This window comes from Paracoccus laeviglucosivorans, from assembly GCF_900182695.1.
Classification (GTDB): Bacteria; Pseudomonadota; Alphaproteobacteria; order Rhodobacterales; family Rhodobacteraceae; genus Paracoccus; species Paracoccus laeviglucosivorans.
This window is the reverse complement of the sequence record NZ_FXTK01000001.1, coordinates 220,210-330,410: the sequence shown is the minus strand read 5'-3', so window position 1 is coordinate 330,410 and position 110,201 is coordinate 220,210. Positions and strand designations below refer to the sequence as shown.

112 protein-coding genes and 2 tRNA genes (1 of these 114 running past the window's edge) are annotated in these 110,201 nt (G+C 64.0%); 68 read left to right on the top strand and 46 right to left on the bottom strand.

Going from position 1 to position 110,201, the window contains the following annotated elements; all coding sequences use genetic code 11:
• Positions 1-188 precede the first annotated feature (188 nt).
• Both FN835_RS01725 and FN835_RS01720 read left to right on the top strand, forming a co-directional pair.
• Positions 189-273 (top strand) — tRNA-Leu (locus tag FN835_RS01725).
• 163 nt (positions 274-436) lie between these two features.
• Complete coding sequence (locus FN835_RS01720) at positions 437-877, top strand: NUDIX domain-containing protein (protein ID WP_142661452.1); 441 nt, start codon at positions 437-439, stop codon at positions 875-877.
• A 19-nt stretch (positions 878-896) separates the two neighbouring features.
• On the opposite strand, the gene ilvA is transcribed toward FN835_RS01720, so the two are convergent.
• Both ilvA and FN835_RS01710 read right to left on the bottom strand, forming a co-directional pair.
• Complete coding sequence (gene ilvA, locus FN835_RS01715; protein WP_142661451.1) at positions 897-2,135, bottom strand: threonine ammonia-lyase IlvA; 1,239 nt, start codon at positions 2,133-2,135, stop codon at positions 897-899.
• A gap of 21 nt (positions 2,136-2,156) precedes the next feature.
• Positions 2,157-2,966: a hypothetical protein gene (locus FN835_RS01710; protein ID WP_142661450.1), complete on the bottom strand. Its 810-nt coding sequence runs from the start codon at positions 2,964-2,966 to the stop codon at positions 2,157-2,159.
• Between the two features lie 109 nt (positions 2,967-3,075).
• Between FN835_RS01710 and FN835_RS01705 the strand changes: the two genes are divergently transcribed.
• From FN835_RS01705 to FN835_RS01685, 5 genes are all read left to right on the top strand, one after another.
• Positions 3,076-4,305 carry an argininosuccinate synthase gene (locus FN835_RS01705; protein ID WP_142661449.1) on the top strand — a complete coding sequence of 410 codons (1,230 nt, stop codon included), beginning with the start codon at positions 3,076-3,078 and terminating at the stop codon, positions 4,303-4,305.
• Positions 4,306-4,354: 49 nt separating this feature from the next.
• Positions 4,355-4,876, top strand: coding sequence for a molybdopterin adenylyltransferase (mog, locus tag FN835_RS01700; RefSeq protein WP_142661448.1), 522 nt, complete (start codon positions 4,355-4,357; stop codon positions 4,874-4,876).
• A 173-nt stretch (positions 4,877-5,049) separates the two neighbouring features.
• Complete coding sequence (locus tag FN835_RS01695) at positions 5,050-5,955, top strand: DnaJ C-terminal domain-containing protein (RefSeq protein WP_142661447.1); 906 nt, start codon at positions 5,050-5,052, stop codon at positions 5,953-5,955.
• Positions 5,952-6,299: a hypothetical protein gene (locus FN835_RS01690; protein ID WP_142661446.1), complete on the top strand. Its 348-nt coding sequence runs from the start codon at positions 5,952-5,954 to the stop codon at positions 6,297-6,299. Before FN835_RS01695 ends, FN835_RS01690 begins: the two co-directional genes overlap by 4 nt.
• Before the next feature lie 90 nt (positions 6,300-6,389).
• Positions 6,390-8,540: an esterase-like activity of phytase family protein gene (locus FN835_RS01685; RefSeq protein ID WP_142661445.1), complete on the top strand. Its 2,151-nt coding sequence runs from the start codon at positions 6,390-6,392 to the stop codon at positions 8,538-8,540.
• A gap of 4 nt (positions 8,541-8,544) precedes the next feature.
• Here the strand turns inward: FN835_RS01685 and FN835_RS01680 are convergent, their stop codons facing one another.
• From FN835_RS01680 to ccmI, 3 genes are read right to left on the bottom strand one after another with little or no spacing between them, the layout of a single operon-like run.
• Positions 8,545-8,718, bottom strand: coding sequence for a DUF1289 domain-containing protein (locus FN835_RS01680; RefSeq protein WP_142661444.1), 174 nt, complete (start codon positions 8,716-8,718; stop codon positions 8,545-8,547).
• Entirely contained in the window at positions 8,715-9,182 is a 468-nt protein-coding gene (ruvX, locus tag FN835_RS01675; RefSeq protein ID WP_142661443.1) for a Holliday junction resolvase RuvX, read from the bottom strand. Before ruvX ends, FN835_RS01680 begins: the two co-directional genes overlap by 4 nt.
• Complete coding sequence (ccmI, locus tag FN835_RS01670; RefSeq protein ID WP_142661442.1) at positions 9,179-10,393, bottom strand: c-type cytochrome biogenesis protein CcmI; 1,215 nt, start codon at positions 10,391-10,393, stop codon at positions 9,179-9,181. Before ccmI ends, ruvX begins: the two co-directional genes overlap by 4 nt.
• Before the next feature lie 205 nt (positions 10,394-10,598).
• On the opposite strand from ccmI, the gene FN835_RS01665 reads away from it, so the two are divergent.
• The 11 genes from FN835_RS01665 to der all read left to right on the top strand — a co-directional run bounded on the left by FN835_RS01665 (position 10,599) and on the right by der (position 21,352).
• Complete coding sequence (locus FN835_RS01665) at positions 10,599-11,870, top strand: sarcosine oxidase subunit beta family protein (protein WP_142661441.1); 1,272 nt, start codon at positions 10,599-10,601, stop codon at positions 11,868-11,870.
• Between the two features lie 166 nt (positions 11,871-12,036).
• Positions 12,037-12,285, top strand: coding sequence for a flagellar basal body-associated FliL family protein (locus FN835_RS01660; protein WP_142661440.1), 249 nt, complete (start codon positions 12,037-12,039; stop codon positions 12,283-12,285).
• Positions 12,286-12,337: 52 nt separating this feature from the next.
• Complete coding sequence (locus FN835_RS01655) at positions 12,338-12,586, top strand: hypothetical protein (protein WP_142661439.1); 249 nt, start codon at positions 12,338-12,340, stop codon at positions 12,584-12,586.
• 3 nt (positions 12,587-12,589) lie between these two features.
• The gene (locus FN835_RS01650) at positions 12,590-12,964 is read left to right on the top strand and encodes a sarcosine oxidase subunit delta (protein ID WP_142661438.1); all 375 of its coding nucleotides are present in this window, start codon (positions 12,590-12,592) and stop codon (positions 12,962-12,964) included.
• On the top strand, positions 12,961-15,879 hold the full coding sequence (locus FN835_RS01645) for a sarcosine oxidase subunit alpha family protein (protein WP_142661437.1): 2,919 nt from the start codon (positions 12,961-12,963) through the stop codon (positions 15,877-15,879). The genes FN835_RS01650 and FN835_RS01645 overlap by 4 nt, the downstream gene beginning before the upstream one ends.
• Positions 15,872-16,390, top strand: coding sequence for a sarcosine oxidase subunit gamma (locus tag FN835_RS01640; RefSeq protein ID WP_142661436.1), 519 nt, complete (start codon positions 15,872-15,874; stop codon positions 16,388-16,390). Before FN835_RS01645 ends, FN835_RS01640 begins: the two co-directional genes overlap by 8 nt.
• Before the next feature lie 7 nt (positions 16,391-16,397).
• Entirely contained in the window at positions 16,398-16,904 is a 507-nt protein-coding gene (locus tag FN835_RS01635; protein ID WP_246098623.1) for a hypothetical protein, read from the top strand.
• Between the two features lie 126 nt (positions 16,905-17,030).
• Positions 17,031-17,630, top strand: a complete 600-nt coding sequence (locus tag FN835_RS01630; RefSeq protein ID WP_142661435.1) for a superoxide dismutase — start codon at positions 17,031-17,033, stop codon at positions 17,628-17,630.
• 147 nt (positions 17,631-17,777) lie between these two features.
• Entirely contained in the window at positions 17,778-18,473 is a 696-nt protein-coding gene (locus tag FN835_RS01625) for a tetratricopeptide repeat protein (RefSeq protein WP_142661434.1), read from the top strand.
• Positions 18,474-18,563: 90 nt separating this feature from the next.
• The gene (locus FN835_RS01620; protein ID WP_142661433.1) at positions 18,564-19,886 is read left to right on the top strand and encodes a PQQ-like beta-propeller repeat protein; all 1,323 of its coding nucleotides are present in this window, start codon (positions 18,564-18,566) and stop codon (positions 19,884-19,886) included.
• Positions 19,883-21,352 carry a ribosome biogenesis GTPase Der gene (gene der / locus FN835_RS01615; protein ID WP_142661432.1) on the top strand — a complete coding sequence of 490 codons (1,470 nt, stop codon included), beginning with the start codon at positions 19,883-19,885 and terminating at the stop codon, positions 21,350-21,352. Before FN835_RS01620 ends, der begins: the two co-directional genes overlap by 4 nt.
• On the opposite strand, the gene FN835_RS01610 is transcribed toward der, so the two are convergent.
• The 3 genes from FN835_RS01610 to FN835_RS01600 form a co-directional block, all read right to left on the bottom strand.
• The gene (locus tag FN835_RS01610) at positions 21,349-22,197 is read right to left on the bottom strand and encodes a hypothetical protein (RefSeq protein WP_142661431.1); all 849 of its coding nucleotides are present in this window, start codon (positions 22,195-22,197) and stop codon (positions 21,349-21,351) included. The genes der and FN835_RS01610 overlap by 4 nt on opposite strands.
• Positions 22,198-22,266: 69 nt before the next feature.
• Positions 22,267-23,559, bottom strand: coding sequence for a serine--tRNA ligase (gene serS, locus FN835_RS01605; protein ID WP_142661430.1), 1,293 nt, complete (start codon positions 23,557-23,559; stop codon positions 22,267-22,269).
• A 48-nt stretch (positions 23,560-23,607) separates the two neighbouring features.
• Positions 23,608-23,961, bottom strand: coding sequence for a thioredoxin domain-containing protein (locus tag FN835_RS01600; RefSeq protein WP_142661429.1), 354 nt, complete (start codon positions 23,959-23,961; stop codon positions 23,608-23,610).
• 97 nt (positions 23,962-24,058) lie between these two features.
• Between FN835_RS01600 and meaB the strand changes: the two genes are divergently transcribed.
• From meaB to rpmB, 3 genes are all read left to right on the top strand, one after another.
• Positions 24,059-25,021 (top strand): methylmalonyl Co-A mutase-associated GTPase MeaB, encoded by a 963-nt coding sequence (meaB, locus tag FN835_RS01595; protein ID WP_142661544.1) that lies wholly within the window; start codon positions 24,059-24,061, stop codon positions 25,019-25,021.
• The gene (locus tag FN835_RS01590; RefSeq protein WP_246098622.1) at positions 25,014-25,538 is read left to right on the top strand and encodes a methylated-DNA--[protein]-cysteine S-methyltransferase; all 525 of its coding nucleotides are present in this window, start codon (positions 25,014-25,016) and stop codon (positions 25,536-25,538) included. The genes meaB and FN835_RS01590 overlap by 8 nt, the downstream gene beginning before the upstream one ends.
• A 108-nt stretch (positions 25,539-25,646) precedes the next feature.
• The gene (gene rpmB, locus FN835_RS01585; RefSeq protein WP_142661427.1) at positions 25,647-25,922 is read left to right on the top strand and encodes a 50S ribosomal protein L28; all 276 of its coding nucleotides are present in this window, start codon (positions 25,647-25,649) and stop codon (positions 25,920-25,922) included.
• A 103-nt stretch (positions 25,923-26,025) separates the two neighbouring features.
• Here the strand turns inward: rpmB and FN835_RS01580 are convergent, their stop codons facing one another.
• Together FN835_RS01580 and FN835_RS01575 are read right to left on the bottom strand one after the other, a co-directional pair.
• Positions 26,026-26,670 (bottom strand): arylesterase, encoded by a 645-nt coding sequence (locus FN835_RS01580; protein ID WP_142661426.1) that lies wholly within the window; start codon positions 26,668-26,670, stop codon positions 26,026-26,028.
• Positions 26,667-29,081: a heavy metal translocating P-type ATPase gene (locus FN835_RS01575; RefSeq protein ID WP_142661425.1), complete on the bottom strand. Its 2,415-nt coding sequence runs from the start codon at positions 29,079-29,081 to the stop codon at positions 26,667-26,669. The genes FN835_RS01580 and FN835_RS01575 overlap by 4 nt, the downstream gene beginning before the upstream one ends.
• Before the next feature lie 401 nt (positions 29,082-29,482).
• Between FN835_RS01575 and FN835_RS01570 the strand changes: the two genes are divergently transcribed.
• Positions 29,483-30,067, top strand: coding sequence for a L,D-transpeptidase (locus FN835_RS01570; protein WP_142661424.1), 585 nt, complete (start codon positions 29,483-29,485; stop codon positions 30,065-30,067).
• A 104-nt stretch (positions 30,068-30,171) separates the two neighbouring features.
• On the opposite strand, the gene FN835_RS01565 is transcribed toward FN835_RS01570, so the two are convergent.
• The 10 genes from FN835_RS01565 to FN835_RS01520 all read right to left on the bottom strand — a co-directional run bounded on the left by FN835_RS01565 (position 30,172) and on the right by FN835_RS01520 (position 38,447).
• Complete coding sequence (locus FN835_RS01565; protein WP_142661423.1) at positions 30,172-30,969, bottom strand: purine-nucleoside phosphorylase; 798 nt, start codon at positions 30,967-30,969, stop codon at positions 30,172-30,174.
• Positions 30,953-31,918 carry an ABC transporter permease gene (locus FN835_RS01560; protein WP_142661422.1) on the bottom strand — a complete coding sequence of 322 codons (966 nt, stop codon included), beginning with the start codon at positions 31,916-31,918 and terminating at the stop codon, positions 30,953-30,955. Before FN835_RS01560 ends, FN835_RS01565 begins: the two co-directional genes overlap by 17 nt.
• The gene (locus FN835_RS01555; protein WP_142661421.1) at positions 31,918-32,553 is read right to left on the bottom strand and encodes a LysE family translocator; all 636 of its coding nucleotides are present in this window, start codon (positions 32,551-32,553) and stop codon (positions 31,918-31,920) included. Before FN835_RS01555 ends, FN835_RS01560 begins: the two co-directional genes overlap by 1 nt.
• Complete coding sequence (locus FN835_RS01550; RefSeq protein WP_142661420.1) at positions 32,553-33,650, bottom strand: ABC transporter permease; 1,098 nt, start codon at positions 33,648-33,650, stop codon at positions 32,553-32,555. Before FN835_RS01550 ends, FN835_RS01555 begins: the two co-directional genes overlap by 1 nt.
• Before the next feature lies 1 nt (position 33,651).
• The gene (locus FN835_RS01545) at positions 33,652-35,265 is read right to left on the bottom strand and encodes an ABC transporter ATP-binding protein (protein WP_142661419.1); all 1,614 of its coding nucleotides are present in this window, start codon (positions 35,263-35,265) and stop codon (positions 33,652-33,654) included.
• The gene (locus tag FN835_RS01540; RefSeq protein WP_142661418.1) at positions 35,265-36,251 is read right to left on the bottom strand and encodes a BMP family lipoprotein; all 987 of its coding nucleotides are present in this window, start codon (positions 36,249-36,251) and stop codon (positions 35,265-35,267) included. Before FN835_RS01540 ends, FN835_RS01545 begins: the two co-directional genes overlap by 1 nt.
• Before the next feature lie 87 nt (positions 36,252-36,338).
• A complete protein-coding gene (locus FN835_RS01535; RefSeq protein WP_142661417.1) occupies positions 36,339-36,740 on the bottom strand; it encodes a GNAT family N-acetyltransferase in 402 nt (133 codons plus the stop codon).
• The gene (gene tsaB / locus FN835_RS01530) at positions 36,737-37,327 is read right to left on the bottom strand and encodes a tRNA (adenosine(37)-N6)-threonylcarbamoyltransferase complex dimerization subunit type 1 TsaB (protein ID WP_142661416.1); all 591 of its coding nucleotides are present in this window, start codon (positions 37,325-37,327) and stop codon (positions 36,737-36,739) included. Before tsaB ends, FN835_RS01535 begins: the two co-directional genes overlap by 4 nt.
• Entirely contained in the window at positions 37,320-37,874 is a 555-nt protein-coding gene (locus tag FN835_RS01525; RefSeq protein ID WP_142661415.1) for a NifU family protein, read from the bottom strand. Before FN835_RS01525 ends, tsaB begins: the two co-directional genes overlap by 8 nt.
• Before the next feature lie 117 nt (positions 37,875-37,991).
• Positions 37,992-38,447 (bottom strand): universal stress protein, encoded by a 456-nt coding sequence (locus FN835_RS01520; protein ID WP_142661414.1) that lies wholly within the window; start codon positions 38,445-38,447, stop codon positions 37,992-37,994.
• A gap of 227 nt (positions 38,448-38,674) precedes the next feature.
• On the opposite strand from FN835_RS01520, the gene FN835_RS01515 reads away from it, so the two are divergent.
• Entirely contained in the window at positions 38,675-39,436 is a 762-nt protein-coding gene (locus FN835_RS01515) for a sugar transferase (RefSeq protein ID WP_281285389.1), read from the top strand.
• Positions 39,437-39,442: 6 nt separating this feature from the next.
• On the opposite strand, the gene truA is transcribed toward FN835_RS01515, so the two are convergent.
• The 3 genes from truA to FN835_RS01495 form a co-directional block, all read right to left on the bottom strand.
• Positions 39,443-40,225: a tRNA pseudouridine(38-40) synthase TruA gene (truA, locus tag FN835_RS01510; RefSeq protein ID WP_142661412.1), complete on the bottom strand. Its 783-nt coding sequence runs from the start codon at positions 40,223-40,225 to the stop codon at positions 39,443-39,445.
• Positions 40,225-41,217, bottom strand: a complete 993-nt coding sequence (locus FN835_RS01505; protein ID WP_142661411.1) for a 5-bromo-4-chloroindolyl phosphate hydrolysis family protein — start codon at positions 41,215-41,217, stop codon at positions 40,225-40,227. Before FN835_RS01505 ends, truA begins: the two co-directional genes overlap by 1 nt.
• Before the next feature lie 254 nt (positions 41,218-41,471).
• Positions 41,472-41,545, bottom strand: a tRNA-Gly gene (locus FN835_RS01495).
• An 89-nt stretch (positions 41,546-41,634) separates the two neighbouring features.
• Here FN835_RS01495 and FN835_RS01490 point away from each other — a divergent pair.
• The gene (locus FN835_RS01490; RefSeq protein ID WP_142661409.1) at positions 41,635-43,083 is read left to right on the top strand and encodes a TrkH family potassium uptake protein; all 1,449 of its coding nucleotides are present in this window, start codon (positions 41,635-41,637) and stop codon (positions 43,081-43,083) included.
• Here FN835_RS01490 and FN835_RS01485 read toward each other — a convergent pair.
• Complete coding sequence (locus FN835_RS01485) at positions 43,080-44,459, bottom strand: peptidoglycan-binding domain-containing protein (protein WP_142661408.1); 1,380 nt, start codon at positions 44,457-44,459, stop codon at positions 43,080-43,082. The two genes, FN835_RS01490 and FN835_RS01485, sit on opposite strands and share 4 nt — an antisense overlap.
• Positions 44,460-44,544: 85 nt before the next feature.
• On the opposite strand from FN835_RS01485, the gene FN835_RS01480 reads away from it, so the two are divergent.
• From FN835_RS01480 to glmM, 8 genes are all read left to right on the top strand, one after another.
• Complete coding sequence (locus tag FN835_RS01480; RefSeq protein ID WP_142661407.1) at positions 44,545-45,495, top strand: glycine--tRNA ligase subunit alpha; 951 nt, start codon at positions 44,545-44,547, stop codon at positions 45,493-45,495.
• Positions 45,495-45,965 carry a DUF6446 family protein gene (locus FN835_RS01475; protein WP_142661406.1) on the top strand — a complete coding sequence of 157 codons (471 nt, stop codon included), beginning with the start codon at positions 45,495-45,497 and terminating at the stop codon, positions 45,963-45,965. The genes FN835_RS01480 and FN835_RS01475 overlap by 1 nt, the downstream gene beginning before the upstream one ends.
• Complete coding sequence (glyS, locus tag FN835_RS01470; RefSeq protein ID WP_142661405.1) at positions 45,965-48,070, top strand: glycine--tRNA ligase subunit beta; 2,106 nt, start codon at positions 45,965-45,967, stop codon at positions 48,068-48,070. Before FN835_RS01475 ends, glyS begins: the two co-directional genes overlap by 1 nt.
• 119 nt (positions 48,071-48,189) lie before the next feature.
• Positions 48,190-50,751 carry a putative PEP-binding protein gene (locus FN835_RS01465; protein ID WP_142661404.1) on the top strand — a complete coding sequence of 854 codons (2,562 nt, stop codon included), beginning with the start codon at positions 48,190-48,192 and terminating at the stop codon, positions 50,749-50,751.
• A 299-nt stretch (positions 50,752-51,050) separates the two neighbouring features.
• The gene (locus tag FN835_RS01460; protein ID WP_246098621.1) at positions 51,051-51,506 is read left to right on the top strand and encodes a cell wall hydrolase; all 456 of its coding nucleotides are present in this window, start codon (positions 51,051-51,053) and stop codon (positions 51,504-51,506) included.
• A 69-nt stretch (positions 51,507-51,575) separates the two neighbouring features.
• Positions 51,576-52,358, top strand: a complete 783-nt coding sequence (locus FN835_RS01455; RefSeq protein ID WP_142661402.1) for a dihydroneopterin aldolase — start codon at positions 51,576-51,578, stop codon at positions 52,356-52,358.
• A gap of 64 nt (positions 52,359-52,422) precedes the next feature.
• Entirely contained in the window at positions 52,423-53,397 is a 975-nt protein-coding gene (folP, locus tag FN835_RS01450; RefSeq protein ID WP_142661401.1) for a dihydropteroate synthase, read from the top strand.
• Positions 53,394-54,737: a phosphoglucosamine mutase gene (gene glmM, locus FN835_RS01445; RefSeq protein WP_142661400.1), complete on the top strand. Its 1,344-nt coding sequence runs from the start codon at positions 53,394-53,396 to the stop codon at positions 54,735-54,737. The genes folP and glmM overlap by 4 nt, the downstream gene beginning before the upstream one ends.
• Here the strand turns inward: glmM and FN835_RS01440 are convergent.
• Complete coding sequence (locus FN835_RS01440; protein WP_142661399.1) at positions 54,734-55,867, bottom strand: FAD-dependent oxidoreductase; 1,134 nt, start codon at positions 55,865-55,867, stop codon at positions 54,734-54,736. The two genes, glmM and FN835_RS01440, sit on opposite strands and share 4 nt — an antisense overlap.
• A gap of 66 nt (positions 55,868-55,933) precedes the next feature.
• The gene (dksA, locus tag FN835_RS01435) at positions 55,934-56,356 is read right to left on the bottom strand and encodes an RNA polymerase-binding protein DksA (protein ID WP_142661398.1); all 423 of its coding nucleotides are present in this window, start codon (positions 56,354-56,356) and stop codon (positions 55,934-55,936) included.
• Positions 56,357-56,519: 163 nt separating this feature from the next.
• On the opposite strand from dksA, the gene FN835_RS01430 reads away from it, so the two are divergent.
• Complete coding sequence (locus FN835_RS01430; RefSeq protein ID WP_142661397.1) at positions 56,520-57,359, top strand: AAA family ATPase; 840 nt, start codon at positions 56,520-56,522, stop codon at positions 57,357-57,359.
• Positions 57,356-57,790 carry a GNAT family N-acetyltransferase gene (locus tag FN835_RS01425; protein WP_142661396.1) on the top strand — a complete coding sequence of 145 codons (435 nt, stop codon included), beginning with the start codon at positions 57,356-57,358 and terminating at the stop codon, positions 57,788-57,790. Before FN835_RS01430 ends, FN835_RS01425 begins: the two co-directional genes overlap by 4 nt.
• Here the strand turns inward: FN835_RS01425 and FN835_RS01420 are convergent.
• The 12 genes from FN835_RS01420 to mdh form a co-directional block, all read right to left on the bottom strand.
• On the bottom strand, positions 57,787-58,467 hold the full coding sequence (locus tag FN835_RS01420; RefSeq protein ID WP_246098620.1) for an FMN-binding negative transcriptional regulator: 681 nt from the start codon (positions 58,465-58,467) through the stop codon (positions 57,787-57,789). The genes FN835_RS01425 and FN835_RS01420 overlap by 4 nt on opposite strands.
• Positions 58,468-58,512: 45 nt before the next feature.
• Complete coding sequence (locus tag FN835_RS01415) at positions 58,513-59,004, bottom strand: lytic transglycosylase domain-containing protein (protein WP_142661395.1); 492 nt, start codon at positions 59,002-59,004, stop codon at positions 58,513-58,515.
• A 144-nt stretch (positions 59,005-59,148) separates the two neighbouring features.
• Entirely contained in the window at positions 59,149-60,543 is a 1,395-nt protein-coding gene (gene lpdA / locus FN835_RS01410; RefSeq protein ID WP_142661394.1) for a dihydrolipoyl dehydrogenase, read from the bottom strand.
• A 43-nt stretch (positions 60,544-60,586) separates the two neighbouring features.
• On the bottom strand, positions 60,587-60,979 hold the full coding sequence (locus tag FN835_RS01405; RefSeq protein ID WP_142661393.1) for an MAPEG family protein: 393 nt from the start codon (positions 60,977-60,979) through the stop codon (positions 60,587-60,589).
• Positions 60,979-61,236 carry a hypothetical protein gene (locus tag FN835_RS01400; protein ID WP_142661392.1) on the bottom strand — a complete coding sequence of 86 codons (258 nt, stop codon included), beginning with the start codon at positions 61,234-61,236 and terminating at the stop codon, positions 60,979-60,981. Before FN835_RS01400 ends, FN835_RS01405 begins: the two co-directional genes overlap by 1 nt.
• A 155-nt stretch (positions 61,237-61,391) precedes the next feature.
• Positions 61,392-62,912, bottom strand: coding sequence for a 2-oxoglutarate dehydrogenase complex dihydrolipoyllysine-residue succinyltransferase (gene odhB / locus FN835_RS01395; RefSeq protein WP_142661391.1), 1,521 nt, complete (start codon positions 62,910-62,912; stop codon positions 61,392-61,394).
• 1 nt (position 62,913) lies between these two features.
• Positions 62,914-65,880 (bottom strand): 2-oxoglutarate dehydrogenase E1 component, encoded by a 2,967-nt coding sequence (locus tag FN835_RS01390; RefSeq protein ID WP_142661390.1) that lies wholly within the window; start codon positions 65,878-65,880, stop codon positions 62,914-62,916.
• Positions 65,881-66,001: 121 nt separating this feature from the next.
• Positions 66,002-66,358, bottom strand: coding sequence for a hypothetical protein (locus tag FN835_RS01385; protein WP_142661389.1), 357 nt, complete (start codon positions 66,356-66,358; stop codon positions 66,002-66,004).
• Between the two features lie 145 nt (positions 66,359-66,503).
• Positions 66,504-67,388: a succinate--CoA ligase subunit alpha gene (sucD, locus tag FN835_RS01380; protein ID WP_142661388.1), complete on the bottom strand. Its 885-nt coding sequence runs from the start codon at positions 67,386-67,388 to the stop codon at positions 66,504-66,506.
• Positions 67,389-67,401: 13 nt separating this feature from the next.
• On the bottom strand, positions 67,402-67,890 hold the full coding sequence (locus FN835_RS01375; RefSeq protein WP_142661387.1) for a hypothetical protein: 489 nt from the start codon (positions 67,888-67,890) through the stop codon (positions 67,402-67,404).
• On the bottom strand, positions 67,890-69,083 hold the full coding sequence (gene sucC / locus FN835_RS01370; RefSeq protein ID WP_142661386.1) for an ADP-forming succinate--CoA ligase subunit beta: 1,194 nt from the start codon (positions 69,081-69,083) through the stop codon (positions 67,890-67,892). Before sucC ends, FN835_RS01375 begins: the two co-directional genes overlap by 1 nt.
• Before the next feature lie 265 nt (positions 69,084-69,348).
• Positions 69,349-70,311, bottom strand: a complete 963-nt coding sequence (gene mdh / locus FN835_RS01365) for a malate dehydrogenase (protein ID WP_142661385.1) — start codon at positions 70,309-70,311, stop codon at positions 69,349-69,351.
• 187 nt (positions 70,312-70,498) lie between these two features.
• Between mdh and FN835_RS01360 the strand changes: the two genes are divergently transcribed.
• The 13 genes from FN835_RS01360 (at position 70,499) to FN835_RS21145 (ending at position 79,018) form a co-directional block, all read left to right on the top strand.
• Complete coding sequence (locus tag FN835_RS01360; protein ID WP_142661542.1) at positions 70,499-71,233, top strand: sulfite exporter TauE/SafE family protein; 735 nt, start codon at positions 70,499-70,501, stop codon at positions 71,231-71,233.
• Positions 71,234-71,313: 80 nt separating this feature from the next.
• Positions 71,314-72,153 carry an HpcH/HpaI aldolase/citrate lyase family protein gene (locus FN835_RS01355; protein WP_142661384.1) on the top strand — a complete coding sequence of 280 codons (840 nt, stop codon included), beginning with the start codon at positions 71,314-71,316 and terminating at the stop codon, positions 72,151-72,153.
• Between the two features lie 42 nt (positions 72,154-72,195).
• Positions 72,196-72,744: an NnrU family protein gene (locus FN835_RS01350; protein ID WP_142661383.1), complete on the top strand. Its 549-nt coding sequence runs from the start codon at positions 72,196-72,198 to the stop codon at positions 72,742-72,744.
• Between the two features lies 1 nt (position 72,745).
• The gene (locus FN835_RS01345) at positions 72,746-72,952 is read left to right on the top strand and encodes a DUF1737 domain-containing protein (protein WP_142661382.1); all 207 of its coding nucleotides are present in this window, start codon (positions 72,746-72,748) and stop codon (positions 72,950-72,952) included.
• Complete coding sequence (locus FN835_RS01340; protein WP_142661381.1) at positions 72,949-73,983, top strand: MaoC family dehydratase; 1,035 nt, start codon at positions 72,949-72,951, stop codon at positions 73,981-73,983. Before FN835_RS01345 ends, FN835_RS01340 begins: the two co-directional genes overlap by 4 nt.
• Positions 73,980-74,405, top strand: coding sequence for a hypothetical protein (locus FN835_RS01335; RefSeq protein ID WP_142661380.1), 426 nt, complete (start codon positions 73,980-73,982; stop codon positions 74,403-74,405). The genes FN835_RS01340 and FN835_RS01335 overlap by 4 nt, the downstream gene beginning before the upstream one ends.
• 215 nt (positions 74,406-74,620) lie before the next feature.
• Positions 74,621-75,016 (top strand): succinate dehydrogenase, cytochrome b556 subunit, encoded by a 396-nt coding sequence (gene sdhC / locus FN835_RS01330; RefSeq protein ID WP_142661379.1) that lies wholly within the window; start codon positions 74,621-74,623, stop codon positions 75,014-75,016.
• 10 nt (positions 75,017-75,026) lie between these two features.
• Positions 75,027-75,416 (top strand): succinate dehydrogenase, hydrophobic membrane anchor protein, encoded by a 390-nt coding sequence (locus FN835_RS01325; protein WP_142661378.1) that lies wholly within the window; start codon positions 75,027-75,029, stop codon positions 75,414-75,416.
• A 9-nt stretch (positions 75,417-75,425) separates the two neighbouring features.
• Positions 75,426-77,228, top strand: coding sequence for a succinate dehydrogenase flavoprotein subunit (gene sdhA, locus FN835_RS01320; RefSeq protein ID WP_142661377.1), 1,803 nt, complete (start codon positions 75,426-75,428; stop codon positions 77,226-77,228).
• Positions 77,228-77,584 (top strand): hypothetical protein, encoded by a 357-nt coding sequence (locus FN835_RS01315; protein WP_142661376.1) that lies wholly within the window; start codon positions 77,228-77,230, stop codon positions 77,582-77,584. Before sdhA ends, FN835_RS01315 begins: the two co-directional genes overlap by 1 nt.
• Complete coding sequence (locus FN835_RS01310; protein WP_185958544.1) at positions 77,584-77,898, top strand: hypothetical protein; 315 nt, start codon at positions 77,584-77,586, stop codon at positions 77,896-77,898. Before FN835_RS01315 ends, FN835_RS01310 begins: the two co-directional genes overlap by 1 nt.
• Positions 77,899-77,955: 57 nt before the next feature.
• Positions 77,956-78,738 carry a succinate dehydrogenase iron-sulfur subunit gene (locus tag FN835_RS01305; protein WP_142661374.1) on the top strand — a complete coding sequence of 261 codons (783 nt, stop codon included), beginning with the start codon at positions 77,956-77,958 and terminating at the stop codon, positions 78,736-78,738.
• 121 nt (positions 78,739-78,859) lie between these two features.
• Positions 78,860-79,018, top strand: coding sequence for a hypothetical protein (locus FN835_RS21145; protein ID WP_185958543.1), 159 nt, complete (start codon positions 78,860-78,862; stop codon positions 79,016-79,018).
• 158 nt (positions 79,019-79,176) lie between these two features.
• On the opposite strand, the gene FN835_RS01300 is transcribed toward FN835_RS21145, so the two are convergent.
• A complete protein-coding gene (locus tag FN835_RS01300) occupies positions 79,177-79,869 on the bottom strand; it encodes a metal-dependent hydrolase (protein WP_142661373.1) in 693 nt (230 codons plus the stop codon).
• A 125-nt stretch (positions 79,870-79,994) separates the two neighbouring features.
• Here FN835_RS01300 and gatC point away from each other — a divergent pair, with 125 nt between their 5' ends.
• From gatC to FN835_RS01280, 4 genes are read left to right on the top strand one after another with little or no spacing between them, the layout of a single operon-like run.
• The gene (gene gatC / locus FN835_RS01295; RefSeq protein ID WP_142661372.1) at positions 79,995-80,282 is read left to right on the top strand and encodes an Asp-tRNA(Asn)/Glu-tRNA(Gln) amidotransferase subunit GatC; all 288 of its coding nucleotides are present in this window, start codon (positions 79,995-79,997) and stop codon (positions 80,280-80,282) included.
• Positions 80,279-81,763 carry an Asp-tRNA(Asn)/Glu-tRNA(Gln) amidotransferase subunit GatA gene (gatA, locus tag FN835_RS01290; RefSeq protein WP_142661371.1) on the top strand — a complete coding sequence of 495 codons (1,485 nt, stop codon included), beginning with the start codon at positions 80,279-80,281 and terminating at the stop codon, positions 81,761-81,763. Before gatC ends, gatA begins: the two co-directional genes overlap by 4 nt.
• Before the next feature lie 30 nt (positions 81,764-81,793).
• Complete coding sequence (locus FN835_RS01285) at positions 81,794-82,327, top strand: hypothetical protein (RefSeq protein WP_142661370.1); 534 nt, start codon at positions 81,794-81,796, stop codon at positions 82,325-82,327.
• Positions 82,324-82,935, top strand: a complete 612-nt coding sequence (locus FN835_RS01280; RefSeq protein WP_142661369.1) for an N-acetylmuramoyl-L-alanine amidase — start codon at positions 82,324-82,326, stop codon at positions 82,933-82,935. The genes FN835_RS01285 and FN835_RS01280 overlap by 4 nt, the downstream gene beginning before the upstream one ends.
• Here FN835_RS01280 and FN835_RS01275 read toward each other — a convergent pair.
• Together FN835_RS01275 and FN835_RS01270 are read right to left on the bottom strand one after the other, a co-directional pair.
• Entirely contained in the window at positions 82,930-83,706 is a 777-nt protein-coding gene (locus tag FN835_RS01275) for a 23S rRNA (adenine(2030)-N(6))-methyltransferase RlmJ (protein WP_142661368.1), read from the bottom strand. The two genes, FN835_RS01280 and FN835_RS01275, sit on opposite strands and share 6 nt — an antisense overlap.
• Positions 83,707-84,340: 634 nt before the next feature.
• Positions 84,341-84,565, bottom strand: a complete 225-nt coding sequence (locus tag FN835_RS01270; protein ID WP_142661367.1) for a DUF1127 domain-containing protein — start codon at positions 84,563-84,565, stop codon at positions 84,341-84,343.
• 324 nt (positions 84,566-84,889) lie between these two features.
• Here FN835_RS01270 and FN835_RS01265 point away from each other — a divergent pair, with 324 nt between their 5' ends.
• From FN835_RS01265 to murD, 9 genes are all read left to right on the top strand, one after another.
• Positions 84,890-85,993: an Mrp/NBP35 family ATP-binding protein gene (locus tag FN835_RS01265; protein ID WP_142661366.1), complete on the top strand. Its 1,104-nt coding sequence runs from the start codon at positions 84,890-84,892 to the stop codon at positions 85,991-85,993.
• A gap of 651 nt (positions 85,994-86,644) precedes the next feature.
• Positions 86,645-87,151: a division/cell wall cluster transcriptional repressor MraZ gene (gene mraZ / locus FN835_RS01260; RefSeq protein ID WP_142661365.1), complete on the top strand. Its 507-nt coding sequence runs from the start codon at positions 86,645-86,647 to the stop codon at positions 87,149-87,151.
• 3 nt (positions 87,152-87,154) lie between these two features.
• Positions 87,155-88,129: a 16S rRNA (cytosine(1402)-N(4))-methyltransferase RsmH gene (gene rsmH, locus FN835_RS01255; RefSeq protein ID WP_142661364.1), complete on the top strand. Its 975-nt coding sequence runs from the start codon at positions 87,155-87,157 to the stop codon at positions 88,127-88,129.
• Entirely contained in the window at positions 88,129-88,512 is a 384-nt protein-coding gene (gene ftsL, locus FN835_RS01250) for a cell division protein FtsL (protein WP_142661363.1), read from the top strand. Before rsmH ends, ftsL begins: the two co-directional genes overlap by 1 nt.
• Positions 88,509-90,314: a peptidoglycan D,D-transpeptidase FtsI family protein gene (locus FN835_RS01245; protein ID WP_142661362.1), complete on the top strand. Its 1,806-nt coding sequence runs from the start codon at positions 88,509-88,511 to the stop codon at positions 90,312-90,314. The genes ftsL and FN835_RS01245 overlap by 4 nt, the downstream gene beginning before the upstream one ends.
• Before the next feature lie 29 nt (positions 90,315-90,343).
• Positions 90,344-91,813 carry a UDP-N-acetylmuramoyl-L-alanyl-D-glutamate--2,6-diaminopimelate ligase gene (locus FN835_RS01240; RefSeq protein WP_142661361.1) on the top strand — a complete coding sequence of 490 codons (1,470 nt, stop codon included), beginning with the start codon at positions 90,344-90,346 and terminating at the stop codon, positions 91,811-91,813.
• On the top strand, positions 91,810-93,195 hold the full coding sequence (locus FN835_RS01235; RefSeq protein ID WP_142661360.1) for a UDP-N-acetylmuramoyl-tripeptide--D-alanyl-D-alanine ligase: 1,386 nt from the start codon (positions 91,810-91,812) through the stop codon (positions 93,193-93,195). The genes FN835_RS01240 and FN835_RS01235 overlap by 4 nt, the downstream gene beginning before the upstream one ends.
• Positions 93,196-94,278, top strand: a complete 1,083-nt coding sequence (gene mraY / locus FN835_RS01230; protein WP_142661359.1) for a phospho-N-acetylmuramoyl-pentapeptide-transferase — start codon at positions 93,196-93,198, stop codon at positions 94,276-94,278.
• A gap of 87 nt (positions 94,279-94,365) precedes the next feature.
• Positions 94,366-95,769 (top strand): UDP-N-acetylmuramoyl-L-alanine--D-glutamate ligase, encoded by a 1,404-nt coding sequence (gene murD, locus FN835_RS01225; RefSeq protein WP_142661358.1) that lies wholly within the window; start codon positions 94,366-94,368, stop codon positions 95,767-95,769.
• Between the two features lie 164 nt (positions 95,770-95,933).
• On the opposite strand, the gene FN835_RS01220 is transcribed toward murD, so the two are convergent.
• From FN835_RS01220 to FN835_RS01205, 4 genes are all read right to left on the bottom strand, one after another.
• On the bottom strand, positions 95,934-96,293 hold the full coding sequence (locus tag FN835_RS01220; RefSeq protein ID WP_142661357.1) for a hypothetical protein: 360 nt from the start codon (positions 96,291-96,293) through the stop codon (positions 95,934-95,936).
• 59 nt (positions 96,294-96,352) lie between these two features.
• A complete protein-coding gene (locus FN835_RS01215) occupies positions 96,353-96,889 on the bottom strand; it encodes a DUF3011 domain-containing protein (RefSeq protein ID WP_185958542.1) in 537 nt (178 codons plus the stop codon).
• Between the two features lie 66 nt (positions 96,890-96,955).
• Positions 96,956-97,300 carry a hypothetical protein gene (locus FN835_RS01210; protein WP_142661356.1) on the bottom strand — a complete coding sequence of 115 codons (345 nt, stop codon included), beginning with the start codon at positions 97,298-97,300 and terminating at the stop codon, positions 96,956-96,958.
• 180 nt (positions 97,301-97,480) lie between these two features.
• Entirely contained in the window at positions 97,481-98,617 is a 1,137-nt protein-coding gene (locus FN835_RS01205; protein ID WP_142661355.1) for an OmpP1/FadL family transporter, read from the bottom strand.
• Between the two features lie 257 nt (positions 98,618-98,874).
• Here FN835_RS01205 and guaB point away from each other — a divergent pair, with 257 nt between their 5' ends.
• The 4 genes from guaB (at position 98,875) to FN835_RS01185 (ending at position 104,503) form a co-directional block, all read left to right on the top strand.
• Positions 98,875-100,323 (top strand): IMP dehydrogenase, encoded by a 1,449-nt coding sequence (guaB, locus tag FN835_RS01200; protein WP_142661354.1) that lies wholly within the window; start codon positions 98,875-98,877, stop codon positions 100,321-100,323.
• Between the two features lie 109 nt (positions 100,324-100,432).
• Positions 100,433-101,200, top strand: a complete 768-nt coding sequence (locus FN835_RS01195) for a lysozyme family protein (protein ID WP_142661353.1) — start codon at positions 100,433-100,435, stop codon at positions 101,198-101,200.
• A gap of 57 nt (positions 101,201-101,257) precedes the next feature.
• Positions 101,258-102,403, top strand: a complete 1,146-nt coding sequence (locus tag FN835_RS01190) for an RsmB/NOP family class I SAM-dependent RNA methyltransferase (protein WP_142661352.1) — start codon at positions 101,258-101,260, stop codon at positions 102,401-102,403.
• 57 nt (positions 102,404-102,460) lie between these two features.
• Positions 102,461-104,503 carry an ATP-binding protein gene (locus tag FN835_RS01185; RefSeq protein ID WP_142661351.1) on the top strand — a complete coding sequence of 681 codons (2,043 nt, stop codon included), beginning with the start codon at positions 102,461-102,463 and terminating at the stop codon, positions 104,501-104,503.
• 4 nt (positions 104,504-104,507) lie between these two features.
• On the opposite strand, the gene FN835_RS01180 is transcribed toward FN835_RS01185, so the two are convergent.
• Positions 104,508-105,113: a sulfotransferase family protein gene (locus FN835_RS01180; protein WP_142661350.1), complete on the bottom strand. Its 606-nt coding sequence runs from the start codon at positions 105,111-105,113 to the stop codon at positions 104,508-104,510.
• Between the two features lie 244 nt (positions 105,114-105,357).
• Between FN835_RS01180 and recA the strand changes: the two genes are divergently transcribed.
• The 4 genes from recA to FN835_RS01160 form a co-directional block, all read left to right on the top strand.
• A complete protein-coding gene (gene recA / locus FN835_RS01175; RefSeq protein WP_142661349.1) occupies positions 105,358-106,428 on the top strand; it encodes a recombinase RecA in 1,071 nt (356 codons plus the stop codon).
• A gap of 185 nt (positions 106,429-106,613) precedes the next feature.
• Positions 106,614-109,271 carry an alanine--tRNA ligase gene (gene alaS / locus FN835_RS01170; RefSeq protein ID WP_142661348.1) on the top strand — a complete coding sequence of 886 codons (2,658 nt, stop codon included), beginning with the start codon at positions 106,614-106,616 and terminating at the stop codon, positions 109,269-109,271.
• A complete protein-coding gene (locus FN835_RS01165; RefSeq protein ID WP_142661347.1) occupies positions 109,268-109,558 on the top strand; it encodes a DUF1330 domain-containing protein in 291 nt (96 codons plus the stop codon). The genes alaS and FN835_RS01165 overlap by 4 nt, the downstream gene beginning before the upstream one ends.
• Before the next feature lie 61 nt (positions 109,559-109,619).
• Positions 109,620-110,201, top strand: partial view of a class II glutamine amidotransferase gene (locus FN835_RS01160; RefSeq protein ID WP_142661346.1) — the 5' portion only. 213 nt of this gene lie beyond the right edge of the window; 582 of the gene's 795 nt are visible here — the first part of the coding sequence; it begins with the start codon at positions 109,620-109,622; its stop codon lies beyond the right edge, outside the window.

Here is a 110,201-nt window from a genome sequence, read left to right as displayed (position 1 = left end):
ATGAGCGATTTCTAGGCGCGTCGAAGTCCATGCGGCAAGCTGGCGGAAAGGACAGTCGCCACCCGTTTCCCTTGCTGACAGAGAAAAAACTGCGCGCGCAAAGAAAAAATGACGGAACGACGAAAAAACTTGTTTGGGGCCATTGACGGCCCCCGCAACTGCCTTTAATCACCCCGCTCACACCACCTGCCCAGGTGGCGGAATTGGTAGACGCGCACGGTTCAGGTCCGTGTGCCGCAAGGCGTGGAGGTTCGAGTCCTCTCCTGGGCACCAAAAACAAAAAGCGTGCAAACCTTTGGGTTTGCACGCTTTTTGCATTTCGCGACATGCCGGAGCCGATGCGATGCGCTGGCCGTGGCAGGCGGATCGGTCTTGACAATCGGACGTGACAAGGTCGCTTTCGCGCTTGCCGCAAAAGCCAGCAAGGAGCGCCTGCATGATTCCTCGTTTTGGACCGCCTCCCGGTCCTCATCGCTATCGTTTGCGTCCGGGGGCCTATGCCGTTCTGCTGCGTGACGGTGCGGCGCTGCTGACCTTTCAACGCGCCCCCGAACCCGAATTCCAGCTGCCGGGCGGCGGCATTGATCCGGGCGAATCGCCACAGGTAGCACTGCACCGCGAGGTCTATGAGGAAACCGGCTGGACGATCAGCACCCCGCGCAGGCTGGGGGTCTATCGCCGCTTTTGCCATATGCCCGAATATGGCTTCTGGGCGGAAAAGATGTGCTCGATCTGGCTGGCCCGCCCGATCCGCCGCCTTGGCCCGCCCAGCGAGGCAGGCCACAGTGCGCATTGGTTCCCGCTGGCAGACGCGGTTCAGCTGTTGGACGACCCCGGCTCGCGCGCGTTTGCGGCCAAGGTGCTGCGCGGCTTGTAAGGCGCGCAGCACCTTGGGATCAGATCAGGAATTCCGAAAGCACCGGATCGCGCGTGATGTCGCGATACCCGATCCCGGCGGCGGCCAGACGTTCGCACAGCCGTTCCAGATTCTCAGGCGCGCTGGTTTCGATCCCGATCAGGATCGAACCAAAGTTGCGCGCCGATTTCTTCAGATACTCGAATCGCGCCACGTCGTCATCCGGCCCCAGCAATTCCAGAAAGTCGCGCAAGGCACCGGGGCGCTGCGGCATACGCAGAATGAAATAGCGTTTTAGCCCAGAGAAACGCTGGGCGCGTTCCTTGACCTCGGGCAGGCGTTCGAAATCGAAATTGCCGCCTGAACAGACGCAGACGATCCGCTTGCCCGCCAGATCGGGGATGTCGCGCAGGGCGTCAATCGCCAGCGCGCCTGCGGGCTCCAGCACGATACCTTCGATGTTCAGCATCTCAAGCATGGTGGCGCAGATGCGATCTTCGGGCGCGGGATGGACCTGATCGGGCGAAAAACGCGACAGCAGCGAAAAGGGCAGCGCACCAATCCGCGCGACAGCCGCGCCATCGACAAAGGTATCGACGGCGGGCAGCGTCACAGGTTCACCTGCGGTCAATGCGCCATGCAGGCTGGCCCCGCCTTCGGGTTCGGCGAACGCGGCCTGCGTCGCGGGCGCGGTTTCGGCCAGATAGCTTGTGACGCCCGCCGCCAGACCGCCGCCGCCCACGGGCAGCACGACCAGATCGGGGGCAAAGCCAAGCTGCTGCATCATCTCAAGCGCCACGGTCGCCTGACCTTCGACCACATCGGGATCGTCGAACGGCGCAAGGAAACGCGCCCCTGCCGCGCGCGCGAATTCCTGCGCGGCCGCCAGCGTCTGGTCGAAATAATCGCCTGTCAGCACGATCTCGACCGCGCCATTGCCGAAAATGCGGGTCTTGGCGATCTTTTGCTGCGGCGTGGTGACCGGCATGAAGATCGTGCCTTTGGCGCCGAAATGGCGGCAGGCGTAAGCCACGCCCTGCGCGTGATTCCCTGCGCTTGCGCAGACGAAATGTGCCCCCGCGCCGCCAGCGACCTTGCGCATGGCGTTGAAGGCGCCGCGCAGCTTGTAGCTGCGCACGGGCGTCAGGTCTTCGCGTTTCAACCAGATCTCGGCGCCGTATTTCGCCGAGAGGTGGTCATTCTTCTGAAGCGGGGTCGGCTCGAAGAGGTCGCGCAGCGCGACCTCTGCCTGGCGGACAGAGGCGGCAAAGTTTTCCATGCCCCAGCCCATCGCGCGAAATCAGGCGCTTGGCAAGGGGGCGGCGCGTGCGACCGTGTAGACCGTGTTGAACGCCGAGATACAGATCACGAAAAACACGAAGAAAACCGCACAGGCCAAAACCGCCATGCCGAACATGGCCGTGTCCGAAATGTAATAGCCCTGATCGTCGCCCACCGACATCCCGGCCCATGTCAGCAGGCCCACCACGATGGCATAGGCGATGATGCCCAGCACCGATAATCCGGCCAGCGCCTTGGAAATCGGCGCGGTCGTCCGCCAGCTTTCACCCAGGCTCAGGCGGTCATTGACAGCGCCGCTGACCAGCCAGGGACACAGGCGCAGCGTCAGCCAGATGGCCAGAAAAGCGCCGGGGATCAGGACTGCACCGCGCGGTCCCAGCAGAAAACCCGGAGGCAGGACCACCGCCGCAAAGCCCGCCAGCATCAGGATCGGCAGCCAGGTGATGACGGAAAGCGCGATGCCGCGAACGAAATAGTCCAGCACCCGGCCCATGTGTGGCTGCGGCGCGATCAGGCCGGGTTTTTCCTGCATGATGGTCAGGCGGTGCCAGCCGACGGCAGCCCATGCCGTGCCAATATAGACCATCAGTGCGACCAGCACCGCGACGGCCGTGGTCAGCGGTCCGGGCGTCATGCCCATCAGGATCAGCCCATCGGTCGGCAGCACGGCTTCTGCACTTAGAAAGGACGGGAATTGCACCAGCCAGATGGCCCCGGCAATGCGCAAAAGCGCGCCGGGGCGTTGCATCGGCTGTGTCAGAATACCGCGCAAAAGCTCAATCGTGCCGATAGGGTTTGTCGCTGCCATGCCCATCCCCGACGAAACCGCGCCGGATGAAGGATTAGTGACCCCTTCCTCTTGTGACAACCGGCGAATGGGCCTATTCCCCTCCGAAATTCCAATGAGGGTTAACCGCATGACCGACGCGCCGAAGAAAGTCGTCCTTGCCTATTCGGGGGGGCTGGATACCTCGATCATCCTGAAATGGCTTCAGACCGAATATGGCTGCGAGGTCATCACCTTTACCGCCGATCTGGGGCAGGGCGAGGAGTTGGAACCCGCCCGCGCCAAGGCGGAACTGCTGGGCATCAAGGCGGAAAACATCCACATCGTCGATGTGCGCGAAGAATTCGTGCGCGACTTCGTGTTCCCGATGTTCCGCGCCAACGCGCTTTACGAAGGGCTGTATCTGCTGGGCACGTCGATCGCGCGTCCGCTGATCTCCAAGCACTTGGTCGAGATCGCGCATAAGCACGGCGCCGATGCCGTGGCGCATGGCGCGACCGGCAAGGGCAATGATCAGGTCCGGTTCGAACTTTCGGCCTATGCGCTGGACCCCTCGATCCGGGTGATCGCGCCGTGGCGGGAATGGGATCTGTCGTCGCGCACCAAGCTGCTGGAATTCGCCGAGGCGAACCAGATCCCGATCGCCAAGGACAAGCGTGGCGAAGCCCCCTTCAGCGTCGATGCGAACCTGCTGCATACCAGCAGTGAGGGCAAGGCACTGGAAAACCCGGCCGAACAGGCGCCGGAATACGTCTATCAGCGCACCGTGTCCCCCGAGGAAGCGCCGAACGAGCCCGAATATATCGAAGTCACCTTCGAGCGTGGCGACGCGACCGCGATCAATGGCGAGGCGATGAGCCCCGCGACGATCCTGACCAAGCTGAACGAACTGGGCGGCAAGCACGGCATCGGTCGCCTGGACTTCGTGGAAAACCGCTTTGTCGGCATGAAGTCGCGCGGCATCTATGAAACCCCCGGCGGCACCGTCCTGCTGGAGGCGCATCGCGGCATCGAACAGATCACGCTGGATGCAGGCGCTGGCCACCTGAAGGATTCGATCATGCCGCGCTATGCCGAGCTGATCTATAACGGCTTCTGGTTCAGCCCCGAGCGCGAGATGCTGCAGGCGCTGATCGACAAGTCGCAGGAACACGTCACCGGCACCGTGCGTCTGAAGCTTTACAAGGGTCTGGCCACCTGCGTCGGTCGCTGGTCGGACCATTCGCTTTACAGCGAAAAGCACGTCACCTTTGAAGAAGATGCCGGCGCCTATGACCAAAAGGACGCGGCGGGCTTCATCAAGCTGAACGCGCTGCGCCTGAAGCTGATCGCGACGCGCAACGCCCGCGTTTCCAAGTAAGCGAAATGGCCGCGAGCAACCCTCGCGGCCTTTTTCATCGGGGGCCGCCATGACCGCACGCATCGCCATCGTCACCGTATCCGACCGCGCCTTTGCCGGGGTCTATGAGGATAAGGGCGGACCGGGGGCCGAGGCATGGCTGCGCGCCACCATCACGTCGCCCATGGACATCAGCCGCGTCATTGTGCCGGATGGTCGCGCAGGCGTCGCCGACAAGCTGCGCGAATTGTGCAAGACCAGCGACCTGATCCTGATCACCGGGGGCACCGGCCCGGCCCCGCGTGACGAGACACCCGAAGCCATGGCCGATGTAATGGAAAAGGAACTGCCCGGCTTTGGCGAGGAGATGCGCCGCGCCAGCCTGCGCGAGGTGCCTACCGCCATCCTGTCGCGCCAGACGGCAGGCATTCGCGGGCGCACGCTGATGATCACCATTCCCGGCAAGCCCTCGGCCATTGCGACCTGTCTGGACGCGGTCTTTGCCGCCGTGCCCTATTGCCTTGATCTGATCGGCGCGGCGCGGATCGAAACCGATCCCGCACGGATCAAGGCGTTCCGTCCCGGCGCGTGATCCGACCCGTGCGGCCCCATCAAGGGGCCTTCGGGCCGGGGGACATGCCCGCTTTTGCGCTGCCCCCTGCATTCGCGAAATCTGGACAAACATCCCCGGCTTGTGTCCCATAGGCGGAACGGCAGCGGCCTTGGCCGCGTTTGCCCGATAAGACGTGAAAGGACGGAACGGCGATGGCCGATGATCCCTACAAGGCGCTGGGGCTGAGCAAGACGGCCACGCAGGACGATATCAAGAAAGCCTATCGCCGCATCGCCAAGACCGACCATCCCGACCTGAACCCCGATCCCGCGGCGCATGAGCGGTTCAAGGCCGCATCCTCGGCCTATGATCTGCTGAAAGACGCCGAGCAGCGGGCGCGGTTCGACAAGGGCCAGATCGACGCCTCGGGTCAGGAACGTCAGCGGCATTATTACCGCGACTATGCGCAGGCGGGCGACAATCCCTATCGTCAGGGGGCACCGGATTTCGACGATCTGTCGGACGTGTTTTCCGACCTGTTCGGGCAGGGCGGGGCCCAGCGGCGCGCGGGCGCGCGAAGTTTTGACATGCGCGGTCAGGATCAGCGGTTCACGCTGGAAATCGACTTCATGACGGCGGCGCGCGGCGGGTCGCAGCGCATCACCATGCCGGACGGCGCTGTGCTTGAGGTGAAGATCCCCGAAGGCGCGCGCGATGGTCAGATCATCCGGCTGCGCGGCAAGGGCGCGTCAGGTTACGGGGACGGCCAACCCGGCGATGCGCTGCTGACTCTGGTGATCAGCGATGATCCCGACTGGCGGCGCGACGGCGACGATGTGGAAACCACCCTGCCCATCACCATCGACGAAGCCGTGCTGGGCGGTAAGGTCGAGGCCGAGACGATTGACGGCGCGGTGATGCTGACGATCCCGCGCGGCGCAAGCTCGGGTCAGAAGCTGCGGCTGAAAGGGCGCGGCCTCAAGGGCGAGGGGGGGCGGCGCGGCGATCAGCATGTCGTGCTGAAAATCGTCATGCCCCCGCGCGTGGATGAGGAACTGGCCCGCTTCATGGAGAATTGGCGTCAGGACAACGCATATGATCCAAGGGGCGTCCGATGACCCGTCGCTATACCCTGACCGAGACGTTGGCTGAACTGCCTGAGCTGCAGGCGACCCAGCTTGAGAGCTATATCCGTGCAGGCGTCGTTGTGCCGGTGCAATCCGCGACCGGCCCGCTGTTTCGCGAACTGGACATCGCCCGGCTGCAATTGGTGGTCGATCTGGCCGAAGGCTATCACCTGGACGAAGAGGCGCTGTCGCTGGTCTTGTCGCTTGTCGATCAGCTTCACGGGTTGCGTGGCGACATGCACGCGATCCTTGATGCGGTAGCGCGCGAGCCTGCCGAGACGCGGGCACGCCTGAAAACCGCGATCCACGAGGTTCGTGTCGTGGTTCGTAACTAAACGTCACAAAACAGTCACCGCCGCGACAACACCCCGTTACAGGGGGCAAGCAAACCGCCCAAGGATTTTCCCACCATCCTTGAGGGACTTATGACGTTTCGTCTGACATTTTGCTCGCTTCTGGCGCTCGCTGCCGCGATGCCCGCCGCCGCCGAGCCGGTATTTAACCGCATCTCCAGCTTTGCCACCGTGGATAACATGGCGGAAGGCGAAGATCGCGCCCGCGAAACCTCGGCCGAGATCATGACCGCGACGGCCGATGGCATGGAACTGATCTATTCGGACGCGCCGCTGGGTGCGATCGGCATGATCGATATCACCGACCCCAAAGCGCCGAAGCCCTTGGGCAACGTCACGGTCGATGGTCAGCCGACCACCACCGTCGTGCTGAACAAGATGGCTTTCGTCGGCGTGGATACGACCGAAGACCTGACCAAGCCCTCGGGCTTTTTGCGCACGGTCGATCTGGACACGATGAAGGTCGTGGCCAATTGCGATCTGGGCGGTCAGCCGGATTCGGTCGCGTTGTCGCCCAAGGGTGACATGATCGCCATCGCGATCGAAAACCAGCGCGACGAAGAAGTGAACGACGGCGCGCTGCCGCAGATGCCCGCCGGTTTCGTGGTGCGCCTGCCGATCAAGGACGGCCAGATCGACTGCGCCGCCAAGGAAGAGATCCAACTGACCGGCCTTGCCGCCGAAGGTGGCGATGACCCGGAACCCGAATATGTCGATTTCAACGACAACGGCGATCTGGTCGTCACGATGCAGGAAAACAACCACATCGCCGTCATTGGCGCCGATGGCAAGATCGCGTCGCATTTCAGCGCGGGCACGGTTGATCTGGACGGCATCGATACCGAGCGTGACGGCAAGCTGGATTTCACCAGCAGCCTGAAAGCGGTTCCGCGTGAACCCGATACCGTGTCGTGGATCGACAACGACCACTTCGCCACCGCCAACGAAGGCGACTACAAGGGCGGCTCGCGCGGGTTCACCATCTGGAACCGCGACGGCACCGTGGTCAATGAATCGGCTGCCGCTTTCGAGCATGAGCTGATCAAGATCGGCCACTACCCCGAGAAGCGCTCCGACAAGAAAGGCGTCGAGCCCGAGGCGCTGAAATTCGCCGAGTTCGACGGCCAGAAACTGCTGTTCGTGGGTTCCGAGCGCGGCAGCGCCATCGCGGTCTACGACGTCGCGACCCCTGCGCAGCCGGTGCTGAAACAGGTCCTGCCCTCGGGTATCGGTCCCGAAGGTCTGGTCGCCATCCCGGCGCGCAACCTGTTTGCCAGCGCCAACGAAACTGATCTGGGCGAAGACGGCGCTGCCCGCGCCCATGTCATGATCTTCGAACGCGCCGAAGGCACCCCGGCCTATCCGACCATTGCCTCGGATGAGGTTCTGGGCTGGGCCGCCTTGTCGGGCCTGACCGTCGATCCGACCGATCCGGCCGTGCTTTACGCGATCAGCGACAGCGTCTTTGGATCTGCGCCCGCGATCTACCGCGTCGAAGCCGGCACCACGCCCGCCAAGATCACGAACAAGATCATCGTGACCAAGGATGGTCAACCGGCTGAGAAGATCGACCTGGAAGGCATCACCGCCGACGGTCAGGGCGGCTTCTGGCTGGCCAGCGAAGGGAACCCGGAAAAGGAAATCCCGCACCAGATCCTGCACGTGAACGCCGAAGGCGCGATCCAGCAGCAGATCGAACTGCCCGCCGATCTGGTCGCCGGTTCGACCCGTTTCGGTCTGGAAGGCATCGCATTGGCCGCCGATGGCAGCCTGTGGATGGCCGTTCAGCGCGAATGGAAAGACGATCCCAAAGGTCAGACCAAACTTCTGAACTTCAACCCGACCTCGGGCGAGTGGACTGGCGTTCGCTATCCGCTGGAATCGGGCGAAGGCTGGGTCGGTCTGTCGGAAATCGCGATCCACGGCGACAACATGTATCTGGTCGAGCGTGACAACCTGATCGGTCAGGCCGCCAAGCTGAAGACCATCACCTCGGTTGCGCTGGCGGATCTGAAGCCGGTTGCACTGGGTGGCGATCTGCCGGTCGTGACCAAGAACGTCGTCCGCGACCTGATCCCCGACCTGAAACAGTGGAACGGCTACGTTCAGGACAAGGTCGAAGGCATGGCGATCGCCCCCGATGGCACGGTCTATGTCGTGACCGACAATGACGGTGTGGATGACTCGTCGGGCGAAACGTTCTTCTGGTCGTTCAAGATGTAAGCACTTAGCGCCGGGGCAACCCGGCGCGACGTTCGGGCAGGCGGTCCATGATCGCCTGCCTTTCCTTATCAGACATGCCGCCCCAGCGGGCGATTTCGTCCAGACTGCGCAGGCAGCCGACGCACAGCCCGCTCTCGGGGTCGATCTGGCAGATGTTGATGCAGGGGCTTTGGATCATCCCAGATAGCGCAGCCGGTCCAGCGCGCCTTGCAGGATATAGCCCGCCGCCACATGGTCGATGACCTCGGCGCGGCGCTTGCGCGATGTATCCGCCTCCAGCAGCGCGCGTTCGGCGGCCACGGTGGACAGGCGTTCGTCCCAGAAGGTGATCGCCAAAGGTGTCAGCCGTTCCAGATTCCGGGCAAAGGCGCGGGTCGATTGCGCGCGCGGCCCCTCGGTTCCGTCCATGTTGCGGGGCAGGCCCAGCACCAGACCGACAAGCGCCCGTTCCTCGGCAATCTTCAGCAGCGCATTGGCATCGAGCGTGAATTTCTCGCGCCGGATCGTGGTCAGCGGCGACGCGACCGAGCGTAGCCCGTCGCTGACCGCCACGCCGATGGTCTTGGTTCCCAGGTCCAGCCCTGCCAAGGCTCCTGCGCGGGGCAGAATGGCGGCGAATTCCTCGATTGTGGCGTAGATCATTTCAGCCCCGATTGTTGTGCAGCCGCCTCGATGGGGGCCAGCGCGTCTGCGGCACCGGCAAAGCGACCACGCGCCTCGGCCAGAATATTCTGCGCGTGGTCTTTCTGTCCGATCACCACCAGCGATGAAATCAGCCGCGCCCATTCGTCGGGCGTGCCGCCTTGCGTGGCCAGCCGTTCCTCAAGGCCCTTGACCATGCCGGCCACCATCTGCTGGCGTTCCTCGGGTGTCATATCCTCGGCTGCGGCCATGGCGTCGGCATCGGGGCCGGGCAGGGTGCGGGGTTCCGGCGCGACGTAATCGGGCTGACCCGCGAACCACGCCAGATCCCCGATCGAAGCGCGCAGAACCGGCATCCACGGCGCGCTTTCCGGCCCCTGTGCCAACAGGTCTGCCCAGATCGGAAAGGCGCGGTCGGGGCGTCCGTTCTGGATTTGCAGATAGCCCGACAGATAGCGGGCCTGACCGTTTTTCGGCTCAAGCTCCAGCGCGCGGGCCAGCTCGGCCTCGGCGTCGCGGGTGACCAGACCGCCAGCGGCATCGACGGTCAGCGCGGCAAGCTGGGCGTGATCGGTGGCCGTCGCGCTGTCCCCCCGCAGGGCCACCAGTTTCGCCTGCGCGTTCTTGGCCGCGACCAGATTGCCCAGCCGTTCCTCGTGCATTGCAAGCAGAGCCTGACCCTGTGGATCGTCGGGGTTCTTGGCGACTGCGGCGCGAAGCTGGTCGATCAGGGCGGTGTATTCGGCGTCCACCGGGGGGCGCTGAGGCTTGGGCGCGACCTTTTCCGCCTCGGCCTGGGTGGGGCGGTTGTCATAGACCTGCTGGGCCATCGCGATCCGCTGGGCGATGGGCTGGTCGGGTTTGTCCGGCGCACCGATTTCATAGTAAAGCGCGCCCGCGCCCAGCAGCAGCGCGGCCAGCACCGCAACCGCCGCAGGCCCGCCCGGCGCACGGCGCGCGCCACTTTCGCGTTCCAGCGCGCGGTCGGCGGTCAGCACCTTGCGCCCGATTTCGGCGCGCAGCCGCTCGGCCTCGGCGGGTTCGATCAGGCGGCGTTCCAGATCACGCTCCACCTCGCGCAGCTGGTCGCGATAGATGCGCAGGTCATATGCGGCAGCGGGCTCGTCCCCCGTGCTGCGCCGACGCAGAAGCGGCGCGGCGATCGAGGCCGCGATAATGGCGGTCAAACCGGCGCATATGATCCAGAACATCGACGAACTCCGTTTTCGTTCCGGGTTCATAGCGGTTTTGTGCCTGCTGAAAAAGTCAAAGACCCGTGGTCATGGGACTTTGGTTGCGCGGAACATCTGCGCCTTTCATTGACGCATTCCGACAATTTTGCCGTCGCAACTCGGCTTGCCCCGAAGCGGTGTAAAAATGCACTGTGCAGAACGACGAGTCGCGAAAGGTCCAGCCATGTCCGCATCCCCATCGAACAGCACCGGCAAGTATTCGGTCTTTGCCATCGCCCGAGAGGCGATGCGCCTGCATACCGGTTGGAAAAAGGCATGGACCAGCCCCGAGCCCAAGAAGAAATATCAGGTCGTCATCGTCGGCGCCGGTGGGCACGGGCTTGCGACGGCTTATTACCTTGGCAAGAATTTCGGCATCACCGACATTGCGATCATCGAAAAGGGCTGGCTGGGCGGCGGCAATACGGGTCGCAATACGACCATCATCCGCTCGAACTATCTGCAGGACCCGTCGGCGGCGATCTATGACAAGGCGCTGAAGCTTTATGAAAACCTGTCGCAGGATCTGAACTACAACATCATGTTCAGCCCGCGCGGCCTGCTGATGCTGGCCCAGACCGAGCATGAGATCCGCGGCTATAAGCGCACCGTTTACGCGAACCAGTTGCAGGACGTGACGACCGAATGGGTCACGCCGCATCAGATCAAGGAAATGCTGCCGATCATCAATATCGACGGTCCGCGCTATCCGGTTCTGGGGGGGCTTTACCAGCCGCGCGGCGGCACCGCGCGTCACGATGCGGTCGCATGGGGCTATGCGCGGGCGTGCAGCGCCATGGGCATGGACATCATCCAGAACTGCGAAGTCACCGGGGTCGAGACCGCGAATGGTCAGGTCCGCGCCGTGAACACCGCCAAGGGTCGCATCGAATGTGACAAGCTGGCGATGATCGTGGCGGGCAACTCCTCGGTGCTGGCCGAGATGGCGGGCTTCCGCCTGCCGATTGAATCGCTCGCCCTGCAGGCTCTGGTCAGCGAACCGATCAAGCCCTGCTGCGATCTGGTCATCATGGCCAACACCGTCCACGGCTACCTGTCGCAATCCGACAAGGGCGAGATGGTGATCGGCGGCGGCACCGACGGCTTCAACAACTATTCGCAGCGCGGTTCCTGGCACCATGTCGAGGAAACCGTCCGCGCGCTGGTCGAAACCTTCCCGATGCTGTCGCGGCTGAAGATGCTGCGGCAATGGGGCGGGATCGTGGACATGACCGGCGACCGCTCGCCCATCCTGTCCACCACGCCGGTTGGCGGCATTTTCGTGAACTGCGGCTGGGGCACCGGCGGCTTCAAGGCCATTCCCGGCTCGGGCTGGGCGATGGCGGAACTGGTGGCGAATGGCCGTCCGGGGGCGCTGGCCGCCGAATTCGGCCTGAACCGTTTCAAGGAAGGCCGCTTCATCGACGAAAGCGTCGCAGCCGGGGTTGCGCACTGATGACGGGCGCGCGCGGCATCCTGCTGGGGTCGGTTCACGGGGGGCAAGTTTCCGCCCAACGCGGCCCTATGCGCCCCTGCTTGGGAAAAGTGCTGCGTTTTCAATGGAACTCTTTGGCTGATGGTGCATTGATCGGACACGTCACCATGACCAAGGAGTTTTCTTCATGGCCGAACAGAACAAGAGCAACATGTGGCTCATCATTGGCGCGATCGTCGTCGTGCTGGCCGTCATCTACTGGTTCATGTCGTCGGGCACCGCGCCCGAAGCGACCGCACCGGCTGATACCGGCGCTGCCACTTCGACCACGACCCCGGCACCTGCCAGCGATCCGGCCGTCAGCGTCGAGCCTGCTCAGCCTGCAACGCCCGAGCCTGCCGCTCCGGCCGGCGGCACCACGGCGCCTGCCAACTAATACGGCAAGCGCTGCACCCACGGGTGCTTTCTCTACAGAGGTCCGGGGGGACATGTGCCCCTCGGTTCCTGTGATTTCGCTTGCGGGACTGCCTGCAATCCAGGCCGCGCGTGTCGCGCCGGGCCTGCCGGAAACGCTGGTCAACGACCGCTTCCCCCTTTTGCTGAATGACGACGTGATCCGCGACGCGAATGCGCCGTCGGATATGGCCGTCGTTCCGAACCCCGAAATTGCCAAGACATGCGCCCGGCGGACCGCCTGGGCGCCCAGGACCGTGCGCGGCCTGCCGCCGAAGGAGTGAACGATGCTGACCCTGACCTGTCCCTGTTGCGGCATCAGTGCCGAAGAGACCGAACTGGCCCCCGGCGGCGAGGCGCATCTGAAACGCTTCGGCCCCGGCTCCAGCGACGATGAATTCGAAAGCTACCTGTTCGCCCGCAAGAACCCCAAGGGCGTGCATTTCGAGCGTTGGCGCCACGCCTATGGCTGCGGCAAGTGGTTCCTTGCCGCCCGCGATACCGTGACGCTTGAGGTGTTCGGGACCTACAAGGCCCAGACGCCTTATCCGACGCCCGAAATCGTCGCGGCCATTCAGGCCAAGCGCCCGGACTGGAAGCCCGACTGGCACCAGCCTTCCGTCAACACCACGACCACCCCTGCCGAAAGCCTGACCGAATGAGCGAGACCGGACCCTTCCGCCTTCCCCGTGGTGGTCGCCTGATCGACCGCGCCTATCAGTTGCCGTTCCGTTTCGACGGACGCCAGCTTCGCGGCCTGCAGGGCGACACCATCGCCTCGGCCCTGCTGGCCAGCGGTCAGCTGATGATGGGGCGTTCGTTCAAATATCACCGCCCGCGTGGCCCCATCGCCTCGGGCGCCGAGGAACCCAACGCCATTCTGGGCCTTGGTCAATCGGGCCGGTTCGAGCCGAACCAGCGCGCGACCACGACGCCGCTGGTCGGCGGCATGGTGACGAACAGCCAGAACTGCTGGCCCAGCCTGAATGTCGATGTCGGCGCGGTGAACAACCTGTTGTATCGCTTCCTGCCCGCAGGTTTCTATTACAAGACCTTCATCCATCCGCGCCCGGCATGGAAACACCTGTTCGAGCCGATCATCCGCCGCTCGGCCGGTCTGGGCAAAGCGCCGACCGAGGCTGACCCCGATACCTATGAACAGGCTTACGACCATGCCGATCTGGTCGTGGTCGGTGGCGGCGTGGCCGGGCTTTCCGCCGCGCTGGAGGCGGGCCGCGAAGGCAAGTCGGTCATCGTTCTGGAACAGACCCCGGTGTTTGGTGGCCGTGCTGCCGTCGATCATGCAGATGGGCAGGCCCGCATTGACGCGCTGCTGGCCGATCTGCGGGCCCTGCCCAATGTGACGATGCGCCGCTCGACCATGGCGACGGGGCTTTACGATCACGGCTATCTGCTGGCGCGCGAGGCGATTGCCGATCACGACCCGAATGCCGGACTGCCGCGCCAACGCCTTTGGCGCATCCGCGCGGGTCATGTCGTCGTCGCGACCGGCGCGCTGGAACGTCCGCTGAGCTTTGCGGGCAACGATGTTCCGGGCGTTATGCTGGCATCTGCCGTGCGCGATTTCATCGTGGATTACGGCGTCGCTCCGGGGCGCAGCATCCTTGTCGTCACGAATAACGACGATGCCTATCGCACCGCATTGGCGGCGCTGGATGCGGGCCTGACGGTTCCCGCCGTCATCGACGCCCGCCCCAGCGCGACCGGCGCGTTGCCCGAGGCGGTGCGCGCGCGGGGCGTTCGCGTTCTGACCGGCAGCGCCATCGCGGGTGTCCGCGGCGGTCATGCGGTTGAGGATGTGAAGATCTGTTCCCATGCCGGTTCGGGCGATGTGCAGGAAATCATCCCCGCCGATTGCGTCGCCATGTCGGGCGGCTGGTCGCCTGTGGTTCATCTGTGGAGCCATTGCGGCGGCAAGCTGAACTGGCACGACGACCGTGCCATGTTCGCCCCCGATCTGGCCCGTCCGCCGACCGGCCACGATGGCCGCGCAATGGCGACCCCGGTGGGTGCCGCCGCGGGCGATCTGCTGGTCGGTGCAGCTGATGAACAGCCCTTGCTGCCCGTCTGGGTCATGCCGGTCAACGCGACCCGCAAGATGAAATTCAAGATGTGGCTGGACTTCCAGAACGACGTGAAGGTCTCGGATGTCGAGCTGGCGGCGCAGGAAGGCTATCACAGCGTCGAACATACCAAGCGTTACACGACGCTGGGCATGGCGACCGATCAGGGCAAGGTCAGCAATATCAACGGTCTGGCGATCCTCTCCAAGGCGCTGAACCAGCCGATCCCCCAGACCGGCACCACGACCTTCCGCCCGCCCTATACGCCGCTGACCCTTGGCACCATCGCCGCCGAGGCGCGGGGCGAGCTGTTCCAGCCGCTGCGCAAGACGCCCATGCATAACTGGGCCGAGGCGCGTGGCGCGCATTGGGAACCCGTCGGCCATTGGCGCCGCGCCTATTGCTACCTGCAGGGCGCCGAAACGCCGCATGACGCCGTGGCGCGCGAAATTCGCGCGGTGCGGGCATCGGTGGGGACGCTGGACGCCTCGACGCTGGGCAAGATTATCGTGAAGGGCCCGGATGCCGGGAAATTCCTGGACATGATGTATACCGGCATGATGTCCACGCTGCCGGTCGGCAAATGCCGCTATGGCCTGATCTGCAACGAAAACGGCTTCCTGAACGATGACGGCGTGGCCGCGCGTCTGTCGGAAGACACGTGGCTGGTCCACACCACCACCGGCGGCGCCGACCGGATGCACGCGCATATGGAAGACTGGCTGCAATGCGAATGGTGGGACTGGAAGGTCTATACCGCCAACGTGACCGAGCAATGGGCGCAGGTCGCCGTGGTCGGCCCCAAGGCCCGCGTGCTGCTGGAACGTCTGGGCGGCATGGACCTGTCCGCCGAGGCACTGCCCTTTATGCAATGGGCCGAGGGCGAGATCGCGGGCATCCCCGCGCGCGTCTTCCGCATCAGCTTCTCGGGCGAGTTGTCGTTCGAGGTTGCGGTTCCGGCGAACCGCGGGCTTGAGCTTTGGGAAAAGCTGCACGAGGCCGGCAAGGACCTGAACGTGACCCCCTACGGCACCGAAGCCATGCACGTCATGCGCGCCGAAAAGGGCTTCATCATGATCGGCGACGAAACCGACGGCACGGTGATCCCGCAGGATCTGGGCATGTCCTGGGCCATCAGCAAGAAAAAGACCGACTATATCGGCAAGCGCGCGCAGGAACGGTCCTTCATGGCCAGCCCCGATCGCTGGAAGCTGGTGGGTCTGGAAAGCGTCGATGGCCGGATGCTGCCCGATGGCGTCTATGCCGTGGCCGAGGGCACGAATGCCAATGGCCAGCGCAATGTGCAGGGGCGCGTCACCTCGACCTATGTGTCGCCGACGCTGAACAAGCCGATTGCGATGGGGCTGGTCAAGCACGGTCCCGACCGCATGGGCGAGGTGCTGGAATTCCCGGTGGCGGGCGCGGAAACCTACAAGGCGCGGATCGTCGATCCGGTCTTCTACGACAAGGAAGGGAGCCGGGCGAATGGCTGAGGCACTGGCGCGAATCACGCAACTTCAGGATCTGGGCATGATCCAGATCCGTGCCGATCTGGCGGCGCTTGGCGATGTCATCGCCAAAGCCGTGGGCGTCGCGATCCCGGCGCAGACCAGCGTTTCGACCAATGGCAATCGCAGCCTGTGCTGGATGTCCCATGACGAATTGCTGCTGGTCCTGCCCAAACCCGAGGCGGTGGCGGCGACTGCTGCCCTGACCGACGCTTTCGGCAGCAGCCATTCGCTGGCGCTGGACGTCAGCGACATGCGCGCGGCTTTCAGCATCGACGGTGCAAAGGCGCTGCATGTGCTGCAAAAGCTGTGCCCGGCGGACCTCGCCTCGATGCCGCAGGACGGGATGCGCCGGACCCGCGCGGCGCAGGTCGCCTGCGGGATCTGGCGGCGCGAAGGCGGCTACGTGCTGATCGGCTTCCGATCAGTGGGCGACTACCTGCGCGGGCTTTTGCAGGGCGCAGCGCGTCCGGGCACGCAACTGGACCCGCGCTGAACGCTTCGTGTCTTGTGGCGGCGCGGGGCTGGGCTATGTCTGGGGCGTGAACCCGGAAAGCCTGCCCATGCGCCGCCATCTTCTTGCCGCCCTTTTGCTGATCGCCCCCGCCGCCCATGCGCAGACCTATGCGCCCGCACCCTCGGACGGTGCGCCGCGCGTGATGATGTGCGAATTGCTGGATCAAAGCGGCACCGGCTGGGTGCCGGATTTTCTGATGATGACGCGGCAGGTTTCTGGGCCTCATGCGGGACGGATCGAGGTTTTCGATCCGATCCTGCAAAACCTTGTTCGGCGTCCGATACAGGCCGTGGTCACGGCGGACGGACGGCGTAGCATCACCTATGGCTGGGCTCTGGCCGGGGTCAGGAACCAGTCCGGCCAATATGCCGAGCGGCTGGATTACCGCCTGAGCGTGCGCAAATCCGACGGCACGGCACAGATGACCGTCATCGCGGCGGGCTATGAAAACACCATGCGCGGCGAAGGCCGCTGCATGACGCCGGAAGGCTGAAGACCGGGAACCTCGACCCTGTCGGCGCGTTGTTGCGGCGACGATGCAGGCGTTCGTTCGGGGCTTTTAACCCCGGCGCGGCTGTGTCAGAAATCGCTTCCGAAACCATTTGAAAGGAAATCGAAAATGGCCTTCACGCTTCCCGATCTTCCCTATTCTCACGATGCGCTGGCCGATGGCGGCATGTCGCGTGAGACGCTCGAATTCCACCACGACAAGCACCACAAGGCTTATGTGGACAAGCTGAACGAGCTGGTGGCGGGCACCGAATGGGAAGGCAAAAGCCTGGAAGACATCGTCAAGGGCACCTACCAGTCGGGCGCGGTCGCACAGAACGGCATCTTCAACAATGCCAGCCAGCATTGGAACCACGCCCAGTTCTGGGAAATGATGGGTCCGAAGGGCGCAGGCATCCCGTCCGAACTGGAAAAGGCGCTGGCCGATTCCTTCGGCTCGGTCGATGAGTTCAAAAAGAAATTCTCGGAAGCTGGCGTCGGTCAGTTCGGTTCGGGCTGGGCCTGGCTGGTGAAAGACACGGATGGCGGCCTGAAAGTCACCAAGACCGAAAACGGCGTGAACCCGCTGTGCTTCGGCCAGACCGCGCTGCTGGGCTGCGACGTGTGGGAACACAGCTACTATATCGACTTCCGCAATGCCCGTCCGAAGTATCTGGAAAACTTCCTGACGAACCTTGTGAACTGGGAAAACGTGGCCTCGCGCCTGTGACCTGCCTCACATAACCGGACAAGGCCCGCCGCGACTGGCGGGCCTTTTTCGTCTGCGCCGCGTGCTGTGATGGGCAAAGCCTTGCCATGGCATTGGCAAACCGGGGAAAGCCCGTATAGAACAGCGCGAAAGCAGGACGGGAACGACATGGCCAATCAGAACGACAGCTTCATCGACGAGGTCACCGACGATCTGCGCCGCGACAGGCTGTTCAAGGCGCTGCGCCGCTTCGGCTGGATTCCGATCGCGCTGATCCTTGCGCTGGTGGGCGGTGCGATCTGGCGCGAACATTCCAACAGCCAGGCTGAAACTGCGGCCCGTGCGTGGGGCGATGCCGTTCTGGCCGCCGAAGATGCGCCCGACCGCGTGGCCAGCTTCAGCGGCATCGACGCACAGGGCGCCGAAGGCCGCCGGATGCTAAGCGAGATGCTGGCCGCCGGGGCCGAAGCCGATGCGGGCCAGCCCGACAAGGCGGCCGAGCGGCTGACCGCTGCCGCTGCGACCGTGACCGATGATCCGATCCTGCATGATCTGGCCATGCTCAAGGCCGTGATGGTTGCAGGGGCGGGCATGGATGCCGCCGAACGCGACACGATCCTTGCCGAACTGTCCAAGCCCGGCGCGCCGTTCGAGCTGTTGGCGCTGGAGCAAAAGGCGATTGCGCTGATCGGCGCGGGCCGGACCGAAGATGCCACCATGCTGATCCGTCAGGTCCAGCAGAAAGACGGCATCTCGGAGGCCTTGCGCCGCCGCCTTGCCGAGATGATGATCACGCTGGGCGTCCCGCCCGAGCAATCCGATGGGCCGGGTCCGCAGACCATGCCTGTCGCGCCTGCCAACTAAGTCCGACCCTGCAAGACCGGCCCAGCCGGAAGATGATGAAGGCGTGACGCACCCGACCCGTGCCGCACCCGCCGACAAGAGGAGACAGCGATGACCCGGTTGCCCCTGATCGCCGCTTTGGCGGGCCTTGTGGCCCTTACCGCCTGCAACCGTCAGGACCCGATCCTGCCCGGAGAACGGCTGGACCCGCGGGCCGTCCTTAGCCCCGATAGCCCGACGGTTCAGGGCGCGGTCGCCCCGACCACCACCGCCCTGTCGTTGCCGCCCATGCGCGGCAATGCCGATTGGGCGCAGCGCGCGGGCGGCGCCAGTCATTCGGCGGGCAATGTCGCGCTTGGCGCTGGCACGAACCGCATCTGGTCGGCCAATATCGGAACAGCCTCGGACCGCCGGCACCGCATCACCGCCGATCCGATCGTCGCAGCCGGTCTGGTCTTTACGCTGGATGCGCAATCCACGGCGACCGCGACCACGACCAGCGGTGGCCGCGTCTGGAGCGTCGATCTGCGTCCCGCAGGCGAAAGCGACCGCAGCGTTTCGGGCGGCGGCGTCGCATTCGAGGGCAACCGCGTCTTTGTCACCACCGGTTATGGCGAGCTGGTCGCGCTGGATGCCCGCACGGGCGGCATCGCGTGGCGTCAGCGGGTCGATGCGCCGATCAGCGGTGCGCCGACCGTCGCCAACGGCGTGGTCTATGTCGCGGGCCGCGATGCCTCGGGCTGGGCGGTGCGCGCCAATGACGGCAAGACGCTGTGGCGCACCTTCGGCAATGACGCGATGGCGGGCGTGATGGGCAGCGCCGCGCCGGCAATCGCGGGCAGCACGGTGATCTTTCCCTATGCGACCGGGCAGATGGCTGCGGTCGATACCCGCGACGGCAACGCGCTGTGGACCGCCGATGTGGCGGGTTCGCGCCTTGGCCGGGCGATCTCGTTGTTCCGCGACATGACCGGCGATCCGGTCGTTTCGGGCAATACCGTCTATGCCGGGACCAGTTCGGGCCGCACGGGCGCCTATGATCTGGAAACCGGCGCGACCAAGTGGACCGCACCCGAAGGTGCCGCAAGCCCGGTGGTCGCGGCGGGGAATTCGGTGTTCCTTGTCAACGATCAGGCCCAGCTTCTGCGGCTGGATGCCAGTAATGGCGGGCGGGTCTGGGCGCAAAAGCTGCCCTATTTCACCAAGCAGGTCGTGCGCAAACAGGACAAGGTGTGGAACCACTTTGGCCCGGTGCTTGCGGGGAATCGGCTTTACCTTGCCAGCTCTGACGGCTATCTGCGCGTCTTCGACCCTGCCACGGGTGCCCTGATCGGCAATGCCGAGATACCGGGCGGCGCCGCAGCAGCCCCCGCCGTCGCAGGCCAAACCTTGTATGTCGTCACGCATGACGGCCAACTGATCGCGTATAGATGAGCTTCACCCTCGCCATTGTCGGGCGGCCGAATGTCGGCAAGTCCACGCTTTTCAACCGGCTTGTCGGAAAACGGCTGGCGCTGGTCGATGACCAGCCCGGCGTGACCCGCGATCTGCGCGAAGGGGCGGGGCGGCTGGGCGATCTGCGCTTTGTCGTGATCGACAGCGCCGGTCTGGAAATGGTCGAGGATGACAGCCTGCAGGGCCGGATGCGTCGCCTGACCGAACGTGCGGTCGATGAAGCGGACGTTTGCCTGTTCGTGATCGACGCCCGCGTCGGCGTCACGGCGGCAGATGAATATTTCGCCGAAATCCTGCGCCGCCGGGCCAAGCACGTCATTCTGGCCGCGAACAAGGCCGAAGGCCGCGCGGGCGAAGCGGGCGCGATGGAGGCTTACGCGCTGGGTCTGGGCGAGCCGCTGCGCATCTCGGCCGAGCATGGCGAGGGGATGGACGATCTGTATCGCGAACTCGTGCCGCTGGCCGAGGTGTTCGAGGCCCAGAACGTTCAGCAGGCCCCAGAAACCGACATTGCCGTGTCGGACGATGAAGATGACGACGAAAGCTGGCGCCCGTCTGCGGCCAAGCCCCTGCAAGTGGCAGTGATCGGACGCCCGAACGCGGGCAAATCGACGCTGATCAACAAGATATTGGGCGAAGACCGTCTGCTGACTGGCCCCGAAGCCGGGATCACCCGCGATTCCATCAGCGTCAGCACCGATTTCATGGGCACGCCGATCCGCATCTTTGACACCGCCGGGATGCGCAAACGCGCCCGCGTGACGGACAAGCTGGAAAAGCTGTCAGTGTCGGACGGGTTGCGCGCCGTGCGCTTTGCCGAGGTGGTCGTGGTGCTGCTGGACGTGGGCATCCCCTTCGAACAGCAGGATCTGCGCATCGCCGATTTCGCCGAGACCGAGGGCCGCGCCGTCGTCATTGCCGCGAACAAATGGGACCTTGAGGAAGACAAGCCGCAAAAGCTGAATGAGCTGCGCGAGGCGTTCGAACGCCTGCTGCCGCAGCTGAAAGGCGCGCCGCTTGTCACCGTTTCGGCCCGCACGGGCAAGGGTCTGGACCGGCTGCACAACGCGATCCTGAAGGCGCATGAGGTCTGGAACCGCCGCGTGCCGACCGCTCGCCTGAACCAGTGGCTTTCTGCGATGACCGAGGCGCACCCGCCGCCCGCGCCCGGTGGCCGCCGCATCCGCCTGCGCTACATGACGCAGGTGAAAACCCGGCCTCCGGCCTTTGTCGTCATGTCCACGCATACCGACAAGCTGCCCGATAGCTATGCGCGCTATCTGGTGAACGGCCTGCGGGTGGATTTCGACATGCCCGGCACGCCGATCCGCTTTACCTTCCGCGATCAGGGGACGAAAAACCCCTATAAGGACAAGGCCGACAAGATCAATCAGTCGGGCGCGCTGTCCAAGCACAAGAACCGGCAAAAGCCCAAGGGCAGCTAAGTCGTCACCTGAACCAGTGCCACGACGATCACCGCAATGGCCAGCACGGCCATTGTGGCCAGCGCTGCATTTCCGGCGACCGTTCCCGCCGCAATGCCGATCAGCCCCAGAATCACGGCCACGCTGTAGCTGATATTGCGCCCCAGCCGAAGCTGCGCACCGACCGCCGCGAATGAGGCGAGCGTCAGCCCGACCGCCCCCGCAATGGCCAGTGGCACGCCCAGTTTCTTTTGCAAAAGCGTGATGAAGAACGCGAATGCCACCAGCGTCACCCATCCCGCAGCAAAGCCCAACGCACCGCTTTTGCGCACGTTGAAGCCGTGCCTGACCCCGCGCAGGGCTGCGCCCAAGACCCCTGCCAGCATCAGAACCGCCGCCAGAAAGGCCGCCAGTGGCTGGCTTTCGATCAGCCAGGGACAGACAGCACCCGCCACCAGCCCTCCGATCAGCAGCCCGTGTTCGGCAAGGCTGACATCATGGCGATGCCATTCCAGCACCTGTTCCGGGGTGGGTGGACCCGCGCCGAATGGCAGCCGGCGCGAGGCGCGGCGGCTTTGCAATGCCATCTCGGCCAGACGCAGGCGGCGCACGTCCTGAAAGCGGCGCAGCGCGTGCCATGCCAGTGCAATCATCGTCAGCGCCATCAGCAGCATCAGCGCGGCGCTGCGGGGGCGCAGGAACAGATCGGTCAGCACGATGGGCGGTTCGCTGTCGATGATCGAAAAGGGCGGCTCGCCCAATCCCGCCAGCCCGCCGCCGGGGATCGGGCGCAGCGCATAGATCGCGATGCTGGCGACAAAGGCCAGCGTGGCAGCAATCAACGAATAGGCGCCAGCTCGTTTCATGAAAGCCGAACGCCAGCAAACGCGGGGCGGTTTCCGCCGCCCACGCGAGTTGTTATCTTTTGTTAAGGATCAGGCCAGATGCCCATCCGCACCCAGACGGGTCTTGCCGCCCAGATAGGGGTGCAGCGCGGCGGGCAGTTCGACCGAACCATCGGCCTGCTGGCCGTTTTCCAGCACCGCGATCAGCGTGCGACCCACCGCCAGACCCGAGCCGTTCAGCGTATGGACGAATTCCGGCTTGCCGCCTGCCTCGGGGCGGTAACGCGCATTCATGCGCCGCGCCTGGAAATCGCCGCAATAGCTGACCGACGAAATCTCGCGGTAGCGGTCCTGACCGGGCAGCCAGACTTCCAGATCATGCGTGATGCGCGCGCCAAAGCCCATGTCGCCACCGCAAAGCACGATGGTGCGATAGGGCAGGCCAAGACGCTCAAGCACCGTCTCGGCGCAGCGGGTCATGCGGCCATGTTCGGCGACGCCGTTTTCCGCATCTGTGATCGACACCATCTCGACTTTCTCGAACTGGTGCTGACGCAGCATCCCCGAGGTGTCGCGGCCCGCGCTGCCCGCCTCGGACCGGAAGCATTGGCTGTGGGCGACCATACGGCGGGGCAGGGTGGCGTGATCGACCAGATCGCCATGGACGGTGTTGGTCAGCGTCACCTCGGATGTGGGGATCAGCCACCAGCCGTCGCGGGTCTGATAGCTGTCCTCGCCGAATTTCGGCAGTTGGCCCGTGCCCTCCATCATCTCGGACAGGACAAGAACCGGGGTCCAGGTTTCGGTCAGGCCGTGTTCTTCGATATGCAGGTCCAGCATGAACTGCGCCAGCGCGCGATGGACCCGCGCCACGCCCTTTTGCAGCACGACGAAACGCGCACCTGACAGTTTGGCGGCGGTTTCAAAATCCATGCCGGGTTTGACGCCGCCAATCTCATAATGCTCCACAGGGGAGAAATCGAAGCTGCGCGGTTCGCCCCAGCGGTTGATTTCAACGTTGTCGTCTTCGTCCTTGCCCGGCGGCACGCTGTCCAGCGGCAGGTTCGGGATGGCCAGCAGCAGGTCGCGAAGTTGCGCATCAAGTGCGGCAGCCTCGGCCTGCAGGGTGGCGGTTTCGTCTTTCTTGGCCGTCACCAACGCGCGCAGGCGTTCGAATTCGGCATCGTCGCCACGGCCCTTTGCGGCACCGGCTTCCTTGCTGGCCTTGTTCTGTTCGGCCTGCGCGGCCTCGGCGGCCGAGATGCGGGAACGGCGATCGGCATCCAGCGACAGGATTTCAGGCGAAACCGGGGCCAGATTGCGCAGCGCAAGTGCTGCATCAAAGGCGGCGGCGTTTTCGCGGATGGCGCGGATGTCGTGCATGGCTGACCCATTCCCTTCAAGGTTACGCGGCCCCAGATAGCGCAAGGATCAGGCTTGCGCCAGCATCTCGGCCAGAACGGGAAAGAACTTGTCCGCGCCGGGATAGCCTTCAAAGCGCGTGACCTCGGACCCGGCTTTCAGCAGGATGAAACTGGGCGTCAGCCACGGCATCCGCGCCAGCGCCAGCCCGTCGGGATAGGGGCCATCCACATCGACCGAAAACAGCGGCGCGGCGCGGCCTTCGGCGTGTCGGGTATAGACCGGTGCGATTTCGCGGTCCCATTGTGCGCAATAGACACAGCCCTTGCGGCGCACCATCATCAGCCGCACCCCCTGCGTCTGGGCATGGGCGGCAAGCGGCGCAGCAAGCGCCAGCCCCAGAAGGATGCGACGTGAAATCATGGCGGCACGCTAGTCCTCCGTAAGTCGCCCCGCAAGCGCGTGCCGTTTACATGACGCGATCGTGCCCATATCCATTTGTGAAAGCATTGGGGGCATGATGGACGAGCTGACGGATGAGCTGATGCAGGGCAATCGCCGCGCCCTGTCCCGCGCGATCACGCTGGTCGAAAGCACGCGCCCCGATCATCGCGCCCGCGCGCTGGCGCTGCTGTCCGAATTGCCCGACCGGCAGGCCTTGCGGATCGGGCTATCGGGCACGCCCGGCGTCGGCAAGTCCACCTTTATCGAGGCGTTCGGCAAGATGCTGACCGGGCAGGGCTTGCGCGTCGCGGTGCTGGCCGTGGATCCCAGCTCGGCCCGGTCGGGCGGATCGATCCTTGGCGACAAGACCCGGATGGAGACGCTAAGCCGCGATCCGCTGGCCTTCATCCGCCCCTCGCCGTCGCGTGCGGAACTGGGCGGCGTGGCGCGGCGCACCCGCGAAACCGTGCGCCTGTGCGAGGCGGCGGGCTTTGACGTGGTGCTGATCGAGACGGTGGGCGTGGGACAGTCGGAAACACTGGTGGCCGAGATGTCGGACCTGTTCCTGCTGCTGCTGGCCCCGGCGGGTGGCGATGAATTGCAGGGTGTCAAGCGCGGCATCATGGAGATTGCCGACATCATTCTGGTCAACAAGGCCGATGGCGATCTGCGCGCGACCGCGATGCGGACCGTGGCCGATTACGCAGGCGCGCTGCGGCTTTTGCGCAAGCGTGCATATGATCCCGAGGGCTTTCCCAAGGCGTTGCCCGTTTCGGCCTATACGGGCGACGGGTTGGCCGGGGCGTGGGTGGAAATGACCGCACTGGCCGATTGGCGGCGCGAACAGGGACATTTCGCGACGCGCCGCGCGGAACAGGCGCGGCACTGGTTCACCGCCGAATTGCGCGCCGGTCTGCTGGCCCGTCTGGACGCCCCCGAGGTGCGCGCCCGTCTGCGCGAACAGGGCGATGCCGTTGCGCGCGGCGAGGCGGACCCCGACGCAGCCGCGGCGGATATGCTGGGTTGGCTCAATGGCTAGGATGCTGGCGCGTCTGGGCACGCCGCTGGGCGATATGGTCGCGGTGGCAGATCATGCGCTGCGCCTGCTGGAATTTCACGACCGCCCCGAACTGCCCGCCGAACTGGCACGGCTGGGACAGCTTGCGCCGGGGCGGAATGCCGTGATCGACCGGCTTGAGGCACAACTGGCCCAGTATTTCGCGGGCGAACGCGCGGATTTCGACCTGCCGCTGGCACCCGAGGGCACGGCGTTTCAGGAAAGCCTGTGGGCGGCGCTGCGGGAAATTCCGCCGGGCCAGACGCGCAGCTATGCCGCGATGGCGGTCCTGCTGGGCAGGCCCAAAGCGGTGCGGGCCGTGGGTCGGGCCAATGGCGCGAACCGCATCGCGGTGGTGATTCCCTGTCACCGGCTGGTCGGATCGGACGGGTCGCTGACCGGATATGCCGGTGGAATCCCACGAAAACAGGCACTGCTTCGTCACGAAACAGACAGGTTCCCGCGTCAGACTGCGCGAAACGGGGCTGTTTTGGCTTGACGCCATGCCCCGCTTTGCGTATTTCCCGCGGACAGATTTCCGGGCGCTGCCTCGCGGCGCCCTTTCATATTGCGGGCAACCGCTCAAACGAATCGAAGGAACAAGATCATGTCGCGCGTTTGCGAACTGACCGGCAAGGGCCCGATGAGCGGCAACAACGTGTCCCACGCCAACAACAAGACCCGTCGCCGCTTTCTGCCGAACCTGAACGAGGTTTCGCTGATCTCGGACAAACTGGGCCGCAGCTACCAGCTGCGCATCTCGGCCGCTGCACTGCGTTCGGTCGATCACCGTGGTGGCCTTGACGCCTTCCTGGTGAAAGCCCGTGACGAAGAGCTGTCGGACCGCGCGCTGAAAATCAAGCGCGAGCTGTCGAAAGCCTGATTTTGCGCTGACATCCCCAAGGCCGACCGATTCGCGGCCCAATGGGGAATGTCGGTTTAGCCCCGCCTTGGCGGGGCTTTTGCATTTCTGCCCCCCCTCTGGACTAGCCGCCTGCGGGGCTTGGCTGGCCGACCCTGGCAATCAGCGCCTCGACCGCGGGACCAAGGCCCAGCACGATGCGCTTGACGCCATCTGCAGATGGATGGGTGCGATCCGCCTGCAGCATCGCCGGGATTTCAGCTTCGGGCAGCGTATAAAGCGGCGCGTAAAGATTTTCGTAAAGCAAGGCGTCATGCTTGGCGGCCAGCCTTGGCCATATCGCAGCCCAGTCCGGGTTCGGCTCGGGCTTGGCGATGCCCACCAGCAGCAGCGGATGGTCATCGACACCGGCCTGCGACATGATCGAATCCAGATTATCCTCGGCCCCCTTGGCGGACAGGCCAAAGATCAGATCGTTGCCGCCCAGTTCCACGATCACCGCATCGGGCTTGTGGCGCGCCAGCGAATAGCCGATGCGCACCCGCCCGCCTGCCGTCGTGTCGCCCGCAAGCCCGCCATTCAGCACCACGACATCATGGCCCCGATCGCGCAGCCATTTCTGAAGCTGGGGGACCAGCCCTTCGCCGGGGGGCAGGCCATAGCCTTCGGTCAGGCTGTCACCAAAGGCCAGCACGCGGATCTGGTCGGCCAACAGAGGAAGCGGCGCCAGACAAAGCGCGGCGGCAAGGGACAGGGCACGAAGCGTCATGCGAAACTCTTTAACCTCAGGGCATTGGTGACGACAAAAACCGAAGACAGCGCCATCGCGCCCGCCCCCAGCATGGGCGAAAGCTGCGGCCCGCCAAAAGGTAGCAGAACACCCATGGCGACGGGAATCAACGCTGCGTTATAGGCAAAGGCCCAGAACAGGTTTTGCCGGATATTGCACATGACGGCCCGTGACAGACGCAGCGCGCGGGAAACGCCCTGCGGATCGCCGCCCACCAGCACGACCTCGGCCGATTCGATGGCGACATCGGTGCCCGTGCCCATTGCGATGCCGGTTTCGGCGGCGGCCAGCGCGGGCGCGTCGTTGATGCCGTCACCGACAAAGACCGTGCCGTCACCCATGTCGCGGATTGCGGCCAGCTTGCCTTCGGGCAGGACGCCCGCGATCACGCGGTCGATGCCCAGCTTCGCGCCCACCGCATCCGCCGTGGCCTGCACATCGCCCGAGATCATGGCGGTCCGCACCCCCAGCCCGTGCAGTTCCGCGATTGCCCGCGCCGCCTGCGGTCGGATCGGATCGGCCAGGGCCATCGCCGCGACATGCCGCCCGTCCACGGCCATATGCACCGGGGTCGCGCCTTCGCTGGCCCAGCCCTGCGCCTGTGCGATCAGCGCAGAGTGCGGGACGATGCCCGCCTGCGTCAGCGCAGCAGCATTGCCGATCAGCAGGGTGTGGCCCTGCACCTGCGCGCCAAGGCCGCGGCCGGGGGTTGCGGTCACGGCTTCGGCTGGGGCCAGTTCCATGCCCTTGGCCGCCGCGACGATGGCGGTGGCAAGGGGGTGTTCGGACCGCGCCTCGGCGCTGGCGGCCAGATGCAGCGCCTGATCACGCGCGATCCCCTCGGTCGCCAGATGGACCAGCGCGGGTCGGCCTTGGGTCAGCGTCCCCGTCTTGTCAAAGCCGACGATCCGCGCATCGGCCAGCCGTTGCAGCGCATCGCCGCGCCGGAACAGCACCCCCAGCTCGGCGCCGCGCCCCGTGCCGACCATGATCGAAACCGGAACCGCCAGCCCCATCGCGCAAGGGCAGGCGATGATCAGGACCGAGATGGCGGCGACCAGCGCATCACCGATCCCGGCAAATGCCAGCCAGATGCCAAAGGTCAGCAGCGCCAGCCCGATGACCACCGGCACGAAAACCGCTGTGATGCGGTCCACCAGCGCCTGCACCGGCAGCTTGGCCGATTGCGCGTCCTGCACCATGGCGATGATACGGGCCAGCGTCGTGTCGCCGCCCGTGGCTGTCACGCGATAGCTCAGGGCTGTGCCGCCGTTGACGGTCCCGCCGGTCACCTTGTCGCCGGGGGATTTGGCGGCGGGGACCGGCTCTCCGGTCAGCATGGATTCGTCGATGCTGCCCCGGCCTTCGGTCAGTTCGCCATCGACCGCCACCCGTTCGCCGGGGGCAAGTCTTACAATGTCGCCCGCGCGAAGCTGGGCTACGGGCAGTTCGACCACTTTGCCGCCGCGTTCGACGCGGGCGGTCGCGGGGGCCAGTTCGATCAGCCGGCGGATCGCCTGTCCGGCCTGACCCTTGGCCCGCGCCTCAAGCCAGCGGCCCAGCAGGATCAGCGTGACGATGACCGCCGCAGCCTCGTAATACACGTGGCGCGAGGCTTCGGGCAGCAGCCCCGGTGCAAAGGTCGCGACGGCGGAATAAAGCCACGCCGCCCCGGCTCCCAGCGCGACAAGGCTGTTCATCTCGGGCGTGCTGCGCAGCAGGGCGGGGATGCCCACGCGAAAGAACACGCGCCCCGGACCGGCCAGAACCGCCGTTGTCAGCACGAATTCGGCCAGCCACAGCGGGGTCTGGCCGATGGTCATATGCAGCCAATGGTGCAGGGCGGGGATCAGATGCCCGCCCATCTCTGCGACAAACACCGGCAGCGTCAGCAGCAGGGCGATCAGGAATGCGCGGCGCAGTGCTGTCGCGTCCCCGGCATGGTCGTGCAGATGCGGCGCGTGATCGGCCTGCACCTGCGCGGGATAGCCCTTGTCGCTGACCAGCCGCGCCAAGACCTGCGGATCCACCGCCGCCGAATGGCTGACCGTCGCGGTTCCTGTGGCAAGGTTCACCACCGCCTGCGTAACGCCCGGCTGGGCGGCCAGCGCCTTTTCCACGCGACCCGAGCATGAGGCGCAGCTCATCCCCTGCACCTCAAGCCGCGTTTGGAGGGTTTCGGCAGGGTAGCCCGCTTTTTCCAGCGCGGCCACGGCATCTGCCAGCGCCTTGGGGTCGGTCAGCGTGAAATGCGCGCGGCCGGTGGCAAGGTTCACGCTTGGCGCGGTGACGCCCGGCACGGCGGCCAGCGCACGTTCGACCCGGCCTGCACAGGATGCGCAGCTCATGCCGGTGATGGCCAGATCGGCCTGATGGATGTGGGTTTTCATCGTCCTGTCCTGTCTGAGTGGCGAAAATCGCGGATCAGACGGGGCAGGGCGGTCCCTGCGGTCGTTGCGGCGCCTGCCTTGGCGCTTGCGGGATCAGGGTCTGCAGGGCGCGCGGCGGCACGGGGTGCGGTTGCGCATGGCTGGGTCGCGCCGCGACGTGACAGCGGCAACCGCGCCCACCGCGACCCCGGCACAGATGTGCGGCCCGCGTCAGGGCGCGGCGCGGCGGTGTCGGTCGGGCAATAGGTTTGGTCGCGCAGCACATCGGCGGGCTCCTTATGCGATGCAAGCTAGGCACGTTTCCGCATCGATTCAAGCGCGTCACGGCGCTTTGAGTTGATCCCGGCGGCGCAAGACGATACCGCCTAGTTAACAGACGCTTGAAATTTCAGGACAGGACTATGAACCGCCGTCAGATTCTGATGCTTTCCCTGCCGCTGCTGGCTGCGCCTTCGTTGGCGCTGGCCCAAGGTCAGACCGCGCCCGCCGCCGCTGCGGCCGCCGCCCAGACCCGCCGCGACCCCTATGCGCCGACCGAAGTTGCAATCCGCCCCGATTTTGAGGTGGGTAGCATCGTCGTGGTTTCCAAGGACTTTTTCCTGTATCACGTCATCGCACCGGGCCGCGCGATCCGTTACGGCGTGGCCGTGGGCACGGCGGAACTGGTCTGGAAAGGCCGCGCCACCGTTGGCCGCAAGACCGAATGGCCCAGCTGGACCCCCACCCCCGCGATGATCAAGCGCAAGCCGGAACAATACGGCAAATGGGCTGACGGTATGCCGGGTGGCCCGACCAACCCGCTGGGCGCGCGGGCGTTGTATCTTTACGACGCCAAGGGCAACGACACCTCGATCCGCATCCATGGCACGACCGAGCCGAATTCGATCGGCCGCGCCGTGTCGAACGGCTGCATCCGTATGCGCAACGAGGCGGTGATGGACCTGTATGAACAGGTTCCGCAAGGCACCCCCGTCTACGTTTACTGATCCGGCATTCGCCCAAACTTAGCATTGAACCCGGCTTGATCCGGGTTCGATCGCGCCCAAGCGCGGCAGATGATCGCCATCCTGCAGCCCGCCCCGAAAGCGGGTCAGCCGCGCAGGAAACGCCTTAGCACCTGTTCCAGCTTTGCTGCCCCAAGGGGGGCCATCGCCTTGGTATGTTCGTGGCTGATCGATTCATCCGACATGCCTGCGCCCATATTGGTGATGACCGATACGGCAGCGCAGCGCAGACCCAGAAAACGCGACAGGATCACCTCGGGGACGGTGGACATGCCCACGGCGTCAGCACCCAGCACCTTTGCGGCGCGGATCTCGGCGGGGGTTTCGAACGACGGGCCCGAGAACCAGCAATAGACCCCTTCGGGCAGGTCCACGCCCTCGGCCAGCGCCGCAGCCTTCAACCCTGCCCGGATTTCCGCGTCATGCGCATCCGTCAGCGGCACGAAACGCGCATCGGTCGCCTCGCCGATCAGCGGGTTCGTCCCGGCAAAGGCGATGTGATCGGACAGCAGCATCAGCGATCCCGGCGGATTTTCCGCCCGCAGGCTGCCCGCCGCATTGGTCAGGATCAGCCGCCCGCAACCCAAAGCCTGCAAGACCTCAAGCGGCAGGCGCATGACATCCGCACGCCCGGATTCGTAGTAATGCGACCGCCCACCGAACACCGCGACCCGCCGCCCTTCCAGCTGGCCCACGACAAGCTGCGGCACATGGCCCGACACGCCTGCATGGGGAAAGCCCGGCAGGTCGGAATAGGGGATCGCCACGCCCTCGACCGCTGCCGACAGATGGCCAAGGCCGGAACCCAGGATCAGACCGTATTCCGGCGGCTGATCCCCGGCGCGTTCCTGGATCAGACGGGCTAGCTCAGCGCTCTTTGACATAGGGTTCTCCGCCCGCGCGTGGCGGGATGGCGCGACCGACGAAGCCGGCCAGAATGATGACGGTCAGGATATAGGGCAGCGCGCTCATGAACATCGAAGGGACGGTGATGATGCCCAGATCAAGGTTCGGATAGCGGTTCGCCAATGCCTCAAGCAGGCCGAACAGGAAGGTGGCGAAAAGCGCGCTCCACGGCCGCCACTTGGCGAATATCAGCGCCGCCAGCGCGATATAGCCGCGGCCTGCCGACATTTCCTTGACGAAGCCTGCGGAAATCCCGGTGGCCAGATAGGCGCCCGCAATACCGCACAAGACGCCGCAGATGCCCACGGCGGCATAGCGCAGCCGCGTGACGGACACCCCCGCCGTATCGACCGAGGCGGGGTTTTCCCCCACCGCCCGCAGCCGCAGACCAAAGCGCGTGCGGTAAAGCACCCACCACGTCAGCGGCACGAAGGCAAAGGCCAGATAGACCAGCACCGAATGCCCCGAAATCAGATCGGCATAGATGGGCCCGATCACTGGCACAGGGCGCAGCGCGTCGGCAAAGGGCAGGGTGATTTCGTTGAACCGCGCCGCCCCCTCAAGCGAGGGCGTGCGCCCGCCAAGGCCGAATATCTTTTGCCCCAGCAGCACCGTCAGCCCCGAGGCGAGGAAGTTGATCGCGACCCCGGAGATCAGCTGATTGCCCCGGAACGTGATCGAGGACATGCCGTGGATCAGTGACAAGGCCAGCGACCCGGCGATGCCCGCACACAAGCCCAGCCACGCGCTGCCGGTGGCATAGGCGACGGATGCGGCGGTAAAGGCCGCCATCAGCATCTTGCCTTCAAGCCCGATGTCGAAGACGCCCGCGCGTTCCGAATAAAGCCCGGCCAGACAGGCCAGCAGCAAGGGCGTCATCAGGCGCACAGCACTGTCGAGGATCTGGATGATTGTCGGGAAATCCATCAGCGACGCTCCATTGCCATGCGCAGGGCCATCGCGCCCAGAAAGATGCCAAGCGCGCCTTCGATCCAGCGGCGGGCGCGGTTATAGGCGTGGCGCACCGGACGCGAGGACAGCACCACCGCCCAGAAGCCATGCCCCGCCAGCGACAGGACCGTGCCACCAAGCGCAAAGACCAGCAGCACCGGCAGCGGCGCGTTCTGCGCAGGGCCGACGCTGGCTGCGGCCATCCAGAAGACAAGCGCCTTGATATTGGTGATCTGCAATCCCAGCCCGGTCAGGAACAGCCGCAACATGGGCTGGCGGCGCACCTCGGCCACATGGACCTGCGGCGGGGACAGGGCTTTCTTCATCGCCTTATAGGCCAGCCATGCCAGATAGCCCGCGCCCAGCAGGCGCAATGCGGTGCCCGCCCAAGCGATTTCCTGCATGATCAGCCCCAGCCCCAGACTGGTGGCCAAAGCCAGCACACCTGCCCCGCAGGCGATGCCGAATGCCGCCATCAGCGCGGATGCTCGACCCTGTTCGGCACCGATGCCCAGCAGCAGTGCCACGGCCGGGCCGGGCGACATGACACCCACGATCTGTATGGAATAGGCCGCCAGAAAGGCGGGCAGAAAGGGGATCAGCCAGTCCATCACGCCTCCTTTTTGCGGCGCAGCGCCATGAACAGGCGTTCCAGCGGCATACGCACCATATTGTCCAGCGCACCGGTGAACAGGATGACCAGTGCCTGAATGACGACGATCAGCTCGCGCGGGATGCTGGTCCACAGCGCAAGCTCACCCCCGCCCTGATACAGAAACCCGAACAGGAACGCGGCCAGCAGCACGCCGAACGGATGGTTGCGGCCCATCAGCGCCACCGCGATGCCGATAAAGCCCGCGCCTTCGACCGAATTCAGGACCAGCCGCTCGGCCTCTCCCATCACATTGTTGATGGCCATCAGCCCGGCCAGCCCGCCCGAGATCAGCATGGCGATGACCGTGATCCGCGTGGGCGAGATCCCGGCATAGACCGCACCCGGTTCGGATTTGCCGAAGGCGCGGATTTCATAGCCAAGCCGCGTGCGCCAGATCAGCAGCCAGACCAGCAGACAGGCCGCCAGCGCGATGAAGAACGTCACGTTGACGGGCGTGTTCTTGCCCCATTCGATGCCCAGCGACAGCAACAGGTCCGAGATCGAGGGCAGATGCGTCGGTTCGGGGAAATTCGCGGTGGCCGGGTCCATCTTGCCCACGGGGCGCAGCAGGTTCACCAGCACATAGTTCAGCAGCGCCGCGGCGATAAAGTTGAACATGATCGTGGTGATGACGATATGGCTGCCGCGTTTGGCCTGTAGCCAGGCGGGGATCAGCGCCCAAAGCGCGCCGAAAGCCGCAGCCCCGATCATTGCGCCGGGCAGCGCCAGCGCCCAATGCGGCCAAGGCACGAACAGCAGCATCAGTGCGACGCCAAGCCCACCCATCGCGGCCTGCCCCTCTCCGCCGATATTGAACAGCCCGGCGTGATAGGCGACCATGACGGCCAGCCCGGTGAAGATGAAATTCGTCGTGTAATACAGCGTGAAACCCCAGCCATAGCTGGAAAAAAGCGCGCCTTCGACCATGACCTTCAAGGCCTCGACCGGGCTTTCACCGATCGCAAGGATCACCACGGCCGAGATCGCAAAAGCCAGCACCAGCGAGATCAGCGGCGTCAGGACCACATCGGCCCATTTCGGCATACGCTCCATATCAGCGGACCCCTTCGTCCAGCCCCGGCGCAGTGGCGGGGGTTATCGCATCCTCAGGCGCGGTCGTGGCCGGATCGACCCCGGCCATCAGGCAGCCCAGATCGGCGACCGTCGCCTGATCCGGCAGGCGTTCGCCCATGATCCGCCCGTCGAACATCACGGCAATCCGGTCCGACAGTGCCGTGATCTCATCCAGCTCGACCGAAACCAGCAGCACGGCCTTGCCCGCGTCGCGCAGTTCCACGATGCGTTTGTGGATGAATTCGATCGCGCCGATATCGACGCCGCGCGTGGGCTGGCCGATCAGCAGCAGGTCGGGATTGCGCTCGACCTCGCGCGCGACGACGATCTTTTGCTGGTTCCCGCCCGAGAAATTCTTGGCCGCCAGTTCCGGGTTGGGCGGGCGCACGTCGAAACGCTGCATCTTGCCTGCCGCGTCGGCGCGGATCGCGGCATTGTCCATCAGCAGGCCGTTCTGGAATTCGGGCGCGTCATGATAGCCGAAAGCCACGTTTTCCCACGCGGCGAAATCCATGATCAGTCCTTCGACCTGCCGATCCTCGGGCACGTGGCCCACGCCCGCCTGACGCCGCGCCCGCGCATCGCTGCCGGTCAGCGGCAGGGGCTGGCCGTTCAGCGTCACCGTGCCCTCAAGCCGCGCGCCCTTTTCGGGATAGCCGCCAAGGATTTCCAGCAATTGCGTCTGGCCGTTGCCCGAAACCCCGGCAATCCCCAGAATCTCACCGGCGTGAATGTCCAGGTCGATACCGCGCAGCCGCTCGACGCCCGCCGTATCGACCATGCGCAGGCCCCGCACCGACAGGATCGGCGCGCCGGGCTGGGCTGGGGCCTTGTCCACGCGCAGCAGCACCTTGCGGCCCACCATCAGCTCGGCCAGTTGCGTCGGGTTGGTTTCGCGGGTCTTGACGGATGCGACCATCTCGCCCCGCCGCATCACCGAAACATTGTCGGTGATCTCCATGATCTCGCGCAGTTTGTGGGTGATCAGGATGATTGTTTTGCCTTCGTCGCGCAGGCCGCGAAGGATGCGAAACAGGTGATCAGCCTCGGCGGGGGTCAACACGCCGGTCGGTTCGTCAAGGATCAGGATGTCAGCCTGCCGATACAGGGCTTTCAGTATTTCGACCCGTTGCTGGTGGCCGACGGACAACTCCTCGACCAGCGCATCGGGATCGACCTGCAATTCGTATTCGCTTGCCAGGCGCTTCAACTCGCCCCGCGCGCGGGACAGGGACGGGCGCAGCAGCCCCCCGTCCTCGGCCCCGAGGATGACGTTTTCCAGCACGGTGAAGTTCTGCACCAGCTTGAAATGCTGGAACACCATGCCGATGCCCGAACGGATCGCAGTCTGGCTGTCGGTGATGGCCGTGGGCTTGCCGCCGATCAGGATTTCCCCTGCATCGGGGCGATAGAAGCCATACAGGATCGACATCAACGTCGATTTCCCGGCCCCGTTTTCACCGATGATGCCGTGGATCGTCCCGCGCGGCACGACAAGGTCGATGCCCTTGTTTGCCTGCACGGGACCGAAAGCCTTGGAAATCCCCCGCAATTCGATTGCGGGGGCCGTATCCGTTCCGGGCGTCGAAGCCATTACTGCACCGGGCAGGTGTTATCGGTCATATAGTCATGCACCTTGATTTCGCCCGCCGTGATGCCCTTGGTCGCGGCATCGACGGCTGCGGTGATGTCTTCGGTGATCAGCGGTTTGTTGTTGTCATCAACCGCGACCGACACCCCGCCCGAGGCAAGATCCATCGTCTTGATGCCCGGTTGCAGGTCTGCACCGGCCTTGAACGCCTCATAGACCGAGTTGTCCACGCCCTTGACCATCGAGGTCAGCACTTTGCCCGGATGCAGGTGGTTCTGGTTGCTGTCCACGCCGATCGACAGGATGCCCGCATCCGCCGCCGATTGCAGGATGCCGATGCCCGTGCCGCCCGCCGCCGCGTAAACCACGTCAGCGCCTTGCGAGATTTGCGCCTTGACCAGTTCGCCGCCCTTCACCGGGTCGTTCCATGCGGCGGGGGTGGTGCCGGTATAGTTGATCAGCAGCTTGCCTTCGGGGTTCGTGGCCTTGAAGCCCTGAGCATAGCCGCATTCGAATTTGTGGATCAGCGGAATGTCCATGCCGCCGATGAAACCGACGGTGCCGGATTTCGACGCTTTCGCGGCCATCACGCCCGCCAGATAGGAGCCCTGCTCCTCGGTGAAGACGATGGATTGGACGTTGGGCTGTTCGACGACCATGTCGATGATCGCGAATTTCGTATCGGGATAGTCGGGGGCGACCTTGTTCAGCACCTCTCCAAAGGCGAAGCCGGTCATCACGATGGGGTTCGCGCCGGTTTCGGCCAGACGGCGCAGGGCTTGTTCCCGCTGCGCCTCGGACTGCATCTCCAGTTCCTTATAGGTGCCGCCGGTTTCGGCCTTCCACTTTTCGGCCCCGGTATAGGCCGCTTCGTTGAAGGATTTGTCGAACTTGCCCCCCAGGTCAAAGATCAGTGCGGGGTCGGCCAATGCGGCCAAGGGCAGAATGGCCAGGCTGGCACCGGCCAGCAGCGTTTTCATCAGGGACATGTTCTAGACCTCAACCTGTTATGGGCGATTCCGCCCGCTCATGCCGAATTAGGGCGCATGGGTCCAGAGCCGTCAACCGGGTTATGATCAAAGAATCCGCCGCATCAGGATCGCGTCGATCCCCGGTGCATAGTAATTGCGCCGCCTGCCTGCCTGAACCCAGCCATCCGCCAGATAAAGCGCCTGTGCAGGGCCGTTATCCGAGGCGACTTCCAGAAAAGCCTCGGCCGCGCCGCGCGCCTGTGACGTTGCGCGAAATTCCTGCATCAGGCGGCGCGCGACACCCTGACGCCGCGCCTCGGGGGATACGGCAAGGGTCAAAAGCTCGGCCTCGTCGGCGACGGTGCGCCCGATCAGGAAGCCATGCGGCACGCGCAGCAGAAAGTTCAGCGGGCTGGCCAGCAGGTCTTCGATTTCCGCCGCCGACCAGGGGCGGGGATGCGTGCCGAAGCAGCGCAGATGCAGATCGGCCAGCCCGTCCGCGCTCATGTCAGGATAACGGGACCGCGGTCGCGGGCGGGGGCGGCATCCGCCGGGCGCAGATAGATCGGCGCGGGGCGGGGCAGGTCGGGCTCGTTGGCGCGCGACAGCGCGATGCGCCCGATGGCGATGGGCAGCGGATGGCGCGTCAGTGCGATGGCGGGGCCGGGGGGCAGCATGTGCAACTGACCCTGTTCGGGCGCGGATGGCCCCATGCCGAAATCCTGCCAGATCACCTCACCCGCGCGGGACGGCACGGCGACGCGGCATGGGCGGGGCAGGCCAAGCGCCGCCGCCTCGGTCACGCCGACGCCGACGGCGGGGATGCCCAAAGACAGCGACAGGCCGCGCGCGGCGGCAACGGCGATGCGGATGCCGGTGAAATTGCCCGGACCCGTGCCGACCCCGATGACGGTCAGATCGCGCCAGTCGCGCCCGGCCTCGGTCAGCAATTCCTCAAGCAGGGGAAACAGCCTTTCGGCCTGACCGCGGCCCATGTCTTCCTGACGATGCGCCAGAACGCGGCTTTCGGTCAGCAAAGCGGCCGCGCAATGCGCGGCCGATGTGTCGAAGCCCAAGGCAAGGGCTTCAGGCAACGGGACGGACCTCGGTCACTTCGGGGATATAGTGACGCAGCAGGTTCTCGATCCCCATCTTCAGAGTCAGGGTCGAGGAGGGGCAGCCCGCGCAGGCCCCCTGCATGTGCAGATAGACCACGCCACGGTCGAAGCCGTGGAACGTGATGTCGCCGCCGTCCTGTGCCACGGCGGGGCGCACGCGGGTGTCCAGCAATTCCTTGATCTGGGTGACGATCTCGGCGTCTTCGCCGGTCTGTTCGTTATGGCCGCTGGTCGCCGCGCCTTCCATGGCGGGCGCGCCGGACTGGTAATGCTCCATGATGGCGCCCAGAACAGACGGCTTGAGGTGATCCCATACCGCGCCGTCGCCCTTGGTCACGGTCACGAAGTCCGAGCCCAGAAACACGCCGGTCACGCCCGGCACGGCAAAGATGCGTCGCGCCAGCGGGCTTGCGCCAGCGGCATCGGCATCGGTGAAATCGGCGGTGCCTTGGCCCAGAACAACCTCGCCCGGCAGGAACTTCAGCGTGGCGGGGTTCGGGGTGGTTTCGGTCTGGATGAACATGGGGGCGCTCCTTTGTTCCCGGATATGGGGATCGAGGGGGGGATGAGTCAAGCCGAACGGGACCGCGAAAGGATGCGGCAGGATCAAAGCTGGGTTTCACCGCAGGCGCGGGCCGGGTCAGGTGATCTGTTCCAGCCGCTCGCGCGAGATGTCGCCGGGCACGATAGTGATGGGGCAGGAGAGGTTCGCCATTTCGCGCATCAGGCGCGAAATCAGTGGCCCCGGTCCCGCGCTTTCCGTCGAGGCGGCCAGCACCACGATGCCGATTTCGGGATCGTCGTTGATCTGGGCCAGCAATTCGTTGCCCGGCTCGCCTTCGCGCACGACCAGTTCCGGCTCAACGCCGGGGCGGTCGCGCATCCATTTCGCAAAGACCTCGAAATGGGCCTGAATGCGTTCATAGGCTTCGGCACGCATCACGTCGGCAACGCCCATGCCGTGCGGAATTTCGTTCGTTGGGATGACGGCCAGCACCTGCACGCCGCCGCCGGTTTTGGCAGCCCGCATCGCCGCAAAGCGTATGGCGTTCAGGCATTCGCGTGAATCATCCAGGACGACCAGCGATTTCCGCATATTCTTGCTCCGGTTGACCCCGAATGGGCAAAGACTGGCCGAAAGGACACGGTTGCGCAAGAGCGTCGCGCTTTTCCCCTTGCGTTCGTTCCCATTTGTCGGACCCTGTGTTACGGCAAATTCAAACGAGCAGCCCAAGAAAAACACGGGACGACCATACTGTGACAATTCACCATGATTGGGACAGATCTGATCGCCGTGACCTGGCTTCGGTCTCGGGGCTGGGTATGGGATGGATTGCCGATCAACAAGCCGTCAAGGTGGGGATGACCCGCCGCAAACGCGCCTTTGACATCCTGTTTTCGCTGATCCTGCTGATCCCGCTTGGGCTGGTGATGGCCGTGGTCGCTGCGCTGCTTTTGGTGACGCAGGGGCGGCCGCTGTTCTATGTCGCGCCACGGATGCGCGCGCCCGGCGAACAGTTCGATCTGCTGAAATTCCGCACCATGCTGCGCGAGGATGACGATTCCGGCGCGACCGGCGCGCATAAGCATTGGCGCATCACCAAGGTGGGCCGCATCCTGCGCCGCACCCGCATCGACGAACTGCCGCAGCTGTTCAACATCCTGCGCGGCGACATGAGCTTTGTGGGTCCGCGCCCACCGCTCAAGGAATATGTCGAGCGGTTTCCGGCGCTTTACAATCAGGTGCTGGCGAATCGTCCCGGTGTGACGGGACTGGCCACCATGATCTATCACGCCCATGAAGACCGCATCATGGCGCGCTGCAAGACCGCCGAGGCGACCGAGGCCGCCTATTACCGCCGCTGCCTGCCGACCAAGCTGCGGCTGGACATGATCTATCAGCGCCGCCGCACGCTGCGCGTCGATCTTTGGATCATCGGCCATACGGTGATGACTGTGGTGATCCCGTCATGGCAGGGTCGCGGGCGTCGCCGCATTCCGTCGGGTCACGGTCTGCCGGTCGCCGCGGTGCAAAAAGTGCAGCAGGTCGCCCAACAGCCTGCAGCCAAGATCCCCGCCGAATAAGCGGACTTAGCCCGCGCCGAACGGGTCTTTCGGATAGCCCACGCCCGACAGATACAACCCTTGCGGCGGGCAGACCGGCCCACAGGCTGCGCGATCACGCGCCTCCAGCGCCTCGGCCACGCGGGCGGGATCCCATGCGCCGGCACCCACCCGCTCCAGCGTGCCGACGATCGAGCGGACCTGATTGTGCAGGAATGACCGCGCACGCAGGCGAAACCGGTATTCGCGGCCCTGCGGAATTTCGATCTCGTCGATGGTGATCTGGTCCAGCGTCTTTACCGGGCTTTTCGACTGGCACATGGTCGAACGGAACGTGGTGAAATCATGCAGCCCGATCAGATGCGCTGCGCCCGCCCGCATCGCGTCGATGTCCAGCGGGTTCAAAACCTGCCAGACGCGACCCCGGTCATGCGTGACAGGCGCGCGGCGGGCGGTCAGCCGGAACAGATAGCGCCGTTCCAGTGCGGAAAAGCGGGCGTGGAAATCGTCATCGACCCGCGCAGCGGACAGGATCGCGACGGGCGCGGGTTTCAGATGCCAGTTCAGCGCCTCGGACAGGCGAAACGGATCCCAGTCACGCGCCAGATCGGCATGGGCGACCTGACCCGTGGCGTGGACGCCCGCATCGGTGCGCCCGGCAGCGGCGATACGCGCGCCCGATGCATAAGCGGGGTCCAGACGCGCAAGTGCAGCCTCGATCGCGCCTTGCACGCTGGGATGTTCGGCCTGCGCCTGCCAGCCCGCAAAGGGCAGGCCGTCATATTCGATCAGCAAAGCGTAGCGGGGCATCAGCGGCGTTGCTTGTCCGCGTCGCGCCGCATCAGCAGATCGTCCATCGTCATCGTGCGTTCCAGTTCGGCTGGGTCGGCGCCGACCTCGGCAGGACGCTCGACCGGGCGCACGCCTTCGCGGGCCAGTCTTTCGCGCAGCACGCCGATTTCGATGTCCAGATTGGCCTTGTCGCCTTCGGTCAACTTGCGGCTGCGGGCCTGAAACTGCGTTTCAAGATCGGAGAGCAGCGTTTCATAATCCTGCCGCGCGCGCGGATCACGGGTCTGGGCATACAGGTCCGAGAACTTGACCGTCGCATCGCGCGCGCCCTGCAGATAGATGCCCAGATAGCGGCGGGTGGCGGCGATGTCGTCGGGGTCTTCCTCGATCCGGGCGAAAAGTTCGCGTGCGGTGGCGGCGAACATGGCAACCCGCGCCTCAAGCCGGCGGTCCGAGGTCCGCAGGATCGCGTCCTGCATGGCTTTCAGATAGGCCTCGCCCTCGGCGATGATGCGATGGGCGCGGTCCTGCTGGAAGGTATCGACGCCTTCCATCCCCTTGTCGCGCATCGGGTCGGGGCCAAAGGCCAGCCAATGCAGCGCGCCAGCGGCAACGCCGATGATCGCGGCACCGGCTTCGGCACCCGGCACGTATGACCCGACGGCAAGGCCCAGCCCGGTCAGGATGCCGCCGAACAGCTTGCGCGGCACGGCGGGACGGCGGGCCACGCGGCGCGCGTCATAGGCGGCTTCGGCCTGCAATCCTTCGCGGGTCAGCAACATGCCTGCGGCAAGGCTGCCAAAGGCCCCCAGATGCGTGGCAAGCCCGACCGGGTCCTGCCAGAACGCGCTGAGCAGGAACGGAATCCCCATGATGGTGATCCAGCGCGTGCGCGATTGCAGGGGATGATTGATCTCGCCCGGTGCGGGGCGGGCGGGCGGACGCGGATCGCTGCCGTCCAGACGCGGCCCACCCTGGGGCGAGAAGCGGCCTCCGAAGCGTTTTGCCATGGTTCAGCCCGCGCCCACAAAAGAGGCGTAAAGCGTAAGTCCCATAAGAAGAAAGAAGGACAGGCGCTGCGTCGCTTTGCGGGACATCGGCTTCCTTTCGGCCAAAGGGAATTGCCCGCAGCATATATGGCGAAACCGGGCCGAAAGAAAGATGCGGTGCGGAATGTTCTGCCGTGACGCAGGAAATTTTACAGCCATGCCGCGTGGAATCGGGCCGTAAGTGGCCGTGATAGCGCAGTATTTCAGGATGGCGATGGAGCGGGTGATGGGAATCGAACCCACGTATTCAGCTTGGAAGGCTGCTGCTCTACCATTGAGCTACACCCGCATCGCCGTTTTCCATAGGCAATCCCGCGCGACCATGCAAGCGCCTTGCACCGCTTGACGGAAACCTGACGGCACGGCAAGCAAGGCTGCATGATAGATATCCGTCCCGTGGCCAATATCATCGGCAAGCTGGTCATCACGCTCGGGGCGGCGATGGCCTTGCCGATGTGTGTCGATTGGTGGGCAGGCGACCCGCATTGGAAAAGCTTTCTTGAGGCCGCGATCCTGACCATGCTGGCGGGCGGGCTGATCACCGTCGCCACCCATGACGTCGAACGGCAGCTGACGATGGAGCAGGCGTTCTTGCTGACCGCCTCGATCTGGGCGGTGCTGCCTGCGGCGGGGGCCGTGCCCTTTATGGTGGGGCAGCCCGGCGCAAGTTTCACCGATGCCTATTTCGAGGCGATGTCGGGCCTGACCACCACCGGCACCACGGCTTTTATCGGGCTGGACGCATTGCCCAAGGGTGTGAACCTGTGGCGCGCCTTTCTGAACTGGTTCGGCGGTCTGGGAATCATCGTCGTCGCCATGATCTTCCTGCCGGTGATGAAGGTCGGCGGGATGCAGTTCTTCAAATCCGAAGGGTTCGACACGCTGGGCAAGATCCTGCCGCGCGCCTTTGACATCGCGCGGGAAACCACGGCAGTCTACGTCGCGCTGACAGCGGCCTGCATGATCACCTATATCCTGCTGGGGATGGAGGGGTTCGACGCGCTGGTGCTGGCGCTGTCCACCTGCTCGACCGGCGGGTTTTCGAATTACGATGCCAGCTTCGCGCCGTTCATCGGGCCTGCGGAATATGCAGCGTCGTTTTTCATGATCCTCGCCTCGATCCCGTTCATCCGCATGGTGCAACTGATCCGGGGCTCGGCCCAGCCGCTTTGGCGCGACATTCAGGTGCGGGCATATCTGCGCTGGACCTTCTATGCGATCGCGGCCATCGTCATCTATCGGCTGCTGTGGCTGGATGCGATGCATCCGCTGGACGTGATCCGGGAAACCACGTTCAACGTCATCTCGACCTTTTCGGGCACGGGGTTTGCTTCGACCGATACGACGCTTTGGGGCCATTTCCCCTTTGCGCTGCTGGTGGTGGTCGGACTGATCGGCGGCTGCACCGGGTCCACCTCGTGTTCGGTCAAGGTGTTCCGCTATCTGGTGCTGATCCAGGCGGTCAAGACGCAGCTGAAACGGATGCATTCGCCGCATCGCGTGTTCCCGCTGCTTTACGATGGACGTCCGCTGGACAAGGACGTGGTCGATTCGGTCATGGCGTTCTTTACGCTGTTCATGCTGACATTCGGCCTGCTGATCGTGGGGCTGGCGATGACCGGGCTGCATCCACGCACCGCGTTGACCGGGGCATGGACCGCCATCGCCAATGTCGGCGTGATCTGGGGGCCCGAGCTTAGCCCCAACGGTGCCGTCACCGACATTCCCACCGCCGCGAAATGGATGATGAGCATCGGCATGTATGTCGGCCGATTGGAGCTTTTGACCGTGCTGGTGCTGTTCGTGCCGCGTTTCTGGCGCGGCTAGTTCACCGGCACGGCCGAGGGCATTGCCGGGGCTGGGGCAGGGGCCGTTGGGTCCATCGCGCCCGGCGCAAACCGCGCCATGTTGTCCGAGATTTCCGAGGCGAGCCTGCGCCCTTCGTCAGGGTCTTGCACGGGCCAGATCAGCACGAAACCCTGCACGCGGCCATCGACCACGTGGCCTTCGGAATGGCCCACATGCGTTTCGTTGCGTCCGTCCAGCACCACGCTGCCCCGGCTGACCTGCCGTTCCGGCGCGGGAACCCAACCAAGCGCCGTTACCAGCCCCGCCAGATCCAGCATCTCCTGCTGGCCGCCGGGTTGTGAAAACAGGATCAGCGCCGCACCCGAGCCGTCTTTGGGGCCATAGATCGACAGCGCCCGTTCGGTGCGGTCAAAGGCCAGCTTGTCCATCGGCGCGGGCAGGGCCAGCCCGGTATGGGCGTCCTGCAACTGCGTCAGGTGCATCTCGGCCCGCCACGCCTCGCGCCGCCGGATCAGTTCGGCCATGGCGGTCGCCGTGTCGGGCGAGGCGCGCAGCCGCACGATCTCATCTGCGATCGCCGCCTGTGTCATCGGGCCGTCCTTGCCGTCGATCGCGCCTTCGTAATGCCCGGCCCAACGCAGGGCGCGCTGAATATCCTCAAGCGCGGGCATGGCCAGCGGCATCGCGCCTTCGGCGGGCGGGGCGCCCAGTTCCGGCGGTTTCCCGGCTATGGCGACATCGCCCATATCTTCGGCGGGCGACAGGAAGGCATCGCGGGGCACGGCCCCAGCGGTCTTGAAGGCCCGCAGCCACGCCTCTCCGGTCGCTTCGTCGGGGATGGGGCCAAGGCCCACGACGGAACGGCCATTCGGCAACGTCCACAGCCCGGCTTCGGGCAGGATCTCGCGGCGCTTGGCCAGCATTTCTTCGGCGCTGGTGCGGTTCGTGCTGGATTCGATGCGCAGGAAGAATTCTGGCGGCGGCGGCGCGGGTTCGGGGGTCGCGGGCACAGCCGCAATTTCCGGCGCGGGTTCGGCTGCGGGCGGATCGGTCACGACAGGCGCTGCGGCAACCGTCGTGCCTGCCGCGACCTGCGCAATCTGCCGTCCTGCGGCGGGCGACAGGAAGCTGTCACCGGGAACCTTGGCATCGCGTTTCAATTCGTCCAGCCGCGCCGTGGCCTGTTCGCGCGGCATCGGGCCAAGCGCGATCCCGGTCCAGCCATCGGCCAGGGGGAACGTCACCACATCGGGAAACTGCGCGGCCCAGCCCTGCGCTGCGGTCTGCACGGCTTCGCTGCCGCGTTTTGCCTCGATGCGGATCACCACATCCTCGGCCAATGCGGATAAGGGAAGCGTCAGGCCAGCCCCAAGGACCAATGCAAAGCGCCGCATCCACTCTCCCTCTCATTGACCATGCGCCGACCACTGCCTAGAAGGCGGCTGACATTTCTTTCCAGTTATGCCCAAGGAAAACCGGATGACCAGCCCCAAGGACAAACCCGTCTGCTTTCAGGACGTGATCCTGCGCCTGCAATCCTATTGGGCTGCACAGGGCTGCGCCGTCCTGCAACCCTATGACATGGAGGTGGGCGCAGGCACGTTCCACCCGGCCACCACGTTGCGGTCGCTGGGGCAGAAGCCGTGGGCTGCGGCCTATGTCCAGCCTTCGCGTCGTCCGACGGATGGGCGCTACGGCGAAAACCCGAACCGCTTGCAGCATTACTATCAGTATCAGGTCATCATCAAACCCTCGCCCCCCGAGATGCAGGAACTGTATCTGGGCAGCCTGCGCGCCATCGGCCTAGACCCGCTGATCCACGATGTCCGCTTCGTCGAGGATGACTGGGAAAGCCCGACGCTGGGCGCATGGGGGCTGGGCTGGGAAGTCTGGTGCGACGGGATGGAGGTCAGCCAGTTCACCTATTTCCAGCAGGTCGGCGGACATGACTGCCGCCCGGTTTCCGGTGAGCTGACCTATGGTCTTGAGCGTCTGGCGATGTATGTGCTGGGGGTTGAGCATGTGATGGACATGCCCTTCAACCATCCCGACAGCCCGATCCCACTGACCTATGGCGACATCTTCAACCAGACCGAGCGCGAATATTCCCGCTGGAATTTCGACATCGCCGATACCGACATGCTGCTGCAGCACTTCAAGGATGCCGAGGCGGAATGCGACCGCATCCTGTCCGCAGCCGATACCGATGCCGCAGGCCGCGCGATCCCCATGGCGCATCCGGCCTATGATCAGGCGATCAAGGCCAGCCACCTGTTCAACCTGCTGGACGCGCGCGGCGTGATCTCGGTCACTGAACGTCAGGCCTATATCGGCCGCGTCCGTGCGCTGGCGAAACGCTGCGCCGACCTGTTCGCGACCACCCCTGCCGCGACCGGCGAGCCGCTGCCCGATTTCCCGGCGGGTGCCTGATGGACGGCCGCATTCCCGCCATCGCCATTCTGGCCGTCGCAATCACTGCGGGCGGCGGGATGTGGTATGCGCAGGAATACGGTTTCTATGACGAAATCGACCCCGCGACCGTTCAGTTGACGGTCATGCGCAATGGCGCGCCCGTGCCGCTGTCCATTGATGCCGTGCAGGCCATCGACGCGGGCAGTTCGCCCATCCGCTGGCGCGCCTGCTTCCAACTGCTGGAGCCGCTGCCGGACGGCGCCGAGCCATTCCCCGCGCCGACGCCGCTGGTGCCGCCGAACTGGTTTTCCTGCTTCGATGCGGGCCAGTTGCAGGCCGACCTGAAATCCGGCGCGGCCACAGCCTACCTTTCCCAGCCCGAGATTCGCCCCGACGTGGATCGCGTGATCGCCGTCTATCCCGACGGGCGCGCATTCGGCTGGCACCAATTCAACGACAAGACCCCCGAACGCGGAGTAATGGACTGATGCCCGACCTTCTGATCGAGCTTTTCTCGGAAGAAATCCCGGCGCGGATGCAAGCCCGCGCGCGCGAGGATCTGAAGAAACTGGTGACCGACGGTCTGGTCGGCGCGGGCCTGACCTATGCCAGCGCCGGCGCGTTTTCGACGCCGCGCCGCCTTGTCCTGACGGTCGAGGGGCTTTCGGCCAACAGCCCGACCACGCGCGAGGAACGCAAGGGCCCGCGCACCGACGCCCCCGATGCGGCGCTGGAGGGCTTTCTGCGCTCGACCGGCTTGACCCGCGATCAGCTTGAGGCGCGCGACGACAAGAAAGGTCAGGTCTGGTTCGCCACCCTGACCAAACCGGGCCGCCCCGCGTCAGACATCGTGGCCGAGGTGCTGACCGCCACCATCCGCGATTTCCCGTGGCCCAAGTCGATGCGCTGGGGCGCGGGCAGCTTACGCTGGGTCCGCCCGCTGCATGGGGTCATCTGCATCCTGACGGATGAGGCGGGCGCCTCGGTCGTGCCCATGGAGATCGAGGGCATTGTCTCGGGGAACACCACCCGCGGGCACCGCTTCATGGCCCCGGACGCTTTCACGGTCAGCAGCTTTGACGACTACGCCGCCAAATTGCGCCGCGCCAAGGTCATGCTGGACAGCGCCGAGCGCGAAGCCGCGATCCGCCAAGAGGCCGCGAACCTCGCCTTCGCGCGCGGCTGGGAAATCATGCCCGATGACGGGCTGATGACCGAGGTTGCGGGCCTTGTCGAATGGCCCGTCCCCCTGATGGGCGCGATCGAGGAACGCTTCCTGTCCCTGCCGCCCGAGGTGCTGCAAACCTCGATGCGCGAACACCAGAAGTTCTTCTCGGCCCGCAACCCGAAGACCGGGCGGATCGAGGGCTTCGTCACGGTGGCCAACATCGAAACCCCGGATAACGGCGAAACGATCCTGAAGGGCAACCAGCGCGTGCTGGCCGCCCGCCTGTCGGATGCCGCCTTCTTCTGGGACAACGACCTGCGCGAGGCCCGCTCGGGCATGACCGACTGGGCCGAGGGGCTTCGCTCGGTGACCTTCCAAAGCAAGCTGGGCTCGCAGGCCGACCGCATCGAACGCATCGCCGCTTTGGCCCGCGAAATCGCCCCGCTGGTCGGCGCGGACCCCGAGCAAGCCGCCGAGGCTGCGAAGATCGCCAAGCTGGACCTGCGTTCCGCGATGGTCGGCGAATTCCCCGAACTGCAAGGCACCATGGGCCGCTATTACGCGCTTGAGGCAGGCAAGGACGCCGCCATCGCCGACGCCGCCCGCGACCACTATTCGCCGCTTGGCCCGTCGGATGCCGTGCCCTCCGCGCCGGTTTCGGTCGCCGTCGCGCTGGCCGACAAGCTGGACACGCTGACCGGCTTCTGGGCCATCGACGAAAAGCCCACGGGGTCGAAAGACCCCTTCGCGCTGCGTCGGGCGGCACTGGGGGTTATTCGGTTGGTGTTGGGGAATGGGGTGCGGGCACCTTTCGTTCAGTTGGCCGATCAAGGCGTGGTTGGTCACGGAATATCGCGCGATGATTCAGATAACGATGATTTCTCGGGTATTGCAGAAGTCTCCGACCTCCTCACCTTCTTCCACGACCGCCTGAAAGTCTTCCTCAAAGACCAAGGCATCCGCCACGACATCATCGACGCCGCCATCGCCATGCCCGGCAATGACGACCTCGTGCTGCTGGTCAACCGCGCCACCGCCCTCAACGACACCCTCAAAACGCAAGACGGCGCAAACCTGCTGCAAGGCCTCAAACGCGCCGGAAACATCCTCGCGCAGGCCGAGGAAAAGGACGGCGTCGAATACTCCTTCGGCGCCGATCCGAAATTCGCCGAAACCGACGAAGAACGCGCCCTTTTCGCCGCCCTCGACCGCGCCGAACCCGCCATCCGCGAAGCCGTCCGCAATGAGGATTTCCAGGCCGCCACCCAAGGCATCGCCACGCTGCGCGCCCCCATCGACGCCTTCTTCGAGGCGGTGCAGATCAACACCGATAACCAGATCACGCGCCGCAACCGCCTGAACCTGCTGTCGCGCATCCGCGAAACCGGCCGCCTGATCGCAGATTTCGGCAGGATCGAGGGCTGACGGGCTTCTTGGTTCCCAAAATACCCGCAGGGGTGAAGGGCCAACGGCCCGAGGGGGCGGCAGCCCCCTTTCTTATGCCGCGCTTGCACGATCAACCGGGCCGTGCCTAATGTGACGCCATGTCCGCCCTGACCGAACCAGATGCCATCGTCGAAATCACCCCCTCGGCGGGGGTTCAGGTCGTGCGCCACGGCTGGCGGGCCAAATGCCTGCAGCGCCTTGTCCGCATGGACCTGCCGGTGCCGACCAGCTTTGCCTTTTCGGCCGATGCGGTGCGCGCCATTGCGAATGGTCAGACCCCGGACCGCGCCTGTCTTGCAGGCATCATCGAACGTGCCGACGGGCTGGTCAGTGTGCGCCCTTCGGCGGTCAATCCTGCCTGGGGTGGGCCCAACACCGTCCTGAATGTCGGCATCAATGACGAATGCCACGCCCGACTGGCCGAAAAACGTGGCAAGGCTGCGGCGGATGCGATCTATCTGGGTTTCGTGCAATCCTATGCCATCCATGTCGCCCGCCTTGATCCCGACATGTTCTCGGACAGCGACGGTGGCCTGCGCGCCGCGCTCGACGCCTATGAGGACGAGACGGACGAGGAATTCCCCCAGGATCCCGCCCGCCAGCTGGCCGAGGTCTTGCGCAGCATGGCGCGCGCCTGGGATGGCCCGACCGCCCGGTTGCTGCGTCAGGCCAAGGGCGCGCCCGCGCAGGCGCCGCTGGGGCTGATCGTTCAGGATATGGCACTGGCCTTGGGGCCGGGGGTCACAGGCTCGGGTTCGATCCAATTGATCGACAGCAGCACGGGCACGCCCCGCATCACCGGGCGCTTTCGCGGCCAGACGCAAGGCCGCGCCAAGGGCGAAGGGGCCGAGACGCTGTATCTGACCCGCGACCCCCGCGGTGCCTCGCTGGAGGAAGCTGCCCCCGAAGTCTTTGCCGATCTGGTCCGCTACGGCGTCGCCGCCCGCGAACGCCTGCGCGAGGAGATGCAGGTGGAATTCGTCGTCTCGGACAGCCAGCTCTCGATCATCGACGCGGTGCGGGTGCAGCGATCATCGCGCGCCAGCGTCCGCATTGCGGTGGGTCTGGCCCGCGACGGCATCATCCCGCCCGAGGAAGCGGTGATGCGGGTCGAACCGCGCGTGCTGTCGGACCTGCTGCATTATCAGGTGGACCCGACCGCACCCCGCGACATCATCGCGCGCGGTATCAACGCCAGCCCCGGTGCCGCGACGGGGCGCATCGTATTTTCCGCCACCGTCGCGCAGGCCGCCGAGGCAAGGGGCGAACATTGCGTGCTGGTCCGCCGCGAAACGGTTCCCGAAGACATCCGCGGGATGCACGCGGCCGTCGCCGTCCTGACCGAACGGGGCGGCATGACCAGCCATGCTGCCGTCATCGCGCGCGGCATCGGCCTGCCCTGCATCGTGGGCGCCAGCGGCATCAGCATCGACCCGCGCGCCCGCATCATGCGGACGGGGGGGCGCGAATTCCACGAAGGCGACGAAATCACCATCGACGGCACCTCGGGCGAGGTGCTGGCGGGGGCCGCCGAAATGTTGGAGCCTGCGCTGGACGACAGCTTCAACCAGCTGCTGGATTGGGCGGACGACGAATCCATCATCCGCATCCGGGCCAATGCCGACACGCCCGAAGATGCCCGCACCGCGCGGCGCTTCAGTGCGCAGGGCATCGGGCTTTGCCGCACCGAACACATGTTCTTTGACGACGAACGCCTGCCCGCCATGCGCGAGATGATCTTTGCCGACAAGGCCGAGGATCGCCGCCTGTCGCTGGACCGCCTGCTGCCCATGCAGCGCGGCGATTTCGCGGAGCTGTTCAAGATCATGGCGGGTCTTCCGGTCACCATCCGCCTGTTCGACCCGCCCCTGCACGAATTCCTGCCCCATGACCGCGAAGGGATGCGGGCCTTGGCGGAATCGCTGGACCTGCCCTTGTCCGACGTGACCCGCCGGGTCGAGGCGCTGTCGGAATTCAACCCGATGCTGGGGATGCGTGGCGTGCGGCTGGGGATCACCGTCCCCGAAATCTATGACATGCAGGCCCGCGCCATCTTCGAGGCGACGATTCAAGCCAGCCGCAACGGCGATCCCGTGGTCCCCGAAATCATGATCCCGCTGGTCAGCGCCCGGCGCGAGGTCGAACTGGTCAAGACCCGCATAGACGCCGTGGCCGCCGCCGTCCGCAATGAGACGCGCAAGGATTTCACCTATCGTCTGGGTGTCATGGTCGAAACCCCGCGTGCCGCATTGCGGGCGGGCGACATTGCCCAGCATGCAGCCTTTCTGTCCTTCGGCACCAACGACCTGACGCAGATGACCTATGGCCTGTCGCGCGACGATGCCGGGCGCTTCATGGGCACTTATGTCGGGCAGGGGGTCTATGCCGAAGATCCGTTCCACATCCTTGACCGCGACGGGGTGGGGGAACTGGTCGCGATCGGCACGGAACGGGCGCGCAGCCATGCGCCGAACATCACGATTTCGGTCTGCGGCGAACATGGCGGCAATCCTGAATCAATCGCATTTTGTCTACGTGCGGGTGTAAACTATGTTTCCTGCTCGCCTTTTCGTGTGCCAGTCGCAAGGCTGGCGGCGGCGCAGGAATCGATTCTGATCCGCCGCGAACAGGCCGAATTGGACGCTGCGGCGCAGTCGTAAGCCCTGCGCGATTTGGCCGAAACCCGCCCGTTAACGAAATCACTGTAGGCGGGTTTTCGCCTAAATCCTTTGTTTTCTTATGATTTTGGCGGCTCACGCTTAAGTGGGCTGGAACCGTGCGGCCTGTTTCTGCCCATTGACCGGCAGCAAAGGCCCGGAATGGGCACGAACACGAACCCCGGACAGTGAACACCGGACCCCATTTGAACAGGACCAAAATGTCGACACCGATGTCATGGCTGGCGCGCGTTTCCCTGTGTGTTGCCCTTACGCTTCCCGCAGTTGCGGCCGCCCCAGCAATGGCTGACACCCAGCAGCGCGTGACCTACAAGACCGGCAGCCGCGCTGCCCAGGCAGCTACCACTCCGAACGTCAGCACCACCGATCTGCAGTGCCTGTCCGAGGCGCTTTACTTCGAAGCCCGCGGCGAAGGCTCGCAAGGCCAGCGCGCCGTGGCCGAGGTCATTCTGAACCGCGTGGATCATCCGCGCTTCCCCAAAACGGTTTGCGGCGTCGTGAACCAAAGCGGGCAGTTCACCTATAAAAAGGGCCGCATCCGCGAGCGTGGTGCCTATGCCCGTGCCCAGCAGATCGCCAAGGCCGCCCTGTCGGGTGCGCCGCGTAATCTGACCGACGGGGCGACCTATTTCCACACGCCCGCCGTGAAGCCGAAATGGTCGCGCAAGTTCGAACGCACGGCGCGCATCGGCAGCCACATCTTTTACCGCTCGGATCGGCGCATGGCGTCGAACTGACGCAAATCTGCCAATCGTCACGCGGCCCTGTCCCTTGCGGCGGGGCCGTTTTCCTGTGAGATGGGGCGCATGGACCAGCCTGACCGTATCCACCTGCGCGATTATATCGTCTCGGCCGAAATCGGCGCCTTCCAGACCGAACGTGGTCAGGATCAAAGGCTTCGCTTCAATATCGAGGTCGAGCTTGCCACCCATGTCGTCGGCGTCGACGATGAGGTGGATCGCATCCTGTCCTATGACATCCTGACGGGTGCCGTCGCAGCCGGGCTGGCGGATCGCCGCTATGACCTGCTGGAGACTTTGGCCGAAAAGATTGCAGCACAGGTTCTGGCGCATCCGCGCGCCGCGCAGGTGTCGGTCACCGTGGAAAAGCTGGACCGGGTGCCCGGCGCGCTTGGTGTGACGTTGACGCGCCGTCAGGCCCGCGTTGCCGCCGAGGAAACGACCGCGCGGCTGCGCGTCATCTTTCACGGCACCGATCTGTCACTGCCGGGTGGCGGTGTGGCGCTGGTGCCCGACGATCCGCATCTGCCGCTGCCGCAAGGCGGCAATGCCCGCGAAGTGGCCTTGCTGGCGCTGGATCAGGCCGCATGGGCGCTGGCAGGGCGTCTGGGGCTGACCGTCGCCGACAGCCATACCGAACTGGAATGGGCCGCGACCGAGGCGCGGGCCGTCGTCTGGGCCCCGGCGCGCATGGCGCGCGACGTGCCGGGTCTGCCGCCGCAGCCCCATGCGCTGGCCCTTTGGCTGGCTGACCGGCTTGAGGCGACGCGCCTTGACTGGGCGATGCCCAAAGGGACTGCCTTGCCCGCCATACCGGCTGGTTTCCGCATCCCCGTCGGGCGGGTGTAAGGCTGGCGCTTGCATCGCGACACCGGGCGCGCAAGATGCGCTTTCGCTGAACGATCCCTGATTGATGAACAAGATCTATTACCGACCGATTCCCGTCGAACATGGCCGCTGGCAGATTGCCGGTGGCTGGACCCGATTTTCGCGGCTCGAGGCGTTGGAGCGTGGCACCGCCCCCCGCATCACCGATACCGCCCCGCCCGAGGTGCTGGCCGCGCTGACCGCCCCGCGCAGTGCGGTGCTGGGGCTGTCGATGGACCGCCCGCGCATCATGGGCATCGTGAATGCGACGCCCGACAGCTTTTCCGATGGTGGCAGCTATGACGGCGCGGAACATGCCCGCCGTCTTGTGGCCCAAGGCGCCGAGATTCTGGATATCGGCGGCGAATCCACCCGCCCCGGCGCGCAGCAGGTGCAGATCGTCGATGAAATCGCCCGCGTGACCCCGGTGATTGCACAGGCGGCGGCGCTGGCCGCGATCTCGGTCGATACGCGCAAGGCTGCGGTGGCGGAAGCCGCCGTGCGGGCAGGGGCCGGGTTGGTCAATGACGTGTCGGGCTTTGATTTCGACGTGGACATGGCCGCGACAGTGGCGGGCTTGGACGTTCCGGTCTGCATCATGCATGCGCAGGGCGTGCCGGAAACCATGCAGGACAGCCCGATCTATGGCGATGTGCTGCTGGATGTCTATGACGCGCTGGAACTGCGCATCGCGCGGGCCGAGGCGGCAGGAATCCCCCGCGACCGCATCGTGATCGATCCGGGCATTGGTTTCGGCAAGACCCAGGCGCATAATCTTGCGATCCTGCGGCGGATTTCGCTGTATCACGGGCTGGGCTGCGCCATTCTGCTGGGTGTCTCGCGCAAGCGGTTCATCGGCGCGATCGGCGGGGCCGAACACGCGGCGGACCGGGCAGCCGGAACGCTGGCCGTGACTCTGGCGGGGGTTGCGCAGGGCATACAGATCCACCGCGTCCATGACGTGGAAGAAACAAGGCAAGGTCTTGCCCTATGGCGGGCCGTGACCGGAGAGGGCGAATGAGCAGGAAGCTTTTCGGGACAGATGGCGTGCGTGGCCGCGCCAATACCTACCCTATGACCGCCGAGATGGCGCTGCGCCTTGGTGCCGCCGCCGGTCGCTATTTCCGCCGCAAGGGCGAGGATCGCCACCGCGTCGTCATCGGCAAGGATACCCGCCTGTCGGGCTATATGCTGGAAAACGCGCTGACGGCGGGGCTGACCAGCACCGGCATGAACGTGCTGTTGCTGGGGCCGGTGCCGACGCCCGCCGTGGGGTTCCTGACACGCTCGATGCGGGCGGATGTGGGGATCATGATTTCGGCCAGCCACAACCCGGCGGCGGATAACGGCATCAAGTTCTTTGGCCCCGACGGCTTCAAGCTGTCCGATGAGGCCGAGGCCGAGATCGAGGCTATCGTCGCGGGCGACATCGAACCCGCCCAGCCGCAGAATATCGGTCGCGCCAAGCGCATTGATGACGGGCGCGGGCGTTATGTCGAATATGCCAAAACCACCTTTCCGGCAGGCCAGCGCCTGAACGGGCTGAAGGTCGTGCTGGATTGCGCCAATGGCGCCGCCTATCGCGCCGCCCCGGATGTTCTGTGGGAACTGGGCGCCGAGGTCATTCCGCTGGGGGTCAACCCCAACGGCTTCAACATCAACGATGGTGTCGGCTCGACCCACCCCGAGGCCTGCGCGCGGGCGGTGCTGGAACATGGCGCCGATCTGGGCATCAGTCTGGACGGGGATGCCGACCGGGTGATGATCATCGACGAAAAGGGCCGCGTGGCCGATGGCGACCAGATCATGGCGCTGCTGGCCGGTCGCTGGGCCGATCAGGGCCGTCTGCGCGGCGGTGCGCTGGTCGCAACCGTCATGTCAAACCTTGGGCTTGAGCGTTATCTGGCGGGCCGTGGCCTGCGGCTGGAACGCACGGCGGTGGGCGACCGCTATGTCGTCGAACGGATGCGCGGCGAAGGTTTCAATCTGGGCGGCGAACAGTCGGGCCATATCGTGATGACCGATTACGCCACCACCGGCGACGGGCTGATCGCGGGGCTGCAATTTCTGGCGGCGCTGTCGGATAGCGGCGCGAAGGCCTCGGATCTTGTCGCGCAATTCGAACCCGTGCCGCAGATGCTGAAGAACGTGCGCTATGCCGCCGGGGCCGATCCGCTGTCGGTCGAAACCGTCAAGGCCGAGATCGCGCGGGCCGAGGCGCGGCTCAGCGGACAGGGCCGCGTGCTGATCCGCAAATCGGGGACCGAGCCCCTGATCCGCGTGATGGCCGAGGCCGAGGATGAAACCGTCCTGCGCGAAGTCGTGGAAGGCATCGTCGCGGCGGTCGAAAAGGCGGCTTAAACCGCCGTCGGGTCGTAGTCGTAAAGCCAGGCGAAACGTTCGATCATCAGGCCGGGCGTCAGCTTCGACACCGCGCGCAGGCCCGCATGGGCCACCGCGCGGGTCGGCCCCCGTAGATGATAGTTTCGCGCATTGCCGTTCGCCGCATCGACGATCCGCTGGCAGCGCGGCGCGCGCAGCGTCTGGAACTGCGCCAGCGCCGCGGCCAGATCGTCGCGTTCAAGACACGCGGCCAGCAGCCACGCATCCTCGATCGCCATGACCGCGCCCTGCGCCATGAAGGGCAGCGTGGGATGGGCCGCGTCGCCGATCAGCGCCAGGGCCGGACCGTCACCGGGCGGACGCTGCCAGTGCTGGGCGACGGGATGGCGGAACAGCCCCCACAGGCTGACCTGATCCACCTGGGCCAGCCAGCCGGGCACGGGACCGCCAAAACGCGCAAATGCCGCGCGCAGATCGGCGGGATCGCCGGGATGGGACCAGCCTTCGTCATGCCAGTCGGGGCGTTCGACCACGGCGACGATATTGCGCAGCCCATCGGCCAGCGGATAGCTGACCAGATGCCGCCCCGGACCCATAAAGACCTGCGCGGCAGGCGCGGCCCCCGGTTCGACCGGGATCAGCGCGCGCCAGGCAGTCTGGCGGGTGAAAAACGGCGTTTCGGTCCCGTTCAGAAGTGGACGAATGCGGCTTTTGACGCCATCCGCGCCAATGACCAGATCGGCTTCGGGCAGGTCCGTGACCTCGTGCCCCAGTTCGATCCGCGCGCCTGCCGAACGCGCCGCATCTGCCAGCAATTCGATCAGCCGCGCGCGGTGGATCAGGCGGAAACGGTCGTTCGGGCGGTGTTTGGCCAGATCAAGCCGCGACACAAGCCGACCCGCCGTATCGAACAGCTCAACCCGATGCGAGGGGGCCGAGGCGGCCTCAAGCCGGGGCCAAAGCCCCAGCGCATCCATCACGCGGATCGCATTGGGCGAAAGCTGCAAACCGGCGCCGACATCCTGTAAGGCAGGCGCGCGTTCCAGCACCGTGACGTGCGCGCCGCGTTGCGCCAAAGCGCAGGCTGCGGTCAGGCCCGCGACCCCCGCACCGATGATGGAAATGGAATATGCGCCAAGGCCGGTCATGCTGCCCCTGCAAAATAAAAGGGCCGGGGCCGGGACAGGCCCCAAGCCCATGCCTGTCAGGCGCGCTTAGTCGTCGCGGTGAACCCGCTCGCGCCGTTCGTGCTTTTCCTGCGCTTCCAGCGTCATGGTCGCGATCGGACGTGCGTCCAGCCGTTTCAGGCTGATCGGTTCGCCGGTCATCTCGCAATAGCCGTAATCGCCGGTCTCGATCCGGCGCAGGGCCGAGTCGATCTTGCTGACCAGCTTGCGCTGACGGTCGCGCGTGCGCAGTTCCAGCGAGCGGTCGGTTTCTTCGGACGCACGGTCCGCAAGGTCGGGGACGTTGCGGGCGCTGTCCTGCAGCCCCTCAAGGGTTTCTGCCGACTGGTCAAGAAGCTCTTGCTTCCAGGCGATCAGCTTGCGGCGGAAATATTCAAGCTGCCGCTCATTCATAAAGGGTTCGTCTTCGGCGGGGCGATAATCTTCGGGCAGAAAGGTCTGGGCTTTCATCGGTCCTCCGGGAGCCGGGCGCCTGTATGCCAGCTCCGTGCCGCCCCCTTAAAGTATGGTGCGGCCTTTGTCACTATCCCTTTCCGACAGGTTGGAATTGCTGCGCTTGCGAAGCATCACCGGCACAACTAGGCTGCCGGGGTATTGCGCAAGGGATGGGCGAATGCAGTTTTCCTCGACCGAAACCTATATCGCGCCGCCCGATCTGACGGTGGCGGTAAACGCCGCGATCACGCTTGAACGCCCCCTGCTGGTCAAGGGAGAGCCGGGAACCGGGAAAACCGAACTGGCAAGGCAGGTTGCGGGCAGCCTTGGTCTGCCGATCATCGAATGGAACGTGAAATCAACCACCCGCGCGCAGCAGGGGCTTTATGAATATGATGCGGTATCGCGGCTGCGCGACAGCCAGCTTGGCGATGCCCGCGTCCATGATATTGCCAATTATATCCGCAAGGGAAAGTTGTGGCAGGCATTCGAGGCAAGCGGAAAGGTGGTTCTGCTGATCGATGAAATTGATAAGGCCGATATAGAATTTCCCAACGATCTTTTGCAGGAACTCGACCGGATGGAGTTCCATGTCTACGAAACCGGCGAAACGATTCGCGCCGCGCATCGGCCCGTGGTCATCATCACCTCGAATAACGAAAAGGAATTGCCGGACGCGTTTCTGCGCCGCTGCTTTTTCCATTACATCCGCTTTCCCGATGCGGACACGCTGAAACGCATCGTGGATGTGCATTTCCCCGCCCTGAAACCCCGTCTGCTGGATGAGGCGCTGAGCCAGTTTCTGGACATCCGCGAAGTGCAGGGGCTGAAAAAGAAACCCTCGACCAGCGAGCTGCTGGATTGGCTGAAGCTGATCCTTGCCGAAGACCTGTCCCCCGAGGATATGAAGCGCCCGGCGGGTGAATTGCTGCCCAAGCTGCATGGCGCGCTGCTGAAGAACGAACAGGACGTGGCGCTGTTCGAAAAGCTGGCCTTCATGGCGCGGCGTCAACGATGATCCGCGCGCTGGAGCCCCGCGATCGCGACCATTGGCAGGCGCTTTATCGCGGCTATCAGGCGTTTTACGGCCATGATCGTGCGCCAGAATTCTATGACAAGGCATTCGCCCGGCTGATGTCAGGCGATGCGCGGGATTTCCAGGGCCTTGTCTATGACGATGGCGGGCTGTTGGGGTTGGTGCATTACGTGTTCCATCCCAATCTGTGGCGCGACGAAGGGGTGTGCTATCTGCAAGACCTGTTCACCTCGGATCAGGCGCGTGGTCGCGGCGTGGGGCGCGCGCTGATCCGGGGCGTCTATGATGCCGCGGACGCGGCGGGCGTGCCCAATGTCTATTGGCTGACCGCCGAGGATAATTACGCGGGCCGGATGCTTTATGATCGCGTGGGGCAGAAATCGCCCTTTATCCGCTATAACCGCCCGCTTTAGGGTTTCAGCCGGTCCCGCATCCGCTGTGCCACGCCGCTTTGCCCAGAGTTTTCCAACCCCGCAATGGCGCCAAGATAATCGCGTTCGTCGCGGTTCTGGCTAAGCTTGGATTTCGCCAGCGTCCGGTTGACCGTGATGCGAAAGGCCACGATGCCCGCCAGCATCTGCTGGATATAATCGGCAGGCGCATCGGCCATGCGCCACGCATCCTTGCCGTTCAGCCTGCGTTCATGCGTCCGCGTCAGCAGGCCCACGGCCGCGCGCTTGGCGTGATCGTCGTGCTGGAATGCGATCGTGCCGTGGCAATGGACGACCTGATAATTCCATGTCGGCACATGCCGGTGATGCTCCGGCTTTGAAGGATAGAAATTCGGCGAAACATAGGCGTCGTCACCGCGGAATATCGCCAGCACCTCCTGCCCTTCGGCGATAAGGCGGTGCATGTCATTGGCCAGCGCGACATGCCCGATCAACGCGCCATCCGGGGCGGGCAGCAGCGGGATGTGATTTGCGACCAAGCCCTGATCCGTCTGCGCAACGATACAGGCCAATGGCGCGGCTTCGATAACCGCGCGGACCTGATCGGGGTCGATTTCGTGGAAATGCGGCGGAATATACATCAGGCTTTCCTGTGCGAAGGCTTCGCGCAGGTTATCGCCGGGCGGTGGCCAAGTCATCAGCCCCGCAAAAATGAAAAAGCGCCCCGAGGGGCGCCTTTCGGATCAGCGAAGTCCGGTTTCTTCCAGCAGGCCTTTTTTCTTGGCCTCATAGTAGTAACCGCGCGAATACCATTTCACGGCGTTGTCCTGATTGCCGCCAGCGACCATATAGGCGCCGCGCAGGTATTTGACGCCGTATTTCAGGTTCGTCTCGGCATCCAGCAGGCCATTGGCCGGGCCCTGATAGCCCATGCCGCGCGCGGTGGCGGGAAGAATCTGCATCAGCCCGTAATATGGGCCGTTGCGGGCACCGGGGCGGTGGGTGGATTCGCGGACCACGACGCGCTGCACCAGATCGACCGGAACCTGATATTCAGCAGCGTATTTGTCGATCAGGTGGCGCAGTTCCGGCGTTTCATTGGGGTGAAGCGCGGTCTGCGATTTGGCGACGCGGGGTTCGACCAGATAGCGGTTATCGGGGTCAACCGTGTTGTCGCCGCAGGCGCTGAGGGCAAGCACACCACCCAACACCAAAAGCCGGATCATTGCGATCATCATGCCCTCGTGTTTTCGTTGCCATTGGATAAGCCACAGCCCGGCAATTCTGGGAAATCAAAAGAACAGGGCCGCCCAGTGCTGGACGGCCCTTCGGCAATAACCCGCCGGTTGAATCGGCGGCTGTCGGTGAAATCCCGCCGATCAGGCGTGGATTGCGCCGCCCCCGCAGGCAAGTGCCGCTTCGCGCACCGCTTCGGAACATGTCGGGTGGGCGTGGCAGGTCAGCGCAATATCCTGTGCCGAGGCACCGAATTCCATCGCGACGCAGACCTCGTGAATCATTTCACCGGCATTCGGTCCGATGATGTGGCAACCCAGCACGCGATCGGTTTCCGCATCCGCGATCAGCTTGACGAAGCCATCTGCCTGGAACAGCGCCTTGGCGCGGGCGTTGCCCATAAAGGGGAACTTGCCGACCTTGATTTTGCGCCCCGCCTCTTTGGCGGCTTCTTCGGTCAGGCCGACGCTGGCAACTTCGGGGGTGGTATAGATCACACCGGGGATCACCGAATAGTTCACGTGACCATGCTTGCCAGCGATGACTTCGGCGACGGCCATGCCTTCATCCTCGGCCTTGTGGGCCAGCATCGGGCCAGGAACCGCGTCACCGATGGCATAGATGCCCTTGACGCTGGTCTGCCAGTGATCGTCGATCTTGACGAAGCCGCGATCCGTGACCTCGACGCCCAGCGTATCCAGACCAAGGCCTGCGATATAGGGGCGGCGGCCCGTGGCGACCAGAACAGCCTCGGCGTCGATGGTGTGTTCGCTGTCATCCTTGCGCAGCTTGTAGGTGACCTTGGCCGCGCCGTTTTCGGTGGAAACGCCCGACACGGCGGCGCCCAGCACGAATTTCAAACCCTGCTTCGTCAGGATCTTCTGGAACTGCTTTTGCACCTCTCCGTCCATGCCGGGGGTGATGAAGTCCAGGAACTCGACCACGGTGACATCCGCGCCCAGACGCGCATAGACCGAGCCAAGCTCAAGCCCGATGACGCCAGCGCCGATCACGACCATGGATTTCGGAATCTTGGGCAGTTCCAGCGCACCGGTCGAATCGACCACGATGCCTGCCTTGTTGTCCACCTCGACGCCCTTCAGCGTCGAAGGTTCCGACCCCGAGGCGATGACGATGTTCTTGGTCTCATAGACCGTCTCACCGACTTTGACCTTGCCCGCGGCTTCGATGCTGGCCCAGCCTTTCAGCCAGTCGATCTTGTTCTTCTTGAACAGGAATTCGATGCCCTTGGTGTTGCCGCCGACGGTTTCGGACTTGTAGCCCAGCATCTTGGCCCAATCGACTTCGACATGTGCGCCCATCAGGCCCATCTTTTCGAAGTTCTCATGCGTTTCGTGCAGCATGTGGCTGGCATGAAGCAGCGCCTTGGACGGGATGCAGCCGACGTTCAGGCAGGTGCCGCCCAGCGTCTCGCGCCCTTCGACACAGGCGACCTTCAGCCCCAGCTGGGCCGCACGGATCGCACAGACATAGCCGCCGGGGCCGGCGCCGATCACGATCAGGTCATAGGTGGACATTCAGGTCTCCTTGCATTCCGGCATCCGCATGACGCCGGTTCGTTCATGAAAACAGGCTGGCGAGGATCATCACCAGAGTTGCGAGAAAGCCCACGCCCCAGATGACCGAACGCCAGGGCGTCCAGCCATAGGCATAGGCGGGAATATACGCGACGCGCGCCAGCACATACAGCCAGGCGCAAAAGCCGGTCAGGATGCCCCCCGCGTCACTTAGCGACACGACGATGACAGCGATGGTGAACAGCACCAGACCTTCGAAATGATTGTCCACCGCCCGCCGCAGCCGTCCCGTCACGGCGGAAAATTCGGGCTGCCGGTCGCGCGGACCGGCATTCCATTTCGCGCCGACATCGCGGTTCATCGACATGGCGGCCAGCCCGATCTGGGCGGCCTGAAGCAGTGCAGCAAGGGCGAGGGCGGTGGTTTCTGCGGACATCAGGCGGTCTCGACCAGATGGAATTCGGCTTCGCTGACACCGGCCTGCGTGTTGAACACGGTCGCGGCCTTGCCAAGATAGTCCTGTGCCTTGGACGCATCGCCCACCTGATACAGCGCCCATGCGCTGCCATCGCCTTCGCGCCACAATTGCAGCAGTGACAGACCGTTATTGCCGCGATCTTCGGAATCGGCGTCGAACTGGGTCTTGAAGCGGGAAAAATCGCTGATGCGATAATGTGCGATCATCTGGGTCATGGCTTCACTCCTTTTGTGTCAGGCCGGGCTTGCGGCGACAAAAGCGGCAATGCGGCCTGTCCGGTTCAACCGAAGGAGACCCGAAAGAGTTGCGTGCCCCAAGGGGGACGACCGGGGACGGGGCAAAGCGCGCCCCCGGTCAAGCGATCAAAAGATCACAGATCCATCAGCAGGCGGCGCGGATCTTCCAGTGCTTCCTTGACGCGCACGAGGAAGGTCACGGCGCCTTTGCCGTCGACGATGCGGTGGTCATAGCTCAGCGCCAGATACATCATCGGGCGGATGACGATCTGACCGTCCACGACGACCGGACGGTCCTGGATCTTGTGCATCCCCAGAATGCCCGATTGCGGCGGGTTCAGGATCGGCGACGACATCAGCGAGCCATAGACGCCACCATTCGAGATGGTGAAGGTGCCGCCCTGCATTTCCGCCATGGTCAGCTTGCCGTCGCGGCCCTTGGTGCCCAGTTCCGCGATCTCTTTTTCGATCTGAGCAAAGGATTTCTGATCGGCATTGCGCACGACCGGAACAACCAGACCATTCGGCGTGCCGACAGCAACGCCCATGTGGACAAAGTGTTTATACACCACGTCGCCGCCGTCGATCTCGGCGTTGACTTCGGGCACTTCTTTCAAAGCGTGGCAGCAGGCTTTGACGAAGAAGGACATGAAGCCCAGCTTGACCTTATGCTTCTTCTCGAACTGGTCCTTGTAGGTGTTGCGCAGGCCCATGACGCCCGACATGTCCACCTCGTTATAGGTGGTCAGCATGGCGGCGGTGTTCTGCGCATCCTTCAGGCGGCGGGCGATGGTCGCGCGCAGGCGGGTCATCTTCACGCGCTCTTCGCGGGCGGCATCGTCGGCGGACGACGGCGCGCGGGGCGCGGCTGCCGGGGCGGGCGCTGCGGACGGGGCCGATGCAGCGCGGGCCACGTCTTCCTTCATCACGCGACCGTCGCGGCCCGTGCCGGTGACGGCATCGCGCGAGATGCCAGCTTCGGCCATGGCTTTCTTGGCCGAGGGTGCATCTTCGACATCCTTGCCTGCCGGGGCTGCGGCAGGTGCGGGCGCGGCTTCGGCCTTGGGCGCGGCTTTGGCCGGGGCGGCTGCACCGGCAGCGCCTTCGGTGATCACGGCCAGCTTGGCGGTCGCATCGACCGTCGCGCCTTCATCGGCCAGAATCTCGGCCAGAACGCCCGAAGCGGGTGCGGGCACTTCGACCGAAACCTTGTCGGTCTCAAGCTCGCACAGCATTTCATCCTGTTGCACGGTGTCGCCGACCTTCTTGAACCAGGTGGCGACGGTGGCTTCGGTAACGCTTTCGCCCAGGGTGGGCACCATGACGTCCACGGATTTTCCGCTCATATTTTTCTGTCCTTCCTGGGGCTTGGCGCCCGTCTCTGCCTTGGGCAACATTTCCTCGGGGCCTGCATCCCCCTGTTCGGCGATCTGGGCAAGCAGGGCGTTCGGCGTAACGGTCTCGCCTTCCGACGCGACGATCTCGGCCAGCTTACCGGCGACGGGTGACGGCACTTCGACAGTCACCTTGTCCGTTTCCAGTTCGCACAGCATTTCATCCACCGCGACCGTGTCACCCGGTTTCTTGAACCAGGTGGCGACGGTCGCTTCGGAGACGGATTCCCCTAGCGTGGGGACGCGGACTTCAACGGCCATGTCACGCCCCGACGGTGATGGCTTCGTTCACGAGCGATTCCTGCTCGGCCTTGTGGCGCGAGGCGAGACCGGTCGCGGGCGAAGCTGCGGCAGCGCGGCCGACATAGCGGGCACGGCCATGCTTGGCGCCGATGCGGCTTAGAACCCATTCGATGTTCGGCTCGACAAAGGTCCAGCCGCCCTGGTTCTTGGGCTCTTCCTGACACCAGACGATCTCGGCATCCTTGAAGCGCTCAAGCTCTTTGGACATCGACTGCGCCGGGAACGGATAGAACTGTTCCAGACGCAGCAGATAGACGTCATCGGCACCGGCGGCATCACGCGCGGCCAGCAGGTCGTAATAGACCTTGCCGGAGCAGATGACGACGCGGCGGATTTCGCTGTCCGACTTGAGTTGCATCTGCGAATTGCCGCGTTCGGCATCGTCCCACAGCACGCGGTGGAAGGTCGAGCCGGACTGGAAATCATCCGCCGTCGAAACCGCCATCGGGTGACGCAGCAGCGATTTCGGCGTCATCAGCACCAGCGGCTTGCGGAACGGACGCTTCAGCTGACGGCGCAGGATGTGGAAATAGTTCGCAGGCGTCGTGCAGTTCGCAACGACCCAGTTGTCTTCTGCGCACATCTGCAACCAACGCTCAAGACGGGCCGAGCTGTGTTCGGGGCCTTGGCCTTCGTAGCCATGCGGCATCAGCATCACCAGACCGGACATGCGCAGCCATTTCTTTTCGCCCGAGTTGATGAACTGGTCGAACATGATCTGCGCACCGTTGGCGAAGTCGCCGAACTGTGCTTCCCACAGGGTCAGCGTGTTCGGTTCCGCCAGCGAATAGCCGTATTCAAAGCCCAGCACCGCGTATTCCGACAGCATCGAGTCGATGACTTCGTAACGCGCCTGACCGCCACGGATGTGGTTCAGCGGATAGTGCCGTTCCTCGGTCACCTGATCGATAAAGGCTGAGTGCCGCTGCGAGAAGGTGCCGCGGGTCGAATCCTGACCTGCCAGACGAACCGGGCTGCCTTCGACCAGCAACGAACCAAAGGCCAGCGCCTCGCCCGTGGCCCAGTCGAAGCCCTTGCCGGTTTCGAACATCTGCTTTTTCGCTTCCAGCAGGCGGCCGACGGTCTTGTGAACCTCGAAGCCTTCGGGGGCGCGGGTCAGCGCATTGCCGATTTCGGCCATCGTGTCGGCGGGGATGCCGGTGGCACCGGCGTTATATTCCTCGCCCTCGATCTGCAGGCCCGACCATTTGCCGTCCAGCCAGTCGGCCTTGTTCGGCTTGAAGTTCTTGCCGACGTCGAATTCTTCGTTCAGGTGCGACTGGAACGCGGCCTTCATCTCTTCGATCTCGCCCTCGGGGACCAGACCGTCGGCGACCAGACGCTCGGTATAAAGCTGAAGCGTGGTCTTGTGGCCCTTGATGTTCTTATACATCGCCGGGTTGGTGAACATCGGTTCGTCGCCTTCGTTGTGACCGAAGCGGCGATAGCAGATGATGTCCAGAACCACGTCCTTGCGGAATTTCTGGCGGAACTCGATCGCGACACGCGCGGCATGGACCACGGCTTCCGGGTCATCGCCGTTGACGTGGAAGATCGGCGCTTCGACCATCAGCGCGATGTCGGTGCAATAGGGCGACGTGCGCGAGAAATGCGGCGCAGTGGTGAAGCCGATCTGGTTGTTCACCACGATATGCATCGTGCCGCCGGTGCGGTGGCCACGGATGCCCGAAAGCTGGAAACACTCCGCAACGACGCCCTGACCCGCGAATGCCGCGTCGCCATGCAGCAGGATCGGCAGGACCGCGCTGCGATAGGTCTGGTCGGACAGCTGGTCCTGCTTGGCGCGGACCTTGCCCAGCACCACCGGGTTCACGGCTTCAAGGTGCGAGGGGTTGGCGGTCAGCGACAGGTGGACCGTGTTGTCGTCAAAGGTGCGGTCCGAAGACGCGCCAAGGTGGTATTTCACATCGCCCGAACCGTCTACGTCATCGGGCTTGTAGCTGCCGCCCTGGAATTCGTGGAAGATGGCGCGGAACGGCTTGTTCATCACATTGGCCAGAACCGACAGGCGGCCACGGTGGGGCATACCGATCACGACTTCTTTCACACCCAGCGCGCCGCCGCGCTTGATGATCTGTTCCATCGCCGGGATCAGCGCCTCGCCGCCATCAAGGCCAAAGCGTTTCGTGCCCATGTATTTGACATGCAGGAATTTCTCGAAGCCCTCGGCCTCGACCAGCTTGTTCAGGATGGCGCGGCGGCCTTCGCGGGTGAACTGGATTTCCTTGCCGTAACCCTCGATCCGCTCTTTCAGCCAAGCGGCTTCCTCGGGGTTCGAGATGTGCATGAACTGGATCGCGAAGGTGCCGCAATAGGTGCGCTTCATCAGATCGACGATCTGGCGGATCGAGGCGATCTGCAGGCCCAGAACATTGTCGATGAAGATCGGGCGGTCCAGATCGGCGTCGGTGAAACCATAGGTTTCCGGCTTCAGCTCACCATGATCGGGGATCTCGCGCATCCCAAGCGGGTCCAGATCGGCGTGCAGGTGGCCCCGGATACGGAACGCGCGGATCAGCATGATCGCACGCACGCTGTCCAGCACGGCGCGTTTCAGCTGGTCGTCGCTCAGCGCGACGCCCTTTTCACCGGCTTTCGAGGCGATCTTGTCCAGCGCGGCCTTGGCTTCGCCCTTGGGCAACATCGGCCATTCGCCGGTCAGCGCCGAGGTGTTATCGTCGGACGGCACGGGCGGCCAGTCTGCGCGCAGCCAGCTTGCACCCTTGGCCTCGCGGGTGACGGTCGCCTCGTCATCGCCAAGGCTGCGGAAGAACGCATCCCAGGCCTCATCGACGGCCGAGGGGTTTTGCGCCCACTGGCCGTAAAGCTGTTCCACATAAGCCGCGTTGTGGCCTTGCAGGAAGCTGGAGTCATGAAAGGTTGAGTTGGGGGATTGATCGTTCATCTTTGATCGTCCAGTTGCTTGCCGTCACGCTCAGGCGGCTGGGGAAATTGCGAAGCGGCACGGTGTTGCGCGCTCTGCGGGTCGGCGGGCTGTGCATGATGGGGCATGGCGTGATGCGTTCTCATGCGCAGATGACATCGATCTTGGCCGCACCCGGATCGTCATGGGGTGCATCCAGCGGCAGCCGCACGATCTGCGCGACCGTCCGGCGTTCCAGACCGCACAGCGCGCGCGCGGCCTGCTGTTCGGCCCCCGACGGTGCGTTGTTGGGGCGGTAGATCAGCCGCCAGCCCGCGTCGTTGCGGTTGACCGTGCGCACCGATTCCGGCGGCAGGCCCGTGCTTTGGTGAAGATTGGTCTTGGCGGGCACGCCGCCGGGCAGGATGTCTTCGGTCGGGCCACGGCTGCAGGCACTGACCAAAGCAACAGCCACAAGCACTGCAAAAAGCGGCGCATGGCGCGGCACCCGGCAGGACATGCGCGCTACCTGACCCGTTTTCGGGGCGCGAGGCATTCTGGCACTGATCGCGTTGCGGTCCAATTCATCCACCTGCGGCGGTCATGGCGTAGCCCCCATAAAGGTAGGCGGGGACTACGCCTAAGTCAAAAGTCCTACGAAGACGTTACTTGCCGATGGCTTTCAGCACGGCTTCGCCCAGACCGGCGGGGCTGTCTGCGACGATGATCCCGGCCGATTTCATGGCTTCGATCTTCGATTCCGCATCACCCTTGCCGCCAGCGACGATCGCGCCTGCGTGACCCATGCGACGGCCTTTCGGCGCGGTGCGGCCCGCGATGAAACCGGCGGTCGGTTTCCAGCGGCCCTTGCGCTTCTGTTCGGCCAGGAATTCGGCGGCTTCTTCTTCGGCCGAGCCACCGATTTCACCGATCATGATGATCGATTCGGTTTCCGGGTCGTCCAGGAACATGCGCAGCACGTCGATATGCTCCATGCCCTTGATCGGGTCGCCACCGATGCCGACCGCGCTGGACTGGCCCAGACCCACGTCCGAGGTCTGTTTCACGGCTTCATAGGTCAGCGTGCCCGAACGCGAGACGACGCCCACCGAACCGCGACGGAAGATGCTGCCCGGCATGATGCCGATCTTGCATTCGTCCGGCGTCATGATGCCGGGGCAGTTCGGCCCGATCAGCAACGAGTTCGAACCTTGCAGCGCACGTTTCACGCGCATCATGTCCAGAACCGGGATGCCTTCGGTGATCGCGACGATCAGCGGGATCTGCGCGTCGATGGCTTCCAGGATCGAGTCCGCGGCGAAGGGCGGCGGCACATAGATCGCGGTCGCATTCGCGCCGGTCTTGGCCACGGCTTCGTGGACCGAGTTATAGACCGGCAGGCCCAGATGCTCGGAACCGCCTTTGCCGGGGGTCACGCCGCCGACCATCTTGGTGCCATAGGCGATCGCCTGTTCGGTGTGGAAGGTGCCTTGCGATCCGGTGATCCCTTGGCAGATGACTTTGGTGTCTTTGTTGACGAGAACGGCCATGAGGCGCTCCTAACTATTGATTGTTCAGGCCTACGGCGATGACCGCCGCGCCACGGACAATTTTCAATTCGGCATGGTTGACGACGCTTATGACGACAGGGCCGCCCTTGAACGACCCGACATGGCTGAAGCTGTGATCCTTGCTCAGGGCCTTGATCGGCTGCGCATGGCTGGCCTTGATCCAGGGTTGCATAAGCATCTGCGCTTCGGTCGGGGTCATCTTGCTGACCACGGTCATGCAGGCAGGCTTGCGGGCCGATGGCGTTGTAATGCCAACGACGATCCGCGCGCCCTTTCGTGTATAAGCGTGTAGCCGTCCGTCGCTTTCATCCAGACGAAAACCAGCGTCGTTCAACGCGGCCTTTGTCTTGCGGATATCGGGCATGTTTTCGGCGCAGATCGCCACAGCTTTGGCCCCTTCGGCCAAGACTGCAGGATCGGCGGCCACCGCAACTGAGGCGGTGGCGATCCCAAGTCCGAAGGCAAGGACGGCGTGCTTCATCAGCCCTTGACCGCTTTCACGATCTTCGCGGCTGCGTCCGACAGGTCGTCGGCGGCGATCACGTTCAGGCCGGAACCTGCGATGATCTCTTTGCCCAGTTCGACGTTGGTGCCTTCAAGACGCACGACCAGCGGAACCTGCAGGCCGACTTCCTTCACGGCGGCGATGATGCCTTCCGCGATGATGTCGCAGCGCATGATGCCGCCGAAGATGTTGACCAGGATGCCTTTGACGTTCGGGTCCGAGGTAATGATCTTGAACGCCTCGGTCACTTTTTCCTTCGTCGCGCCACCGCCGACGTCCAAGAAGTTCGCGGGCTCGGCGCCGAACAGCTTGATGATGTCCATGGTGGCCATCGCCAGACCTGCGCCGTTGACCATGCAGCCGATTTCGCCGTCCAGCGCGATGTAGTTCAGGTCGAACTTGGACGCGGCCAGCTCTTTGGGGTCTTCTTCGGTTTCATCGCGCAGGGCCATGATGTCGGCCTGACGATAAAGCGCGTTATTGTCGAAGCCCATCTTGGCGTCGAGGCATTTCAGATCGCCCTTGTCGGTGACGATCAGCGGGTTGATCTCCAGCATCTCCATGTCTTTTTCGATGAACATGCGATACAGGTTTTTCACCAGCGCCACGCATTGCTTGACCTGAGCGCCGCTCAGACCCAGAGCAAAGGCTACGCGGCGGCCGTGGAAATCCGACAGGCCCGAGGCGGGATCGACGCTGAAGCTGACGATTTTTTCCGGAGTGTGTTCGGCGACTTCCTCGATGTCCATGCCGCCTTCGGTCGAAGCGACGAAGGACACGCGCGAGGTCTGACGGTCGACCAGCAGAGCCAGATAAAGCTCACGCTCGATGTCCGAACCGTCTTCGATGTAGATGCGGTTGACCTGCTTGCCAGCTTCGCCGGTCTGGTGCGTGACCAGCGTGCGGCCCAGCATCTGACGGGTCAGTTCCTCGGCCTCGGTGACCGATTTTGCAAGGCGGACGCCGCCTTTTTCACCGGCTGCCGCTTCCTTGAAGTGGCCTTTGCCACGGCCACCGGCGTGGATCTGGGCTTTGACGACCCAAAGCGGTCCGTCCAGCTCGCCTGCGGCGGCTTTGGCTTCGTCGGCCTTGATGACCACACGACCGTCCGAGACCGGAGCGCCGTATTGACGCAGCAGCGCCTTGGCCTGGTATTCATGGATGTTCATGGTTCTTCCCCGCAATTATCGGTTGCCGGGCTTTTGGCATATCCGGCACCACCACCAAAGCATTATGACGTGAACGTGCGGTAAAACGGGGTAGATTTCGAAGTTCGTGATCACAGGATTTCTGGCTGTGATCACAAAACCCGAACTGTTAACGCAAGCATCGCGCGGCTTGGGGCGACATGCGACGATTCTGACCATTGACAGGCCGAAATGCAAAAACCCGCAGGTCTCCCTGCGGGTTTTCAATGTCTTGTGAAACCGGCGATCAGGCCAGCGTGGGATCAATGCCCTTGCAGGCGGTGACCAGACCTTTGACCGCATCGACCGATTTGTCGAACATGGTCTGTTCGTCGGCGTTCAGCGTGATGTCGATGACCTTTTCGATGCCGTTCGCACCGATCACGGTCGGGACGCCGACATACATGCCGTTCAGGCCATACGCGCCGTCAACATAGGCCGCGCAGGGCAGGACGCGCTTTTGGTCCTTCAGATAGGCTTCCGCCATCTCGATGGCCGAGGTGGCCGGGGCGTAGAAAGCCGAACCGGTCTTCAGCAAGCCAACGATCTCGGCGCCACCGTCGCGGGTGCGCTGCACGATAGCGTCCAGTTTCTCCTGCGTGGTCCAGCCCATCTTGACCAGATCGGGCAGCGGGATGCCTGCGACGGTCGAATAGCGGGTCAGCGGGACCATGGTGTCGCCGTGGCCGCCCAGCACGAACGCAGTCACGTCGCGCATCGAGACGCCGAATTCCAGCGACAGGAAGTGGCGGAAACGCGCCGAATCCAGCACGCCGGCCATGCCGACGACTTTTTCATGCGGCAGGCCCGAAAATTCGCGCAGCGCCCAGACCATCGCGTCAAGCGGGTTGGTGATGCAGATGACGAATGCGTTCGGCGCATGGGCCTTGATGCCTTCGCCGACCGATTTCATGACCTTGAGGTTGATCCCCAGCAGGTCGTCGCGGCTCATGCCCGGCTTGCGCGGCACGCCAGCGGTCACGATGCAGACATCGGCGCCTGCGATGTCGGCGTAGTCATTCGCGCCCTTCATCACGGCGTCGAAGCCTTCGGACGGGCCTGATTGCGCGATGTCCAGCGCTTTGCCCTGGGGCGTGCCCTCGGCGATGTCGAACAGGACGACGTCGCCCAGTTCCTTCATTGCTGCGAGATGGGCAAGCGTGCCACCGATCTGCCCCGCACCGATAAGTGCGATCTTGGGTCGGGCCATGGTCAACCTCCGATTTCCATGATGCTTCGGGCGGTGGCCTAGTCCCTTGGGATCGGAATCGCAAGAGAGCCCGGTCAAATCCGAACGAAATCCGACCGCAATTCGTCAGGTTAGCGTTAGCACCTGCGGATTGCACATAAGGCGGGCATCGCCTAGCCATGCGCAAAGCGCGGAGGATGGCATGGGACTGGATGTCTGGGGTTGGGTGCTGGCATTCGTGGCCGCGTTTGCGGTCGGGCTGGCCAAAGGCGGCCTTGCGATGGTCGGCGTGATCTCGGTTCCGCTGATGTCGCTGGTCATGTCGCCGGTGCAGGCGGCGGGCATCCTGCTGCCCGTTTATGTCGCATCCGATGTCGGCGGGCTGATCGCGTTCCGGCGCAGTTTCGACCGCAAGGTTCTGGCGACCGTCGTGCCCGGAGCTCTGGCGGGAATCGGACTGGGCTGGGCCACCGCACATCTGGTCGATGACCGGACGGTGGGGTTGATCGTGGGCGTCATCGGCTTTGCCTTCGCTCTGAACGCGATCTTTCGTCCGGGGCAGGGGCGGCCTGCGCGCCAGCCCTCGATGCGGGCGGGCAGTTTCTGGGGGCTGCTGTCGGGCTATACCAGCTTTGTCAGCCATTCCGGCGCGCCGCCTTATCAGGTCTATGCCCAGCCTTTGCGCCTTGAGCCGCTGAGTTTCGCGGGAACGACCACGATCTTTTTCGCGATCTGCAATGCGGTTAAGCTGATCCCCTATGCCATGCTGGGCCAGCTTTCGCTGCATAATCTGGCGGTTGCCGCCGTCCTGATGATTCCGGGTGTGCTTGGCGTCATCTGCGGGCTTTGGCTGCTTAAGCGGATGTCGGCGGATTTCTTTTACAAATTCATTACCTGGTCATTGCTGCTGGTATCGCTGCGACTGATATGGACTGCCGTCTGACGCTGCGCCGCAGCGAAGAAGTGCTTGCGATTCGCATCGTTCCGGGGCAGCTTCACGCAAGATTATTACCCGGAGGCATTATGACGTTGCCCTATCGCTCGGTCCTTTACATCCCCGCGGCTAACGCACGCGCGATGGAAAAGGCGCAGACACTGGCCGCCGATGCCATCATCTTTGATCTGGAAGATGCGGTGGCCCCTACTGAAAAGGCACCTGCGCGCGATCTTCTGGCGGCGGCGCTGCTGGCCGATTACGGCAGCCGGGCGCGTATCGTGCGGATCAATGGGCTGGATACCGAATGGGGCGAAGGTGATGCCCGTGCGTTCGCGCGCGGTGCGGATGCGGTGCTGGTGCCCAAGGTCAGCCGGGCCACCGATCTTGACCGCGCGGCGGAACTGGTGCCTGACACTCCGCTTTGGGCGATGATGGAAACCGCCGAAGGGATGCTGAACGCCCATGAAATCGCCCGCCACCCGCGTTTGCAGGGCATGGTCATGGGCACGAACGATCTGGCCAAGGAATTGGGCGCCCGTTTCCGCGCCGACCGCCTGCCGCTGCTGGCGGGCCTGGGAACCTGTCTGCTGGCCGCGCGGGCGCATGGGCGGGTGATCGTGGACGGGGTCTTCAACGCCTTCAAGGATGAGGACGGGCTGCGCGCCGAATGCGAACAGGGCCGCGACATGGGCTTCGACGGCAAGACGCTGATCCACCCAGCCCAACTTGCCATCGCCAACGAGGTTTTTGCCCCGACCGAGGGCGAGCTTGATCTGGCCCGCCGCCAGATCGATGCCTTTGCCGAAGCCAAGGCGCAGGGCAAGGGCGTGGCCGTGGTCGATGGCCGTATCGTGGAAAACCTGCATATCGAAACCGCCCGCGCCACGCTGGCCAAGGCCGAGGCGATTGCGCTGCTGGCCAGCTAGGTGCAGGCTGTCGCCAAACGCATCCAGCAAGGGAACAGCCAGATGTTGCTTCTTATCCTTGGGGTCGCGCTGTGGTGGGGCGCGCATTTCTTCAAGCGGCTTGCACCCGGTGCGCGGGCCGATATGGGCAAAAAGGGCCGTGGGCTGGTCGCGGGTGCGCTGATCGTCTCGGTCCTGCTGATGATCGTCGGCTATCGCATCAGCGACGGGCCTTACTGGTGGGGCGCGTCCGCCCCGCTCAAGGGGATCAACAATCTGCTGGTGCTGGCCGCGCTGTATCTGTTCGCGGCCGATGGCATGAAGACGCGGATCACGCGGCACATCCGCCACCCGCAGCTGACCGCGGTATCGCTATGGGCCGTGGCGCATCTGATCGTGAACGGCGATCTGCCCAGCTTCGTCCTGTTCGGCGGGCTGCTGGTCTGGGCGCTGCTTGAGATGGCGGTGCTGAGCCGCGCGCAAAGCTGGACGCCGCCTGCCGGTCCGTTCCCGCCGCGCAAGGAAATCATGGCGGTCGTCGGGGCCGTCATCGTCATGCTGGTGATCGGGCTGATCCACACATGGCTAGGCTATAACCCATTCGGAGGCTGACATGCCCAAGATCTATCGCCTGCTGACCGAGGATGACACATCCGAGTTCTGCCACAAGGTCAGCAATGCCCTGTCCAAAGGCTGGGAATTGCACGGTGCGCCCTCGATCGCGTTCGATCCGGTCAAGGGGGTGATGCGCTGTGCGCAGGCGGTGACCAAGGACATCGAGGCCGAATATCACCCCGACATGAAGCTGGGCCAGCAATGACCAAGACAAATCCGGGACGTTTCTTCGAGGATTACCGCATCGGTCAGGTGATCCGCCACGCCACCCCCCGCACCGTCGCAGAAGGGGAACGGGCGCTGTATCACGCGCTGTATCCGGCGCGTCATGCGCTGTATTCCTCGGATGAATTTGCGGTGAATTGCGGGCTTGAGGGCAGTCCGATGGACGATCTGATCGCCTTTCACACCGTTTTCGGCAAGACCGTCCCGGATATCAGCCTGAATGCCATTGCCAATCTGGGCTATGCCGAGGGGCGCTGGTTGCATCCCGTCTGGCCCGGCGACACGTTGCGCGCGGAATCGCAGGTGATCGGGCTGAAGGAAAATTCGAACGGCAAGTCGGGTGTCGTCTGGGTGCGGACGCGCGGGTTGAACCAGATGGACCTGCCGGTGCTGGAATATGTCCGCTGGGTCATGGTGCGCAAGGCCGATCCCGACGCCCCCGCGCCCGAAGCGGTCGTGCCGGACCTTGCCCGCGTCGTCCATCCCGACGACCTGATCATCCCCGAGGAACTGGATTTCAGCGATTACGACTTTGAGCTGGCGGGCGAGCCGCACGCCTGGGACGACTATCAGGTGGGCGAGGTTATCGACCACGTGGATGGCGTCACCGTCGAAGAGGCCGAGCATATGCTGGCCACCCGCCTGTGGCAGAACACGGCCAAGGTGCATTTCGACGCGACGGCCCGCGAAGACGGGCGGCGGCTGATCTATGGCGGGCATGTCATCAGCATGGCCCGTGCGCTGTCCTTCAACGGGCTGGCCAATGCGCAGATGATGGTGGCCCTGAACGGCGGCGCACATGCCAATCCCTGTTTCGCGGGCGACACGATCCGCGCATGGTCCGAGGTGCTGGACAAGGCCGATACCGACGCCCCCGGCATCGGCGCGATCCGGCTGCGGCTGGTGGCGCATAAGGGCGCGGCGGGCGATCACGCCCTGCTGACGCCCGAGGGCAAATATGCGCCGGATGTGCTGCTGGATCTGGATTACTGGGCGTTGATCCCGAAATGAGGGGGCTTTGGTTCGGTTTGTCGCTGCTGGCCAGCCCCGTCTTTGCCGATGCGCCCTGCGCGTTGAACGGGACCGAGCCCGTGGCCGTTCACGAAGCTGCCAAGGCCGATTTCCTTGCGGGCCGATTCGAGGCGTTCTTTCAGGCCGCAACCCCGTTGGTCCAGGACCGGGACGCAAAGTTCGACGAGGTGATGGGGCCGCTGGCACGGTTGATCCCCGATGGGTTTGCTGAATGCAGCACCGTCATGCAGCGTCGCGATACGGGCGGGCTGGTGCAGGAAGTCAGCCTTTTCAAGCTGAAGCCACCCGGCAGCGGGCATCTGTCGCTGCTGCTGACCTCGGCCCCGGTCGAGGGCGAACAGAAGATCGCGTTCTTTCGGTATAATGACCAAATCTCTCAGGTTTTGGAGGCGGTTCGCTGAACTCGGCGCTGATACCGCAATCATGTAAGCCGCTGTGATCACGGGCGCTGCAAGTGTGATCACAAAACTTAAAAAACTGCGGTCTTCCCCCTTTCGCCCGACGGTGGACCGTGACACTGGAACGAAAACGACTAGAAGCAACGCAAATTCTCGGCCAGCCCTTGCCGCCAGCCGCCTTGTGCTGTGAGGGCCTCTGATACGCAGGAGAGCGCACCATGGCTGACGTTAACCGGGGTAACCGGCCGCTGTCACCGCATCTGCAGGTTTACCGCCTGCCACTCGCCGCCATCACCTCGATCATGACCCGGATCACCGGTCATGCTCTGGTCGCGGGCATCGTCCTGATCGTCTGGTGGCTGGTTGCCGCTGTGGCCTCTCCGGGTGCATTCGCCTGTGCTGATTGGGTGATGCGGTCGTGGATCGGCTTCATCGTCCTGACCGGTTCGATGTGGGCGCTGTGGTATCACCTGCTGTCCGGCCTTCGGCACATCTTTTTCTATGATGCGGGCCACGGGCTTGAAATCGCACAGGCCGAACGCTCCAGCCAGATCCTGATCGCGGGTTCGGTCGCGCTGGCCGTGCTGACGCTTATCATCTTCTTCGCGTTCTAAGGGGCCGATCATGCGTTACATCACCCCCCGCAAAGCCGCCGAAGGTCTGGGTTCCGCACATTCGGGCACGCAGCACCACTGGGCCATGACCGTCACCGGCGTTGCGCTGGCGATCCTGACGCCGCTGTTCATGATCGTCATTGCCCGCGCCATCGGCTTGCCGCGTGAACTGGTGCTGGCCTATTTCGGTCGCCCGTTTCAGGCGCTGATCACCGGATTTTTCATCATCGTGGGTATGCTGCACTTTATCAAAGGCACGCGCATCATGATCGATGACTATTTCCAGGGTGGCGTGCGCAAAGCCGCCGTCATCATCTCTGTCATTTTCGGTTGGGCGGTCATCGCGCTGACCGTCTACGCGCTGGCCCGCATGGGTCTGGGCGCGATCGTCGTGCTTTGAGGTTCCGCCATGGCTGATTACAAATACGAAACGCATGATTATGACGTCGTGGTTGTCGGTGCCGGTGGTGCGGGCCTGCGCGCGACGCTGGGCATGGCCGAACAGGGTCTGCGCACGGCTTGCGTGACCAAGGTGTTCCCGACCCGCAGCCATACCGTTGCGGCGCAGGGCGGCATCGCGGCTTCGCTGTCGAACATGGGCCCGGACAACTGGCAGTGGCACATGTATGACACCGTCAAGGGCTCGGACTGGCTGGGCGATACCGACGCCATGGAGTATCTGGCGCGCGAGGCCCCCAAGGCGGTCTATGAGCTGGAACATTACGGCGTGCCGTTTTCCCGCACCGAGGAAGGCAAGATCTATCAGCGCCCCTTCGGCGGCCACACGACCGAATTCGGCGAAGGCCCCCCGGTACAGCGCACCTGCGCCGCCGCTGACCGCACCGGTCACGCCATCCTGCACACGCTGTATGGCCAGTCGCTGAAGGAAAAAGCCGAGTTCTTCATCGAATATTTCGCGCTGGACCTGATCATCACCGACGGCAAATGCACCGGTGTCGTGTGCTGGAAACTGGATGACGGCACGATCCACGTCTTCAACGCCAAGATGGTGGTGCTGGCGACGGGCGGCTATGGCCGCGCTTATTTCAGCGCGACCAGTGCCCATACCTGCACCGGCGATGGCGGCGGCATGGTTGCCCGCGCGGGCTTGCCGCTGCAGGACATGGAATTCGTGCAGTTCCATCCGACCGGCATCTATGGCTCGGGCTGTCTGATCACCGAAGGCGCGCGCGGCGAAGGCGGCTATCTGACCAACTCGGAAGGCGAGCGTTTCATGGAACGCTATGCGCCGACCTACAAGGATCTGGCGTCGCGTGACGTGGTGTCGCGCTGCATCACGCTGGAAATCCGCGAAGGCCGGGGTGTCGGCGAACATAAAGACCACATGTTCCTGAACCTGCAGCACCTGCCGCCGGAAAGCCTGCATGAACGTCTGCCGGGCATCAGCGAATCCGCGAAAATCTTCGCGGGCGTCGATGTGACGCGCGAACCGATCCCGATCCTGCCAACCGTGCACTATAACATGGGCGGCATCCCCACCAACTATTGGGGCGAAGTGCTGAACCCGACCGAAGAAACCCCGGACGCCGTGTTCCCCGGCCTGATGGCTGTGGGCGAGGCGGGCTGCGCCTCGGTCCACGGTGCGAACCGTCTGGGTTCGAACTCGCTGATCGACCTTGTGGTCTTTGGCCGTGCCGCCGCGATCCGCGCCGGCGAGGTGATCGACCGCGTGGCACCGATCCCGCCGACCAATGTGGCTGGCGTCCAAAAAGCGCTGGACCGTTTCGACCGCATCCGCAACGCCAATGGCAGCACCTCGACCGCCGAATTGCGCCTTGAGATGCAAAAGACCATGCAGGCCGACGCTGCCGTCTTCCGCACCGACGCCACGCTGGCCGAGGGTATGGAAAAGATGAAGGTCATCGCGGCCAAGATGAATGACCTGAAGGTCACGGATCGCAGCCTGATCTGGAACAGCGACCTGATGGAAACGCTGGAACTGACCAACCTGATGCCGAACGCGCTGGCGACCATCGTCGCCGCCGAAGCGCGCAAGGAAAGCCGTGGCGCCCACGCCCACGAAGACTGGCCCGAGCGGGATGACGCCAATTGGCGCAAGCACTCGCTTGCGTGGATCGAAGGCAACGATGTTAAACTGGCCTATCGGCCCGTTCACCTCGATCCTTTGACCACGCAAGAGGAGGGCGGGATTGATTTGAAAAAGATCGCTCCTAAAGCAAGGGTTTACTGATGCGTCTTCCCCTTATCCTGACCGCTGCTGCACTGGCCCTTTCGGGCTGCGTCTATCAAAATCCGGGTGCCATGCCGCCGGTTGCGCCGACACTGCCCCCCGTTGCCGTGCCGAACCCCGATGCCGCAGTGCGCAGCTCGGCCCGCTTGATCGTGAACCGCGAAATGGCGCGCCGCCTGCCGGGTGCCAATGTCGCGCCTTACACGGACTGCGTGCTGAACAACGCGACTACGGCGGAACTGGCCGACATCTCGCAATCGGCCAATGCCAGCGGCGCGGTCGCCTCGATCGTGGGTCGTCCGGCAACGACGCAATGCATCGCCGGTGCCGCTGCCGCGGCGCGCGGAACCGCCTGATGAACCGGCGCGGCGCGCTTGTGGTCCTTGTCCCGGCCTTGTCGCTGGGACTTGCGGCCTGCGCGCCGATCCCGGTGGAACGCGCCCAGCAGGTCTGCCTTGCCAGCGCGCGCGACGCGACGGGGCCACGCACCGAAATGGGCGTGGGCGTCGGATCGCACGGGGCACGCGGCGGCTATGTGCAGGTGGGCGTGTCTTCGGATTACATCATGGGCCGCGACCCGTCGCAGGTCTATCAGGATTGCGTGCTGCGCCGCTCGGGGCAACTGCCCACGGTGCCGCTTTACGACCAACCCGGCTGGAGGGCGCGGTGATGCCCTTTGACCCAGTGCCTACCGCAAGACGGCGGTCCGACCACCAGGAGTAACCCAATGGTCCAACTTACCCTCCCTAAGAACAGCCGGATGCGGGTCGGCAAGACCTGGCCCAAGCCCGATGGCGCAACGAATGTCCGCCGTTTCAACATCTATCGCTGGGATCCCGATACCGGGGAAAACCCTCGGATCGACACCTATTTCATCGATCTGGACAAATGCGGCCCCATGGTTCTGGACGCGCTGATCAAGATCAAGAATGAGATCGACCCCACGCTGACCTTCCGCCGGTCGTGCCGCGAAGGCATCTGCGGTTCCTGTGCCATGAATATCGACGGCGGCAACCGTCTGGCATGTATCTTTGGCATCGATGAGGTGAAGGGCAAAGACGTCAACATCTATCCGCTGCCGCATATGCCGGTGGTCAAGGATCTTATCCCCGACCTGACGCATTTCTATGCCCAGCACGCCTCGGTCCAGCCCTACCTGCAGACGGAAACGCCGACGCCCGCCAAGGAATGGCGCCAGTCGATCGAAGACCGCAAAAAGCTTGATGGGCTGTATGAATGCGTGATGTGCGCGTCCTGTTCGACCGCGTGCCCCAGCTATTGGTGGAACGGCGATCGTTACCTTGGGCCGGCGGCGCTGCTGCATGCCTATCGCTGGATCATCGATTCGCGGGATGAGGCGACGGGCGAACGTCTGGATTCGCTTGAGGACCCCTTCAAGCTGTATCGCTGCCACACGATCATGAACTGCACCAACACCTGCCCCAAAGGATTGAATCCTGCCAAGGCGATCGCCTCGATCAAGCACATGATGGTCGAGCGGATCGTCTGATCTGCCGTCAGGTCATGGCCGGTATGCCGTGATATGCCGCGTCGCAGCTGGTTTTTGCTGCGGCGCCGCATTATATATCCCGCCGGGGAGAACGAAGCATTTCAGACCCCGGAGAGGCCCGATGACCACTGCCCTGAACGACACCGCGAAACTGGCTGTGCTGAAACCCGCACCCCGGACGATCGACACAGCTGCCGAAGCTGCGCTGGAACAGATGTTCGGTTATTTCAGCTTTGAACCGATGCCGACCGAGCGTGTCGAAGAACGTCTGGCCGCCTGATCGGCCTCTGCCCCTCTGGATTTACAGCGCGGCTTCATGGCCGCGCTTTTCTTTTATGCGCCGCGCTTGTTGCTGTCCTCGTATGGGTATTTGAAGAACTAAGAAGTCCAGGAGCATTGCCTCGGGATTTCTCAGTTCCCCAAATACCCAAAAATACTTCAAAGGGTGATCGGTGTCATGACCTCTGGCTCGATCACGTTGACGCCGGGCAAGGCGGCGACCATCGCGTCGGCGTTTTGTTCCAGGAGCGGGAAGGTTTTATAGTGGCAGGGGATGACCGTGCGGAAGTTGAAATACTTCCTAGCAGCCCACGCGGCGCGTTTCATATCCATCGTGAAATGGCCGCCCGCGCAAAGGATGCCGATATCGGGCATGTGATATTCGCCCATCCAAGCCATGTCGGCCATGATGTCGGTATCGCCCGAGACATAGATCACATGCCCTTCGCCCGCGATCATGTAACCGGATTCGTGGCCTGCATAGATCGGGCCTTCGTTGCCTTCGATCGAGGAGCTGTGGCTGGCATTGACCATCGTGACCTTTGCGCCGCCCAAATCGACCGTGCCACCCTTGTTGAAGCCGATACCTTCGATTCCCTGATGCGTTTGCCAGGTCGAGATCAGGTCGTAGATACCCACGACCGGGATTTTCAGCTCGCGCGCGATCGAGAGCGTGTCGCCCGAATGGTCGCCATGTCCATGTGTCAGCAGCACATGCGTCGCGCCTTTGATCGCGTTTTCGCGCGCGCCATCGGGGAATACCGGATTGCCGGACATCCATGGGTCGATCAGGATCACGGCATCTTCGATTTCAAGTCGAAAGCCGGAATGTCCAAGCCAGGTCAGTTTCATGGGAAGGCTCCTTGATAGCTGGGCGCATCCTGCCAAGCGGCGCGCGGGGCGTAAAGTTCCAGAAGCGGCGCTTGCCCCGACCGGATGCGGGCGGTAAACCGCCCCCAAGCGAAAAGGAGCCACCGATGGCCATCACTCAGGACGAAGCCCGCAAGGTCGCGCATCTGGCGCGCATCGCGGTCGATGACGCGGATTTGCCCGCTCTTGCGCAGGAGTTGAACGGCATCCTGCATTTCATGGAGCAGTTGAACGAGGTCGATGTCGACGGGATCGAACCGATGACCGGCGTCGAGCCCATGCGCCTGAAGCGGCGCGAGGATGTCGTCACCGATGGCGAACAGCAGGATCTGGTCCTGAAGAATGCGCCCGATGCGCGTGAGGGCTTTTTTGCCGTGCCGAAGGTGGTGGAATGAGCGATCTGAACAAACTGACCATTGCCGAGGCCCGCGATGCCTTGGCCAAGGGTGAAACCACTTCGGTCGAACTGACCGAGGCGTGCATCACGGCGATCGATGCTTCGGGTGCGCTGAATGCATTCGTGCATAACACGCCGGAAAAGGCACGGGGTATGGCAGCCGCGGCCGATGCACGGATCAAGGCAGGCAATGCCCAGCCGATGACCGGCATTCCGGTGGGCGTCAAGGATCTGTTCTGCGTCAAGGACGTCCCCTCGCAATCGGCCAGCCGCATTCTGGAAGGTTTCCTGCCGCAATATGAATCGACCGTGACCCAGAACCTGTGGGATCAGGGCGCGGTCATGCTGGGCAAGCTGAATCAGGATGAATTCGGCATGGGCTCGTCCACCGAGAACAGCACCTATGGCGCGACGGTCAGCCCGTGGAAGCTGGAGGACGGCGTGGCGCGGACCTCGGGCGGTTCGTCGGGCGGTTCGGCGGCTGCGGTCGCGGCGGATCTGTGTCTGGGGGCGACTGCGACGGATACCGGCGGCTCGATCCGTCAGCCCGCGGCGTTCACCGGCACGGTGGGCCTTCGCCCGACCTATGGCCGGGTCAGCCGTTGGGGCGTGATCGCCTATGCGTCGTCTCTGGATCAGGCCGGGCCGATCACCAAGACGGTGCGCGATGCGGCGATCATGCTGGGCGCGATGGCATCGGTCGATCCCAAGGATTCGACCAGTGCCGAACGTCCCGTGCCGGATTATGAAGCCGCGCTGACCGGCGACATCCGTGGCAAGAAGATCGGCATTCCGCGCGAATACCGCATCGACGGCTTGTCGGATGAAATCGACGCCCTGTGGAGCAAGACCGCAGAAATGCTGCGTGACGCCGGGGCCGAGGTCGTGGACATCAGCCTGCCACACGCGAAATACGCGCTGCCCGCCTATTACGTCATCGCCCCTGCCGAGGCGTCCTCGAATCTCGCGCGGTATGACGGCGTGCGTTACGGTCGTCGGGCCAAGCTGGGCGCCGGCGATGGCGTGGTCGAGATGTATGAGCGGACCCGCGCCGAAGGTTTCGGCCCCGAGGTGAAGCGCCGCATCATGGTTGGCACCTATGTGCTTTCGGCCGGTTTTTATGACGCCTATTACAACCGCGCCCGCAAGGTCCGTGCGTTGATCAAGCGCGACTTTGATCAGGCCTATGCCAGCGGCATCGACGCGATTCTGGCGCCGACGACGCCAAGCGCCGCCTTTGCGCTGGGTTCGGCGGATAGCAGCAACCCGGTCGAGATGTATCTGAACGATGTCTTTACCGTGACGCTGAACCTTGCGGGTCTGCCGGGGATTTCGGTTCCCGTGGGGCTGAACGGGCAGGGTTTGCCGCTTGGGATGCAACTGATCGGGCGTCCTTGGGACGAAGGCGGTCTGTTGAACCTTGCGCAAGCACTGGAAACTGCGGCAGGCTTCACCGCGAAGCCGCCGCGCTGGTGGTGATCTGATGCCCAAGGACCGGGGAGAGGTGTGATGCGGAAATACGTGATGCTGGCACTTGGCCCCGTTCTGGCGCTTGCGGCCTGCGGCGAGAATGCGGGCTGGAATCCGAATTACAGCGCCATGCACAATGGCTCGGATTACGCCGAATACTACCAGCAGCGCGAAGCAGCGCTGCATGGCACCGGCGCGGTGCCGCAGGTGATCCCGGTGCAATTGCCCGCCGAGGCACCCGAGCTGGGCCAGCCGCAGCGCAAGGTTGTGCCTGCCACGGTCGCAGTGATCCCGACCAATGCACGGCCCGTGACGGCGGGCGGTGCCTATCCCGGATCGACGCCGGTTCTGGTGCGCTATGCCCATCAGGAACGCCAGAATCCGGGGACGACGACCTATCGCCGCACGGGTGGTTCGGTCGCGGCTGCGGCACGGTCCTGTTCCGGCTATAGCTCGGCCGACCACGCGCAGCGGGCATTCATTGCTGCGGGTGGACCGATTCTGGATCCGCGCGGTATGGACCCGGATGGCGATGGCTATGTCTGCGGCTGGGATCCGCGCCCCCTGCGTTGAGCCTTTCGCCCAATCACGGCGACCGCAGGGGACAGCACCCCGAACTGATCGTGCTGCATTATACCGGAATGGCCGATGGCGCATCGGCCCGCGAAAGGCTGTGCGACCCGCTGGCCGAGGTCAGCGCGCATTGGCTGATTCACGAAGACGGCCTGACCGAGTTGCTGGTCGCCGAAGACCGCCGCGCCTGGCACGCCGGTGCAGGTGAATGGCAGGGGCGGGCCGATGTGAATTCTCGTAGCATCGGGATCGAACTGGTCAACACCGGCACGCGACCTTTTCCCGAACCGCAGATGGCGGCGCTTGAGGGGTTGTTGCCGCAGATCATGGCGCGCTGGGACATTCCGGCGGCGGGTGTGATCGCCCATTCCGACATGGCCCCCGAACGCAAGATCGATCCCGGCCCGCGTTTCGACTGGCGCAGGCTGGCCTTGCAGGGGTTGGCTGTCTGGCCCGTTGCGGGTGCGGACCTGCCGATGTCGGACAGCCTGACCCGCATCGGCTATCCTTTGGGACCGGCGACGCTTGCGGCGTTTCGCCTGCGTTTCCGCCCTTGGGCCGACGGGCCAGAGGATGCAACGGATCGCATCCTTGCCGCCGGTCTATAGCCGCTTGAACAGTTTTTCGATGCGGCGGGCTTCGTCCTGCAGGCCATAGGGCGGGTTTATGACGAACATGCCCGACCCGACCATGCCGTGACCGGGACGTGCGGGCGGGAAGCCGACTTCGCTGGTCAGCGCGTCGGGATGGGCCTGTTGCAACGCGCGGATCATGGGCGCGTGGCGATTGTCCACCAGCAGCGGATACCATAGCGCGATGACGCCCACGTTCCATTTCCGGGCGATCTGGCCGATCTGGCGCGGGATGGCGTCGTAATCTGCCTTTACCTCGTAGCTGGGGTCGATCAGCAACAGGCCACGGCGCGGCGTCGGCGGGCAGACGGCTTGTGCCATCGCAAAACCGTCCTGTCGGTGCAGATGCGCAAAGCCGCCGACCTGTGTCAGTGCCTCGTGCTCGGTCGGGTGCAGTTCGGCCAGATGGGCATTATCCTCGGGCCGTAGGAAATAGCGCGCGATCAGCGGAGAGCCGGGATAGGCGTCCGGTCCATGCATCCGGTGGATCTGGTCCAGCGCGTGGCGCAAGGGGTGGTCATCCGGCAGCCAGCCTTCGGACAGCGCACGGGTGATGCCGGCCTGCGCTTCGCCGGTTTTGGTCGCTTCGGGGCCGGACAGGTCGTAAAGTCCGCGCCCTGCATGGGTTTCGATATAGCTGAGCGGTTTGGGCTTGGCCGTCAGGTAATCCAGCATCCACGCCAAAAGCGCGTGCTTCTGAAGATCGGCCAGATTCCCGGCGTGATAGGCGTGCTGATAGGACAACATGCCCTGCGCTTAAACCGCCCGGCGGGAATTGGAAAGCATTCTGAAATGAAAAGCGGCGGTGCCCAGGGAGGAGGAGGGGCACCGCCGCGCAACGTCGGCCCAGGGAGGAGGAGGGGCCGCGTATGGAATGCGGCAATGGCAGGGAGGAGGAGGCCATCACCGCGCGCTACGACCCAAGGGAGGAGGAGGGCCGTGGCAACCGTTTCGCCTTTTCGGCGTATTTTTGGCGGCAACCTCAGGGAGGAGGAGGAGATTGCCGCCTGAACTGCGAGACCCAAGGGAGGAGGAGGGGCCCGCGGTATAGGTGGCGGCTTCCCAGGGAGGAGGAGGGGAAGGCCGCCTTTACTGCGAAGCCCAGGGAGGAGGAGGGGCTTCACCGTATCTGATCGGCGGCAACCTCAGGGAGGAGGAGGAGATTGCCGCCTGAACTGCGAGACCCAAGGGAGGAGGAGGGGCCCGCGGTATAAGGTGGCGGCTTCCCAGGGAGGAGGAGGGGAAGGCCGCCTTTACTGCAAAGCCCAGGGAGGAGGAGGGGCTTTACCGTATCTTTGCGGCGGCATCCTCAGGGAGGAGGAGGGAGGATGCCGCCTGAACCCGGACCCCAGGGAGGAGGAGGGGGTCGGGTATTCTATTCTTATTTCGAACCCCAGGCGGCTTCGTAAGCCACGCTGCGGATCATCGAGCGGCTGATGCCCAGATCAGCCAGTTCGCGGCTGTTCAGATCGTGCAGTTCGCGAATGGTCTGGCGATACAGCGCGCGACGTGCGAAATAGCCGCGCAGACCGGTCATCAGGCTACCCAGACGGGTTTCGCCAGCTTCGCTGCGGGCAGTGCCATGGTTCAGGTCTAGAACAGTCATTTCGTCCACTCTTGCGTTTTCATGGAAAGCTTCGGTTTGTCCGTCGCTTTGTTAGGGCGAACATGCCTATCTTGCTGCGTTTGCACAATAGCCGCAGGCGTGATGCTGCCATGCAGAAAGCGCATGGCTTTTTAGAAAGTCGGTCAGCAAAACCCTTATTTGGTGGGACTTTTCGGGATGTATTCGCGCCAGTTTCAATGAATCGTGGATAATATAAGGCAAGTTGCGCAGCGTTTCAGGGGTTTAACGAATCCCGGCCTGGCCTGCCTTGCCGAGCGGTCCCGAAATTGCAATTCTGCCTACGCTTCGAAATCGGGGGTAGGCATGACAATATCACGGGAAAGTGTGCTTTCGGCGCTACAGAAAATCGTGCTTCCGGGGGGCGGAAATCTGGTCTCGGCGGATCTGGTGCGGGCCTTGTCCGTCGATGGCGGCACCGTCCGATTCGTCATCGAAGCAGAAAATGCCGAGGCGGCGCGCAATCTGGCCCCGATCGAGGCCGAGGCGCAGCGGCAGCTTATGGCGATACCCGGCGTCGAAAAGGTGCAGATCGTGATGACCGCGCCCACGGCCGCGCGTGCACCGGCACCGCAGGTCGCCGCACGGTCCGGGGGCGATGCCCCGCCGAGCCTGAAGATCGGTCGCCATCCAACGCCTCAGGCGGGCCCCGAGCCGGTCAGCGGCGTAGCCCGTATTCTGGCCATCGGTTCGGGCAAGGGTGGGGTGGGAAAATCCACGCTGACGTCGAACCTTGCGGTGGCGCTGGCACGCGCGGGGCGTCGCGTCGGTCTGCTGGATGCGGATATATATGGCCCTTCGCAGCCCCGGATGCTGGGGCTTAGCGGTCAGCGTCCGACCACCGACGGACAGATGATCGAGCCGCTGCACGCCCATGGCGTGACCGTCATGTCCATCGGGCTGATGATGAAGGAAGGCGAGGCGCTGGTCTGGCGCGGTCCCATGCTGATGGGGGCGCTGCAACAGATGCTGAATCAGGTGAAATGGGGCGAACTTGACGTGCTGCTGGTCGATTTGCCGCCGGGCACGGGGGATGTGCAGCTGTCGCTGTGCCAAAAGGCGCAGGTCAGCGGCGCGATCATCGTTTCAACCCCGCAGGATGTCGCGCTGATCGACGCGCGGCGGGCCATCGACATGTTCGACAAGCTCAAGACGCCGGTGCTGGGTCTGGTCGAAAACATGTCCACCTATATCTGCCCCAATTGCGGTCATGAGGCGCATCTTTTCGGTCATGGTGGGGTCGCCGCCGAGGCGCAGCAGCTTGGTCTGCCCTTCCTGGGTGAGATTCCGCTGAATTTGGAGGTGCGTCTTGCTGGCGATGCGGGCACCCCGGTCGCCGCGACCGATGGGCCGGTGGCTGATGCCTTTGCTCGGCTGGCCAACCGTCTGATCGGCGGCGGTATGGCCTGAAACCTCCCCGGCCTGCATTCCGGGAAAACACGGGAATGCAGGCTGGGAAATCACGGGAAAGCCGCTTCTCACGCGAATCACTGCGCCGTGAGCATCTGTGAGGCGCCGGAAAATCTGGCGAATCGCCAGCGGCTGATACGGCTTCTGTTTTACGCCCGCTGGGGCGTGCCGGGCCGCTTTGGTCGGTTTCTGGGAATATGTGGGATTTATGCCCCACTTTTTTCAGCTACCAGATGTAGTGGTCTGATCCTTAATAAAATCCATACCTGTCCTGCGTGAATATATGTTTACACGTTGTTCCTTTCCCGTTCACGGGCGGAAGGCCGCTTGGTCCCAGAAAGCGCGCGAACAAACCCATTGCTTCCCATGAAATCCCATGGCATCCCTTCAATCACGGAAGACGGGCTCAAGGGGCAATAAGACCCCGAAGGCGACAAGCAGGCTTCATACAGGCACCCGCTTTCCGAACATGCACCTGCCGCGCGCGAGCAGCACCTCCCCCAGGTGGCGCAAAAGCAGGGCACGATCCCCGAAACTACGGGGCCCAGAGATGGGAACGAGGGCGGCGGATCGGGCAGTGGCAGCAGCCCGATCCGCCCTTTCCTTTTCGGAACACCGGAAAGGCTGGGACAGTGGAAGGAGAGCGGGCCGTTGGCACGCCGGTTCAGAGGATCCGAAGAGGTCAAGGTGGACGCGAAAGGTCGCGTTTCCATCCCGGCCAAGTTTCGCCGGGTCTTTGAGTCCTGCGATCCCGACTGGTCCACCGGCAAGCGCCCCCAGATGGTCATTGTCTTCGGCACGCGCGATTGGAAGCATCTTCAGCTTTTCACCATCGAAGCGATGAACGAAATCGATGACAGCATCGCCGCCATGCCGCGTGGCAGCGCCGAGCGTAACCTGCTGGAAAACATCTATCACGGTCATGCCGAAGAAACCGAGATCGACGGCGATGGCCGTCTGGTCCTGCCGCAGAAACTGCGCGAAAAGATCGGCCTGGCCGATGGTGCCTTCTTCATCTCGGCCGGGGACAGCCTGAAGGTCTGGACGCCCGAAAGCTATGCCGAGGAAGAGCAGCGCCTTGAATCGCTGGTGCCGGATTTCGAGCCGGGCGCCGATCCGCTGTCGCTGCTGGGTTCCGCCAGCAAAACAGAGGGTTAGATCATGTCCAGCGCAACCGATCCCCATATTTCTGTCCTGCTCGGCCCGCTGTTGCGGGCCGTTGCGCCTGTCACGGGAACCTGGGTCGATGGCACATTCGGCGCGGGCGGCTATGCACGCGGTCTGCTGGCCGAGGGCGCGGATCGCGTCATCGGGATCGACCGCGACCCCATGGTCTTTAACATGGCGCAGTCCTGGGCGGCAGAACATGGCGACCGTCTGCAACTGGTGCAGGGCACGTTTTCCGATCTGGACCAGTTGGCGGGCGATCAGGTCGATGGCGTCGTGCTGGACCTTGGCGTCAGCTCGATGCAGCTGGATCAGGCCGAGCGCGGTTTTTCCTTTATGCGCGACGGGCCTTTGGACATGCGTATGGGCGGCGACGGCCCCAGTGCTGCCGATCTGCTGAATACCGCGCCCGAACAGGTCATTGCCGACGTGCTTTACCTGTATGGAGAGGAGCGGGCTTCGCGCCGTATCGCCAAGGCGATTGTCGCGGCGCGTCCGCTGACCCGCACGGGGCAATTGTCGGATGTCATCGGAAATTGCCTGCCGCGTCCGAAACCGGGACAAAGCCACCCTTCGACCCGTGCGTTTCAGGCGATCCGCATCTGGGTCAATGATGAATTCGGCCAGCTTGTCGCGGGGCTTGCGGCGGCGGAACGCGCGCTGCGTCCCGGCGGCAAGCTGGCCGTGGTCAGCTTCCATTCCCTGGAAGACCGCATCGTGAAACGCTTCATGCAAGCGCGTTCGAACAGCGCCGGTGGCGGCAGCCGCTATGCCCCGGAAATTGCGCAGGACGAACCGGCATTCACCCTGCCGTTCCGCCGTGCCATCGGGCCGGACGATGCGGAACTGGCGGTCAACCCGCGTTCACGCTCGGCGCTGCTGCGGGTGGGTATCCGCACCACGGCCCCGGCGGGCCGCGTCGATCCCGAGGCGCTGGGTCTGCCGCGCCTGAACGAAAGGGGGGCCTGATGCGCTCGGTGCTTTACCTTCTGACCACGCTTGCGGTCATGGGCATGGCGTTTTGGGCCTATCGCGAAAATTACGCGACACAGGCCGCGCTTCAGGAAATGACCCATGTGCAGCGCGAAATCGGCACGCTGCGCGAGGATCTGGGCGTCTTGCGGGCCGAATGGTCCTATCTGAACCGCCCCGACCGCCTGCGCGAGCTGGTGAACCTGAATTTCGAAAAGCTTAAGCTGGTGCCCTTCACCTCGGACCAATTCGTCGAGGTGGGGCAGGTCGCATTCCCGCGCCCTGCGGCCCCGGTCGTCAGCGCAACCGGCACCGACGCGATGCCGATCGAACGCCCCGCGGGTTTCCCGCCCATGAGACCACAGGAGAGGATGCCATGATCCGCACACCGCTGCGCCCGCTGGCCCGCATTCTGCGTGCAAGGGAAAAGGGCGAAAACCCCGACGTGATCGAGGCCGAGAACCTTGCTCAGCGCCATGCCGTCATTCAGGACGCGGCACGCGGACGGGCGCAGGGGCGGCTGACGATCATGGCGATGGCCTTCGTGGTGGCCTTTGGTGCGGTGGGTGTGCGCATGGGCACGCTTGCCGCAGCCCAGCCGACCGAACCCAGCGCCATGGCCAGCAGCGCCGCGATCATCTCGCAGCGTGCCGACATCACCGACCGTCATGGCCGCGTGCTGGCGACGAACCTGCTGACCCATTCGCTTTACGCCCATCCCCGCCAGATGGTGGACCCCGAAGGGGCTGCGAAAAAGCTGGCGGCGATCTTCCCGGACCTGAGCCTTGAGCGGCTGCAAAAGGATTTCTCGGGCAAGCGCAGCTTTGTCTGGATCAAGAAAAAGATTTCGCCCGAACAGATGCAGGCCGTCCATGACATCGGCGAGCCGGGCCTGCTGTTCGGTCCGCGCGAAATGCGGCTTTATCCCAATGGTCGCATCGCCAGCCACATTCTTGGCGGCTCGACCTTTGGCAAAGAGGACGTTGCCTCGGCCGAGGTGATCGGGGTTGCGGGGGTTGAAAAAGCCTTTGACCGCTGGCTGCGCGATCCCGGCAATGACGGTGCGCCGCTGACGCTTTCGCTGGACCTGTCGGCGCAGGCCGCGATGGAGGAAGTGCTGGCCAACGGCATGAAGGTCATGAACGCCAAGGGTGCCACCGGCATCCTGATGGAGGTCAAGACCGGCGAGATCGTCGCCATGGCCAGCCTGCCCGATTTCGATCCGAACGACCGCCCGCGCCCACTGCTGAAGGGCGATCCTTCGGACAGCCCGCTGTTCAACCGCGCGGTGCAGGGCCAGTATGAGCTTGGCTCGACCTTCAAGATATTCCCGGTGGCACAGGCGATCGACCTGAAACTGGTCAGCCCCACCACGATGATCAATGCCAATGCGCCGATGAAGATCGGCAAATATCTGATCAACGAATTCCGTGGCCACAACTATGGCACGCTGTCGGTGACGGATATTATCGTGAAATCGTCGAACGTGGGCACGGTGCGCGTGGCGCAGCTTCTTGGCCCCGAGCGGCAAAAGGATTTGCTGGAAAAGCTGGGCTTCTTTGAGCCGACCCCGATCGAGATGAGCGAGGGCCCGACCGGCAAGCCGCTGGTGCCCAAGCGCTGGCCCGCCGTCACTTCGGCCACGGTGGCATTCGGGCATGGCCTTGCTGCAAGCCCGCTGCATCTGGCGACGGCCTATGCGACCGTCGCAAATGGCGGCAAGCGTGTGACGCCGACGCTGATCCATGACCGCACCCGGCGCGAGGGCGAACAGGTCCTGTCGCCTTCGGCGGCGCATACCGCCGTGCAGCTGCTGCGTCAGGTCGTGATCCGCGGCAGCGGTCGCAGCGCCAATGTCGAAGGCTACGAGGTCGCAGGCAAGACCGGCACCGCCGACAAGCCGCGCCCGACGGGTGGCTATTACGGCAACAAGGTGGTTTCGACCTTCGCCTCGACCTTCCCGGCCAGCGATCCGCAATATGTGCTGGTCCTGTCCTTGGACGAACCTTCGGCCATCGGCGCGGGGGGCGAAAGCCGCACTGCGGGCGCAACCTCGGCCCCGGTCGCCGCCGAGGTGATCCGCCGCGTCGCACCGCTGCTGGGCCTGCGCCCGCAGGTCGAGAAACCCTTGCCGATGATTGAACGTCCCTTGGATGATGAGCTAAAGCTCGTCTCCAACTAAGATGCGGGGGTTTCGTGACTGACAGGGCGATGCGGCTGTCCCTTCTGGGGCTTCGGGGGGACAAGGGGCGCGACCCCGAGGTGACGGGGATTTCGGTCGATTCGCGGCAGGTCCGCGACGGCCACCTGTTTGCAGCATTGCCGGGTTCAGTCACGCATGGCGGCGAATTCATCCAATATGCGCTGCGTCAGGGGGCTGCGGCGATCCTGACCGACCGCAAGGGCGCTGAGATCGCAGCCTCGGTGCTGGCCGGGTCGGATGCCACGCTGGTCGTTGCCGAAGACCCCCACGCCGCTTTGGCGGGTGCGGCGGCGCTATGGTTCGAGGCGCAGCCGGAAACCATGGTCGGCGTCACCGGCACCTCGGGCAAGACCTCGGTCGCGACTTTCACGCGGCAGATCTGGCAGGCCTTGGGACACAAGGCGATCAGCCTTGGCACGATGGGCGTGCAGGGCGATTATCAGGCCAAGCTGGCCCATACCACGCCTGATCCCCTGACCCTGCATCGCGTGCTGTCCGAAGCCGTCGCCGCAGGCGTCACCCATGCCGTGATGGAGGCGTCCAGCCACGGTCTGGACCAGCGCCGCCTGGACGGCGTGCGGCTGAAGGCGGGGGCTTTCACCAATTTCAGCCAGGATCACCTCGATTACCACAAGGACTTTGACGAGTATTTTGCCGCCAAGGCCTTGCTTTTCAATCACATCCTTGACGAAGGCACGGTTGCGGTCATCAATATCGACGATCCGCGTGGCGTGCAGATGGCGCAGATCGCCCGCGAACGCGGCCTGCTGCTGACCACCATCGGCAAGGCCGAAGGCGCGGACCTGCGCATTCTGGGCCAACGCTACGATTCGACCGGGCAGGATCTGCGCTTCAGCTATCAGGGGCAGGCGCATCTGGTGCGTCTTGCGCTGATCGGCGGCTTTCAGGTCGAAAACGTGCTGGCGGCTGCTGGGTTGGCGATTGCCGCGGGCGACGAACCTGCCCGCGTCATCGAAACGCTGCCCGGCCTGACCACCGTGCGGGGCCGGATGGAACTGGCTGCCGTGCGCGAAAACGGCGCGGCGGTCTTTGTCGATTACAGCCACAAGCCCGGTGCGCTGGCATCTGCGCTGCAATCGCTGCGCCCGCATGTCATGGGCCGCATCGTCGTCGTCTTCGGCGCGGGCGGGGACCGCGACCGCCTGAAACGTCCCCTGATGGGCGAGGCGGCGCGCCAATATGCCGATCTGGTCTTTGTCACCGACGACAACCCCCGCAGCGAAGACCCCGCCGCGATCCGCGCCGAGGTCATGGCCGGGGCCGGTCCCGATGCCATCGAAATCGGCGACCGGGCCGAGGCGATCCTGCGCGGTGTCGATGCACTGCAACCCGGCGATGCGCTGCTGATCGCGGGCAAGGGGCACGAAACCGGGCAGATCATCGGTAATGACGTATACCCCTTTGACGATGCCGAGCAGGCCTCGGTCGCCGTTGCTGCGCTGGATGGCAGGATATGACACTCTGGACTTCTGCTGACGCTGCTGCCGCCACGGGCGGGCAGGCCACCCGCGACTTCGCGATCACCGGCGTTTCCATCGACACCCGCACGATCCAGCCGGGCGACCTGTTCGTCGCGTTGCAAGCTGCACGGGACGGGCATGATTTCGTCGCCACGGCGCTGGAGAAAGGTGCCGCCGCCGCGCTGGTCAGCCGCATCCCCGAAGGCGTCGACCCCGATGCGCCGCTTCTGGTCGCGGGGGACGTGCTGGCAGCCCTTGAGGCGTTGGGCCGCGCGGGCCGGGCACGGATGCAGGGCCGCGTCATCGGGATCACAGGCTCGGTCGGCAAGACCTCGACCAAGGAAATGGCGCGCATCGCTTTGACCGGGCAGGGGAACATCCACGCCGCCGAAGCCAGCTACAACAACCATTGGGGCGTGCCGCTGACCCTGGCGCGGATGCCCGCTGATACCGATTTCGCCATCATCGAGATCGGCATGAACCACCCCGGCGAAATCGAGCCGCTGGCCCGCATGGCCCGCCCGCATGTCGCGATGATCACCACCGTCGCCGCCGCGCACCTTGAGGCATTCGGCGCCATCGAAGGCATCGCCCGTGAAAAGGGCGCGATCTTTCGCGCCCTGATGCAGCCCGGCACCGCCATCCTTCCCGAAGACCTGCCCGTCACGCAGATTTTGCGCGATTGCGCCGATGAGGCAGGCGCCATCGTCATCGGTTTCGGCGCGCATGGTATGGCGAAACCCGTCAAAGCTGACACGCAGGATGGCATTACGCAGGTCCGCGCCCGCGTGCTGGGCGAAACGGTGGACTTCACCCTCGCCAGCGCAGGCACGCATTTCGTGATGAACGCGGTCGGCGTGCTGGCCGCCCTGTCAGCTGCCGGAGCGGATGTTGTCGCCGCAGGCCGCGCGCTGTCCGACTGGCACCCCCCCTTGGGTCGCGGCGCGGTCGAGGATCTGGGCGGTATCCGCCTGATCGACGACGCCTATAACTCCAACCCCACCTCGCTTTCCGCAGGGCTTGCGACGCTGGCCCGCCTGACCGGCGGGCGCCGTGTCGCGATCCTTGGCGACATGCTGGAGCTGGGGCCCGACGAAATCGCCATGCATTCCGGCATGGCCGACGATCCGGCCATGGCATCGGTAGATCTGATCCATACCGCAGGCTCGCGTATGCGGGCGCTGCACGACGCGCTTCCGCCCGCGCGTCGCGGCATTCATGCCGAAAACGCCGCCGAGCTTGCCGCACGCATCGGCGAATTGGTGGCCATGGGCGATATCGTGCTTGTTAAGGGTTCCAAGTCGTCGAAGGTTTCGACGGTGGTTGACGCCTTGCGGCGGACGCGGCAAGCAACGCCGCCTGGCGAAAGGACTTCGTAAATGCTGTATTGGCTGGCCTCCCTCTCGGACGGAGGGGATTTTTTCAACCTTTTCAGGTATATCACTTTCCGCGCAGGTGGCGCGTTCTTTACCGCGCTGATCTTTGGCTTCCTGTTCGGTCGCCCGCTGATCGACCTTTTGCGCCGCAAGCAGAAAAAGGGCCAGCCGATCCGCGATGACGGCCCGCAGAACCACTTTTCCAAGGCGGGAACGCCGACGATGGGGGGGCTGCTGATCCTTGCCGCGCTGCTGGTCGGCACGCTGCTTTGGGCACGGCTGGATAACGGCTATGTGTGGATCGTGCTGCTGGTGACGCTGGGCTTTGCGCTGATCGGTTTCGCCGATGACTATGCCAAGGTGACCAAGCAACACCATGCAGGTCTGTCGGGCAAGGTGCGGCTGGCCATCGGTCTGGTCATCGCGGCCAGCGCCGGTGCCGCCGCCGCATGGCTGCACCCCGATGCGCTCAGCGGCCAGCTTGCGCTGCCTTTCTTCAAGAACGCGCTGATCAATCTCGGCTTCCTGTTCGTGCCCTTCGCGATCATCGTGATCCTGGGCGCGGCCAATGCGGTGAACCTGACCGACGGTCTGGACGGTCTGGCGATCATGCCGGTGATGATCGCCGCGGCGACCTTTGCCGTCATCGCCTATATGGTCGGCAACGCGAATTTCGCGAATTACCTCGGCGTGCATTTCGTGCCGGGCACCGGCGAACTCGCGGTTTTCGTCGCCGCGCTGATCGGCGGAGGCTTGGGCTTTCTGTGGTATAACGCCCCGCCCGCCGCCGTCTTCATGGGCGATACCGGTTCTCTGGCACTTGGCGGTGCGCTTGGCGCCATCGCCGTCGTCACCAAGCATGAAATCGTTCTGGCCATCGTCGGCGGCCTTTTCGTGGTCGAGGCGCTCAGCGTCATCATTCAGGTCCTCTACTTCAAACGCACCGGCAAGCGGGTGTTCCTGATGGCCCCGATCCACCATCATTTCGAAAAGAAAGGCTGGGCCGAGCCGCAGATCGTCATCCGGTTCTGGATCATCGCGCTGATCCTTGCGCTGATCGGCCTTGCCACGCTGAAGCTGCGCTAAAACCCTCGAAACTTCTCTGTTCTCCAAATACCCTCGGGGGGTCCGGGGGGCGAAGCGCCCCCCGGCCTTGCAGCAAAGGACAAGCCCATGATCCCCGTCCAAGGCGTCGAAAACCAGACCATCGCTGTTCTTGGCCTTGGTCGTTCGGGGCGGGCAACCGCTGCCGCATTGGCTGCTGGCGGGGCCAAAGTCGTCGTCTGGGATGATGGCGTCGATACCCGCATGCAGGCCGAAGCGGACGGGATGCGTGTGCTGGATCTGACGCGGGACCAGAACTGGGACGGCATCGCTGCGCTGATCACCAGCCCCGGCATTCCGCATCTTTACCCCAAACCGCATCCGGTCATTGCCAAAGCGTATGAGCTGGGCGTGCCGGTGGACAACGACATCGGCCTGTTCTTTCGCAGCTTCGCCACACGGGACTGGGACGAATTCGACACGATGCCGCGCGTCATTGCCATCACCGGCTCGAACGGCAAGTCGACCACGACCGCGTTGATCCATCACATCCTGAAGGAAGCCGGTCGCCCCACCCAGCTTGGTGGCAATATCGGCACGGGCGTCCTGTCGCTGGACCCCGCCCATGACGGCGAGGTCGTGGTGCTCGAACTCTCCAGCTATCAAACCGATCTGGCGCGGTCGCTGACGCCTGACATCGCGGTCTTCACCAACCTGTCGCCCGACCATCTGGACCGCCATGGCGGCCCCGGCGGATATTTCGCGGCCAAGCGTCGGCTGTTTGCCGAAGGCGGGCCGGATCGCGCCGTGATCGGTGTCGATGAGGTCGAGGGCCGCTATCTGGCGGGCCAGCTTGCCATGGGGCCGGCGGATGACCGGGTGATCCGCATCTCCTCCGGGCAGAAGCTTGAGGGGCCGGGCTGGTCGGTCTTTGCCCGCAAGGGGTTCTTGTCGGAATATCGCAAAGGCCGTCAGGTCGCCTCGATCGACCTGCGCGAGGTGACGGGCCTGCCGGGCGAACACAACCACCAGAACGCCTGTGCCGCCTATGCGGCGACCCGTGCGCTGGGTCTGGCCCCGCGCGAGATCGAGCGGGCGTTCCACAGCTTCACTGGCCTGCCGCATCGCAGCCAGACCGTGGCCGAAATCGGTGGCGTGCGTTGGGTCAATGACAGCAAGGCCACGAATACGGACGCTGCCGCCAAGGCCCTGACCGCGTTCAAAAGCATCCGCTGGATTGCGGGCGGCATGGGTAAGGATGGCGGGATCGAAGCGCTGACCCCGTTCCTTGGGCAGGTGGTCAAGGCTTATTTCATCGGCCATTCCGCCCGCGATTTCGCCCTGCAGGTCGGGGCGACCCCGCATGAGATCCTTGAGACGATGGACGAAGCCGTCGCTCGCGCCGCCGCCGAGGCGCAGTCGGGCGAAACCGTGCTGCTTGCCCCTGCCGCGGCCAGTTTCGACCAATATCCGAATTTCGAAAAACGCGGCGAGCATTTCATGCAATTGGTCAAGGCACTGCCGGGCAGCTAAGGACACTGCGGGGCTGTCTCACAGTGCTTTTCCTCGTGCCGTATGCTTTGTGTGCGACCGGATCGGCCGGTTTGCCGCGCGTCCTTGACCGCTCTCCCGGCGACCAACGGACGGGGCGACAAGCCGCAATTCTATTCAGGAAAGCGGCTTGGCCTAAACCACAGTTAGGCGTCGGGATTGTCCACCATGCAGCCGATGCCATGGCACCCGATCCAGTTTCCTTCCGTATCGAAATTGGGGTTGCCGTTCTTGTCGAATTGCGGGCGCGGGTCGATCATGCCGCCATTGTCGCGGTCGCCATGCGGGCGGCGCGGCGGGTCGTTGTCTTGGGACAGCGAGCGTTCGCGTTCGCGGTCCAGACGCATCATGCAGGTCGCAAAGGCGTCGGTGCCTTCGGTAAAGCCATAGCCCGAACAGGTCGCGCGGTCGCTGTCGCGGTTGATCTGTTCGATCTCCTCCATGGCTTCGCAACCAGCAAGCAGTGTCAGGCAAACTGTCAGCGGGATGATATTCAGGACACGCATTCCATCTTCCTTTTGCAGCAAAAAGATCGGTTTAACCCCGCGCAAGCTTGGGGCAGGCTTCAGTTTCCTGCGTCGGGATTATCGACCAGACAGCCCATGCCGTGGCAGCCTTGGTAATTCCCGTGCGTGTCGAAATTGGGATTTCCGTCCTTGTCGAATTGCGGCGTGGTGTCGATCGCATTCGAATGGTGGTGCTTGTGGTGGTGATGCTCGGCCGCACCTTCGATCAGCGCGCCAAGGATCGCACCGCCGACCGCTGCGCCGACATCGTGGCCGCGCTCATCATAGGCGCGCGCATTTGCATCGACATGACCGCCACGGCCATGGTGATAGCCGCCCGCGTCGGCGAACACGCCTTCGCATCCCTGGGCGACCCAGATGTAATTGCTGGCGGGGTTGAAGCCCCATGTCTTGTTCAGGATGCACGAGCTGCTGGAAATCTGGTGGATCAACTGTGGCCGCTTGACCGGACCGGCCCAGCATTCGTCATACTGATAGTTGCGGGATTTGCATTCGATCGTGGTTTCGGCCCAAGCCGGAACGGCGATCAGGCCGCCTCCGGTGGCCATGGCGAAGGCAAGGATAAGCCGCTGCATGGTCTTCTCCTGAAAGGGATTTCGATGCGTCGTGCCTGGCCGCAGCCGCGCCCAGGGTCGTGCGGGCTAGGGGGCCAGCTGGCAATCGTCGCCGACCCATTTGCCGATCTCGATATCCAGTTCGGCATTCATGTTGCTGGCTGAACAGACCGGATAGCGATCATCGCCCTGCCGATCCCGGCTAAGCTTGCGATAGCGGCGGACGATGTCGTCATGGCTTTCCGCAGGTCGGCTGGATTGACGGTCCAATTGCATCAGGCAGTTGGCAAATCCGTCGGTACCGCGTTTGAAACCATAGGACGCGCATTTGGCCCTTGGGTCCGCTTGTGCCAGTTCAAATCCCTGCGGCGTATCGCCTATGGCATAGGTCGCGAGAAGAACAAAGATCGGCAGGGCGGGCCATACACGCATTTCATCTCTCAAGCTGGGAATCAACTTCCTGTGAAGTCTAGGCGGATAACGGCGGGAATGACAATGGCCGCATCCTACCATAGGCGGGTATCCGTCTTTCGCGTCGCCGGTTGATCGCCGATTTGCGCAAAAGAAAAAGCCCCGCATTTCGCGGGGCTTTCCAGCAGTTTGCAGGTGATCTTAGAAGCTGTAGCCGACGCGCACGCCGACGCCCCACAGATTGTTGCCTTCCATCTTGGCGCGCGCGACATCCGGCGTGCCGGTTTCGGCATAGGCATCGCCCAGCTTCATATAGCTGACCCCGGTGGTGATCTTCATGTTGTCGCGCGTATAGATCGCGGCCAGCGTGATCCCCTTGCGCCCATTGGTCGGCGCCAAGGGCGAGACCAGATCGTCGCCGGTCGAGGGCTCATAGGTGAAGGATGCCGAACCCGACCAGTTTTCGGTGAACTTGCGTCCGACGCCGATGGTATAGGTCGTGGTATCGTCCAGCTCGACCAGCCCGCCTTCGACACCGAAGCCTGCCGGGGGCGTGCCCACCAGAACCTGCGGGTCCACGCGGAACTCGGACCATTTCACCCAACGGATCGAGCCGAACAGCAGCGTGTCCGCCGCGATGCCGGTCTGACCTTCCAGCACCCAGGACCGGGGTGTCTTGACGGTGGTTTCGCTGTCGATGCCGACAGGCAGGCCCGGATGGGTTTCGGTCGTGTCGAAGTCATGTTCGACGGGCGAGTTGTAGGTCAGCGAGATACGCGCCGCGATGTCCGGGATCTCATAGGCTGCGCCTGCGACCCAACCCACGCCCCATGCGCCGTCCATATCGACGTTATAGCCCGACAGCGCGCCATAGGCCGCGCCGCTAAGCGTCACGTTGCCGTCCGCATGAGAGCCGCGAATACCGCCATGCACCGAGAAGTTGTTGTCGAACTTATAACGCAGCAGTGCGGTATAGGTGGTCGAATTCACCTCGACCCGCGTGCCGCCAAAAGCCACCGACTTGCCGGGCTCATATTTCAGATCAGCGCCGAAGGGCTGTTCCATGATGAACACGCCCGACAGGTTCTCGTTGAACTGGTGCTTATAGGCCATGCCGACAAAGCCATAGCCCTGCGCGATGTCGCCGGTATCACGACCGCCGAAAACGGCAAGATCGCTGCCCGAAACGTCTGGATTCACGCCGCCAAAGCTAAGTTCGACATAGTTGCCCTGTTCGAACATCACGGCCAGCGATTGCGGCGCACGCTCGATCCCGCCAGCGAAGACGGGGGCTGCACTGGCCATCAGCGCGCCGATCCCGGCCATAAGATATTTCATGTCTTCCTCCCTTATTCGGCCCCGGCAGAGGCCTTAGGATCAAGCGTGATGCAGCCGATCGGCTTGCGTCAATCGTATCGGCCATCTGACGCGGCGTCCCGATTTCATTCAATTTATACGCGTGTTTCCTGCGACACGTTACCTAAGGGTGACAGTGCCCTGTCGGGCGCCGCGCAAATCCTGTTGCGACGGGCTGGACATTCCGCGCGACCCGTGAAATGGGAAACTGCCAAACGAACCCCTGATAGGATGCTCCCATGCAGATTCGTGAGGCTTTGACCTTCGACGATGTTCTTCTCGTTCCTGCGGCGTCCTCGGTGATGCCCTCGACGGCTGATGTGACGACTTATGTCACCAAGCAGATCCGGATGAACATTCCGCTGCTTTCCAGCGCCATGGATACGGTCACCGAAAGCCGCATGGCAATCGCCATGGCGCAGGCCGGTGGCATCGGCGTGATCCACCGCAACCTGACCGCCGACCAGCAAGCCGATGAGGTCCGCCGCGTCAAACGATTCGAATCCGGCATCGTCTACAAGCCGATCACCCTGATGCCGGACCAGACCATCGCGGATGCCAAGGCATTGCAGGAACGCTATAACGTCACCGGCTTTCCCGTCGTGGACGAAGCGGGCCGCGTCGTCGGTATCATCACCAACCGCGACATGCGTTTCGCCAGCGACGACCGCACCCCGGTCCGTGCCGTGATGACCGGCGACAATCTGGCCATCATGCATGAACCCGCCGACCGCTCGCAGGCGATCAACCTGATGAAAGAGCGTCGGATCGAGAAGCTGCTGATCACCAATCGCGACGGCAAGCTGACCGGCCTTCTGACACTGAAGGATACCGAGAAATCCGTGCTGAACCCCTTGGCCTGCAAAGACGATCTGGGTCGCCTGCGCGTCGCCGCCGCCTCGACCGTGGGGGATGAGGGGTATGAGCGCAGTCTGGCGTTGGTCGATGCCGGTGTGGACATGGTGGTGATCGACACCGCGCATGGCCATTCCGAAGGCGTTGCCAAGGCCGTCGCGCGCATCAAGGCGCATTCGAACGAAGTGCAGGTCGTCGCGGGCAACGTCGCCACCGCCGAAGCGGCGCGCGCGCTGGTTGCCGCGGGTGCGGATGCGATCAAGGTGGGGATCGGCCCCGGCTCGATCTGCACCACGCGCATCGTGGCGGGCGTCGGCGTGCCGCAACTGACCGCGATCATGGACGCGGTTTCCGGCGCGGGCGATATCCCCGTCATCGCGGATGGCGGCATCAAGTTCTCGGGCGATTTTGCCAAGGCGATTGCGGCGGGCGCAAGCTGCGCCATGGTCGGCTCGGCCATCGCGGGCACCGACGAATCGCCCGGAGAGGTGATCCTGTATCAGGGCCGCAGCTTCAAATCTTATCGCGGCATGGGCTCGCTTGGGGCGATGGCGCGCGGCTCGGCCGACCGGTATTTCCAGAAGGATGCCGCGACCGACAAGCTGGTTCCCGAAGGGATCGAAGGGCAGGTGCCCTATAAGGGTCCGGCTGGCACGGTCATTCACCAGTTGGTCGGCGGTCTGCGCGCGGCCATGGGCTATACCGGCAACGCCACCGTGGCCGAGATGCGTGGCGGCTGCGAATTTGTCCGCATCACCGGCGCGGGCCTGAAGGAAAGCCACGTCCATGACGTGCAGATCACCCGTGAAAGCCCGAACTACCGCATGGGCTGATAGCGGCGAAGCAATCGGAACGGGGCGGCGCAGGCCGCCCTTTTTCGTTTGCGGAATATTAAGGGATTGCCGCTAGGGCTGGGTCCAGATCCCCTGCGCGGAGCGTTTTGTGCGGCTTGTCCTGATCTTGTTGCTGATCCTTGTCTGCTGGCGCAGCCATGCCGCGCCCTCGGCCGAGGTATGCGAATGGGCGGCTGCGCAGGCGGCGCAGGAATACGGCGTGCCGCTGGACATCCTTGGCGCGCTGACCCTGACCGAGACCGGGCGGCGCATGGGCGGAATCGTCCGCCCCTGGGCCTGGAGCGCGAACAGCGAAGGCGAGGGGACGTGGTTCGACGACCCGCAAAGCGCGGTGGCATTCGCGCAGGACCGTGTGGCGCAGGGGCGCACCAATCTGGATATCGGCTGCTTTCAATTGAACTATCGCTGGCACCATCAGGGGTTTGCTTCGGTCGCGCAGATGTTCGACCCGCTTGAGAATGCCCGCTATGCCGCGCGTTTCGTCAGCCAGCTTCACGGCGAAACCGGCGATTGGCGCAAGGCTGCGGGGATGTTTCACTCTCGCACGCAGGTCCATGCCACGCGCTATCTGGCGCGGTTCGACACCCTGCGCGCCATGCTGCGCGAGCGGGGCTTTCAGGGCATTGGCGACGGCCCAGAGACGTATAACAGCTTTGCGGGCATCGCCTCGGATCAGCGGGTGCGTGTGCGCGAAAGGGTGATGCTGCTGGGTGCGCCGTTGGGGACCGGGGTGACGGGGCATCCCGGCTCGCTTGCTGCGATCGGTGCGGGGCGCGGGGTGGCGTTCGGGGCGTCAGCCGAACCGCTGATCGTCGCGGCAAAGGGGCCGATTTTCGAACCGCCGCCGCCGCCCTGACATTGACATTGTGGGCATGGCGCTTTTCTTGGGACCGACCCCAGCAAGGCGAAACACATGACCCCAGCCGCGCGCGCCGCCGCCGCCATCGACATTCTCGACCAAATCCTGTCCGGCATCCCGGCCGAGGCCGCGCTGCTGCGCTGGTCGCGGGGCAGCCGTTTTGCGGGTTCGGGCGACAGAGCGGCCGTGCGCGATCTGGTCTTTGACAGCCTGCGTTGCAAACTTTCGCGGGCGGCGCGCGGAGGCGGGCTTCACGGGCGCGGTTTGATCCTTGGCATGTGCCGCGAACAGGGGCTGGACCCCGCGACGATCTTTTCCGGCAAAGGCCACGCCCCCGCGGCGCTGACCCCGGTCGAGGCGGCGGCGGGGGCAGAACCCGACGGTCATCAGGCGATGGATTTGCCCGATTGGGTCTGGCCCGACTGGCGGGCTGCTTTGGGGGATCGGGCCGAGGTCGTGGCCCTGGCAATGCGTGAACGCGCACCCGTCTGGCTGCGGGCGAACCGCCTGCGCGCCACGCCCGCGCAGGCCATCGCCGCGCTGTCTGCCGAAGGGATCGAGGCCGAGCCCGCACCGGATCTGCCGACCGCCCTGCGCGTGATTTCCGGCGCAAGACGACTGTCGGCCTCAAGGGCTTATCAGGAGGGGCTGGTCGAATTGCAGGATCTTTCGCCCCAGCTTGCCTGTGCGGCGCTACCGCCTGTCCGGCATGTGCTGGATTACTGCGCGGGTGGCGGCGGCAAGTCGCTGGCCTTGGCCGCAGCGGGGGCCGAGGTCACGGCGCATGACGCGGATGCCGGGCGCATGGCCGATCTGCCGGCCCGCGCCAAACGTGCAGGGGCCACGATCCGGGTGGCGCAACCCGGATCGGTGCGCGGCAGCTTTGATATGGTCGTGACCGATGTGCCCTGTTCCGGCAGCGGAACCTGGCGGCGCACGCCCGACGCAAAATGGCGCATGGACATGGCGATGGTGCAAAAACTTGCGACCATTCAGGCGGACATCCTTGACCGCGCAGCCGCCCATGTCGGGGCGCAGGGTTATCTGGCCTATATGACCTGCTCGGTCCTTGAGCGCGAAAACAGTCTGCAGATCAGAGACTTCATCGCCCGCCATGATTTTGAGCTGTTGGATCAGAGGCTGTTTCTTCCGCCGGAAGCCTCGGATGGGTTCTATCTGGCGCTGATGCGGCGATGTTAACCTGCGATTAACCGGCGGGGCGTATTGAACTCGTCAGGAACGACGAAAGGGAATTTAATGCCGGATCGGGCAGAACCATCGCGCTCGGCGCAGTTGTTGGTGCCGTTTCTTGCGCTGCCTGCGCTGCTGGGTGCGTGGTGGATGGTGCTGACGCCCGACATCAGCGCGGGACGCATTCTGCTGACGGTGGGCAGTGCGCTGATCGCATGGTATCTGCTGGGCGGCGCGATTTCCGCAGTGCATTTTCGTCGCTTTCTGTCCGTGCGCCGCGATCTTGCAAGATTGCGCGATGTCGTGGCGCAGCACGATATGCCGGCTTTGGTGGTATCCCGGCGTGGGATCGTTCTGGCCCAGAACAGCGCGGCCTTTTTGAAACTGGGCGAGCTGGTGGGCGATCCGGTCCATGTCGCATTGGGCCATCGCCATGCCGACCCCGCGCGAACCTGGCAAGACATCTGCCTTGCCGTGGCCCGGAATGGCCGCACCGTCGCAAATCTGGGCGATGGCGGCAGCTTTCAGGTCACGCGGGCAGGCGCAAGCAAGCTGCAGCTTTGGCTGACGGATCTGCCCGATGTCCAGACCCCTTCACCCGCCCCCCAGCGCGTTCAGGACGACCATTTCGACCGTTTGCCCGTTCCGCTGCTGATGCTGGATGCGCATTCAATCATTCTGCGCGCCAATGATGCCGCACAGGAGCTGCTTTGCAATGTCACGCCCGGTCAGGCGCTTTCGGAACTGCTGGACGGGCTTGGACGCGGGATCGGCGATTGGGTCTCGGATGTCGCGGCGGGCCGCAGTGCGGGCGCTGTTGAGGTGCTGCACCTGAAATGCGAAGGTGCGGAACGCTTTATTCAGGTCACCTTGTCGCGCGGCGATTGTGAGCATGTGATCGCCGTTCTGTCGGATGCAAGCGCGATCAAGACACTTGAAGCGCAGTTCGTGCAAAGTCAGAAGATGCAGGCAATCGGTCAACTTGCTGGCGGTATCGCGCATGATTTCAACAACCTGCTGACTGCCATCACCGGGCATTGCGACCTTTTGATGCTGCGGCACGACAAGTCCGACCCGGATTACGCGGACCTTGACCAGATCGGCCAGAATGCCAATCGCGCGGCGGCCTTGGTGCGGCAATTGCTGGCGTTCTCGCGCAAGCAGACGCTCAAGCCTCAGATCATGGATTTGCGCGATACCCTGTCGGACCTGACACATCTGCTGAACCGCTTGGTCGGAGAGCGGGTGGCACTGACCTTCGACCACGATCCCTCGCTGCGGATGATCCGTGCCGACCGTCGCCAGCTTGAGCAGGTCATCATGAACCTTGTGGTGAATGCGCGCGATGCGATGCCGGATGGCGGTGACATCACCATCAGCACCGACAACCTGCAACTGGTGGCCCCGACCGAAATCGGTCGTGCGATCCTGCCTCAGGGCGATTATGTGCGCGTTCAGGTGCGTGATGAGGGATGCGGCATCCTGCCCGAGGATCAGGCAAAGATATTCGAGCCATTCTACACCACCAAACGCGCAGGCGAAGGGACGGGACTTGGTCTTTCGACCGCTTACGGCATCGTCAAGCAGACCGGCGGCTATATCTTCTGCGACAGCACGCCGGGCGAAGGCGCAACCTTCTCGCTGTTCTTTCCGGTTCACGACCGACCCGGACAGTCGGAACACGAAGAGGCGCCCGAACCCGCTCGTTCTCCCGTCCGGCCGCGCCGCGAAATCGATGCGACCATCCTGCTTGTCGAGGACGAGGCGCCTGTGCGGGCATTCGCCAGCCGCGCGCTAAAGCTGCAGGGCTTCAACGTGCTGGAGGCGGATTGCGCCGAAGATGCTCTGGCAATACTGGTCGATGAACGACTGCACGTCGATGTGTTCGTGACCGATGTCGTCATGCCGGGCATGGACGGTCCTGCCTGGGTCCGCACAGCCCTGCGTGATCGCCCGCAGACCCGCGTCATCTTCATGTCGGGATATGCCGAAGACATATTTTCAGACGGTCGCCCGCCTGTGCCGAACTCGGTATTCCTGGCCAAGCCATTTTCGCTTTCAGACCTTACGGCAATGGTCAGCAAGCAGTTGGAGGCGGAGCCCGCCTGACCGATCAGGTCGGAACGGCCACCATCCCGATCTGATCGTAAAGCGCCAGGTCATCGGCAAGTGTCTGACGCAGCGCAGCCTCTGTCGCGGGATCAAGCGTCACGTCCACAGTCGGGGGCACGTTCACCCGAGGCAGGTTGATGGCGCAGTCCAGCTGATCTTCAAGGAAATGGGTGAAATCCTCGATCTGGTCATAGCGGAAAATACGATCCACCTGATCCGAGCCATGCGTCAGAAAATCCGCCTGCGCACCGATGCCTGCGGTCAGATTGCGATCCGCGCCGCTGTAATCCTGCGCAAAACCCGCGAAGCTGATGCCGACCATGCGATGGTCCGGGTCATCAATATCGTCGCGCAGCCGAAAGCGATACCAGCTGCGAAGCCAGTCGATCGGCTCTCGCATCAGGGCAACGGTGGTGAAGTGATCCCCTGTCGCCTCGTGCAGCCAAGGCTCGATGTGACGGCGATAGGATTTCAGGTCGGTGTGCTTCAACTCGGCAGGGCGCTGAACCGAAAGATTGGCCAGCGATTCCAACGAGGCTTCGATCGCGGTCGATCCAGCTTTTGGCGTTGCCAGAAAGACCAGCCGCTTTTCCCAGAATATCAGCATGTTGACACATTCCACCATTTCCATACAGCGCCCAGAAATAAGCAGCCAAAGCTGGGCTGTAAACCAAATCTTAACCGCTGGGCGCGATGCTGCCTTTGGTATCGGCAAAGCTTGCGCGAACCGAATCGATAACCAGTTCTTGCATTTTTCAGCAATTACGGCCAAATAGAACAAGCCGTGAACATTTTGCGGTTGGGCAATGATTGCCCCGGCAGTCGGGGTGTGAAATAAGCATGAGGACGGCATGGCAGGGGCAACACTTTTCGACATGAACGACAAGCGCACGGCAGACAAGCAAAAGGCTTTGGACAGCGCGCTGGCGCAGATCGAGCGGCAGTTTGGCAAGGGCTCGATCATGAAGCTGGGCAAGGACAGCCCGGTGGCCGAGATCGAGGCGACCTCGACCGGCTCGCTGGGGCTGGACATCGCGCTGGGGATCGGTGGTCTGCCCAAGGGCCGCATCATTGAGATTTTCGGGCCTGAAAGCTCGGGCAAGACCACACTGACGCTGCATGTCGTGGCCGAGGAGCAGAAAAAAGGCGGCGTTTGCGCATTCGTCGATGCCGAACATGCGCTGGACCCGCAATATGCCCGCAAACTGGGCGTCAATCTGGACGAATTGCTGATCAGCCAGCCCGATACTGGCGAACAGGCGCTGGAGATCGTGGACACGCTGGTCCGGTCGGGCGCGGTGAACCTTGTCGTTGTGGACTCGGTCGCGGCACTGACGCCGAAATCGGAAATCGAAGGCGATATGGGCGACATGCAGATGGGCAGCCAGGCCCGCCTGATGAGCCAGGCGATGCGCAAACTGACCGCCAGCATCGGCCGCAGCAATTGCATGGTGATCTTTATCAACCAGATCCGCATGAAGATTGGCGTGATGTTCGGCAACCCCGAAACCACGACGGGCGGCAATGCGCTGAAATTCTATGCCTCGGTGCGTCTGGACATTCGCCGCACCGGCTCGATCAAAGATCGGGACGAAGTCGTAGGCAACTCGACCAAGGTCAAGGTCGTCAAGAACAAGGTGGCACCGCCCTTCCGTCAGGTCGAATTCGACATCATGTATGGCGAGGGGATTTCAAAGGTCGGCGAGCTGATCGATCTGGGCATCAAGGCCGGTGTGGTCGAGAAATCGGGGTCGTGGTATTCCTATGGCGACGAACGGATCGGGCAGGGCCGGGAAAACGCCAAGCAATTCCTGCGCGACAATCCCGATGCCGCCATGGCGATCGAGGATAAGATCCGCGCCAGCCACGGTCTGGATTTCGGAGCAAGCGACGATGGCGATGACGCCCTGACCGAAGAATGAGACGGTGATAAATGCGCGGGGCCGGCCCCGCGCATTTCCGTTCGGCGCGGCCTGCTGATCCACTGCGGGCAGGAATGTCCACGACATCAAACCCCGCAGGATTGCTGGACAGCGGCCATGGCTGGGGCTAGACCGGGCGGCAACCCGGTTTGGCCGGAAAAGACCGCTTGCGATGAAGGCCCGATATGCCCAGCTTGAATGACATCCGCTCGACTTTCCTGAACTTCTTTGAACGCAACGGCCACCGTGTCGTGGCCTCCAGCCCATTGGTGCCGCGCAACGACCCGACGCTGATGTTCACCAATTCGGGCATGGTGCAGTTCAAGAATCTGTTCACCGGTGTCGAAACACGGGACTATAACCGCGCGACCACCGCGCAGAAATGCGTTCGCGCGGGCGGCAAGCACAACGATCTGGACAATGTGGGCTATACTGCGCGCCACCATACGTTCTTTGAAATGTTGGGCAATTTCAGCTTTGGCGACTATTTCAAGACGCAGGCGATCCCCTATGCCTGGGAATTGCTGACCAAGGATTTCGGCATCCCCAAGGATAAGCTGCTGGTCACGGTCTATCACACCGACGACGAGGCGGCGAATATCTGGAAAAAGGTCGCGGGCCTGTCGGATGATCGCATCATTCGCATTCCGACCAGTGACAATTTCTGGCAGATGGGCCCGACCGGCCCTTGCGGTCCCTGCACCGAGATTTTTTACGACCACGGCGACAAGATCTGGGGCGGTCCGCCCGGCTCGGCTGATGAGGACGGTGATCGTTTCATCGAGATTTGGAACCTCGTCTTCATGCAGAACGAGCAGTTCGAGGACGGCTCGATGCGCGCCCTCGACATGCAGTCGATCGACACCGGCATGGGGTTGGAGCGGATCGGCGCGCTGCTGCAGGGCAAGCACGACAACTACGACACCGACCTGATGCGCAGCCTGATCGAGGCATCGGCCCATGCGACCAGCAACGATCCCGATGGTCCGGGCAAAGTGCATCACCGGGTCATCGCCGATCACCTGCGTTCGACCAGCTTCCTGATCGCCGATGGCGTCATGCCCTCGAACGAAGGGCGCGGCTATGTGCTGCGGCGGATCATGCGCCGCGCCATGCGTCACGCGCATATCCTGGGGGCCAAGGATCCTGTCATGCACAAGCTGGTCCCGGCGCTGGTTCGCCAGATGGGCACGGCCTATCCCGAACTCGGCCGGGCGCAGGCGCTGATCGAAGAGACCCTGAAGCTTGAGGAAACCCGCTTCAAGCAGACGCTGGATCGTGGTCTGCGCTTGCTGGACGACGAACTTGCGCGCCTGCCTGAAGGCGCCGACCTGCCCGGCGAGGCGGCATTCAAGCTTTATGACACCTATGGCTTCCCGCTGGACCTGACGCAGGACGCGTTGCGCGAAAAGGGCCGTGCCGTGGAAACCGCAGGCTTTGACACCGCGATGGCTGAGCAAAAGGCCAAGGCGCGCGCGGCCTGGTCCGGTTCGGGCGAAACCAAGGATGCCGCAATCTGGCTGGATCTGGCCGAACAGCACGGTGCGACCGAATTCCTGGGCTATGACACCGAAATCGCCGAGGGACAGATTTTGGCGCTGGTGCAGGACGGTGCGGCGGTTCAGCAGGCGGGCGAAGGCCAGCAGGTGCAGATCGTCGTCAATCAAACGCCGTTCTATGGCGAATCCGGCGGTCAGGTCGGCGATACGGGCCTGATCAAGACCGAAACCGGCGCGGCCCGCGTGACCGACACCAAGAAAACCGGCGGCGTCTTTATCCACGTGGCCGAGGTGACGTTGGGCACGATCACGCCCGGTCAGGGTGCGCAACTGTCGGTTGATCACGACCGCCGCAGCGCGATCCGCGCGAACCACTCGGCCACGCACCTGCTGCACGAGGCGCTGCGCCGCGCCCTTGGCGATCACGTCGCACAGCGCGGCAGCCTGAATGCGCCCGACCGCCTGCGCTTTGATTTCAGCCACGCCAAAGCGCTGACGCCCGAGGAAATCGCGCAGGTTGAGCGTGAGGTGAACGAGTTCATCCGCCAGAACACCCCGGTGGAAACCCGCATCATGACCCCCGACGACGCCCGCGCCCTTGGCGCTCAGGCGCTGTTTGGCGAGAAATACGGCGATGAGGTCCGCGTGGTTTCGATGGGCGAACTGGCTGGTTCGGGCAAGGGCAATGACGGTCAGACCTATTCGCTGGAATTGTGCGGCGGCACGCATGTGCTTCGCACCGGCGATATCGGGATGTTCGCCCTGACCACTGAAACCGCCTCGGCTGCCGGTGTGCGCCGGATCGAGGCGCTGACCGGGCAGGCCGCGATGGAAGCACTGCGGCGCGTCGATCTGGAACTGTCCGAGATTGCGGGCATCCTGAAGGCGCAAACCGGCGACGTGGTGAACAAGGTCCGTGCGCTGGCCGATGAACGCAAGACCCTTGCCAATGAAGTCGCGCAGCTTAAGCGGCAATTGGCGATGGGTGGCGGCTCGGACGATGCGCCCAAGGAAATCAACGGCATCAAGCTGATCGCCCGCCGCGTCGATGGCGTCTCGGGCAAGGAGCTTGGCCCCCTTGTCGATGAGATGAAGGCGCGTCTGGGTTCTGGTGCCGTGGTCGTTCTGGCCGAGGCGGATGGCAAGGCCACGGTCGCGGCGGGCGTGACCCCCGACCTGACCGCTCGGGTCACTGCCGTCGAATTGGTGCAGGCAGCGACGGCCGCCCTTGGCGGCAAGGGCGGCGGCGGTCGTCCCGACCGTGCGCAAGGCGGCGCGCCCAGCCTTGATGCTGCGGACCAAGCCATCGTCGCCGTTGAGAACTTGATTGGAGAGAAAGCATGACCGCACTCTGGATCGCACATGTGAACGTGACCGACCCCGAATCCTATGGCGAATATGCCAAGCTGGCCGGTCCCGCGATCGCTGCGCATGGGGGCGTCTTTCTGGCCCGCGGTTCGCGTTATGTGCAGCTGGAAGGCAATGACCGGGCGCGCAATGTCGTTGCGCGTTTCCCCAGCGTCGAGGATGCCGTGGCCTGCTACCGCTCGGATGAATATCAGGCGGCGCTGGAACATGCCAAAAATGCGGCAGAACGCGATTTGGTGATCGTCGAGGAAAACCCGGCCTGACGGTTTCGGATGCATGTCCCGGATTTCGTGCTAGAATCATCCAAAAGCATGGGGGACGGGCATGTGTCGCTGGGCAGCCTATATCGGCAGTCCTATCTATCTTGAGGATGTCATCTGTCGGCCCGGCCATTCGCTGGTCCGGCAAAGCCACGGGGCGACCCGCTGTCATACGGCGGTCAATGCCGATGGGTTCGGCCTTGCATGGTATGGCGAACGCGATGAGCCTGGGCTTTACCGCGATGTGATGCCCGCCTGGTCGGACAGCAATCTGAAAAGCCTGACCGCAACGCTGAGATCGCACCTGTTTCTGGCGCATGTCCGTGCGTCGACCGGCACGGCCACCAGCCGCAACAACTGCCATCCCTTTGTCGTCGGGCGCTGGTCCTTCATGCATAACGGCCAGTTCGGCGGTTATGATAGCTATCGCCGCCACGCCGATGCGCTGATCCCCGATGAATATTACCAGCACCGCAAGGGCGCCACGGATAGCGAGGCGCTGTTTCTGATGGCCTTGGGAGAGGGGCTGGACGACGATCCCGCCGGTGCCATGGCCCGCGCGACCGCCAAGTTCGAAGCTTTGGCCCGCGAACGGGGTGCCGCGCCGCATGTGCGGCTAACCGCTGCCTTTTCGGACGGTCAGCGG

What these genes read in the sequence shown, in the direction of transcription:
- FN835_RS01215 (WP_185958542.1), bottom strand. Translation starts at nt 96,889, where the DNA reads ATGCAGCGGCTTATCCTTGCCTTCGCCATGGCCACCGGAGGCGGCCTG.
- FN835_RS01375 (WP_142661387.1), bottom strand. Translation starts at nt 67,890, where the DNA reads ATGAAGCACGCCGTCCTTGCCTTCGGACTTGGGATCGCCACCGCCTCA.
- FN835_RS01475 (WP_142661406.1), top strand. Translation starts at nt 45,495, where the DNA reads ATGGACGGCCGCATTCCCGCCATCGCCATTCTGGCCGTCGCAATCACT.
- FN835_RS01405 (WP_142661393.1), bottom strand. Translation starts at nt 60,979, where the DNA reads ATGTCCGCAGAAACCACCGCCCTCGCCCTTGCTGCACTGCTTCAGGCC.
- FN835_RS01415 (WP_142661395.1), bottom strand. Translation starts at nt 59,004, where the DNA reads ATGATCGCAATGATCCGGCTTTTGGTGTTGGGTGGTGTGCTTGCCCTC.
- mraY (WP_142661359.1), top strand. Translation starts at nt 93,196, where the DNA reads ATGCTGTATTGGCTGGCCTCCCTCTCGGACGGAGGGGATTTTTTCAAC.
- FN835_RS01345 (WP_142661382.1), top strand. Translation starts at nt 72,746, where the DNA reads ATGCCCAAGATCTATCGCCTGCTGACCGAGGATGACACATCCGAGTTC.
- FN835_RS01305 (WP_142661374.1), top strand. Translation starts at nt 77,956, where the DNA reads ATGGTCCAACTTACCCTCCCTAAGAACAGCCGGATGCGGGTCGGCAAG.
- FN835_RS01685 (WP_142661445.1), top strand. Translation starts at nt 6,390, where the DNA reads ATGACGTTTCGTCTGACATTTTGCTCGCTTCTGGCGCTCGCTGCCGCG.
- FN835_RS01625 (WP_142661434.1), top strand. Translation starts at nt 17,778, where the DNA reads ATGGCCAATCAGAACGACAGCTTCATCGACGAGGTCACCGACGATCTG.
- FN835_RS01555 (WP_142661421.1), bottom strand. Translation starts at nt 32,553, where the DNA reads ATGGACTGGCTGATCCCCTTTCTGCCCGCCTTTCTGGCGGCCTATTCC.
- FN835_RS01690 (WP_142661446.1), top strand. Translation starts at nt 5,952, where the DNA reads ATGACCCGTCGCTATACCCTGACCGAGACGTTGGCTGAACTGCCTGAG.
- glmM (WP_142661400.1), top strand. Translation starts at nt 53,394, where the DNA reads ATGAGCAGGAAGCTTTTCGGGACAGATGGCGTGCGTGGCCGCGCCAAT.
- FN835_RS01430 (WP_142661397.1), top strand. Translation starts at nt 56,520, where the DNA reads ATGCAGTTTTCCTCGACCGAAACCTATATCGCGCCGCCCGATCTGACG.
- FN835_RS01465 (WP_142661404.1), top strand. Translation starts at nt 48,190, where the DNA reads ATGTCCGCCCTGACCGAACCAGATGCCATCGTCGAAATCACCCCCTCG.
- FN835_RS01580 (WP_142661426.1), bottom strand. Translation starts at nt 26,670, where the DNA reads ATGACGCTTCGTGCCCTGTCCCTTGCCGCCGCGCTTTGTCTGGCGCCG.
- ftsL (WP_142661363.1), top strand. Translation starts at nt 88,129, where the DNA reads ATGCGCTCGGTGCTTTACCTTCTGACCACGCTTGCGGTCATGGGCATG.
- truA (WP_142661412.1), bottom strand. Translation starts at nt 40,225, where the DNA reads ATGCCCCGCTACGCTTTGCTGATCGAATATGACGGCCTGCCCTTTGCG.
- FN835_RS01630 (WP_142661435.1), top strand. Translation starts at nt 17,031, where the DNA reads ATGGCCTTCACGCTTCCCGATCTTCCCTATTCTCACGATGCGCTGGCC.
- FN835_RS01600 (WP_142661429.1), bottom strand. Translation starts at nt 23,961, where the DNA reads ATGATTTCACGTCGCATCCTTCTGGGGCTGGCGCTTGCTGCGCCGCTT.
- FN835_RS01420 (WP_246098620.1), bottom strand. Translation starts at nt 58,467, where the DNA reads ATGACTTGGCCACCGCCCGGCGATAACCTGCGCGAAGCCTTCGCACAG.
- FN835_RS01545 (WP_142661419.1), bottom strand. Translation starts at nt 35,265, where the DNA reads ATGGCTTCGACGCCCGGAACGGATACGGCCCCCGCAATCGAATTGCGG.
- FN835_RS01525 (WP_142661415.1), bottom strand. Translation starts at nt 37,874, where the DNA reads ATGTTCATCCAGACCGAAACCACCCCGAACCCCGCCACGCTGAAGTTC.
- FN835_RS01310 (WP_185958544.1), top strand. Translation starts at nt 77,584, where the DNA reads ATGAACCGGCGCGGCGCGCTTGTGGTCCTTGTCCCGGCCTTGTCGCTG.
- mdh (WP_142661385.1), bottom strand. Translation starts at nt 70,311, where the DNA reads ATGGCCCGACCCAAGATCGCACTTATCGGTGCGGGGCAGATCGGTGGC.
- FN835_RS01645 (WP_142661437.1), top strand. Translation starts at nt 12,961, where the DNA reads ATGAGCGAGACCGGACCCTTCCGCCTTCCCCGTGGTGGTCGCCTGATC.
- FN835_RS01610 (WP_142661431.1), bottom strand. Translation starts at nt 22,197, where the DNA reads ATGAAACGAGCTGGCGCCTATTCGTTGATTGCTGCCACGCTGGCCTTT.
- FN835_RS01235 (WP_142661360.1), top strand. Translation starts at nt 91,810, where the DNA reads ATGACACTCTGGACTTCTGCTGACGCTGCTGCCGCCACGGGCGGGCAG.
- glyS (WP_142661405.1), top strand. Translation starts at nt 45,965, where the DNA reads ATGCCCGACCTTCTGATCGAGCTTTTCTCGGAAGAAATCCCGGCGCGG.
- FN835_RS01350 (WP_142661383.1), top strand. Translation starts at nt 72,196, where the DNA reads ATGTTGCTTCTTATCCTTGGGGTCGCGCTGTGGTGGGGCGCGCATTTC.
- meaB (WP_142661544.1), top strand. Translation starts at nt 24,059, where the DNA reads ATGGACGAGCTGACGGATGAGCTGATGCAGGGCAATCGCCGCGCCCTG.
- FN835_RS01315 (WP_142661376.1), top strand. Translation starts at nt 77,228, where the DNA reads ATGCGTCTTCCCCTTATCCTGACCGCTGCTGCACTGGCCCTTTCGGGC.
- FN835_RS01210 (WP_142661356.1), bottom strand. Translation starts at nt 97,300, where the DNA reads ATGCGTGTATGGCCCGCCCTGCCGATCTTTGTTCTTCTCGCGACCTAT.
- FN835_RS01560 (WP_142661422.1), bottom strand. Translation starts at nt 31,918, where the DNA reads ATGGATTTCCCGACAATCATCCAGATCCTCGACAGTGCTGTGCGCCTG.
- FN835_RS01655 (WP_142661439.1), top strand. Translation starts at nt 12,338, where the DNA reads ATGTGCCCCTCGGTTCCTGTGATTTCGCTTGCGGGACTGCCTGCAATC.
- FN835_RS01270 (WP_142661367.1), bottom strand. Translation starts at nt 84,565, where the DNA reads ATGACTGTTCTAGACCTGAACCATGGCACTGCCCGCAGCGAAGCTGGC.
- FN835_RS01355 (WP_142661384.1), top strand. Translation starts at nt 71,314, where the DNA reads ATGACGTTGCCCTATCGCTCGGTCCTTTACATCCCCGCGGCTAACGCA.
- FN835_RS01300 (WP_142661373.1), bottom strand. Translation starts at nt 79,869, where the DNA reads ATGAAACTGACCTGGCTTGGACATTCCGGCTTTCGACTTGAAATCGAA.
- FN835_RS01440 (WP_142661399.1), bottom strand. Translation starts at nt 55,867, where the DNA reads ATGACCGGCCTTGGCGCATATTCCATTTCCATCATCGGTGCGGGGGTC.
- recA (WP_142661349.1), top strand. Translation starts at nt 105,358, where the DNA reads ATGGCAGGGGCAACACTTTTCGACATGAACGACAAGCGCACGGCAGAC.
- ccmI (WP_142661442.1), bottom strand. Translation starts at nt 10,393, where the DNA reads ATGTTCTGGATCATATGCGCCGGTTTGACCGCCATTATCGCGGCCTCG.
- FN835_RS01550 (WP_142661420.1), bottom strand. Translation starts at nt 33,650, where the DNA reads ATGGAGCGTATGCCGAAATGGGCCGATGTGGTCCTGACGCCGCTGATC.
- FN835_RS01460 (WP_246098621.1), top strand. Translation starts at nt 51,051, where the DNA reads ATGGCTGACACCCAGCAGCGCGTGACCTACAAGACCGGCAGCCGCGCT.
- FN835_RS01665 (WP_142661441.1), top strand. Translation starts at nt 10,599, where the DNA reads ATGTCCGCATCCCCATCGAACAGCACCGGCAAGTATTCGGTCTTTGCC.
- FN835_RS01620 (WP_142661433.1), top strand. Translation starts at nt 18,564, where the DNA reads ATGACCCGGTTGCCCCTGATCGCCGCTTTGGCGGGCCTTGTGGCCCTT.
- lpdA (WP_142661394.1), bottom strand. Translation starts at nt 60,543, where the DNA reads ATGTCCACCTATGACCTGATCGTGATCGGCGCCGGCCCCGGCGGCTAT.
- FN835_RS01190 (WP_142661352.1), top strand. Translation starts at nt 101,258, where the DNA reads ATGACCCCAGCCGCGCGCGCCGCCGCCGCCATCGACATTCTCGACCAA.
- folP (WP_142661401.1), top strand. Translation starts at nt 52,423, where the DNA reads ATGAACAAGATCTATTACCGACCGATTCCCGTCGAACATGGCCGCTGG.
- mog (WP_142661448.1), top strand. Translation starts at nt 4,355, where the DNA reads ATGACCGCACGCATCGCCATCGTCACCGTATCCGACCGCGCCTTTGCC.
- FN835_RS01400 (WP_142661392.1), bottom strand. Translation starts at nt 61,236, where the DNA reads ATGACCCAGATGATCGCACATTATCGCATCAGCGATTTTTCCCGCTTC.
- FN835_RS01425 (WP_142661396.1), top strand. Translation starts at nt 57,356, where the DNA reads ATGATCCGCGCGCTGGAGCCCCGCGATCGCGACCATTGGCAGGCGCTT.
- guaB (WP_142661354.1), top strand. Translation starts at nt 98,875, where the DNA reads ATGCAGATTCGTGAGGCTTTGACCTTCGACGATGTTCTTCTCGTTCCT.
- FN835_RS01265 (WP_142661366.1), top strand. Translation starts at nt 84,890, where the DNA reads ATGACAATATCACGGGAAAGTGTGCTTTCGGCGCTACAGAAAATCGTG.
- FN835_RS01205 (WP_142661355.1), bottom strand. Translation starts at nt 98,617, where the DNA reads ATGAAATATCTTATGGCCGGGATCGGCGCGCTGATGGCCAGTGCAGCC.
- FN835_RS01710 (WP_142661450.1), bottom strand. Translation starts at nt 2,966, where the DNA reads ATGGCAGCGACAAACCCTATCGGCACGATTGAGCTTTTGCGCGGTATT.
- sucC (WP_142661386.1), bottom strand. Translation starts at nt 69,083, where the DNA reads ATGAACATCCATGAATACCAGGCCAAGGCGCTGCTGCGTCAATACGGC.
- FN835_RS01455 (WP_142661402.1), top strand. Translation starts at nt 51,576, where the DNA reads ATGGACCAGCCTGACCGTATCCACCTGCGCGATTATATCGTCTCGGCC.
- sdhC (WP_142661379.1), top strand. Translation starts at nt 74,621, where the DNA reads ATGGCTGACGTTAACCGGGGTAACCGGCCGCTGTCACCGCATCTGCAG.
- rsmH (WP_142661364.1), top strand. Translation starts at nt 87,155, where the DNA reads ATGTCCAGCGCAACCGATCCCCATATTTCTGTCCTGCTCGGCCCGCTG.
- FN835_RS01185 (WP_142661351.1), top strand. Translation starts at nt 102,461, where the DNA reads ATGCCGGATCGGGCAGAACCATCGCGCTCGGCGCAGTTGTTGGTGCCG.
- FN835_RS01325 (WP_142661378.1), top strand. Translation starts at nt 75,027, where the DNA reads ATGCGTTACATCACCCCCCGCAAAGCCGCCGAAGGTCTGGGTTCCGCA.
- FN835_RS01650 (WP_142661438.1), top strand. Translation starts at nt 12,590, where the DNA reads ATGCTGACCCTGACCTGTCCCTGTTGCGGCATCAGTGCCGAAGAGACC.
- murD (WP_142661358.1), top strand. Translation starts at nt 94,366, where the DNA reads ATGATCCCCGTCCAAGGCGTCGAAAACCAGACCATCGCTGTTCTTGGC.
- serS (WP_142661430.1), bottom strand. Translation starts at nt 23,559, where the DNA reads ATGCACGACATCCGCGCCATCCGCGAAAACGCCGCCGCCTTTGATGCA.
- sdhA (WP_142661377.1), top strand. Translation starts at nt 75,426, where the DNA reads ATGGCTGATTACAAATACGAAACGCATGATTATGACGTCGTGGTTGTC.
- FN835_RS01565 (WP_142661423.1), bottom strand. Translation starts at nt 30,969, where the DNA reads ATGTCAAAGAGCGCTGAGCTAGCCCGTCTGATCCAGGAACGCGCCGGG.
- ilvA (WP_142661451.1), bottom strand. Translation starts at nt 2,135, where the DNA reads ATGGAAAACTTTGCCGCCTCTGTCCGCCAGGCAGAGGTCGCGCTGCGC.
- FN835_RS01285 (WP_142661370.1), top strand. Translation starts at nt 81,794, where the DNA reads ATGCGGAAATACGTGATGCTGGCACTTGGCCCCGTTCTGGCGCTTGCG.
- FN835_RS01220 (WP_142661357.1), bottom strand. Translation starts at nt 96,293, where the DNA reads ATGCGTGTCCTGAATATCATCCCGCTGACAGTTTGCCTGACACTGCTT.
- sucD (WP_142661388.1), bottom strand. Translation starts at nt 67,388, where the DNA reads ATGGCCGTTCTCGTCAACAAAGACACCAAAGTCATCTGCCAAGGGATC.
- FN835_RS01490 (WP_142661409.1), top strand. Translation starts at nt 41,635, where the DNA reads ATGATAGATATCCGTCCCGTGGCCAATATCATCGGCAAGCTGGTCATC.
- FN835_RS01165 (WP_142661347.1), top strand. Translation starts at nt 109,268, where the DNA reads ATGACCGCACTCTGGATCGCACATGTGAACGTGACCGACCCCGAATCC.
- dksA (WP_142661398.1), bottom strand. Translation starts at nt 56,356, where the DNA reads ATGAAAGCCCAGACCTTTCTGCCCGAAGATTATCGCCCCGCCGAAGAC.
- FN835_RS01520 (WP_142661414.1), bottom strand. Translation starts at nt 38,447, where the DNA reads ATGCGGAAATCGCTGGTCGTCCTGGATGATTCACGCGAATGCCTGAAC.
- gatC (WP_142661372.1), top strand. Translation starts at nt 79,995, where the DNA reads ATGGCCATCACTCAGGACGAAGCCCGCAAGGTCGCGCATCTGGCGCGC.
- odhB (WP_142661391.1), bottom strand. Translation starts at nt 62,912, where the DNA reads ATGGCCGTTGAAGTCCGCGTCCCCACGCTAGGGGAATCCGTCTCCGAA.
- ruvX (WP_142661443.1), bottom strand. Translation starts at nt 9,182, where the DNA reads ATGATCTACGCCACAATCGAGGAATTCGCCGCCATTCTGCCCCGCGCA.
- gatA (WP_142661371.1), top strand. Translation starts at nt 80,279, where the DNA reads ATGAGCGATCTGAACAAACTGACCATTGCCGAGGCCCGCGATGCCTTG.
- FN835_RS01540 (WP_142661418.1), bottom strand. Translation starts at nt 36,251, where the DNA reads ATGTCCCTGATGAAAACGCTGCTGGCCGGTGCCAGCCTGGCCATTCTG.
- FN835_RS01720 (WP_142661452.1), top strand. Translation starts at nt 437, where the DNA reads ATGATTCCTCGTTTTGGACCGCCTCCCGGTCCTCATCGCTATCGTTTG.
- FN835_RS01480 (WP_142661407.1), top strand. Translation starts at nt 44,545, where the DNA reads ATGACCAGCCCCAAGGACAAACCCGTCTGCTTTCAGGACGTGATCCTG.
- der (WP_142661432.1), top strand. Translation starts at nt 19,883, where the DNA reads ATGAGCTTCACCCTCGCCATTGTCGGGCGGCCGAATGTCGGCAAGTCC.
- FN835_RS01240 (WP_142661361.1), top strand. Translation starts at nt 90,344, where the DNA reads ATGCGGCTGTCCCTTCTGGGGCTTCGGGGGGACAAGGGGCGCGACCCC.
- FN835_RS01590 (WP_246098622.1), top strand. Translation starts at nt 25,014, where the DNA reads ATGGCTAGGATGCTGGCGCGTCTGGGCACGCCGCTGGGCGATATGGTC.
- FN835_RS01275 (WP_142661368.1), bottom strand. Translation starts at nt 83,706, where the DNA reads ATGTTGTCCTATCAGCACGCCTATCACGCCGGGAATCTGGCCGATCTT.
- FN835_RS01535 (WP_142661417.1), bottom strand. Translation starts at nt 36,740, where the DNA reads ATGAGCGCGGACGGGCTGGCCGATCTGCATCTGCGCTGCTTCGGCACG.
- FN835_RS01640 (WP_142661436.1), top strand. Translation starts at nt 15,872, where the DNA reads ATGGCTGAGGCACTGGCGCGAATCACGCAACTTCAGGATCTGGGCATG.
- FN835_RS01340 (WP_142661381.1), top strand. Translation starts at nt 72,949, where the DNA reads ATGACCAAGACAAATCCGGGACGTTTCTTCGAGGATTACCGCATCGGT.
- FN835_RS01575 (WP_142661425.1), bottom strand. Translation starts at nt 29,081, where the DNA reads ATGAAAACCCACATCCATCAGGCCGATCTGGCCATCACCGGCATGAGC.
- FN835_RS01390 (WP_142661390.1), bottom strand. Translation starts at nt 65,880, where the DNA reads ATGAACGATCAATCCCCCAACTCAACCTTTCATGACTCCAGCTTCCTG.
- FN835_RS01335 (WP_142661380.1), top strand. Translation starts at nt 73,980, where the DNA reads ATGAGGGGGCTTTGGTTCGGTTTGTCGCTGCTGGCCAGCCCCGTCTTT.
- FN835_RS21145 (WP_185958543.1), top strand. Translation starts at nt 78,860, where the DNA reads ATGACCACTGCCCTGAACGACACCGCGAAACTGGCTGTGCTGAAACCC.
- FN835_RS01485 (WP_142661408.1), bottom strand. Translation starts at nt 44,459, where the DNA reads ATGCGGCGCTTTGCATTGGTCCTTGGGGCTGGCCTGACGCTTCCCTTA.
- FN835_RS01515 (WP_281285389.1), top strand. Translation starts at nt 38,675, where the DNA reads ATGGGATGGATTGCCGATCAACAAGCCGTCAAGGTGGGGATGACCCGC.
- FN835_RS01705 (WP_142661449.1), top strand. Translation starts at nt 3,076, where the DNA reads ATGACCGACGCGCCGAAGAAAGTCGTCCTTGCCTATTCGGGGGGGCTG.
- alaS (WP_142661348.1), top strand. Translation starts at nt 106,614, where the DNA reads ATGCCCAGCTTGAATGACATCCGCTCGACTTTCCTGAACTTCTTTGAA.
- FN835_RS01660 (WP_142661440.1), top strand. Translation starts at nt 12,037, where the DNA reads ATGGCCGAACAGAACAAGAGCAACATGTGGCTCATCATTGGCGCGATC.
- FN835_RS01695 (WP_142661447.1), top strand. Translation starts at nt 5,050, where the DNA reads ATGGCCGATGATCCCTACAAGGCGCTGGGGCTGAGCAAGACGGCCACG.
- FN835_RS01505 (WP_142661411.1), bottom strand. Translation starts at nt 41,217, where the DNA reads ATGGCAAAACGCTTCGGAGGCCGCTTCTCGCCCCAGGGTGGGCCGCGT.
- rpmB (WP_142661427.1), top strand. Translation starts at nt 25,647, where the DNA reads ATGTCGCGCGTTTGCGAACTGACCGGCAAGGGCCCGATGAGCGGCAAC.
- FN835_RS01570 (WP_142661424.1), top strand. Translation starts at nt 29,483, where the DNA reads ATGAACCGCCGTCAGATTCTGATGCTTTCCCTGCCGCTGCTGGCTGCG.
- FN835_RS01680 (WP_142661444.1), bottom strand. Translation starts at nt 8,718, where the DNA reads ATGATCCAAAGCCCCTGCATCAACATCTGCCAGATCGACCCCGAGAGC.
- FN835_RS01180 (WP_142661350.1), bottom strand. Translation starts at nt 105,113, where the DNA reads ATGCTGATATTCTGGGAAAAGCGGCTGGTCTTTCTGGCAACGCCAAAA.
- FN835_RS01385 (WP_142661389.1), bottom strand. Translation starts at nt 66,358, where the DNA reads ATGTCCTGCCGGGTGCCGCGCCATGCGCCGCTTTTTGCAGTGCTTGTG.
- FN835_RS01245 (WP_142661362.1), top strand. Translation starts at nt 88,509, where the DNA reads ATGATCCGCACACCGCTGCGCCCGCTGGCCCGCATTCTGCGTGCAAGG.